The organism is Streptomyces sp. NPDC042336 (assembly GCF_055581985.1).
Genome location: NZ_JBVJEA010000012.1, coordinates 113,035 through 228,377, shown reverse-complemented (window position 1 = coordinate 228,377; position 115,343 = coordinate 113,035). Strand labels below are relative to the sequence as shown.

Sequence of the window (115,343 nt, the reverse complement as noted above, 5' to 3'; positions counted from 1 at the left end):
CGACTCCAGCGCGTCGAGCTGCTCCCGCAGGCGGGAGAAGCGGCCGGCGAGTTCCGGGTGGGCGCGGCGCAGCCGTCCGAGCCCGTCGCGGGTGGCCATGGTCCGGCCCAGCAGGACGCCCCGGCCCTGTTCCAGCAGCAGCACCGCGTGTTCCGGCCGGCCGGCGTTGACCGCGCAGGCGGCGGCCTCGGCGGCCAGGCCACTCACCCGGGACAGGCCGCGTTCCTGGTCGCTGCGGACCAGTCGGCCCGAGGCGGCGAACGGCAAGAGCTCCAGGGCCAGTTCGTAGCCGGGCAGGGCGTCGTCCCAACGTTGGTCTCCTCCTGCGGCGGCGCCCCATTCCCAGGCCGCGAGGACCCGCTCGTGGGCGGGCAGGGACCTGGTCCCGGCGGCCTGTCGGTAGGCGTCCGCGGCGGCACGGAGTACTCCCGGGTCGCCGTCCCGGTGATGCAGGGCACGCAGCGCGTCGCCGTACGACTTCAGATAAGCGCCGTGGGCCGAGGTGCCCTCCGCGACGGCCCACACGGCGCGTCCCAGTTCGCTGACGGCTTGCTCCAACTCACCTGATTCACCCGTGGCGTGATGCTTGGTGAGTCGGACGGAGCCGAGGTTGGAGAGAATCACCGCGAGTGACGGATCGCCGTAGCGGACCTGTTGGGAGGCTTCCTCCAGCAGACCGGCGGCCTCGTCGAGGTCTGTCACGTCGGCGGTGGACGCGAACCGGGCGCGCAGGGCGTTGGCGAGGTGGTTCAGCCTGTCGGCCCGCGGCTGACCGGCCACGGGTGCGAGTGCCAGTGCCTGACGGGCGACGTCGATCGCCTCGTCGGCGGCTGCGGTGTCGCCGGTCGCTTGGTGCCAACTCTGCAGCACCACGCCCAGGTTGCCGAGCCGTCCGGCCTGGAGGACCGGCGCGTTCCGTGACGCGTGGAGGGCTTCCCTGGCCAGTCGGGAAGCTTCCCGCAGGGAGGTCAGATCGTCGGTCTGGAGGGCGCGCTCGCGCAGGCTGACGGCGAGGTTCGCCAAGGTCCCGGCGTAGGCGTCGGTGCCGGGCTCCTCCTCGGTGAGGGCGGTGCGCAGGGTGGCGACGGCCTCGTCCAGCAGCACCGCGTCACCGGTCCTCTGCGCCAGTCTGTGCAAGGTGTTGCCGAGGCTGTTCAGCCTCTTGGCGCGCTGCGGGGTGCCGGGGCGTAAGAGGGGCAGGGCCTCGCGCAGCAACGCCGCGGACTCCTCGAGCAACGGCAGCTCGTCGTCGGCCTCGGCGGCCAAGCGCAGGGCCACGCCGAGGCCGGCGAGCAGTTCGGCGCGTTGCGGGTGGCCGGGCGGGCACTCGGACAGGGCCATGCGGTGGACCCGCAGCATCTCCGCCCGGTGGGTCTCCTCGGGGGCGTACTCGTGCCACTCGCGCATCCCCTGGGTGAGGTTGCGCAGGATGAGCAGGCGGGCGGGCTCCCCTCGCGGGACGGCTTCCAGCGCGGCGTACCACAGGTCGAGGGCCTCACGCAGGGCGCCGAAGTCTCCTTGGAACAGATACGCGTCGTGGCGCATCGCGGCCAGGTTGCTCAGGTAGCCGGGCCGGTCTTCCGATCCGTCCGGCAGGGTGTGGATCGCCTGCCGTTGGGCGTCCGTCGCGTGCAGGAGGTCCGTGGGGGCGGGGGCGTCGGGGCCTGGGGGCCGGGGTTGCGTGGCGGGGAACTCCCCCGGGTCCCGGGCCGTGCCGCCACCGACGGTGATCTTGTGCCGCATGTGCAGCACCTGTGCGAGGGCGCCGAGCGACTGCGCCGCGGTCTGGGCCTCCTGGGGCAGGCGAGCGGCCCGGTCGAAGGCGTTCACCGCTCGGTCGAGGTCGTCGGGCCGTCCGTACAGCGCGAACCTCTGCTGGTACGCGAGACCCAGGAGCCGCACGTCCTGCGGGCGGACCGGTTCGTCCGCCGCCCGTTCACGGCCCAGGTCGACCAGTGCCTCCACGTCGTCCGGGTGCCCCAGCAGTTGGTAGCGGGTCTGGAGGGCGACCATCAGGTTGGCGGCGGCCCGGGCGAGGGCCCGTCCGGCGTCCGGCGCCGCTGAGGTGAGCAACCGCTGGTAGAGCGCGATCGCCTGGTCGAGGGCGGGCCGGTCGCCCGTCCTGAAGTGGTGGGACAGCAGCCGGTCGGCGCGCGATTCCTCGTCCCGCACGTCCGCCCCGCGAGCGCGATTCGCTTCGTGCACGCCCACCCCCCGGTGTCACACCGCCCGACCGAGGTGTCTCGGCGCTGCGCGGCCCCTTCCCACGATAGCGAACGGGCGGTGGGCGCGACGGTGTACGGCGGGCAGTTCGTACGGCGACCAGTTTGTACGGCGGGCCAGTCCGTACGGCGGGCCGGAGCGAGGATCCCGGCGTGCCCCGAACGGCAGCCGGACAACGGACGACAGCCGACAGCCGACAGCCGACAGCCGACGTACAATCGCGGCCGACCGGCGTCCGGCGTCCGAGGGGGAACGGTGGAGATCGAGACTGGCGGGCGAAGCGGGCCGGGCGGTGAGCACGCCCGGCTGGAGGGGCTCTGCCGACGGCTGACGGACGCGTCGGGATCGCTGGTGCTCGGCGAGCGGGGGCTGCGGCTCGTCGAGTCCATCGCCTCCGAACTGCGTGCCGGCCGGGCCCCCGAAGAACTCGACGACTCCTTCGACGAGTTGGAGGAGGAGCTGCTCGCGGCCGGGCACAGCGCCGGCCTGGGCTCCTACCGCACCACACCGACGCCGCTCACGCCCGGCTTCCAGCGACTGCCGGTCGCCGGGCGGGACCACCCGCCGCTGCACGTGCTCGCCTGTCCGCGGGGCCGCTGCGGGCGGGTGGAGGCGCCGACCGACGACGACCCGCACCCCGGCTGCCGGATCTTCGAGCAGCCGCTGCGCACGGTGCCCCTCCGGTGACCAGCGGCTTCCTCAGCGCGCTGGGCGGCCGGATCGCCGAACGGTGGCTGGCCGCGCTGGCCCTGCCCGGGCTGCTCTTCCTCTCCGTCCTCACCACGGCCATGGTCCTCGGTCACGAGCACTGGTCCGACGTCGAGTACCTGCGGGCCTGGCTCGACACGGTTGCCGACTCCCCCGTGTCCCGCAGCGCCGGCACCGTCGTCCTGGTGGCGGCGGGTGTGCTGGCCGGTGCCGCGGTGACCGGCGCGGCCGCCCAGTCCCTGGGCACGGGCGTGGAGCTGCTCTGGTGCGCGCAGCCGCACGGGACGGTGCTGCGGTACCTCGCCAACCGCCGGTCGCGCCGCTGGCGTGCGGCCGACGCGGCCTTTCGCACCGCGCTGGTGGCGGCGGGCCGGGCCCGGATCGAGGGAGCGGACGACGCCGACCGGCTCGCGGACATCGCCGAACGCCGGTACGCCGACCGCGACCGTATCGCCTCGACACCGCCCCGCCACCCCTTCTGGACGGGTGACCGCTTGGCCGCACCCGCACAACGGCTGTGGCGCGCTCAGGGGTTGGATCTGGCAGCCGCCTGGCCTCATCTGTGGCTCCTGGCCCCCGACGGCACGCGTGCCGAACTACAGGCGGCCCGCGTCAGGTTGACCGCGTCGGCCCGCCTGTGTGCCTGGGGCGTGGGATATCTGGTGCTGGCGCTGTGGTGGTGGCCGGCGGCACTGGCCGGGGCTGTCGCCGTCGCCGCGGGAGTACGGCGGGGCCGTGCGGCCGCGGATGCCTTCGCCGAACTCACCCAGGCCCTGGCCGACCTCCATGTACGCGACTTGGCGACCGCACTGGGCATCGAGTGCGCGGGCCTCGACGACCGGGAGCTCGGCGAACGCCTCACCCGGCTGCTGCGCAAGGAGACGCGAGCAGCGTAGGCCGGTCCTGACGGCCTCAGCAGCCCTGGCAGCCCTGGCAGCCCTGGCGGCTCTGGCGGCTCTGGCGCCGTGGGCTTGCCGCCCGCGGTCGTCCTCCCGGCGCGATCACGACGGACTCCAGCCCTGATGGGCGCGGTCCACCTCCGCCATGTGCTCCTCGGCCCACTCGCGGAGTGCGGCCAGCGGTGCCTCCAGGGTCAGGCCGAGCGGGGTGAGCTTGTAGTACACGCGCGGTGGGACGGTCGCCTCCACGCGGCGGCCGACCAGGCCGTCGCGGGTGAGGCCCTGGAGCGTGGCCGACAGCATCTTCTGCGAGATGCCGGGCATCCTGCGCTGCAGTTCCGCGAACCGCACCTCATCCGGGGATGCCTCCGCCAGCACCTTGACCGCCATGGAGGTCCACTTGGTGCCGATCCGGTCGAGCAGGCGGCGCGTGGGGCACTCCGGGTCGAACAGGTCTCCCCGAGCGCCGTTCGGGGATCGCGACGCCCTTGGCGTCGGGGAGGGGGTCACCTGGAGCTCACCACCTGTGGCAGAAGTACGGTCTTGGCTCCCCCAGCCTAGTCACCTACCGTTTGGTTGTCACCATTGGTAACTGCCACAACTGCTACAACTGCCATATCTGCCTCAGGGAGTACCCGTGCCCACCGCTTCACCTCGCTCCTCCGCCCTCCACCCCCAAGGCGTCGAGCTTCGGCGCATCCCGGTCAACGGCATCGAACTCAACGTGGCCCTCCACGGCGAGGGACCCGCTGTGCTCCTGCTGCACGGCTTCCCGCACACCTGGCAGCTGTGGACCCATGTCATGGGCCCGCTCGCCGAGCACCACCGGGTGATCGCGCCGGACATGCGAGGGGCCGGGGCCAGCACGCGCGCGACGAGCGGCTACGACGCCGGAACGCTCGCGTCCGATGCCGAAGCGCTGCTGGACGCCCTCGGAGTGCGCTCGGCGGCCGTCGTGGGGATCGACGCCGGAACCCCGCCCGCGTTCCTGCTCGCCATGCGACGGCCGGACCTCGTCCAACGGCTGGTGGTGATGGAGTCACTGCTGGGCGGGCTGCCGGGGGCGGAGGAGTTCCTGGCTCAGGGCCCGCCCTGGTGGTTCGGCTTCCATGCGGTGCCCGGTCTCGCGGAGACGGTGCTGACCGGGCACGAGGACCGGTACCTCGACTGGTTCCTCGGCACCGGTTCTCTCGGGGAGGGCGTCGATCCGGCTGTCCGGGACGCCTTCGTCGGGGCCTACACCGGAACCGACGCCCTGCGCTGCGCCTTCTCCTACTACCGCGCGCTGCCCACGAGCAGCGAGCAGATCGAGGAGGCCGTCACCGGCGGACGGCTGACCGTCCCCACCATGGCCGTCGGCGCGCATCCGGTGGGCCGAGCCCTCGAACGCCAGCTGCGGCCGGTCGCCGATCACCTCGTCGGCCACGTGATCGAGGACTGCGGACACATCATCCCGCTGCACCGTCCGGAACGGCTGCTCGGCCTCCTCGAACCGTTCCTCCAGCGGACGCACCCCTGACGGACGTACCCCTATCGGACCCACCGATGATTTCCGGGCCGGCCGGCAGTCGTTACGGACAAGACAGCAAGGAGATCTGCCATGTCCAAGCAACAACGTGCCGCGAAGCAGCCCACTACCGACCTGGACGCCCGCTACAGCTCCGCCCTGAATCCTCGACCCGGCGCCGCCGACGTCACCGCCACGGAGTGGGTGGAGGCCCAACGGCGCATGGCGGCCGCCGAGATCTTCTGGGTGGTCACGATGCGGCCCGGTGGTGGCCCGCACATCACGCCGGTGATCGCGGCGTGGCACGACGGTGTGCTGTATTTCTCCACCGGACCGGGTGAGCAGAAGGCCCGGAACCTGGCGCACGACGCACACTGCGCGCTGCTCACGGGCGGGAACTCGCTCACCGAGGGCTTGGACCTCGTCGTCGAGGGCAAGGCGGAACGCGTCGGTGATCCGACCGTGCTGGAGGAGGTGATCGCGGCGCACGAGGCGAAGTACGGGGCACACATCACCTCGGCCGAAGGCACCTTCCACGGCCTCGGGGACTCCATGCGGAGCGGAGACGCGGTGCTGTACGCGGTGGCTCCGGTCACCGCGTACGGGTTCGGCCGGGACGACGGGGTCTACAGCCATACGCGGTGGAGCTTCTGAGTCACCGGTCGGGCAGCGGGGAGGTCTCCCTCATCTCACTGCGGCCTGCCCAACGCCCCCAGCAGCATCGGCAGCGAGGCGTGCAGTTCTCGTTCCCAGTAGGCCCAGCCGTGGGTTCCCGGGCCGTAGAAGTTGGTCGTCACGTGCCGGGCGCCCACGCGCTTCAGCTCGGCGGCGAGTGCGTGGTTCTGGCGGTTGAAGTCGGCCTCCAGGGCGCTGGTGGCGCCCGGTGCGTCCAGGGGGCCGGTGGTGCCGTCGCCGCAGGAGAGGTAGACCGGGATCGGCCTCAGTCGCTTGGCGAGGTGGAAGGGGTCGTGGGCCTGCCAGATCCGGCGTTGGGCGACCGGATCGCCCCAGACGCGGAGCGGGTCGTTGCCCTGGCCGGCGAAGAAGCCCATGATGCGGTCGACCGACTCGTCGTTCAGAAGGGGGTGCGCGGAGCCGGAGAACGCCGCCGTGGCCTTGAACATCCCCGGGTGCCGGGCGGCGTACAGCAGGGCCCCCTGGCCGCCCATCGACAGGCCGGCGACCACGCGGTCCGAGCCCGCACCCCAGTCGCGTTCCAGGAGATGGCGCAGTTCCTTGGTGTGGAAGGTCTCCCATGCCGGGTCGCCGCCGGCACCATGGTTCCACCAGTCGCTGTACCAGCCGTTCCAGCCCGCCTCGGGCATCACGACGAGGACGTCGCGCAGGCTGTCCGTCTCGGCCACGTCCGTCATGCTCGTCCACGACGTGTAGTCGCCGCAGCAGCCGTGCAGGAGCCAGAGGGTGGGCCAGTGCTGCCGGTCGTGCGGGTTCCAGCCGTCGGGGGTGAGCAGGCGGACGTCGACCGTGCGGCCCCCGAGGGCGCTCGACCGTACCGACAGGTCGACCTGGCGGTCCGCGACCTGGGTGACGGCGACGACCTCCGCGCCGGGGCGGGTGGCACCGGTCTCCGGTTTCCCGGCGGCCAGGGCCCCGGGAGCGGTCGGAGTCAGGACGGCCAGCAGTACGGCGAGGACCAGGAGGAGTCTCGCTCGCAGCGGGCTGAGGACGCTGAGGAAAGTGGGCACGTTCGCGAACACGGCGGCTCCCGGGGTGGGTTGCTGTTGGTCGCGCGGTGGTGCGGGGGGTGCCGGGGGGGGTGCGGTGGTGCGTTTCGGCGGTCGGTCCGTGGAGGTCGGGGTCAGGTGCCGTTTCGGCGGGGCAGGATCAGGAGCGCGTCGCCGACCGGGCGTTCGCCTGCGGCGTCCGAGGGAGTGTTGAGTACGGCGCCGCCGGCCACCATCGTGGTGGAGCCTCCGCCGTCCAGGTTGACCGCGTCGCGCAGGCCGAGCGCCCTCGCGACGGCGGCGCTCTCCCCGATGCTGAGCCCGAGGGAGCCCGTGCCGCGTCCGTCGGCGGTGACGAGGACGGTGCGGCCCGCGGCGTCCACCCCGGCCAGGGTGCGCGGGTTGCGCTTGTGGACCCAGCCGTAGTACCAGCTCGGGTCGCCGGGGTGCACCATGCCGTCGGTGGCGGGGGTGACGTGGACACGGCCGTCGCGGACCAGTTCCGGACCGGCGTTGACGATGTCGGTGCGGGGAGACGGTGTGACCCGGCGGCCACGGGCGTCCAGCAGGGTCGTGCTGGCGCGCAGGCGGTCGCCCACGTGGGCCGCGGCGGTCAGGTCGGTGCCGCGCTCGCCCGTCGCCTGGACGGAGCTGCCGCCCGGGGGGATCGTTCCGCCGCGCGGCGAACGGAGTTGCACGACCCTGTCGTGGGCGTCGAGTACCGCTTCCACGCCTTCTCCCCCGGGTGTGTGACCGCCGTAGTCCGGGGTGAAGGCGACCAGCTCGTCGGGGTTGGTGCAGGTGACGTCGTGCAGCGGGCGCGAGGTCGGGGCGTCGCCCTTCGTGCCGCCGCAGTTCCTGATCAGGCCGGGGACGCGGTTGATGCCGTTGAGGGGCAGGGACGAGGTGCGGCTGGTGATGCGGCCCTGCCAGGTGACGCGGGTGATCTCCGTGCGGCGGCCGTTGCCGTGGACGACGAGGGCGGGGCGTCCGGCGACCGGTTCGCTCAGCAGGCGTCCGTCGTAGACGCCCACTCCGGCCGGGTCGCCCGGTGCGCCCGCCTTGGGGTCGAGGACGAAGAAGCCGCCGTTGACCGCGGCGGTCGCGGCGGCGGACGTCGAGAGTGCGGTGGTCGTCTCGCGGTTCTCCAGGTCCGGACCGTACGACGCGTCCAGGGTGCCGCGGAACGTGCGCGGGTCGATGGTGAGTACGTCGACGTGCCACGGACCGCGGTCCGTCGCCCCGCCGTCCCAGCCGGTGTGGACGGCCGATCCGGTGTGGCCGGCCGCTCTCAGGCGGGTGCGTTCGGCCGTCGCGGCGGCCTGCGAGTCGAAGCTTCCGACGCGGACCCGCCAGCCGAGGCTGCCGCCCGTGTAGTCGGCCGTTCTCGGTGTCCTCACCTCATCCGCCCGGGCTTCGAAGCCGTCCCGTCGTAGTTCGGCGGCGAGTTCGTCGGCGCTCGCCCGGTCCTTGAGGGCCGTGGGCGGTGCGTCGGGGTCCGGGGAGGTGTCACCGCCGGGGATGGACACCTCGACGGTCCAGTGGAGCGCCGGGTCGTCGGCGATTCCGCGCACGATACGGGTGAGGGTGACGCCCGGCTGGAGGGTGGTCGTGGTGCGCGTCTCGGGGAGGCCGACGGGCCCCAGGGGGAGCGCCTGCCGGGCCGGCGAGCGGTGTCCGGCGGGGTGCGGGGACGCCTGTGCGGCCGGCGGCAGTGCGGCCGGCGCCATGAGGACGCCGAGAACGGCAACCGTGGCACACAGTCTCTTCTTCATCGTCGTCCCGCCTCGCGCCGACCACGGACACCGACCGACCCGTGCTGCGCACAAGTATCGGCCGGTTCCGGCCCGCGTCAAGGCGGCCCCGGCAGGCGGCAGTTCCGCCTGCCCCCGCCCGGGTCCGGCTCAGGAGACCCGTGCAACGCCGACGTAGAAGCCGCTGCGCTCCCGCGCCGGTGCCGGTTCCTCCTGGTACCACTCGGTGGCGAACACCAGGCCGGGCTCGACGAGTTCGAGCCCGGCGAAGAAGGGTTCGACCTCGCTCCGGGTGCGCATCCGCAGCGGGATGGCGCCCTTCTTGTACGCGGCCTCGGTCTCCTGCTTCAGCTCCGGGTGCTGGTCGGCGGTGCCGTGCGAGAGGAGGAGGCAACTGCCGGGAGCGAGCGCGTCCACGAGGGTGCGCACGAGGCGGTAGGGGTCCTCGTCGTCCGGCAGGAAGTGCAGGAGTGCGATCAGGGAGAGGGCGATCGGGCGGTCGAAGTCCAGTACCTCACGGGCCCGTTCGAGGATCGTCTCGGGCTGCCGTACGTCCGCGAGGAGGAAGTCCGTGGCACCCTGCGGGGTGCTGGTCAGGAGCGCCTCCGCGTGCCTGAGGACGATCGGGTCGTTGTCCGCGTAGACGATGCGGGCGCCCGGGCTGACCGCCTGCACGATCTGGTGCAGATTGGGTTCGGTGGGGATGCCGGTGCCGATGTCCAGGAACTGGTCGACGCCGTTCTTCGCCAGCCAGGCCGCCGCGCGGTGCATGAACGCCCGGTTCCGTGCCGCGTTGCCCCGGGCCTCCGCGGGGAGTGTCTCGCCGACCTGCTGGTCGACGGGGTAGTTGTCCTTGCCGCCGAGCAGCCAGTCGTAGACGCGGGCGGGGTGCGGCTTGCTCGTGTCGATGCGGGGTCTGGGTATACCGGCGGTCACAGGACACTCCTCCGTATGCGGAACGGCACCGTCAGGATGCCAGCCTAGCCGGATTCGGCCCAGGTCACAGGGCGCTGTCAGTGGCCGCCGCTAGATTCGATCTCGTTCCGCCGAGGTGGCGTGAACGCCCCCCTTTCGCATGCATGGGAGATGGTGCGTTGTCCGTCTGGGAGAAGTCGAGCACGGTGCGTGTGGTGCCGTCCGCGCGGCCGCGCAAGCTCGCCAAGGTGCCGTTCGTGGAGCTGGCCGACGGGCGCTTGCAGGGTGTGGTGTCCAGCGGGTCGGACATCGGGCGGGTGTACGTGTCCTCGGTCGCGGCGTCGTCCTACGCCTTCTCGTGCAGCACCAACAACAACCGTCCCTGCGGCGGGGCGCGCGGCTCGTTCTGCAACCACATCCGCGCCCTCGTCGCTGAGGCGGTGCTGCAGTACGGCGCCGAGCGCGTCGCCCGCTACCTGAAGGTCGAGACGGGGGACGCCGTCGACGCCCAGTCCCTCACCTCCGCCATGACGGCGGCGCGGCCCGGGGCCGGGGACGCCTCGGCGGCGGCGCAGGTGTTCAGCCGGTTCCTGCGACAGCTCGCCAACCTCGAACTCGGACCCGTCACCTCCCCGTTGCCCGAGATGCACTGGTTCCCGACGACCGGGGCGGTGGCCGCCTGATGCGCGCCGACCTGCTGCTCGACGACGTCGAGGGGCTCGACGAGGCCCTCGCGGCCGTGGACGGGTTCGACGCGGTGCTCGTCGGCGGTCTGCTCCGCCCGCAGCCCGCGCAGGCGGGTGGGCTGTCCGGACTCGCCGACGCCCTCGCCGGGACTCCACTGGCCTCGCGGGTCGCCGAGGCCGCCGAGAAGACGTCCGCCGGGGGCGGTGACGAGGGGCACTTCGTCGCGCTCGCCGCCGCGCGTACCGCATTGCTCGGCTCCGTTCACGACGCCCTGGTGACACGGGTGGACGAGGTCACCGGCCGCCCCGCCGCCGAATCGGTGCCCGCCGCACCTGGTTCCGGCGTGGAGCGTGCGGCGAACCTGCTCGTCGCCGCGCGCGGTTGGCTGTGCGACCTGGCCCGGACCGGCTGGCAGGGCATCGACCACGAACTCGTGGGCGGCGCCGCGCCCGTCGTCTCCGCGATGCTGCCCGACCCGGCGCTGCGCCGGCTCGCGACGCTGCTCGACGGGTTCGCCGCCGAGCTCGCCGCCTGCTGTCCCGGCGCGACCCTGGAGCGGGTGCCGGTGCGCCGCTGGGCCGACCTGTGGACACGTGCCCTGCTGCTGACCCTGCCGGGGGCGGCCTCCGCACCCGCCGCGGGAGAGGTCACCGGGCGGCTGCTGCCGCTCGGCGTCGACCTCCAGGAGCACGCCACCGCCGTACAGGCGCAGGTGCACGCGGTGTTCGAGCCCGCGGACGGGGGCGCGTCCCGGCTGGTGCGGGCCTCGGTGTCCGCGCCCAAGCCGGACACGGTCGTCGGGGCCGGGCTGTGGCAGTTGCTGCGGCCGCACATGTCGCTGCTGGCGGCGGTGGGCGAGGGCCGTGCCGTCGAGGTCGACACGATGCCGCTGACCGCCGAGGGCGATCTGCTGTGGGACGACTCCCGTGCTCGTGCGGGTGAGCCCGCCGACGTGTTCACCACCGCCCGGGTGGCCCTGCCCGCCGCGGCCGCGTCCGCCGTGTCGCCGCTGGACCGGCATCCGGCCAGGATCGCGGTGCCGGTCCTGGTGGAGGAGTACGGCGTGGCGGACGCGGAGGACGTGGCGGGCGAGGTCGTGCTGGACGTCGCCGGATACCGGCTGCGGGTCGACACGGACCGGGTACCGGCCGCCGGACCGCTCACCCCCGAGGCGGTGGCGTCGTCCGGCGCCTGTCTGGGGCTGCTGCGCTGGGATGCCGGGGAGTTCCTGCTCCAGCCGCTGGCCGTGGAGCGGACGGTGCGCAAGAAGGCCGTCGCCGTGCACGCGGGGGCCTGGGCCGGGGGCACCACGGACAAGGCCGGGGTGCGCGCCGAGAAGGCCGCCACCGACGCCGTCACCGTGCTGCGCGAGCGCGCCGGAAAGCTGCTGCGGAAATGACCGATCACTCCCAGCCCACCGGGCAGACCCCCGGCTCCCCGGACGGTCACCACGACAACCGTCGTCAGGTTCTCTACTGGCGCCTGCTGGCCCGGCTCTTCGACCCCGAGGAGCAGCCCGCGCTGGAGTCCGCGAGCCTCGCCGTGGTCGAGGACATCGGCCTGCCGGCCGCGCTGCTCGACCCCGGCGCCTCCGTCGGCTCCGTCGTCCAGCGGCACCCGGAGCTGGCGGCCGAGTTCGAGGGGCTGATGGTGCCCGAGCCGGAGGAGGACGACGCGCGGGACCGGGCCGCCGAGGTACGGCGTGCGGCGCTCGTGTCCAAGGTGCTGCTCAACGTCTTCTCCACCGGCTCCGGCAACGTGAGCGCCGAGCAGCTGGCCCGCTGGCAGTCCGACGCGGACTGGCTGGAGCGCGCCCTCGGCTGCCGGCCGGGCGAGCTGCGGGGCGGACGGGGACCCTCGGGTGGGCCGAGCCGGTCCGGCGGCGGTGTCAGTCCCACAGGCACCGGGGTCGGCGGGCCCGCTCCGGACCTCGGTCGCCTCCTGCCCGCGATCGGCCCCGAACTGGGCTCCATCGAGGCCGGCCTCGTCAAGCGCATGCGCCTGCGCGAGGTGCTGGCCGACCCCGCGCTGGCCGCGCGGCTGACGCCGAGCATGTCCCTGATGGAGCAGTTGCTGCGCGACAAGGACAATCTCTCCGGAGTGGCGCTGGCGAACGCCAAGGCGCTCATCCGCCGTTACGTCGACGAGGTCACCGAGGTGCTGCGCACCCAGGTGGAGAAGTCCACGGTCGGCGAACTCGACCGGTCCGTCCCGCCCAAGCGCGTCTTCCGCAACCTCGACATCGACCGCACCATCTGGAAGAACCTCACCAACTGGAGCCCCGAGGAGGAGCGGCTCTACGTCGACCGGCTCTACTACCGGCACACCAGCCGCAAGACGACGCCCCAGCGGCTCGTCGTGGTCGTGGACCAGTCGGGTTCCATGGTCGACTCGATGGTCAACTGCACCATCCTGGCGTCCATATTCGCCGGGCTGCCGAAGGTGGACGTCCACCTCATCGCCTACGACACACAGGCGCTGGACCTGACCCCCTGGGCGCACGACCCGTTCGAGACGCTGCTGCGCACCAAGCTCGGCGGCGGCACCGACGGCACGGTCGCCATGGCACTCGCCCAGCCGAAGATCGCCGAGCCGCGCAACACCGTGGTGGTGTGGATCTCCGACTTCTACGAATGGCGGCACCAGGAGCTGTTCGACTCCATGGCCGCCGTCCACCGCTCGGGCGCGAAGTTCATCCCGGTCGGGTCGGTGACCAGCTCCGGACGCGGCAGCGTCAACCCGTGGTTCCGGGAGCGGTTCAAGGACCTCGGTACGCCGGTGATCTCCGGCCACATCAAGAAGCTCGTGCACGAACTCAAGACGTTCCTCACCTGATCACCGGGCCGTTCCGGCACGTTCCGCCGCGTTCCGTCGCGTTCCGTCGCGTTCCGTCGCGTTCCGCCGCCGCCACGTCTCCGCGTTCGCCCCGATCACCGTACGAAAGGCCTCTCCCTCATGTCCGAACTGCTGCGCGCCCCCGCCGAGATCAAGTACGCCGAGGAGCTCGACTGGCTGGAGTCGATCGACGACGGGCCCAAGCCGTTCTCGTGGCGGCTGTCGCCGAAGATGGTCCGTCTGTTCATCCTGGGCTCCGAGCGTTCCGACGGACTGGACCGGGAGGTGGCGCAGAAGTGGTTCGGTGACCGCAGTTTCGTCGAGCGGTCCATCGTCACCCTCGCCTCCGACCGGGGGCTGCTGCTCATCGGCGACCCGGGGACCGGCAAGAGCTGGCTGGCCGAGCTGCTGTCCGCCGCGATCAGCCGCAACTCCACGCTGGTGGTGCAGGGCACGGCCGGCACCACCGAGGACCACATCAAGTACTCGTGGAACGTCTCCATGGTCATCGCCAAGGGGCAGTCCAGGGAGTCGATGATCCCCTCACCCATCATGACCGCGATGGAGACCGGCTCCATCGGCCGCTTCGAGGAGCTGACCCGCTCCACCAGTGACGTGCAGGACGCGCTGATCTCGATCCTCTCCGAGAAGTACATCTCCGTTCCCGAACTGGAGAGCGGCGCCGGCGACGACAACATCGTCTTCGCCAAGCCGGGTTTCTCGGTCATCGCCACGGCCAACAGCCGCGACCGGGGTGTCAACGACCTGTCGTCCGCCCTCAAGCGGCGTTTCAACTTCGTACGGGTCCCGGTGGTGACGAACAAGAAGAGCGAGGCGGAGATCGTCCGCTTCCGCACCGAGGAGCTGCTGCGCCGCCACGCGATCGACCTGGAGGTGCCGCCGACGCTGCTCGACGTGCTGCTGCAGAGCTTCGCCGACCTGCGCCAGTCGGCAGCCGCGGCGGGCAGCGACGACGAGAAGCTGGAGTCGGCCCTGTCGACGGCGGAGCAGATCGGTGTGCTGGAGGACGCCGTGCTGCACAGCAACTTCTTCGGCGAGAGCGCCCTGACCGCCCGGACCCTCGCCTCCTCGCTGGTCGGCTCCCTCACCCGGCGCGAGCCCGAGGACCTCGCCATCTTCAACAAGTACCTGCACGGAGTGGTCGAGCCGCGCAGCAAGGAGCAGGGCGGCTCCTGGCCCGAGTTCCTGGAGGGCGGCCGCGACGCGATCGCCACGCTGTCGTGAACGGGGACCGGGAGAGCACGTCGTTCGCCGCGCTCCGCGGGCAGCTCCAGGAGGCCGCCGCCACGTTCGCGGGCGGGCCCGACGCCCTGGAAGGCATACTCCTCGGCCTGGTCGACGACGTCGACCGCGCGGCGCGCGAACCGCTGGAGATCTTCCCCGTCTGCCACCACTCCCCCGCCTCGGCCACCGCCATGGCCCGTCGGCTGCGCGAGAAGCAGCCCAAGGTCGTGTATCTGGAGCTGTGCGAGGACATGGCGCCGCTCCTGGCCGAGCTGCGCAACTGCCGGCTGCCGGTGGCGGTGCAGGCGTTCGCCGGAGACGTCGACGGCTTCCCCAAGGAGTGGGCTCCGCTGTCGGTCGTCGCGCCGATCACCGAGGCGTCCGCCGAGTACCAGGCCATCGCCTACGCGCTGGACACGCCGGGGGTGGAGCTGGTCCTCGTCGACCGGTCCGCGGACCACGTCTTCCAGTGGGACGGGCGGCACGAACAGGCCCCGGAGGAGCCCGGAGCCGGGCAGGACTCCCCGGATCCCGAGGCCGCTCTGCACGGGGAGGCCGTCGGTGTCGAGATCGGCGACCTGCGGCCGCGCTTCGCCGAGCTGGAGGAGCACCTGCTGCGCCACGGCAAGGTGCGGCACTGGTCGGAGTGGTGGCACCAGTACGTGGAGGTGCCGCTCGGCGACAGCAGCGCAGACGCCGCCGTCGACCACGACACCTACCGTCAGGTCATGTTCCTCGTCGGCAGCCTGTTCCGGCGGCTCGCGCCGGGAGACGGCGCCCGGGTCCGCGTGGACGAGGACCGCGAGCGGTACATGTGGACCCGGATGCGCGAACACCTCGACGCGACCGGCACCGATCCGGCGGACTGCCTGTACGTGTGCGGGGCGTTCCACGCGGCCAGCCGCGTCGAGGAGTTCGGGGTGCGGGGCAGGAGGGGAGCCTTCACCATCTCCCCGCGCACCGCCACCTCCTGGCGGTACGGGCTGATCCCGTCCAGCCACGCGGCGATCGAGGCGCAGTTCGGGCTGGCCGCGGGCTCGGTGTCGATCGCGGCGGCGGAGTGGGCGAAGAGCCTGAAGCGGACCCGGGTCGAGCCGTACCGGCTGGCGGGCCAGGCCGGGGCGAAGAAGCCCGGTGCGCGGAAGTCAGCCGCGAAGAAGGCGGCGGCTCCTGCCGTCGCACCGGCCGGGGATCCGGCCGCCGCCGACCGGCTCTCCGGCTTCCTGCGCCGGCCGCCCGTACTGGACTCGCTGGACGAGGCGGAGCTGCTCGGCTGGTCGGTTGACATCGTGCGCGCGGCCCGGCGCAGCGGCTATCTCGCCTCCACCGCCGACGCCGTCGCGGTCTTCGAGACGTCGATCCTGCTGGCCGGGATGCGGGACCGGGCCAAGCCCACGCCGTACGACTTCCAGGACGCGGCGGTCACCTGCATCGAGAAGGACGTGGTGCCGGGGCGGCGGGACGTGCGGCGCCTGGTCGAGATCATGATGGGCGGCGACCGGATCGGCCAGGTCGGCTACGAGGCGCTGCCGCCGCTCGCCCGTGACGTGCACGACCGGCTGGAGCCGCTCGGGCTGCGGCTCCAGCAGCGCGGGGTGCGACGGGCGCTGCTGGACATGGCGTCCCGGCCGGAGCTGCGGGCCTGCTCGGACGTGCTGTGGATGCTGCGGCGGCTGCTGCCGCACGGCGCTGCCCGGCCCATCATGGGTGAGCGGCGGCTCGGTGAGCGGTCGATCCAGGAGTCCTGGGACCTCGCCCTCGGCACCCACCAGCGGGCGCTGATCGAGCTGGGCTACGAGGGCGTCAGCATCGAGCAGGTTCTGGAGCAGCGGCTGCGGCGCGAGGCGTACGGCCCCGGGGCGACCACCGCGACGGTGCTGGCCGCGGTGGAGGACGCCACCTTTTACCTGGGCAGCCGCCGCCTCGCCGACGAACTCGGCACCCACGCGCTGAAGGTGCTGGCGGCCGAGCGCACGGTGGACGGCGCGCCGGAGGTGCTGCGCCGGGTACGCGCGATGCTCGCGTACTACCGGACGAGTGAGCCGGTGCTGCCGTCGTGGATCGAGTCGTTCGTCAAGTCCGGGTACGCCCACTACTGCACGCTGCTGCCGACGGCGTTCCAGGACGAGGACGCGACGGTCGGGCAGGTCGCGGCGATGCTGGGCTTCCTGTTCAGCATGGAGGGGCTCGCGCTGTCGCTGGGCTGCGACCGGACCCAGCTGGAGCTGGCGGTCGGGCAGTCGCGCCCCGAGGACCCGTCGAAGACGGCCCTGCTGTGGGCCGCACAGGTGCAGCTCGGCACCCTGTCGCGGGGTGAACTGCGGGCGCGGTGCGACGCGTTGCTGGCCGACCCGCTGGTGGTCCCCGCCTACCCGCGCTACCTCAGCGGTTTCGTCCACGCGCTGGAACCCGTGCCGGGGCTGGCGGACGTGGTGGTGGAGGCGGTGTCGAACGCCTTCGGACGGTTGCCGGACGCGGTGCTGCTGCCGTGGCTGCCACTGCTCGTCACGACGTTGCGGTCGAATGCCGCGGAGCTGGCCCCGCTGCTGATCCGCGAGGCGGGCCGGATCTTCCCGGGGCGGCTCGCGGCGCTGGACGCCTGGGTGCCGCCGTGGCGGACGCCGCCCCCGGTCGCACCGGGCACCCGCCGGGCGGAGTCCGCCGGCCACGCACCGCGCGGTGCGGCCCTGCTGCCGGCCCATCCCGCGGCCTGCGACGCGCTGGCGGAGCTGCTGGGCTGCACGCAGGGATGGGCGGACCCGGGCGGCCCGGTGGACCCGGCCGACGCGTCCGGCGTCGCGTTGCTCGCAGCGCACCCGGCGGCCTGCGACGCGCTGGCCGACCTGCTCGGCTGCGACGACGGGTGGGCCACGGACGGCAGCCGGCAAGCCCTGGGTTCCGTGCTGACGTCCCGTCACCCTGACGCGGCGGCGGCGTGGGAGGCCGTGCTGGCGCGCGTCTGACGGTGCGCGGCGGGTTCCGGCCCGGCCGGGGCCCGCCGTGCACCCGCTCCCATGCCAAGATGATGTTCCGACAGGCACTCACCCGGGTGCTCACCACGCGTGTGCCGTGGGTGGCCAACGAGTTGAGGACGGAGTCAGGCCGTATGACCTCCCTGAGCAGTGGCGAGAGCGCCGCCCATCCCGACCGGATCGACACCAGCAGGCCCCATCCCGCCCGCATGTACGACTACTTCCTCGGCGGCAAGGACAACTACGAGGTCGACCAGAGGGCCGCCGAGCAGTTCATGAAGTCGGCGCCCGAGGTGCGCGAGGGGGTCCTGGCCAACCGGCACTTCATGCACCGCGCGGTGCGGCACGTGGTGGCCGAGGGCGGGATCCGCCAGATACTCGACGTGGGCACGGGCCTGCCCACCGAGCCCAACGTGCACCAGATCGCACGGTCCGTCGCCCCCGGGACCCGGGTCGCGTACGTCGACAACGACCCCATTGTCGCCACCCATTCCAGGGCCCTGTCGGACGACCCGGACACCACCGTCGTCCTGGCCGACCTGCGCGACCCCCGCGCGATCCTCGACCACCCCCAGGTGCGCGCGGTCATCGACTTCGACCGACCGGTGGCGCTGCTGCTGGTGGCCGTCGTGCACTTCGTCGCCGACGCCGAGGACCCGGCGGGCATCGTCGCCACGCTGCGCGACGCGCTGCCGGCCGGCTCCTACCTGATCCTGTCGCACGCGACGGGCGACGTCCACGACGACCGGCGCGAGGACGCGGCGGCCGTCTACAACAAGGCCACCGCGTCCCTCAACCTGCGTACGCACGCCGCGGTCCTCGACCTGTTCGGCGACTTCTCGCTGGTCGAGCCGGGGCTGGTCCGGGTCACCGACTGGCGCCCCGAGGAGGCACGGCGCCCCGACGCCCCGCCGATCGGCATCTACGGCGGAGTGGCGAGGAAGGACGCCTGAGGCGCGGGCGCCCGCCCCCGGGGGCTCAGGCGGCCTTGCGCTCCCTCCCCCGCGCCCGGCCGATGATGTCGGCGTAGTGGTGTCCACTGCCCTTGATGGTGCGCACCTGTGTCGCGTAGTCGACGTGGACCAGGCCGAAACGCTTGTCGTAGCCGTACGCCCACTCGAAGTTGTCCAGCAGCGACCAGGCGAAGTAGCCGGCCAGCGGGGCACCCCTGCGGGCGGCGGATGCGCAGGCCGCGAGGTGGGCGGTCAGGTACTCCTGGCGCTCGGGGTCGTCGATCGTGCCGTCGGGGCGGACCACGTCGGGGAAGGAGGAGCCGTTCTCGGTGACGTACAGCTTGCGCGCCCCGTACTCCTCGGTGAGGCGCAGCAGCAGGTCCTCGATGCCGCCCGCGTCGATCTCCCAGTCCATGCCGGTGCGCGGCACCCCGGCGCGGCGGACGGTGCGGACGTACGGCGCGGGTGCCGTGGGGTCGGCTGCGACGGTCTGGGGGAAGTAGTAGTTCAGGCCCAGCCAGTCCGGACCGGCGCCGATGAGCCTCATGTCGCCAGGGTGTTCGGGGAGTTCGACGCCGTAGACCTCGCGCATGTCCTCCGGGAAGCCGCGGCCGTGGATCGGGTCCAGCCACCAGCGGTTGGTGTGGCCGTCCATGCGGCGGGCGGCGGCCAGGTCCTCGTCGCGGTCGGTGGCGGCGTGGATGGTGGAGAGGTTGTTGACGATGCCCACCTGGGCGTCGGGGGCCGCCGCGCGAATGGCCTCCATCGCCAGGCCGTGGCCGAGCAGCAGGTGGTAGGAGGCGCGGACGGCCGCCGTCAGGTCGGTCCAGCCGGGGGCCATCTTGCCCTCCAGGTGGCCGATCCAGGCCGAGCACAGCGGCTCGTTGAGGGTGGCCCAGTGACCGACGCGGTCGCCGAGGCGTTCGGCGACGACGGAGGCGTACGCCGCGAAGCGCTCGGCGGTCGCGCGCTCGGGCCAGCCGCCCCGGTCCTGGAGCGTCTGCGGCAGGTCCCAGTGGTAGAGGGTGACGGACGGGGTGATGCCGGCCGCCAGCAGGTCGTCGACGAGCCGGTCGTAGAAAGCGAGGCCCTTCGCGTTGACCGGGCCGTCGCCGCCCGGCAGGACGCGCGGCCAGGCGACGGAGAGGCGGTAGGCGTTGGTGCCCAGCCGCCGCATCAGCTCGATGTCCTCGTGGGTGCGGTGGTAGTGGTCGCAGGCGACGTCGCCGTGGTCGTTGTTGTCGATCTTCCCGGGGGTGTGCGAGAAGGTGTCCCAGATCGACGGCGAACGTCCGTCCTCCGCCACGGCTCCCTCGATCTGGTACGCCGATGTGGCCGTGCCCCACAGGAAGTCGTCCGGGAGTGCGGCGAAGTCGATGGTCACGAAGGTCCTTTCGGGTTGGGGAACAGCGGAGTGCGGCGGAACGGCGCTCACTTGACGGCTCCGGCCGTCAGCCCCGCCACGAGATAGCGCTGGAGGAGCAGGAAGCCCGCGACCACGGGGACGCTCACGACCAGCGAGGCGGCCATGATCTGGTTCCAGTACACGTCGTTCTGCGTGGAGTAGCCCTGGAGTCCGACCGCGAGGGTGCGGGTGGCGTCGTTGGTCATGACCGAGGCGAACAGGACCTCGCCCCAGGCAGTCATGAAGGCGTAGACGGCGACCGCGACGATGCCGGGGATGGCGGCGGGGACGACCACCTTGAACAGGGCGCGCAGCGGCCCGCAGCCGTCCACGAGGGCCGCCTCGTCCAGGTCGCGGGGCACCGAGTCGAAGTACCCGATGAGCATCCAGATGGAGAAGGGCAGGGAGAAGGTCAGGTAGGTGAGGATGAGGCCGCCGCGGGAGCCGAACAGGGCGATGCCGGTGGCGTTGCCGATGTTGACGTAGATCAGGAACAGGGGCAGCAGGAAGAGGATGCCCGGGAACATCTGCGTGGACAGGACGGTCACCGAGAAGACGCGCTTGCCGCGGAACTCGTAGCGGCTGACGGCGTAGGCGGCGAAGACCGCGATCACGACGGAGCAGACGGTCGCGGCGCCGGCCACGATCAGCGAGTTCACGAAGTACTTCGCCAGCGGGACCGTCGACCAGATGTCGATGTAGGGGCGGACGGTGAGGTCGCTCGGCAGCCAGTGGAACTGGCTGGAGACGTCCTCCAGCGGCTTCAGCGAGCTGGAGACCATGACGTACACCGGCAGCAGGACGAATCCGGTGAGCAGGGTGAGGAAGACGCGGCGGGTCCACGTGAAGGAGCGCGGCGCCGCGATCGGGGACCTAGACATCGGCCGTCTTCCTTTCCCGGGCGGTGCGGGGCGCCCGCGTGGTCCTGGAGGTCAGGAACAGGTACACACCCGTCACCAGCAGCAGGAAGAGCAGCAGCAGGACCGACATCGCGGAGCCGGTGCCGAAGTTCCAGGTGACGAACGACGACTGGTAGATGTGGATGGAGATCAGGTCGGCGGCCTCCGGTGCGGCCTTGCCGAACAGGACGAACGGCGTGTTGAAGTCGTTGAACGTCCACAGGAACAGCACCAGGACGAGGACCTGGTTGACGGGGCGCAGCGACGGCAGGGTGATGCGGCGGATCTGCTGCCAGACGCCGGCGCCGTCCAGGGCTGCGGCCTCGTACAGCTCCTTGGGGATGTTCTGGAGTCCGGCCATGACGATCAGGAAGGCGAACGGCCAGCCCTTCCAGACCGACACCACGAGCAGCGCGACGAAGCTGTTGTCGCCGATCAGCCAGAACGAGGGTTTGTCGGTGAGGCCGAGCTGGTCGTGCAGGACGTGGTTCACCAGGCCGTTGTCGTGCTGGAACATGAACGCCCAGGTGATGACGGCGGCGTAGACGGGCAGGGCGTACGGCACCAGGAAGATCGCGCGGAGCAGGCCCCGGCCGCGGAAGGTGTCCTGCATGCAGATCGCGGCGGCGGTACCGATCAGCCAGCACAGGCCGACGGAGAGGACCGTGAAGGCGCAGGTGACGAGGAAGGAGTGGAGCAGCGCCTCGCCGACGGGGGCGTCGAAGTCCACCGACATGGTGAAGTTGTCGAGGCCGGTCCACGGGGCGGTGGTCCAGTCGCGGATGTAGAACTGGGTGAGTTCCTTGAAGCTCATCACGATGCCGATGACCATCGGCACCAGGTGGACCAGGAGTTCGAGGAGCAGGGCCGGCAGGAGCAGCAGGTAGGGCAGGCCGATGCGGCGGATCCGCCCGGGACGGCGGCGGGGTCCGCGCGCCGTCCCGGGGGAGCTCTTGCCGACCGTCCGCTCGCCGGGCCGCGCCGAGGCGGTCGTGGTGGTCATGGCTGGGTCCGTGTCCGTGTCGGAGTCGGTGGAACGGGGTTCGGGATGGGGGTCGTGCCCCTGGTGCAGGTGCTCACTTGTTGGGCATCTGCTGCTGTGCCTTGGCGAGCTTCTCCTTGACGGACTCGGTGGTCACCTCGCGGCCGGCCGCGGCGTCGGCGAACAGTTCCTTGACGGCGGTGCCGACCGCGGTCTCGAACTGCGACTCGTCGGGCACCTGGGGCAGCGCGGCGGCGCTGGTGGCGAGGGTCTGGCGCAGCACGGCGGTGCCCTGGGTGTTGAACGCGGGGTCGGACTGGGCGGCCTTGACCGGCGGGATGGAGCCGTAGGCCTTGTTGAGGACCTTCTGCTCGGCGTCGCCGGTCATGAACTTCACGAACTCGGTGGCGCCGTCGAGGTTGTCGCTGTTCTTGAAGACGGCCATGTTGATGCCGGCGACCATGGAGTTGGTGGCCTTGCCGGCGCCCGGGGCCCCGGACGGGACGGGCGCGGGGGCGACGCCCCACTCGTCGTCCTTCATGCCCATGGTCTTGAAGGTGGCGGAGGCGGTCTGCCACAGCACCATCGCGGTCTTGCCCTTGGCGAAGTCGCTGAGGGACTGGTTCTGCGCGTACTCGGCGTTGCCGGGGGCGACGACCTTGTCCACGGCCATCAGGTCGACGTACTGCTTGACGGCCGCGACGACCCCGTCGGAGGTGAAGTCGGGCTTGCCTTCGGCGCTGAAGAAGTCGGCGCCGTGCTGCTTGGCGAGGACGAAGACCTGGTGGATGTTGTTGGACAGGTTGGAACCCTCGGCGCCCAGGCCCCACTTGCCGTCCTTGGAGATCTTCTTGCCGGTCGCGACCAGCTCGTCCCAGGTGGCCGGGGGCTTGGTGATGCCGGCGTCGGCGAACATCTGCTTGTTGTAGTAGAGCGCGTACGCCATCGAGTACAGCGGGACCGCGGCGGGGTCCTGCCCCTCGACACCGGTGGAGCCGAGCGCGGAGTCGACGAAGCGGTCCCTGCCGCCGATCTTCTCGAAGTTCTTCGCGTCCCAGGGCAGCAGTGCGCCGGTGGCCTGGAGGGAGGCGCTCCAGGTGTTGCCGATGTTCAGGACGTCGGGGCCCTGTCCCGAGGTGGTGGCGGTGAGGATCCGGTTCAGCAGGTCGGACCAGGGCACCACCTCCAGCTTGACCTTGATGCCGGTCTCCTTCTCGAACTTGTCGAGTTCGGGCTGGAGCACCTTCTTGTCGACCTCGACGCTGGCGCCCTGGTTGGACGCCCAGTAGGTGAGTTCCTTCGGCGAGTCGTTGGATCCGCCGCCCGAGGAGGAGCCCCCTCCGCAGGCCGTGGCGGCGAGTGCGAGAGACATGGTGACGGCGCCTACGGCCGCGGCTCGGATGCTGCGCATGGCTCCTGGGTTCCTTCCGGGAGTCGGTCGGGAAGTCCCGACGGCGGCCTCGGCTGTTCTCTTCCGAAGCCCCTCATGGCTTAATTTAGGACGTGAGTTAAACCCCGAGAGAAAGACTCGTCAAGGTCTCGCGCAGCTTCGGCGGTCTCGCGAGGGCACCAGAGGAAGGGGCCGGATGGCCAGGCACGGCGGGCGTACGGTCCGTGACCTGCGGCGGGAGAGCCGCAGCACCGTTCTGCAACGGTTGTATTTCGACGGGCCGATGAGCCGGCTCGCGCTGGGCTCGGCGGCGGGACTGAGTTCGGGTTCCGTCAGCAATGTGGTCGCCGAGCTGATGGCCGACGGGCTGGTGGAGGAGGCGGGCACCCTCGGCGCGGACGGCGGCCGGCCGCGCACCCTCGTCCGCGTCGCGGCGGACCGGGGGCGCCTCGTCGGGGTCGACGTCGGCGAGACCCGTGTGCGCGTGGAGCTGTTCGACCTGTCGATGGCCGAACTGGCCCGTACGGAACGCGCGTTGCCGGGTCACGGGTCGCGCTCGTACGACGTCGGTGTCGTCGCCGGGCACATCCTCGACGGCGTCGCGGAGGTGCTCGCCGCCCACGGCCCGGCGCAGGGCCCCAGCGAGCTGCTGGGCGTCGGCATCGGCGTCCCCGGGATCGTCGAGCGCACGGCCGACGGCACCCTGGTGCACGGCCAGACCGTCGGCTGGGACGCGGTCCCGCTGGAGGCGCTGCTGCGCCGCTCGGGCCGACTGGGCCCGCACGTACCGCTGTTCATCGAGAACGGCGCCAGGACGCTGGGGCAGGCCGAGATGTGGTTCGGCGGCGGACGCGGCGCGCACAACGCCGTGGTCGTGCTCTTCGGCTCCGGGGTCGGCGCGTGCGTCGTCACCGACGAGGTGGAGCAGGGGCGTGCGGTGGAGTGGGGGCACCTGACGGTACGGGTCCGGGGGCGCCGCTGCCGGTGCGGAGCGCGGGGGTGCCTGGAGGCGTACGCCGGCGCGGAGGCCCTGCTGGCGCGGTGGCGGGAGGCGGGCGGTGAGCCGCCGCCCGGCACCGACGAGGAGGCCGCGCTGACCGCCATGCTGGCTGCGGCCCGGCCCGGGGACGGAGGCGCTCCGGACCCGGTGGCGGCACGGGTGCTGGCGGAGACCGCCGAGTACCTGGGCGCGGGGCTGGCCGACCTGGTCAACCTCTTCCAGCCCGAGCGGATCCTGGTGGGCGGCTGGGCCGGGCTCCAACTCGGCCCGGTGTTCCTGGAGTCGGTACGGGCCCACACGCTGGCCCACGCCCTGCGGCACCCCGCCGGACGGGTGGGCATCGCGCTCGGCCGGCTCGGCCCCGACGCGGTGACGGTGGGCGCCGCGATCCTGCCGCTGGCGGCGTTCTTCGCCCGCGGCGGCCGGCGTCTGCCGGTCGACTCCCCCGCGCCGGCCCCGGCGTGGCGGGCGGCGCTCGGGGGGAGGCTGGCGGGGCAGCGGGGCGGGGGGTGAGGGGGCTGCGCGCGGCGCGTGCAGCGGCAGGTGCGTGGACTAGGCTGGGCCGACGGGGAGGGCGGACGAGAGCGACAGGGAGAACGACGAGATGGCTGGCCGCAGGCGTTGGTCGACCGAGCAGATCCTGGACGCGGCGGCGGAGCTGCTGCTCACGGGCGACGCCGAGACGTTCAGCGTGCGCAAGCTCGCCGCGGCGCTGGGGACCGACTCCTCCAGTCTCTACCGGCACTTCCGCAACAAGACCGAGCTGCTGCGTGCGGTCGCCGACCGGATCCTGCTCTCCGCCATGGACGGCTACCGGCCGGAGGGCGACTGGAAGCAGCGCCTCACCTCCGTGGCCCTGCGTCTGCGCGAGGCCTTCGGGCAGCAGCCCCAGCTCGCCGCGGTCTGGGGGCGCCACGGATCGGGTGGCACCGGTTCCCGGCTGATGATGGAAGAGGTGCTGCAGGCCCTGCGCGCCTCGGGCCTGCCCGACGACGAGATCCCGGCGCGCTACCACCGGCTCGTGATCCTGATCGCCTCGCTGATCACCGCCGAGGGCGGGTTCGGCGCCGTCGGCACCGAGGAGCACGAGCAGGGCATGGAGCAGTTCCGGGTCGCGGTACTGGGCGCCGATCCCGAGCGCTTCCCCGCCCTGGCCCACTTCGCCCGCGAGATCCGCCCGCTCGGTGCGGACCGCGGCGCCGCCTTCGAGGAGATCCTCGCCGCCCACCTCGCGCACATCGAGGCCGCGCTCCCCTGACCGTCCCTGACGCGGGCCGGAACGCGGGCCCCGGTGCTACGCCGAGTCCCGTACCACCAGTTCCGGGTCGAAGATCAGCGACGTGGGTTCGGTGCGGGCGCCCGTGATGTGGTCGTCGAGGAGGCGGGCCATCGCGGCCGCCATCTCCTCCACCGGCTGCCGTACGGTGGTCAGCCGGGGCCGGCAGGTGACGGCCACGCTGGAGTCGTCGAAGCCGACGACCGCGACGTCCTGCGGCACCCGGCGACCGTGGTCGCGCAGCACCTGTACGGCGCCCTGGGCCATCAGGTCGTTGGCCGTGAACACGCCGTCGGTGTCCGGGTGTTCGGCGAGCAGCGACGTCATCGCGGCCATGCCGCTGTCCACGGTGAAGCCGCCCTCCGCCACCGGCACGTACGGGTGCCCGTGCCGGGCCAGGGTGTCGCGGAAGCCGGCCAGGCGCTCCTGGCTGGCCGCGACCGCCAGCGGGCCGGTGACGGTGGCTATCCGGCCACACCCCCGCTCCAGCAGGTGCTCCGCGGCGAGCCGGCCGCCGTCGCGGTGGGCCAGGTCGACGTGGCTGAGCGGCACCGGACGGCCCGGACGGGCGAACAGCACCGCCGCCAGCCCGGCACCGGCGAGCAGCGCGGGCAGCGGATCGTCGGGGTGCGTGGACACCACCAGCGCGCCGTCCGCTCCGCCCTGCCTGAGGTAGGCCACCACCTCCTGCCGGGCCTCGGGCGTCTCGGCGAACATCAGCACCGGGTGCATCCTGCGCGGCCGCAGGTGCCCGACCACGCCTGCGACGACGCGACCGAAGAAGGGGTCGGCGAACACCCGGGTGGCGAACGCGTTGTGTTCCGTGTCCGAGGCGTCGCCCGCGCCCGAGACGACCAGGGCGACGGTCGTCGTGCGCCGGGTGACCAGCTGCCTGGCGGCCTGGTTGGGCGCGTACCCGGTCCGTTCGATGGCCCGGCGGACCAGGTCCTGGATGGCCGGGTCCACGTTGCGGACGCCGTTGACCACCCGCGAGACGGTGGCCCGGGAGACGCCGGCCTCCCGGGCCACGTCCTCCAGGGTCGGGGCCTGTCTGCTCATGCCCGCACCCTAACGGGCGGGGTCCGGCGCGTGGTAGAGCGCTCTCCGTCGCCTCACGCCGGGGGCGGGGGCACCACCTCCAGCTCCGCGACCAGCGGCACATCCCCCGCCGACCTCCCGGCCAGCACCCGGCAGGGCCCCGGCTCCGAGCGCCAGGCGTGCTCCGCCACCGACCAGTGGCACAGCGCCCGCGCCGGGACCCGTACCGTCGCGGTCACCGTCTCTCCCGGGCTGGCCCGCACGGCGGCGTACCCGCCGAGTGCCCGCGCGGGACGGTCGAGCGCCGAGGCGGGCCGGGCCAGGTACACCTGCACGACCTCCCGGCCCGCCCGGGACCCGGTGTTGCGCACCCGCACGCGCACGGTGAGGTCGTCGCCCGCGCGGGTCAGCGGCGGGACGGTCAGCGCCTCGTAGGTCCACGTGGTGTAGCCGAGCCCGTGGCCGAACCAGTAGGCGGGCGGGCGGTGGTGGCGCAGCCAGCCCCGGTAGCCGAGGTGCAGGCCCTCGTCGTAGTCGAGGCGGCCACCGTCCGGACGGGTGCGGGTGACCGGGGCGTCGGCGAGGACGGCCGGCCAGGTGGTGGGCAGCCGTCCGCCCGGCTCGGCCCGGCCGAGGAGCACGTCGGCGAGTCCGGCGCCGCCCTCCTGCCCGGGGAACCAGGCCAGCAGCACCGCGCCCGCCTCCTCCCGCCACGGCAGCTCCACCGGGCCACCGCTGTTGACGACGGCGACCGTGCGCGGGTTGGCGGCCGCGACGGCACGGACCAGCGCGTCCTGGGTGGCGCCGAGCGCCAGGACCGTACGGTCGTAGCCCTCCGACTCCCCGTGCTCGGTGGTGCCGACGACCACGACCGCCGCCTCCGCCGCCCCCGCCGCGCGGGCGGCCTCGGACAGCGCCGCGGTCACGTCCGGGGCGGGTGGCGCCGCGACGACGACGGTCGCCCGTCCGGTGCCGGGTGCCAGCTCGCGGCGGGCCACCAGCAGGGCGTCCCGGCTGACGGCGAGGTCCGCGGTGGCGTACTGGGCGGGCGGGTTGACGTGCACGACCGCCGGGTCGTCGGTGAGGGGCGGGAAGTCGCCCTCCAGCAGGGTGCGTCCGTCCAGGGTCAGGCTCATCCGGCCGAAGCCGGCCACGCCCAGGGTCCAGGAGCCCCCGGTGCGGGGGCGCAGCCGGGCGCGGATCTCGACGGTGTGCGCGCCCGGCACCAGGCGGGGCTCCAGCAGCCGCCCGCCACGACGCCGCTCGGCGTACAGCTCGCGGCCGTCCGCGTCCAGCATCCGCAGCAGCACGCCGGGCAGTCCGGAGCGCGGGTCGGTGCAGGTGCTCTGGTCCAGTGGAGGCGCGGGGCCGTCCGGCCGGGGGCCCGGGACGTGGACGACGCGGGCCCGGCCGCGCAGGGCGGCCCGGATGCCGTCCAGGACGGACACCTCGTCCTGCGGGAAGACACCCGCGCTGCCGCCGCCCTGGGTACGGGTCCGCGCGGCATGCGCGCCGATCACGGCGACCGTCCCGAGGCTCTCGGGATCGAACGGCAGGACGCCCTTGTTGTCCAGCAGCACGGTACCTGCGGCAACGGCACGCCGGGCCAGGGCACGGGCGTCGCCGACGCATGCCGGGTCCGGGACAGCGGACGTCCCCGCACCGGGCACCGCGACCCGGCCGGAGGAAACCTCCACGCCGGGTGCGAGAGCCGAAGCCGACGCGAACCCCGCACCCGGCGGCAGGACCGGGCCCGGCACCCGCCGCGCGCCGGGCGACGGAGCCCGGCCCGACGGACCCTCCGCACCGGACGCCGCGACCCGGTCCGAGGAACCCTCCGCACCAGGCGGACGAGCCGAAGGCGACGAATCTCCCGCACCGGGCAACGCGGCCGGGCCCGAGGGGCCCTCCGCGCCGGACGGCGAAACCCCACCCGGCCAGACCTCCGCACCGGGCGAAGGAGCCGAAGCCGACGCGAACCCCGCACCCGGCGGCAGGACCGGGCCCAGCACCCGCTCCACGCCGGACGACGGAGCCCGGCCCGACGCGACCCGGTCCGAGGGGCCCTCCGCGTCGGGCGGCAGTGGCGGACCCTGTGCGCCGGACGGTCTGTCCGGGGCCCCCGGTGGAGGCGCGTCGTGCCCGCCCAGCGCTCCCAGCCAGGCCGCGAGCCGCAGCAGTCGACGTGCCTTGTCGTCGACGGCCGCCTCGGGTACGTCGCCGTCGGTCACCGCCCGTGCCAGCGCCTCGCCCCAGGGGCCGTCGGGCCCGGGCATGGCGAGGTCGAGACCGGCGCGGGCGGTGTCGACGGTGCCGCGCACCGCGCCCCAGTCGGAGACGACGACTCCGTCGAAGCCCCACTCGCTCTTCAGCGGATCGGTGAGCAGGGCGTTCGCGGTCATGGTGGTGCCGTTGACCGCGTTGTATCCCGCCATGACGAGCCGGACCCCCGCGGCCACCGCCGCCTCGAAGGGCGCGAGGTAGACCTCCCGCAGCGCCCGCTCGCCCACCCGCACGTCGACGGTGAGGCGGTCGGTCTCGGAGTCGTTGGCCACGTAGTGCTTGGCGGTGGCGGCCACGCCGTGGGCCTGCACACCGCGGACCAGCGCGGCTCCGATGCGGCCGGTCAGTTCGGGGTCCTCGGAGAGGCACTCGAAGTGCCGGCCGCCCAGCGGACTGCGGTGCAGGTTGAGGGTGGGGGCGAGGAGGACGTCCACGCCCTTGCGCAGGGCCTCGGCGGCGAGCAGACCGCCGAGGCGTTCGACCAGTGCCTCGTCCCAGGTGGCGGCGAGCGCCGAGGCGGACGGCAGCAGGACGGAGGTGTTCCGCTCGTCCCAGGCCTCGCCCCGTACGCCCGCCGGGCCGTCCGACATCACCAGCTCCCGCAGACCCACGGCCGGTTCCGCCCGGGTGCGCCAGGTCGTGGCGCCGCTGAGCAGCAGTGCGCGGGCGTGCGGTGTGAGTTTGCCGAGCAGCCGGTCGATCTCTTCATCACTCGTGCCCACCCGGGTCTCCCCCATCCGATCTCGTCCCCGGCGTCAGCTGTAGACGCCGAACTCGTACAGCGAGTAGCCGTAACCCGTGCCGCGTGCGGTCCCGTTGACGCGGACGTAGCGGCCGGTACCTGCGACGTCGAGGGTGTCGACACCGCCGTTGCCGTCGGTCACCGTGGACACGGTCCGCCAGTTCTGTCCGTCGTCGGAGGTCTGGACGGTGTAGGCCTTGGCGTAGGAGGCCTCCCAGTACAGCTGGACGTGCCGGAACGCGGTGCGCGTGCCGAGGTCCACCTGGACCCACTGCGGGTCGCTCCAGTCACTGGCCCACCGGGTGTTCGGGTTCCCGTCCACTGCGTTGGCCGCGGTGCAGGGGCAGTCGCCGTAGCCGGGCTGGAAGGAGGACGCGGTGGCCGGTTTGCCGAGGGCCACGTTGGTGCCGTCCACGGCCGGCGGCACGACCCGCGCCGACACGGTCTCGACGCCTGCGTTCCCCTTGCCGTCGGTGGCCTTGACGTACAGCTTCCACACGCCCGGCCGGTCGGGGGCCGTGACCTTGAGGCGTCCGCCGCCGAGGTCGGTGGCGGGGAGCGTGGTCAACTGCTTGCCCTGGTCGATGTAGTTGCTGTTGGCCAGCACCTCGTACGCGATCGGGTCGCCGTCCGGGTCGGTGGCGCGCACGGTCAGGACCAGGTCCTTGCCGGCCTGCACCTTGCCCGCGTCGCCCTCGACGCCGAAGCCGCCGACGACGGGCGGGGTGTTGTCGCCGGAGGTGTCACCGCCGTAGGCCCGCTTCACGGCGTAGTACGACAGCCGTTTCTGTCCCGCGGGCAGCAGGTTGAACCAGATGCCGCCGAAGTCGTACTCGGTGCCGTAGTGGAACAGGGTCGCGCCCAGGGCGACGCCGCGGTGCCCGGTGACGCAGTCCCACGCGTCGGTGTACCCCTGTGCCTTGGCCTGGTCGGTGGGCTCCTTCGGTACGCCGTTGGCGTCGTCCGGCACCTCCCACTCGCCGGCCGGTCCCGACTCGGTGACGATGTACGGCTTGGTGTACCCGCCCTGTTCCCAGGCGGTCCGGACGTCGCAGACGGCGTCGTAGGAGTTGACGGCGTACAGGTCGAGGTCGGGGGCGTTCTTCTTGTAGTACGGCCATGCGCCGACCCAGGCGTCGGTGGAGGTGACCGGGTGGTTCGGGTCGACGGCGTGGATCTTCTTGGTGACGTCGTTGACGAAGGTGGTGTAGGCGTCGCGCTGGCGCTCCAGCTCGTCGCCGCTGTAGCAGTTCTGCAGGCCGAGCACCGACTCGTTGCCGACGTTCCACATCAGGACGCCCGGGTGGTCCTTGTACTCCTGCACCCAGCGCGGGAACTCGGCGAGCATCTGGTCCTTGTACGCCGTGTCCGTGAGGTAGTTGACGCAGCCGCCGCTGCCCGGGCCGCCGCCGGGCTGGAGCCAGAAGCCGGCGATGACCTTGACGCCGTGGGCGGCGGCGGAGTCGAGGAGCGGGCGGCTGCTCGCGTCGGTGCCCCAGGTGCGGATGGTGTTGACGCCCATGGACGCCAGGTCGGGCATGTACCGGTCGGCGTCGGCGGGGGACGGTCCCCAGGTGAGGCCCTTGACCGTGTAGGGGCTGCCGTCGACGGTCAGTTGCCAGTTGCCCTGGCCGCCCGTGACCTTCACGACGCTGCCGACGGCGTGTGCCTGCGCCGCGGGCAGGGCGGTGAGCGCGCCGAGCGTGAGCAGGCCTGCGGTCAGGGGGGCGGTGAGTCTGCGGGCCGGGGTGAGTCCGGTGGTGCGGGTGTGGGGTCGGCTCATCGGGGCGTCTCCGGTCTGCGGGGGTTGGGGGTTGGGGGGTTGGGGGCGGGAGGCTTGCGCTCTTCTTTGGGGGCGGCCCGGCCGTGGCGGGGCATGGACGGCCGGGCCGGTCTGCTGGAGAGGGGCAGGGTCAGGGCAGCTCGTAGTCCGCGTTGAGCGCCGCTCCGGCCTCCGGGTGGGTCTGGTCGTAGCCGCGCGCGTCGCACTGCAGCCCGCCGACGATGCAGTGGCCGACCATGGTGTCGAGGGTCCGCTCGTCCCAGGCGTTGAAGAAGTCGTAGTGGAACGAGTAGCTCGCGCCACTGGCCAGTCGCACCCGGGAGAGGTCACCGTTGACCGGGAAGGCCATCTTGAACTCGATCATCGGCAGGGCGACCGGGTGGTCGGCCGGGCAGACGTTGTTGTTGGTCCCCGGGTTGACCACCGGATACGCCATGTGGCTCTTGTGGTCCGGCGTGTCCAGGTTTCTGCCGTCCCAGCAACTGGGCGCCTGGAAGCGGATGTTGACCTGGACGTCCTGGCGCTCGGGGCAGTCGGTCGGGAAGTCGACGTTGAAGAAGCTGTCGCCGCACTCCCAGCCCTCGACGAAGCCCGGGTGGTCGCGGAACTCCTGGGCGCTCTGCATCGGGCTGGCGACGACGTAGCGCAGCCCCTTCGGGAAGGGCCGCACGCTGGTGTAGTCGGTGACGCCGGCCTTGTAGTAGATGGTCTGCGGGCCGACGGGGAGCACCGGGCGGTCGCCGTCGTACATGGTCGGCATCCAGTAGCCCGAGCGGTCGCCGGGCGCCAGACAGGTGGTGGACCCGGCGTCGAGCGAGGCGGTGGTGCTGTACGCGTTGGTCGTCGTGTTGCCCATGAAGGTGTGGTCGTGCGACTTCCCGGGCTGCTGCGCGTACACGATCGGGTCGTCGGGCGCCGTGTGGCTGACCGCGCAGTTGGCCTGGAACTCGTGGAAGTAGCGGTGCGGCGGCTCCTTCGTGGACGGGGTGACGCCGGTGACCGGCGGGTTCGCGGGGATGTAGCCGTCGCCGTCCGGATCCTCGGGCGAGGAGGCGGTCGAGACCGCCATGGTGTGCCCGGCGTGCGTGGCGGGGGCTGAGGCGGTGGCGGGGGTGTCCGCGTTGGCCGCGACGGTGCCGATGCCGATCGAGGTCAGCAGTAACGCGCTCGCGACGAGGGTGCCGGACAGAACTTTCGATCTCCGTGGCATGGAGACCTCCTGAGAAGGTCGGGGAAATTCTCGGAGAGCGCTCTCCCGAGTCGGAGTGTTGAGGGCGCGGAGGAGGGTGTCAAGGGATTCGGCAGAAGGGACGGGCGAACGCCCAACGTTCCACGTGTCCCCACTTGTTGAACGCGGCGCACAAGAAACGGTCGCAACTCTTGACGTCCTGTGGCGGGCGGATGAAGCATGCACACCCAGAGAGCGCTCCCCCACCCCCACTTCGTTCACTTTCCGAACAAGGAGAGCCGCCCGCATGCCCGCTTCTCCCACAAACTCCCCCACACCCGAGCCCTCCGGGGTACGCCGCCGCAGCCTCCTCGGAGCGGCCGCGGCGGCGCCCGTGCTGGCCTCACTGGCCACCGCGGGTACCGCCTCCGCCTCCCCCCCTCCGCAAGCACCTCCGCCGCCTCCGCCGTCGGCTCACCCGACGGCCCTCGTGCGCTGCCCGGCGGGGGCGACCTCGGGCCGAACGTCATCGTCTTCGACCCGTCCACGGCCGACATCCAGGGCAGACTGGACGAGATCTTCAAGCAGCAGGAGTCCGCCCAGTTCGGCACCGGCCGCTACGCCCTGCTGTTCAAGCCCGGCACCTACGACGGGCTCAACGCCCAGCTCGGCTTCTACACCTCCATCGCGGGCCTCGGCCTCTCCCCCGACGACACCACCATCAACGGCGACGTCACGGTCGATGCCGGCTGGTTCGACGGCAACGCCACGCAGAACTTCTGGCGTTCGGCGGAGAACCTCGCGCTCGTCCCGGTCAGCGGCACCAACCGGTGGGCGGTCTCGCAGGCGGCGCCCTTCCGGCGCATGCACGTGCGCGGCGGCCTCAACCTCGCCCCCGACGGCTACGGCTGGGCCAGCGGCGGCTACATCGCCGACAGCCGGATCGACGGCACGGTGGGACCGTACTCCCAGCAGCAGTGGTACACCCGGGACAGCTCGGTCGGCGGCTGGCTCAACGCCGTCTGGAACATGGTCTTCTCCGGCGTGGAGGGCGCGCCCGCGCAGAGCTTCCCCGAACCGCCCTGCACGACGCTGGAGACGACGCCCGTCTCCCGGGAGAAGCCGTTCCTCCACCTCGACGGCGACGAGTACCGCGTCTTCCTGCCGGACAAGCGCACCGACGCCCGCGGCGTCTCCTGGGGCAGCGGCACCCCGCGCGGGACCTCGCTCCCGCTGTCCCAGTTCTACATCGCCAAGCCCGCCGACTCGGCGGCCACCCTCAACCAGGCGCTGGAGGAGGGCCTGCACCTGCTGCTGACGCCGGGGATCTACCACCTCGACCGGACCGTGGACGTGAAGCGCGCGGGCACGGTCGTCCTGGGTCTGGGCTACGCCACCCTCATCCCGGACAACGGTGTCACCGCCCTGAAGGTCGCCGACGTGGACGGCGTACGACTCGCCGGCTTCCTCGTGGACGCCGGTCCGGTCAACTCCGCGACCCTGCTGGAGATCGGGCCCGAGGGCGCGTCGGCGGACCACTCGGCCAACCCGACCACGGTGCAGGACGTGTTCGTCCGGATCGGCGGGGCGGGCCCCGGCAAGGCGACCACCAGCCTGGTCGTCAACAGCCAGCACACCATCGTCGACCACACCTGGGTGTGGCGCGCCGACCACGGCGACGGCGTCGGCTGGGAGACCAACCGGGCCGACTACGGCGTGGTCGTCAACGGGGACGACGTACTGATGACCGGCCTGTTCGTGGAGCACTTCAACAAGTACGACGTGCAGTGGAACGGCGAGCGCGGCCGCACGGTCTTCTTCCAGAACGAGAAGGCGTACGACGCCCCCGACCAGGCCGCGATCCAGAACGGCTCGATCAAGGGCTACGCCGCCTACAAGGTCGGGGACGACGTCACCGAGCACGAGGGCTGGGGCCTGGGCAGCTACTGCTACTACAACGTGAACCCGTCCATCGTGCAGCACCACGGCTTCGCCGCGCCGAACCGTTCCGGAGTGCGCTTCCACGGGCTGCTCGTGGTGTCGCTCGGCGGCAACGGACAGTACGAGTGCGTCATCAACGACACGGGCTCGCCCACGTCGGGGACGGACACCGTGCCGTCGAAGGTGGTGCAGTACCCCTGACCGGGCAGGTGCCCCCGTCCGGGGGGGACGGGGGCACCCACCTCGCCTACCGCACGGCCGTCGCGGCCGCACCGGGCGCCGGCGCGTACCCGGTGGGCCGGGCGGTGAAGGTGCCGCGGCCCTGGGTGCGGCTGCGCAGCCGGGTCGCGTAACCGAACAGCTCGGCCAGCGGGACGGTGGCCGTGACCACCGCCGCGCCGCCCCGCGTGCCGGAGCCGGTGACCCGGCCGCGGCGTGCGGCGAGGTCACCGAGCACGCCGCCGAGCCCGTCCTCGGGCACGGTGACCGTGACCTCCACGACCGGTTCGAGCAGGACCATCCTGGAGGCGCGCAGGGCGTCGCGGAGACCGAACCGGCCGGCCGTGCGGAAGGCCGTGTCCGAGGAGTCCTTCACATGGGTCTGGCCGTCGGTGAGCGTGACCCTCAGGCCGGTCACCGGGTGCCCGCCGAGCGGACCCTCGGCGAGGGCGTCCCGGCAGCCCGCCTCGACGGCCCGGACGTACTCCTGCGGCACGCGTCCGCCGACGACCGTCGAACGGAACACGAAAGCGCCGCCCGCCGCGTCCCCGTCTGCTTCCTCCTTCCAAGGCTCCACGTCGAGCACGACGTGCGCGAACTGCCCGGCGCCGCCGTCCTGTTTGACGTGCCGGTGGACGAAGCCGGTGACGCCCTCGCCGACCGTCTCGCGGTACGCCACGCCGGGGCGGCCCACGGAGACCTCGAGCCCGTGCTCGCGCCGTACGCGCTCCGTCGCGACCTCCAGGTGCAGTTCGCCCATGCCCGACAGCACGGTCTGTCCCGTCTCCGGGTCGGTCCGTACCGCCAGCGAGGGGTCCTCCTCGGTCAGCCGGGCGAGCGCCGAGGCCAGCCGTTCGGTGTCGGTGGAACGCCGGGCCTCCACCGCCACGTGCACGACCGGTTCGGCCGCGCCCGGGCGCTCCAGGAGCAGGGGGGCGCCCGGCGCGCACAGGGTGGAGCCGGCGCGGGCCGACTTCAGCCCGACCACGGCGACGATGTCCCCGGCGACCGCGTGCTCCAACGGGTCGTGCCGGTCGGCCCGTACCCGCAGGATGCGGCCGACGCGCTCGGTGCGGCGCGTGCCCGCGTCCCACACGGTGTCTCCCTTCTCGATCGTGCCCGAGTACACCCTCAGGTACATCAGCCGTCCCGTCGGGGTGGCGTTCACCTTGAACGCCAGTGCCGCCATCGGTGCCGCCGGGTCGGCGGGCCGCTCCCGCTCCGCGCCGTCGTGGGTGCCGCGTACCGGCGGCACGTCCAGCGGCGAGGGCAGGTACGCCACCACGGCGTCCAGCAGCGGTTCGACGCCGCGGTTGCGGTAGGCCGAGCCGCACAGGACGACCACGCCGTCGCCGGTGCGCGTCAGGTCGCGCAGGGCGCCGGTGAGGGTGGCCGCGGTGAGCGTCTCCCGGTCGCAGAACTCCTCCAGCGCGCCCGGGTGGCGTTCGGCGACCGCTTCCTCCAGCAGCCGCCGCCTGCGTGCCGCCTCCTCGCGCAAAGCCTCGGGCACGGGCTTCTCCTCGGCCGAGTCCGCGCCGTCGGCCCATACCAGGGCGCGCATGCGCGGCAGGTCGACGACGCCGGTGAAGCCGCTCTCCGTGCCGATGGGCAGGTGCACGACCAGGGGTACGGGGTGCAGCCGCTCGCGGATGGAGGCTACGGCGGTGTCGAGGTCGGCGCCCGCCCGGTCCATCTTGTTGACGAACGCGATCCTGGGCACGCCGTGCCGGTCGGCCTGCCGCCACACGGACTCGCTCTGCGGCTCCACCCCCGCGACCGCGTCGAACACCGCGACCGCGCCGTCCAGCACCCGCAGGGAACGTTCGACCTCGTCGGCGAAGTCGACGTGCCCCGGGGTGTCGATGAGGTTGATCCGGTGCCCTGCCCAGGTGCAGCTGACGGCCGCGGCGAAGATGGTGATGCCGCGATCGCGTTCCTGCGGGTCGAAGTCGGTGACGGTGGTGCCGTCGTGGACCTCGCCCCGCTTGTGGGTGGTTCCGGTGGTGTAGAGGATCCGCTCGGTGACGGTGGTCTTGCCGGCGTCGACGTGGGCGAGGATGCCCAGGTTGCGGACGGTGGTGAGCGGGTTGGTGCGGGCGTTGGTGTGGGTGCGCACGGCCGGTGGCCTTTCGCTGCTCGATCGAGCTGATCGGTGAACAGGGCGGCGCGATTCCCGGGACGGGAGCGTGAACGGGGCCACGCGCCCACGCGGGGCGGGGCGGGAGTGGCGGTACGTCAGATGCCGGTCACGGGCATCCGGTGCCGGCCGCGCAGCGGACACCGGACGGCCGAAGACACCAGGATCACCTCGTACCGGGACGGGGGAACGACGGGTGCGGTGCGGATGCGCACGGCCCTGCTCCCCTCACTCGCTTCACTCGGTGTCACGGTGAGTGTAGGAAGGGCCGGGGTGACGCCGCACCGTATTTTCGGCGGGCCCCGGAACGCGAGATGCCGGCCGGGACATCTCCCGGCCGGCATCTCGTCTGCCCGATCTTGAACTTGTGTCCGAGGGGGGACTTGAACCCCCACGCCCGATAAAGGGCACTAGCACCTCAAGCTAGCGCGTCTGCCATTCCGCCACCCGGACCAGGTGTCTGTCGCGGTGCGGGGGTGCTCCCCGCGGCGACATGGACAACCATACCAAGGTTTGGCGGTGCCTTTCACCTGCGTTTCCTTCCCTGAGCGGCGGTCCGGGACCGGCGGCTCCGCGACGCCTAGGGTCGCACCATGAGTGACTGGATGGTTACGCAGGGCCCGCTCCCGCGGCGTCGGCCGCGGGCGTTGTCGCCGCTCAGGGAGCATCTGCGGGACACGTTCTGGTTCGCGCCCACCGCGGCCATGGTGGGTGTCCTCGTGGTCTGGCTGGTGGCCCAGGAGCTCGACGCGGCACTCGTCCGTTCGCTCCAGGACGACGGCGACTACGAAACGGTCGCCGAACTGCTGCGCTTCGCGGACGACGCGAAGACGGTGGTGTCGGCGGTCGGCTCGGCCATGATGACCTTCATCGGTGTGGTGTTCAGCATCTCGCTGGTCGCGGTGCAGATGGCGAGCGGACAGTTCACCCCGCGGGTCGTGCGGCTCTTCGTGCGCAGCCGGATCACCAAGGCGACCTTCGCCGTCTTCCTCGCCACCTTCGTGCTGACGCTGCTCGTCCTGACCAGCTACGACAGCCATGCCGACCCCCGCACCGCCACGTCCGTCCCGCTGGTGCAGTCGGTGCTCACCCTGGCCATGGTCGCGCTGAGCCTGCTGCTCTTCGTGATGTACGTGAACGCCACCCTGCGGCTGATGCGGGTCAGCCATGTGATCGCCCGCATCGCCGCCGAGTCCTTCCGGGTGGCGGCGCTGATGCCCGTACCCGCGGACGGCGGCGGGGCGCCCGGCCTCGGGCCCGTGACGGCGTGGGTCGCCCACGACGGGCAGGGCGGTGTGCTGCGGGACGTGCACGTGGCCCGGTTGGTGCGAGTGGCCCGGGGGCACGGGGTGGTGCTGCGGCTGGTGCCTCGGATCGGTGACTTCCTGGTGCCGGGCACCCCGGTCCTGGCAGTGCACGGCGGGGCGGCTCCGCCGCGCCGGGCGCTGCGGTACGCCCTGTCCGTGGGGGTGGAGCGCACCTTCCACCAGGACCTGGCGTTCGGGCTGCGCCAGCTGTCCGACATCGGGCTGCGTGCCCTGTCCCCCGCGGTGAACGATCCGACGACCGCCGTGCAGGCGCTGGACCGGGTCGTGCAGATCCTGGCCACGCTGTCGCGGCGGCCGCTGGACGCCGTGCTGCACCGGGACCGGCGCGGCGTGGTCCGGCTGGTGCAGCCCGTGCCCGGCTGGGCCGAGCTGGTGGACCTGGGGTTCGCCGAGGTCCGCGCCTGCGCCGTCGGGTCGCCGCAGGTCACACGGCGCCTGGTGGCAGGTCTCGACGACCTGCTGCTGCTGGTGCCGCCGGAGCGGCGCGCACCGCTGCTGCGCCACCGCGAGCTGCTGCGGCAGGCCGTCGAGCGGACCGCACCGACCCCGGCGGACCGTGCCTTCGCACTACGGCCGGACCGCCAGGGCATCGGCTGACCGGCCCGGGACCAGGGACCGCCCTCGGGGCCGGTCACCCGGCGGGCCGGGCTCCCAGTGGGCCGTTCGCCGTCTCGGCCCGGCCCCCGTTACGGCATGAGGTGGTGGTCCGGGAAGTTCCCCGGCAGCCGCTCCCCCGCCGGGCCGCGTGTCACGGCCCGCACCAGCAGCTCACCGCCCACGAAGGCGCCGCGCCAGGACGCCCCGTGTCCGCCGAACAGCTCGTCGCGGTCCCCGCGGGAGCGCGGTACACCGTGGCCGACCTTGAACGCGCGGATCTGCGGCGCCAGTCGGTCGTATGTCGCCGGGTCGTCCGTGGACAGGGTGGCGACCAGCGCGCCGTTGGAGGCGTTCATCGCGGCGAGCAGCTCGGCCTCGGTGTCGACCAGGACGATGGTGTCGACCGGGCCGAAGGGTTCCGCGTGGTGCAGTGGTGAGGACCGGGGCGGGTTGAGCAGGGTGACCGGCTGGACGTAGGCCGAGGTGTCCTGGCCGGGCAGGAAGCGGGAGTCGGCCGCGCTGCCGCGGTGCAGCGGGACGGCGCCGCGGTCGACGGCCTCGGCGACCTGGTCGTGGAGCTCCTTGGCCTTGGCCGCGTTGATCACCGGCCCGAAGTCCAGCGTCGGAAAGGGGGCGTCCGGCGCGGCGACGGCGAGCGGGTGCCCGACGCGCAGGGTGCGCACGGCCGGGAGGTACGCCGCGAGGAACGCGTCGAACAGCTGCCGCTGGACGACGAACCGCGGGTAGGCGGTGCAGCGTTGCTTGCCGTAGTCGAAAAGCTTCGGGACCACCCGCGCGAGCGTGGCCCAGTCCGTGAAGTTCCAGATGCCCCAGGTGTTGAGTCCCTCCTGTTCGAGGATGTGCCGCTTGCCGAGGTCGGCGACGGCGGTGGCGACGGCGCCGCCCGCGTCCCGGCCACCGACGAAGGAGACGCAGCCGATCTCGGGGGCGCGCACCAGTGCCTGGGACAGCTCGCCGCCGCTGCCGCTGACGAGGGTGACGGGAAGTCCCTCGCGGGCGGCGAGCGCGCAGGCCAGGGTGAGGCAGGCGACGCCGCCGTCGGTCGGGGTCTTGGCGATGACCGCGTTGCCCGCCAGTGCTTGGACCAGCAATGCGTGAACGAGCACGCTCATCGGGTAGTTCCAGCTCGCGATGTTGGAGACCGGGCCGTCCAGCGGAGCACGCCGGTCGAGCATGTCCTCGATGCCGTCGACGTACCAGCGCACACCGTCGACGGCGCGGTCGACGTCGGCCTGCGCGGACCGCCAGGGCTTGCCGATCTCCCAGACCAGCAGCAGCGCGAGCAGTTCGCGGTGCTGGGCGAGGGCGTCGAGGGTGGCCGCGATCCGGGCGCGGCGCTCGGGCAGGGGGATGTGGCGCCAGGCCCGGTGCTGGTCGAGCGAGGCGCGTACGGCGTGCTGGGCGGTGGCGGCGTCGATGCGGGGCGGACCGGTGATCGGGGTGCCGTCGACCGGGCTGGTGGCCGGCAGGACCCGGCCGTCCGCCCGCCAGCCGGCGTCCCAGAGGTTGAGGACGCGGTCGTCGCGGAACGCCTCGGGTGCGACGGTGCGGCAGCGCCGCCAGGCGTCGGCCCAGGAGGTGCCGGACTTCAGGGTGAGCGGTTCGGCGCCCCGCGTGCCGGCCGTCATGCGCGGGCTCCTTCACGGGCCGCGCCGTCGGCCGTCTCGCCGTGGGGTGCGCCCTGTCCGAGTACGTCGAGTGCGTGCCGTGCCGTCTCCGTCGGCGTGCTACCGACCCGTACGCCCACCGCCTCCAGCGCTTCCTTCTTCGCCCGCGCCGTGCCCGAGGAGCCGGAGACGATGGCACCGGCGTGGCCCATGGTCCTGCCCTCGGGCGCGGTGAAGCCGGCGATGTAGCCGACGACGGGCTTGGTGACGTGCCGGCGGATGTGGGCCGCCGCGCGTTCCTCCGCGTCGCCGCCGATCTCGCCGATGAGGATGATCAGTTCGGTGTCGGGATCGTCCTCGAAGGCGGTGAGGCAGTCGATGTGGCTGGTGCCGACGACCGGGTCGCCGCCGATGCCGACGCAGGTGGAGAAGCCGATGTCGCGCAGTTCGTACATGAGTTGGTAGGTGAGCGTGCCCGACTTGGAGACCAGGCCGATGCGGCCCGACCTGGTGATGTCGGGCGGGATGATGCCCGCGTTGGACTGGCCCGGGGTGATCAGGCCGGGGCAGTTGGGGCCGATGACGCGGGTGCCCTTGGCCCGGGCGTGGGCGGTGAAGGCGACGGCGTCGTGGACCGGGATGCCCTCGGTGATGACGACGGCGAGACCGATGCCGGCGTCGGCGGCTTCCACGACCGCGGCCTTGGCGAAGGCGGGCGGCACGAAGACGACGGTGACGTCGGCACCCGTGCTCTCGATGCCCTCGCGGACCGACCCGAAGACGGGTACGGCACGGTCTTCGAAGTCGACAGTGCGGCCCGCCTTGCGCGGGTTGACGCCGCCGACGACGTCGGTGCCCGCGGCCAGCATGCGGCGGGTGTGCTTCATGCCCTCGGCACCGGTCATGCCCTGGACGAGGACCTTGCTCTCCTTGGTGAGGTAGATCGCCATGTCGTCCTGTCTCCTTATCCGGCGGTGGACGCCGCGGTGGCGAGTCGGGCGGCACGGCGGGCGGCGCCGTCCATGGTGGTGGCCTGTTCGACCAGGGGATGCGCGCGGGCGTCGAGCAGGGCCCGGCCCCGGGCGGCGTTGTTGCCGTCGAGGCGCACGACGAGCGGCTTGGTCAGCCGGACCTCGTCCAGCGCCCGGACGATGCCGTCGGCGACCGCGTCGCAGGCGGTGATGCCGCCGAAGACGTTGACGAGGACGGACTTCACGTCGGGGTCGGAGAGGATGACCGACAGCCCGTCGGCCATGACCCGGGCGGAGGCGCCGCCGCCGATGTCGAGGAAGTCGGCGGGGCGGGCGCCGCAGCCGGCGACCACGTCGAGGGTCGACATGACCAGCCCGGCGCCGTTGCCGATGACGCCGACCTCGCCGTCGAGCTTGACGTAGTTGAGGCCCTTGGCGCCGGCCCGCGCCTCCAGGGTGTCGCCGGCGGCCGGCCGCTCCTCGCCCCAACGGGACTGCCGGAACAGGGCGTTGTCGTCGAGGGTGACCTTGCCGTCGAGGGCGACGATCCTGCCCTCGACGGTCCTGACCAGCGGGTTGACCTCGACCAGGAGGGCATCCTCGCGGACCAGGACCTTCCACAGCCGCACCAGGGTGTCGACGGTCTGCGGGGGCAGTCCCGCGGCGTCCGCGATGCGCACGGCGGTCGCGGTGTGCACGCCCGTGGCGGGGTCGACGGGGATGCGAGCCACGGCCCCGGGCCGCCGGGCGGCGACCTCCTCGATCTCCATGCCGCCTTCCGCGGAGGCGATGGCGAGGAAGCCCCCGCGGGCCCGGTCGAGGACGTAGGAGACGTAGAACTCCCGCTCGATGTCGCAGGGTTCGGCGACCATGACGGTGTCGACCGTGTGGCCCTTGATGTCCATGCCGAGGATCTGCCGTGCCGCCTCCTCGGCCTCGGCGGGGTCGGCGGCGAGCCGCACGCCGCCCGCCTTGCCGCGCCCGCCGGTCTTCACCTGCGCCTTGACGACGGCGCGTCCGCCGAGTGCGCGGGCGATCTCCCGGGCCCGGCCGGGCGAGTCGGTGACCTCGGCCCTCGGCACCACGACCCCGTGTTCCTTGAAGAGTTCCCTTGCCTGGTGTTCGTACAGGTCCATCTCGGCTCCTGACTGAAAGTGCCGCACGCCCCCTGGACACCACCCACCGGATGCGGGATAACAAGCTTCATACAGTATTCGTCGACTGTATGCAATGTACCGCGAGAGCGCCCCGACCCCTCGTGAAGGGACAGGACTTCGCCATGCCCGACGACACCCAGGACGTCATCTCCGGCGGCCACCTCGTTGCCAAGGCACTCAAGGCCGAGGGGGTCGACCGCATCTACACGCTGTGCGGCGGCCACATCATCGACATCTACGACGGCTGCGTCGACGAGGGCATCGAGGTCGTCGACGTACGCCACGAGCAGGTCGCCGCGCACGCCGCCGACGGCTACGCCCGGATCACCGGCAAGCCCGGATGCGCGGTGGTCACCGCCGGACCGGGCACCACCGACGCCGTCACCGGGGTCGCCAACGCCTTCCGCGCCGAGTCGCCCATGCTGCTGATCGGCGGCCAGGGCGCGCACACCCAGCACAAGATGGGGTCCCTGCAAGACCTGCCGCACGTCGACATGATGACGCCGATCACCAAGTTCGCGGCCACCGTGCCGGACACCGCGCGCGCCGCCGACATGGTGTCGATGGCCTTCCGCGAGTGCTACCACGGTGCGCCGGGGCCGTCCTTCCTGGAGATCCCGCGCGACGTGCTGGACGCCAAGGTGCCGGCCGAGAAGGCGCGGGTGCCGCGGGCCGGGGCCTACCGCGCCTCCACCCGGTCGGCCGGCGACCCGGAGGCCGTAGAGAAGCTGGCCGACCTGCTGGTGCACGCCGAGAAGCCCGCCATCCTGCTCGGCAGCCAGGTCTGGACGACCCGCGCGACCGAGGCCGCCGTCGAGCTGGTCCGCACGCTCAACGTCCCGGCCTACATGAACGGCGCCGGCCGCGGCACCCTGGCACCGGGCGACCCGCACCACTTCCAGCTCTCCCGCCGCTACGCCTTCTCCAACGCCGACGTGATCGTCATCGTCGGCACGCCCTTCGACTTCCGCATGGGCTACGGCAAGCGGCTCTCCCCGGACGCGACCGTCGTACAGATCGACCTCGACTACCGCACCGTCGGCAAGAACCGCGACATCGACCTCGGCATCGTCGGCGACGCGGGGCTGGTGCTGAAGTCGGTCACCGAGGCCGCGTCCGGGCGCCTCAACGGCGGCGCGTCCAAGCGCAAGGAGTGGCTGGACGAGCTGCGCGCGGCCGAGCAGACGGCGCTGGACAGGCGGCTGCCCCAGCTCCGGTCGGACGCCTCCCCCATCCACCCCTACCGGCTGGTCAGCGAGATCAACGACTTCCTCACCGAGGACTCGGTCTACATCGGCGACGGCGGCGACATCGTCACCTTCTCCGGTCAGGTCGTGCAGCCCAAGTCACCGGGCCACTGGATGGACCCGGGACCGCTCGGCACGCTCGGCGTCGGTGTCCCCTTCGTGCTGGCCGCCAAGCAGGCGCGGCCCGACAAGGAGGTCGTCGCCCTCTTCGGCGACGGCGCCTTCTCCCTCACCGGCTGGGACTTCGAGACACTGGTCCGCTACGACCTCCCCTTCGTCGGCATCGTCGGCAACAACTCCTCGATGAACCAGATCCGCTACGGCCAGGCCGCCAAGTACGGCAAGGAGCGCGAGCGGGTCGGCAACACGCTCGGCGACGTGCCCTACGACCAGTTCGCCCGGATGCTGGGCGGCCACGGCGAGGAGGTACGCGACCCCGCCGACATCGGCCCCGCGCTGCGCCGGGCCCGCGAGTCCGGCAAGCCGTCGCTGATCAACGTCTGGGTGGACCCGGACGCGTACGCCCCCGGAACCATGAACCAGACGATGTACAAGTGAGGTGACCCCATGACAGGCACGACCGGAACGCCGACGAAGGCTCTTGAGGGCATCCGCGTCCTGGACATGACGCATGTGCAGTCCGGCCCCTCGGCGACCCAGCTGCTCGCCTGGCTCGGCGCCGACGTCGTGAAGCTGGAGGCACCGAGCGGCGACATCACGCGCGGGCAGCTGCGCGATCTGCCGGACGTCGACTCCCTCTACTTCACGATGCTCAACTGCAACAAGCGGAGCATCACCCTCAACACCAAGACCGAACGCGGCAAGGAGATCCTCACCGAGCTGATCCGGCGCTCGGACGTCATGGTCGAGAACTTCGGACCGGGCGCGGTGGACCGGATGGGCTTCACCTGGGACCGCGTCAAGGAGATCAATCCACGGATCGTCTACGCCTCCATCAAGGGATTCGGCGACGGCCCGTACACCGCCTTCAAGGCGTACGAGGTCGTCGCGCAGGCCATGGGCGGATCGATGTCCACCACCGGTTTCGAGGACGGGCCGCCGCTGGCGACGGGGGCCCAGATCGGGGACTCGGGCACGGGCGTCCACGTCGTGGCGGGCATCCTCGCCGCCCTCTACCAGCGGGAACGCACCGGACGTGGCCAGCGGGTGAACGTGGCCATGCAGCACGCGGTGCTCAACCTCTGCCGGGTGAAGCTGCGCGACCAGCAGCGCCTGAGCCATGGTCCACTCGCCGAATATCCCAACGAGGACTTCGGCGACGAGGTTCCCAGGTCCGGAAACGCGTCCGGCGGCGGGCAGCCGGGGTGGGCGGTCAAGTGCGCGCCGGGCGGCCCCAACGACTACGTGTACGTCATCGTCCAGCCGGTCGGCTGGCGGCCGCTGAGCGAGCTGATCGGCCGGCCCGAGCTGGCGGACGATCCCGAGTGGGCGACGCCGCGGGCCCGGCTGCCGAAGCTGAACAAGATGTTCCAGCTGATCGAGGAGTGGTCGTCCACCCTGCCAAAATGGGAGGTGCTGGAGCGGCTGAACGCCCACAACATCCCGTGCGGACCGATCCTGTCCACCAAGGAGATCATCGAGGACGACTCCCTGGTCGCCAACGAGATGGTCGTCACCGTCCCGCACCCCGAGCGGGGCGAGTTCGTGACCGTGGGCAGCCCGCTCAAGCTCTCCGACTCCCCCGTCCAGGTGACCAGTTCGCCGCTGCTCGGCGAGCACAACGAAGAGGTCTACGTCGGCGAGCTGGGCCTCGGCGACGAGGAACTGCGGCTGCTCAAGTCGAACGGGGTGGTCTGACGTGATGGCCGAGGACCGCCTGTCGCGGGTGCGCGGGCTCCTGGACGCCGTACGGGCCGAGGGGCGCACCGCGCTCACCGCACCGGAGGGCAAGGTGCTCGCCGACGCCTACGGGATCGCCGTACCGGGTGAGGAGCTGGCACGGGACGTGGACGAGGCGGTGGCATGTGCGGCGCGGTTCGGCGGGCCGGTCGTGATGAAGATCGTCTCCCCGGACATCCTCCACAAGACCGACGCCGGCGGTGTGGTCGTCGGAGTGGAGGGCGCGGCGGACGTGCGCGCGGCGTTCTGCCGGATCGTCGACAACGCGCGCGCGTACGACGCCTCCGCGCGGATCGAGGGCGTGCAGATCCAGGAACTGCTGCCGCGGGGGCAGGAGGTCATCGTCGGTGCGGTCACCGACCCGACGTTCGGGAAGGTGGTGGCGTTCGGGCTCGGCGGGGTGCTGGTCGAGGTGTTGAAGGACGTCACCTTCCGGCTCGCGCCCGTGGACGCCGACGAGGCCCTGTCCATGCTGGACTCGATCCGGGCGGCCGAGGTGCTGCGCGGGGTGCGCGGGCAGGCCGGGGTGGACCGGTGGGCGGTGGCGGAGCAGATCCGCCGGGTCTCCGAACTGGTCGCCGACTTCCCGGAGATCGCCGAGGTGGACCTCAACCCGGTGATCGCCACGCCCGAGGGTGCGGTCGCCGCCGACATCAGGGTGATCCTGGCGACCGACACGCCGAAGGAGCGGCGCCGGTACACGCGCGAGGAGATCCTCACCTCGATGCGCCGCCTGATGCAGCCCTCGTCGGTGGCGGTGATCGGTGCGTCGGGCGAGCCGGGGAAGATCGGCAACTCCGTGATGCGCAACCTCGTCGACGGCGGCTTCGCGGGCGAGATCCACCCGGTGAACCCCAAGGCCGATGACATCTTGGGCCGCAAGGCGTACAAGAGTGTCACCGACGTTCCCGGCGAGGTGGATGTGGCGGTCTTCGCGATCCCCGCGCGGTTCGTGGCGGCGGCCCTGGAGGAGGTGGGGCGCAAGCGGATACCCAACGCCGTGCTCATCCCCTCCGGCTTCGCCGAGACCGGGGAGCACGCCCTCCAGGACGAGATCGTGGCGATCGCCGAACGGCACGGCGTCCGGCTGCTCGGCCCGAACATCTACGGCTACTACTCGACCTGGCAGGACCTGTGCGCCACGTTCTGCACGCCGTACGACGTCAAGGGCGGCGTCGCGCTGACCTCGCAGTCCGGCGGCATCGGGATGGCCATCCTGGGCTTCGCGCGGACGACGAAGACCGGCGTGTCGGCCATCGTGGGCCTGGGCAACAAGTCGGACCTGGACGAGGACGACCTGCTGACCTGGTTCGGCGAGGACCCGCACACCGAGTGCATCGCGATGCACCTGGAGGACCTCAAGGACGGCCGCGCGTTCGTCGAGGCCGCGCGGGCGACCGTGCCGAGGAAGCCGGTCGTGGTACTCAAGGCGGGGCGCACGGCGGCAGGCGCGAAGGCCGCCGGGTCGCACACCGGGGCGCTCGCCGGGGACGACGCCGTGTACGACGACATCCTGCGGCAGGCCGGCGTCATCCGGGCACCGGGACTGAACGAGATGCTGGAGTACGCGCGCGCGTTGCCGGTGCTTCCCGCTCCTCAGGGCGACAACGTGGTCATCATCACCGGCGCCGGCGGCAGCGGGGTGCTGCTCTCCGACGCGGTGACGGACAACGGGCTGTCGCTGATGGAGATACCGCCCGACCTGGACACGGCGTTCCGCGCCTTCATCCCGCCGTTCGGTGCGGCGGGCAACCCGGTGGACATCACCGGTGGCGAGCCGCCGTCGACGTACGAGGCGACGATCCGGCTGGGTCTGGAGGACCCGCGCATCCACGCGCTCGTCCTCGGCTACTGGCACACCATCGTCACACCGCCCATGGTGTTCGCCGAACTCACCGCGCGCGTGGTGGCCGAGTTCCGCGAACGCGGGATCGAGAAGCCGGTCGTGGCCTCTCTGGCGGGCGACGTGGAGGTGGAGGAGGCGTGCCAGTACCTCTTCGAGCGCGGTGTCGTGGCGTATCCGTACACGACCGAGAAGCCGGTGGCGGTGCTGGGCGCCAAGTACCGGTGGGCGCGGGCCGCGGGGTTGTTGGGGGGCGGTTCATGACGTGAGACGGCGAGGGGCCGGCCGACGGGTGCGCGTCGGCCGGCCCCGGGGACCCGCGCGCGCACGAAAGGCATGGGACAGGGGGCGCTGGCCAGATCTTTCGACGCTAGGGGTGCAAACGACATGACAACCACCGATGTCACACGGGTCGCCGCCTACCGGGAGGTGACCGACAGGAACGGACGCGTCTACCGCGTGGGCGAGTCCGACATCGACATCATGGGGCGCAAGCGCAAGTGGATGGTGATCCTGCCCTGGATCGGCATGATGGGCATCTCCTCCGCCGAGTACGCGTTCGCGTCCGCCGAGGACACGCTGCACGAGGCCCACCACTGGTCCAGCGGCAGCATCTACTGGATGATGACCGCCTGGGTGTTCTGCCAGGCCGCGGTCGCGTTCCCGGCGGGACGGCTGCGGGAGAGCGGCAGGCTGCCGGCGCGCTGGGCGATGATGCTCGGGTCGGCGGGCACGCTGCTGGGCTACCTGTCGCTGGCGTTCGCGCCGCACGTCTCGCTCGCCTTCATCGGGTTCGGCGTGTTCAGCGGCATGGGCGCGGGCATGGTGTACGCGACCTGCGTCAACATGGTCGGCAAGTGGTACCCGGAGCGCAGGGGCGGGAAGACCGGCTTCGTCAACGGCGGTTTCGCCTACGGCTCGGTGCCGTTCGTCTTCATCTTCCACGGCTACATGGACACCTCCAACTTCCGCTGGGTGCTGATTTCCGCGGGTGTCTTCCTCGCGGCGATGGTGGCGATCGCCGGCTTCTACTTCCGGGACCCGCCGAAGAACTGGTGGCCGGCCGCCATCGACCCGCTGAACCCGCCGGCCGACCCGCGGGCCCGGCGTTCTCTGGAGAAGAACCCCCCGGCCGTCAAGCAGTACTCCCCGATGGAGGCCTGGAGGACCGGCCGGGTGGCGCTGATGTGGTTCTGTCTCGCCTGCACCTCCGGCGTGAACATCTTCGGCATCGCCTTCCAGGTCGACATCGGCGAGGAGGCGGGCTTCGCGGCCGGGATCGTGGCCGCCGCGATGTCGCTCAAGGCGATCGTCAACGGCACCGGGCGCGGCGTCATCGGCTGGCTCTCCGACCTCTACGGCCGCAAGCAGTGCCTGCTCTATGTGTGCGCGATCCTGGGCCTCGCCCAGTTCGGCATCATCTGGTCGGCCGAGATCAAGAACCTGCCGTTGTTCCTGCTCTTCTCCGCCGTCTCCGGGTTCGGCGGCGGTGCCATCTTCCCGATGTTCGCGGCGCTGACGGCGGACTACTTCGGTGAGAACAACAACGCCACCAACTACGGGATGGTCTACAGCTCCAAGCTCGTCTCCGGTCTCGGCGCGGGCATGGGTTCCGTGGTCGTCGGCGTCTGGGGCTACAACGGCGCCTTCAGCCTGGCGGGCAGCATCTCGATCTTCGCCGGGTTCGTGGCCCTGTTCCTGCATCCGCCGGGACGCTCGAAGGACAAGCGCATCACGCCCAACCCCCGGCCGCTCGGGGAGGGGTGAACCGGCGCTCCTTCCTCCGCACGGACCGGGCGGCCCCTCCCGCAGTACGTGGAAGGGGCCGCCCGGTCCGTGTCGCGGGTCAGTGGCGGCGCTTGCGCAGGGCGGCCAGACCGTCGTAGCTGATCTTGGCCTCCCGCAGCGACTGCGCGGGGTCGGTGGCGCTCGGGGAGTTGTCGTCCTCGACCATCGGGTTGTGGTAGTTCCGCTGTCCGACCCGGGAGAAGAACGTCGTGTAGTCGATGACCCCGGTTCCGAAGGGCACCATGTCGTAGCCCATGCCGTTGGTCGTGCTGACGACGCCGTCCTTGGCGTGGAAGAGCGGGTAGCGCCGGTTGTTGCGGGCGACCAGCCCGGCCGGGTCGAAGACGTTCTTCCGGGTGGAGCCGTCGTGGGCGGTGTACTCGCGGAACTTGTACTGGGCGACGTGCGCCCAGAAGATGTCCATCTCCAGCCAGACCACCCTCGGGTCGGTGACCTTGAGGAAGTACTCCAGCTTCCGGATGCCCGAACTGCGGGTCGGCCGGCCCTGGTCGTCCAGCGGGCCGCCGTCGAGCAGGAAGCCGTAGGCGCTGTCGTGGTTGTGGGTGTAGAGCTTGATGCCCTCCCGGTGGGCGATCGCGCCGAGGGCGTTCCACTTGTCCGCGGCCACGTCCCAGTCGGCGCGGTAGGAGCTGCCGGTGGGGTCGCCGCCGGTGCCCATGTGGTCCATGCCGAGGATGTTGGCGATCTCCAGGTGCTTCTTGAAGGTGTCCTTGTCCGCCGTGGTCAGCGGCCAGGAGGACGGGATGAAGCCGTGGTTGCCCTGGGCGCGCAGCCCGTAGTCGTCGAGCCAGGAGCGCAGCAGCCGGGCGCCCTGGACGGATTCCAGGCTGGCGCCGCCCGGCGCGTTGGCGTGCTGGTTGTATCCGGCGAACTCCACCTGGCGGTAGCCGTGGCGGGACAGTTGCCTGAACACCTCGCGGAAGCCGGAGGGCAGGTCGGAGGCGAGGGGGTCGCGAGCGGTGGCGTCCCGCACGGTGTAGAGGATGATGCCGCGCTTGTCGGCCGGGACGAGGACCTGCCCGTGGCCGTGGTCGTGGTCTCTGCCCCGGTCGTGGGCGAGGGCAGGCGTCGCCCCGAAGACGGGGGCCGCCACGGCTCCGGCCGCCACGGCGGTGCAGGTGCTGAGGAAGCGGCGCCGGTTCACGCCAAGGGCGCGGCGCAGGCCCTCGTCCGGGGCGTCGGCGGCCGGGCCGGTGCCGGCGTCGGAGCGGGAGGGGTCGGTGAACGAAGTCACGGGTGCCTGCCTTCTGGGGTCGTGGCCTGCGCCGATGCGGCTCGGGCGGGCCGTTGTCAGTGCCGTGTGTTTCACTCTCAGTAGTCGGATGTCGGCGGGCGCACCCGGATGGTGCGTCAGCCGAGTCCGGCCAGCCGGAGCAGGAGTTGTTTCACGTCGGTGGCCGCGACCCGGTCTCCGACAGCGCGGGGGGTGGAGCAGATGAGGAGCGGACCGTCGTCGTCGCTCGCGGGGAGGCGGCCGTGGCTGCCTCGAATAGGTGAGGGGTCCAGGGGCACGACCGCCATGCGGTAGCGCATGCCGAGCTTCTTGCGGGCCAGGGCACCGGCCGCCTTGACCTTGACGTAGGGGTCGAGCGGGTCCATGAACAGCTCGACCGGGTCGTAGCCGGGTTTGCGGTGGATCTCGACGAGCTGCGCGAAGTCGGGCGCGCGGTCGTCGTCGAGCCAGTAGTAGTACGTGAACCAGGCGTCCGGCTCCGCGAGGGCGACCAGCTCGCCGGCGCGGGGATGGTCGAGGTGCTGGGCCTTCTTGCCCTCGTCGTCGAGGAGTTGCTCGATGCCGGGCAGTCCGTCCAGGGCGGCACGGGTCGCGTCGAGGTCCTCGGGGCGGCGGACGTACACGTGGGCCACCTGGTGGTCGGCGACCGCGAAGGCGCGGGAGGCCATCGGGTCCAGGTACTCCATGCCGTCCTGGGTGTGCACCTCGAGCAGTCCGGCGCGGCGCAGGGCGCGGTTGATGTCCACGGGCCGGCTGACGGGGGTGATGCCGTACTCGGACAGCGCGACGACGGTGCGGCCCTCGGCGCGGGCGTCGTCGAGCAGCGGGGCCAGCGCCGCGTCGAGGTCGGCGGCGGCCTTCAGGGAGCGCGGGTCGTCGGGGCCGAAGCGTTGCAGGTCGTAGTCGAGGTGAGGGAGGTAGCACAGGGTCAGGTCGGGATGCCGGGTGGCCATGATGTGCCGGGTGGCGTCGATGATCCACTGGCTGGAGACCAGGTCGGCGCCGGGGCCCCAGAAGTGGAAGAGCGGGAAGGTGCCGAGCTTGTCGGTGAGTTCGTCGTGCAGAGCCGGGGGCCTGGTGTAGCAGTCGGGTTCCTTGCGGCCGTCGGCGTAGTAGACGGGACGGGGCGTGACGGTGAAGTCGGTGTCGGCGCCCATGGCGTACCACCAGCAGATGTTGGCGACGGTGTAGCCGGGGTGGGCGCGGCGGGCGGCGTCCCAGAGTTTGTCGCCGGTGACGAGTCCGTTGTGCTGGCGCCACAGCAGGACGTCGCCGAGTTCGCGGAAGTACCAGCCGTTGCCGACGATGCCGTGCTCGGAGGGCATGGTGCCGGTCAGGAAGGTCGACTGGGCGGCGCAGGTGACGGCCGGCAGGACGGTGCCGAGCGGCGCCCGGGAGCCGGACTGGCCGAGCTGCTTGAGGTGGGGCATGTGGTCGAGGAGACGGGGGGTGAGGCCGACGACGTCCAGGACCAGAAGGGGGGTCGGTCCGTCGGAGGGGGTGGGTCGGGTCATGGCAGTTCCTTCAGGCCGAGGTCCGTCAACAGGTCGCGGGCGAGGGTCAGCTCGGCGGCGATGCCGTCGGTGAGCTGGGCGCGGGCGCGGGGCCTCAGTTCGGGCGGGAGGGCCTGCCAGGTGTAGGTCTCGACCTCCAGATGGCGGGTGAGGGGGTGTGCGCCGCCCACCAGCCGCGTCAGCACGGCTTCGAGTACGGACAGGGTGGAGGTGAGGGGCGCGGCGGGGGCCGCGTGCAGCGGGACGTGGAAGTGGGCGCGCCAGGGAGCGGTGTCGGGCAGCGGGCCGCCGTGCGCGAGGGCCTCGTCGAGGTCGTCTGTGCCGTGCAGGCCGCCGGACGCGGTGGTGGTGCGGGTCTGGTGCAGGAAGCGCGGCTCGGCGAAGGCGGCGAGGGCTTCGCGGACCGCGGGGTCGGCGGGGTGTTCGGCGTGCAGTGCGGCGGACAGCTGGGACTTGACGACGGGCACGCGGGCGGCCGTGAGGGCGTCCAAGGCGGTGTGCGGGTCTTCGAAGGAGGTGGCGAGGTGGCAGGTGTCGACGCAGACGCCGATGCGGTCGTGGGCGATCGCGGTCAGCGGGGCGAGGGCGTCGTGGGTGGTCTCGACGACACAGCCGGGTTCCGGTTCCAGGCCGATGCGGATGGAGCGGCCGGTCAGTTCCTGGAGCGCGTCGAGGCGTTCGGCGAGGGTGACGAGGGCGGCGTGTGCCTTGTCGGCGCGGGTCTCGTCGTAGGCGGTGCGCCAGGCGAGCGGCAGGGTGGAGATGGTGCCGTCCGTGACGTCGTCGGGCAGCAGTCCGGCGAGGAGGCGGGCCAGGGCGGTGGTGTGTTCGAGGCGTTCGGGGTCGGCCCAGTCCGGCTTGTAGACGCGGTACTTGACCTCTTCGGCGCCGAAGCCCTCATAGGGGAAGCCGTTGAGGGTGACGACCTCCAGGCCTCGCCGGTCGAGTTCGGTGCGCAGGCCGCGCAGCGCGGCGGGGTCGGTGACCAGGGCGTGGGAGGCGTCGCGGGCGAGCCACAGCCCGATGCCGAGGCGGTCGCGGCCGAGGCGTTTGCGGACCGGCTCGCAGTGGTCGCGGAGCTGGGCGAGGACGCCGTCCAGGGTCTCGGCGGGGTGGACGTTGGTGCAGTAGGCGAGGTGGACGGTGGAGCCGTCGGGGTGCCGGAAGCGCATGGCTCACTCCCCGCCGCGCAGGATGGAGTTGCCCTCGTGCGTGGCCTCGTCGGACCTCACGTCGAGTTCCAGCCGTCCGCTGAGCCCGTAGAAGGCGACGGGGTTGCGCCACAGCACCCGGTCCACGTCGTCCTCGGTGAAGCCCTCGGCGAGCATCAGGTCGCCGACCTTGCGGGTCTTGAGCGGGTCGCTCTTTCCCCAGTCGGCGGCGGAGTTGACCAGCACCTGGTCCGGGCCGTACTCGCGCAGCAGGGCGACCATCCGGGCCTCGTCCATCTTGGTGTCCGGATAGACGGAGAAGCCGAGCCAGGCGCCGGAGTCCTTGGCCTCCTTGACGGTGGTCTCGTTGAGGTGGTCGACCAGCACCCGGTCCGTGGGCAGTGCGGACTCACGGACCGCGTCCAGGGTGCGGCGCAGGCCGGCCAGCTTGTCGCGGTGGGGGGTGTGGACGAGGGCGGGCAGCCCGTGGTCGGCGGCGAGCTGGAGCTGGGTGGCCAGGGCGGTGTCCTCGGCGGGCGTCATCGAGTCGTAGCCGATCTCACCGACCGCCACCACCCGGTCCTTGACGAGATAGCGGGGCAGCTCGTCGAGGACGGGCAGGCACCGGGGGTCGTTGGCCTCCTTGGGGTTGAGGGCGATCGTGCAGTGGTGGGCGATGCCGTACTGGGCGGCGCGGAAGGGCTCCCAGCCCAGGAGGGCGTCGAAGTAGTCGCGGAAGGAGGCGGGAGAGGTGCGGGGCTGGCCGAGCCAGAAGGACGGTTCGACCAGGGCGCGGACGCCTGCCGCGTACATGGCCTCGTAGTCGTCGGTGGTCCGGGAGGTCATGTGGATGTGGGGGTCGAAGATGCGCATCAGGACTCCTTGCCGTGGGGGTCGGCCGTGCCGGGCGCGGGGCGTCCGGAGTCGGTCAGGGCCAGGACGCGGTGCAGGTCTTCGGGGACGGCGCGGTCCGCGGCGGTGCGTTCGGCGGCGTAGTCGGCGAGCATCCGGGCGAGTTCGTCGTCCCCGCGGGCCCGGCGGGCGAGGTCCGCCACGCTGTCCACGGGGACGCCGGTGAACAGGCACTTCAGTACGGCGTGCCGCCACTGGTGCGCGTCGAGGTGCCGGGCGGCGTACGGGCCGAGGGCGGCGGCGACGAGCCGGGTGTCGTTGGTGCGCAGGGCGTCCTCGACGAGCGGGAGGGCGTCCGGGCCCGGCACCAGGTGGGGCAGGGCGTGCAGGACGGCGCGGCGTTCGTCGGCGGTGCCCTGGGTGTAGACCCGGGTCAGGGCGTCGGTGTCGGCGCGGGCGGCGTGCAGGACGAGGACGCGGGCGGCGTCGGCGTGAGCGGGCCCGCAGCGGCGGCCGGCCTCGGCGAGGCGCAGTTCCCACACCGAGATGGGGCCGTGGGTGCCGGGGTGGGCGGCGGCCTCGTCCAGCGCCTGGTCCAGCCAGGCCCGGGCGGCTCCGCCGAGCTGTGCGGAGAGGGCGGCGCGCAGGTCGGCGGGCGGGACGTGGGCGGGGGTGGTGCCCGGGGTGTCCTGCCCGGCGGGGGTGGTGCCCGCAGGGACCTGCCCGGCGGGGGTGCCATCCGCGTCCTGGGTGTCGGGGGTGACGTGGGCGGCGTGCGGCTGCGTCATGGTGTGGCTCCCTTCAGTGGGTGGCGGAGGGCTCGCCCGAGCGGTTGGTGCGGCGTGGCGCCGGTGCGGCCCGGCGCAGGAACGGGAGGGAGCGTTCGGCGAAGTGGGGTCCCGCGTGGGAGTGGCGGGGCAGTTCGACGACGGTCAGGCCCTGGTAGCCGGTGGCGGCGAGGGCCTCGAGGACGGGCGGGAAGTCGATCTCGCCGTCACCGAAGGGGAGGTGTTCGTGGACGCCGCGGCGCATGTCCTCGATCTGTACGTGGCGCAGCCAGGGGGCGGCGGCGCGCACGCAGTCGGCGGGAGGGAGCGGTTCGAGGCACTGGCAGTGGCCGATGTCCAGGGTGAGTCCGAGGTGTCCGGGGTCGCCGAGGGCGCGGCGCAGGGTGTGGAAGTCGGCGAGGGTGGCGAGCAGATGCCCCGGTTCGGGCTCCACCGCGAGGGGGACGCCCGCGGTGGCGGCGGCGTCCAGGACCGGGGCGAGGGCCTCGGCGAGCCGCTTCCACGCCGTGTCCTCGTCCGTTCCCTGCGGGGTAACCCCGCTGAAGCAGTGCACGGCGTGGGCTCCGAGGTCGGCGGCGACCTGGACGGCGCGCACCAGGAGGCCGGCGCGGCGGGCGCGGTCCTCCGGGTCGGGGTCGAGCAGGGAGGGGCCGTGTTTGCGGCGCGGGTCGAGTACGTAGCGGGCGCCGGTCTCCACGGTGACGTCCAGACCGAGCGCGTCCAGCCTCCGGGCGACCCGGTGGGTGCGGGCGGCGAGGTCGTCGGCGAGCGGGTCGAGGTGCATGTGGTCGAGGGTCAGGCCGACGCCGTCGTAGCCGAGGTCGGCGAGGAGGGCGAGGGCGTCGTCGAGGCGGAGGTCGGCGAGACCGTTGGTGCCGTAGCCGAAGCGGAGCGGGTGCGCGGCGCCCCCGGCCCCGGCTCCGTTCGCTCGCGGGTCCGCTCCCGGGTTCCGGCTCATGTGATGCTCACCTTCCTCATGGCGGACCTCCTCGCGAACAGCCGGCCGGCCGGGGCGAGAGCCGCCACCAGGAGGGATGTGGCCCCAGCGCCGGAGCGGGCGGCGAGCGCGGCCTGGAGCGGGATCGTGGCCCGGATGCCACCGCCCACGGCGCGTTGGGTGAGCGGGGGTGAGGGGTTGAGCGCGGCGTGGACATAGGGGCGGGCGGCCGTCGCGGCGTAGGCGGCGCCCAGGGCGGCCGCGAGGACGTCGGTGGCGGCCGGCGCCGGGGTGGAGCCCGGCAGGCCGGGGGCGGCTGCTGCCCGCCGGCCTGCCGGGAGTCGGGTGCGGCGGCGGGCGACCAGGCCGGTCAGCGCCCCCGTCGTCGCGAGCGCGGCCAGCGGGGCCAGGACGGACCCGCCCGTGGTCTCCCGGCGGGAGACGGCCGTGACCGCGAGGGTGTGGCTGCCGAGCAGCGCGGCCGAGGGCAGCGCGGCCCGGGTGCCGCCGCCGGTGGCGGCCGCGCCCAGGAGCAGGTCAAGTCCGCGGGCCGCCGCCATGGCCGCCGGACCGGCCGGCGTGTGCTTCAGGGCGAGGTCGTAGGCCCAGACGGTGGCCGCCAGCGGCGCGGCGACCGCGAGGGCGGGGCGTCCCGCTCCGGCCGCCAGCGCCAGCCCGGCGCCGGTGAGGACCCCGGCGGCCGCCAGGGCCGCGGCAGGGCGGATCCGGCCGGAGGGGAGGGGCCGGTGCGGACGTTCCCCGGCGTCCTCCGCGCGGTCGGCCCAGTCGTTGAGGGCCATGCCGGCCTCGTACAGGCACAGGGAGGAGCCGATGGCGAGCAGGGTGCGGGGGCCTGGGCGGGCACCGGCCGCCGCCGCGCCGGCCAGGGCGTCACCGGGGACGGTGAACAGGGCGGGCAGCCGCAGCAGTTCGGCCCAGGCGCCGACGCGGGAGGGATGGGCGGGTACGTCGGCGGCCCGATGCCGCGGTCCGGTGGCCCCGGAGGCCGCTCCTGGCGCCCCCGGCGCACCGCCCGCCGAGGGCGAGGACCCGGCCGTGCCGAGGGCCGTGGCGGCGGTGCGGCTCATCGCCCCGCCCCGCGCTCGTCGGCTCGGCGGTCGGTCCGGGCGGCCCCGCTGCCCTGGCCTTCCCCGTCGGCGGGGACGCGGTCCGCGTCGTCCCGCAGCAGCCCGGCGAAGCGTTTCAGCTCCCCGTACTGCTCGGCCAGGGACGACGGGCCGTCCCCCACCGGGTCCTTGAAGTAGAAGCCCAGTTCGCCCAGCGGGCCGGTAAGCCCCTTCTGGTGGGCACGGGCGACCAGCCGGGCCAGGTCCAGGACGAGCGGCGCGGCGAGGGACGAGTCGCAGCCCTGCCACGTCGTCTGAAGGACCATGCGGGCGCCGAGGAACCCGTCGAAGGCGATGTGGTCCCAGGCGGTCTTCCAGTCGCCGAGCGCGGGCACGTCGTCGATGTGGACCTCGCCCTCGACGGGGGCGCCGAGGGTGTCGGCGAGGACGCGTTCCTTGCCGGCGTTCTTCGCCGCGGCGGCCGCCGGGTCGGCGAGGGCGGCGCCGTCGCCCCCGCCCAGGAGGTTGGTGCCGGACCAGGCGCGCACCGCCAGCGCCCGCTGGGCGAACATCGGGCCCAGTACCGAGCGCAGCAGGGTCTGCCCGGTCTTGCCGTCGCGGCCGGCGTAGGGCAGGGCGCTCGCTTCGGCGGGTGCGGACAGCGCCGGGTGGTGCAGCCCGGTCGACGGGGTGAAGTTGACGTACGGGCAGCCGGCGCGCAGGGCGGCGGCCGCGTACAGCGAGCTGGCGGGAAGGGCGTCCCCGGTGGGCGCGGGTTCGGTGGAGGCCACGTTCACGACCACGGTCCGGTCCACGCCCGAGCGTCCTGCGAAGTCGGTGATGTCCGCGGCGAACGCGGCGATCAGCGTCTCCTCGTCACGGGTGTCGCCGGGCAGCGGGCCGCCGGGGCGGATCTCGCGGTCGGCCGCGGCCAGTTCGGCGCCCACGGCCGAGGGCAGTCCGTGCGGCAGCACGCCCCCCGCGGCCAGGGCCTCCGCCCGCTTGGGCAGGGGGCAGTCCACGGTGTCGTGACCGCCGAAGACGAGGGACGAGAGGGCGGGCAGTCCGGAGCCGGCGAAGTCGGGGGTCTCGGTGACCATGCCGGTCGGGGGGTGCAGCCCCGCGGTCATGGCGGCGCAGCCCGCCACCACCGTGGTGGCGACGGAGCCGCGGGCCCCGATCAGCCAGACACCGGTACGGGAGCCGCGGGAGGAAGCAGAGGGGGACGCGGACATGGGCAGCCTCCTTGTCGAGCGCGTCGGACACACACGAGCGGTGGTGCGGCCGGGGGGTGTTCCGTGCGGGGTGACGGCGGGCGGAGGTCCGGCGTCCTCCGCCCGCCGCCGTTCGGATCGCCCCCTCAGGGGCGGGTTCGCCCTAGGAGGGCAGTTCCTTGAGCTGGATGTTGCGGAAGGAGACCTGGTCGTCGGCGCCGTGGTTCTGGAGGCCGATGTAGCCGTCGGTCAGGCTCCGCTCGGGGTCCTTGTTGGTGAAGTCGTTGATCTTGACTCCGTTGAGGAACACCTGGAGGCGTTCGCCCTGGACCTTGATCTCGTAGGAGTTCCACTGGCCGGGCGGCCGCAGAACCTGGTCACGGGCCTTGATGTTCGCCGCCTTGAACGTGTAGATCGCACCTGTGGTGCGGTCCACGGCGTCCGTGGCGTCGATCTGCACCTCGTAGCCCTTGTTCACCGCGGACCAGGGGTCGTCGGAGGCCGGGAAGCCCACGAAGACACCGGAGTTGTCGTCGCCCCGCATCTTCCAGTCGAGCTTGAGGGAGTACGACTTCAGCTCCTTGGCCTGGTACCAGAGCAGACCCATGCCGCCCTCGGACTCCAGGACGCCGTCCTTGACGTTGAACTTGCCGGGTCCTGCCTGCTTCCAGCCCTCCAGCGTCTGGCCGTTGAAGATGTCCCGGTAGCCCTTGGCCGGCTTGCAGTCCGACTTGACCTGGCCGGTGGCGTACTGCATGCCGCCGAGCAGGTGGCCGCGGAAGGCCTCGTCCGCGTAGGACTCCTTGGTGTGGCCCATGCCGGTGTAGAAGGAGCGGCCGCCGCCGTAGTTCTGGCACCAGGCGATCGGGTGGTCGCCCTTCATGTTCCCGCCCTGGTAGGTGGTCTCGTCCAGGGTGGCGAGGACCTTGGCCTGCTCACGCGGGTTGGTGCGGTAGTTGTACCACTCGTCGGTGCGCTCCCAGGCGTCGTCCAGGTGCGCGGTGGCCGGGTGGTCGTGGTCCTCGACGCGGACGGTGGCCTTCTGGATGGCCGGGTGCGAGTCGAAGTAGGCGCCGACGAGGCCGCCGTAGAACTCCCAGTCGTACTCGGTGTCGGCGGCGGCGTGGATGCCCATGTAGCCGCCGCCGTTCTTGACGTAGTTCTCGAACGCCTTCTGCTGGTCGGCGTTGAGGACGTCACCGGTGGTGGACAGGAAGGCGACCGCGTCGTACTTGGCCAGGTTGGCCGTGGTGAACTGTCCGGCCTCCTCGGTCGCGGTGACCGAGATGCCGGCCGGGGTGCCCAGCTCCTTCAGCGCGGCGATGCCCTCGGGGATGGAGTCGTGGCGGAAGCCGGCGGTCTTGGAGAAGACCAGGACCTTCTTGCCGGCCTTGAACGGCTCCGTGGAGAACTCGAAGTCGTCGATGTCGTACAGCGCGCCCTCGCCGCCCTTGAAGACCAGGTAGATGTCGGTGGTCTTCTTGGGCAGGGCCCGCAGCGGCACGTCGACGTTCTGGAAGGTCTCCCAGCTGCCGGTCGGCGGGATGTACGCCGAGCCGTGCAGGGGTCCGGTGGGCGAGCCGGTGCGCAGCTCGAGGTAGCCTCCGGCGCCGCCGGAGGAGGCCCGTACGGTGAGCTTCTTCTGCCCGTCGAACTTGTAGGGGCTGAAGGAGATCCAGTCGCCGTCGTTGATGTCGCCGACGGTCTTGCCGCCGTTGGCGCCGGTCTTGTCGATCGGCGACACGCCCTGCTGGGTGGTGAAGTGCTCGGCCTGGCGGTGCGGCGGCTGGATCACGGTGCGGGCGGTGCCGGTCAGGGCCTCCTGGCCGTTGGCCCCGCCGTCGGTGTAGCTGGCGCCGACGACGCCGTAGATGTTGGCGTTGGGGTCGTGGCCGCCGTCGCCCGGCGGCGGGTTGAGGGTGCCCTCACAGCCCATCTCGCTGGTCAGCTCGTGGGCGTGGGAGTCGTGGCCGAGGCTGTAGGCGACCTTGACCTTGGAGCAGTCGATGGTCTCCTCGGGGTCGGTGACCTTGACCTTGAAGGGGATGGGCTCGCCCATGGGGAGAAGGGTGCCGTTGCCGGGCGTCTCGATGGTCACCTTGGGCTCGGTGTTGCCGACCACGATCCGGACGCTGGCGTGACCGGTGTTGCCCTCGGGGTCCTTCGCGGTGAAGGTCGCGGAGTAGGTGCCGACCTTCTTGTACTGGTGCGTGGGAGTGAGGCCCTCGCCCTTGGTGCCGTCGCCGAAGTCCCAGCTGTAGGTGAGGTCCGGGGAGTCGGCGTCCTTGGCGGAGCCGGTGAAGGTGACCCTCAGGCCGGCGGCGCCGGACGTCTTGTCCGCGCTCACCTCGGCGATCGGGGAGAAGCCGTCAGCGGCGTTCTCGATGCGGTAGAGGGCGGAGTCCTTGTCGCCCTGGAACCAGGACAGGCCGTAGTCGAGGACGTAGAGCGCGCCGTCGGGGCCGAACTCCATGTCCATGATCTGGGTGCCGGTCCACGGGAAGTCGTTGATCTTCGAGACCGCGCCGTCCTCGGTCTGCTCGATCCGCTTGATCCAGCGGCGGCCGAACTCGCCGGCGAAGAAATCGCCGTCGTACTCCTCGGGGAACTTGACCTTGGAGTCGAGGTCCGGGTCGTAGCGGTAGACCGGGCCGCCCATCGGGGACTCGGAGCCGCTGCCGAACTCGGGCACGGAGTCGTCGTCGTACGGGATCCAGGCGGCCTGCGCGGGCGGCAGGTCGGTGAGACCGGTGTTGTGCGGTGAGGTGTTCTTCGGGGCCGCGCAGTCGAAGGTCTCGCCGGAGGCGCCGGTGGCGAAGTCGTAGTCGACGTAGGGGTCGTTGTCACCGGTGCAGAAGGGCCAGCCGAAGTTGGCGGCCTTGGTCACCTTGGCGAACTCGACCTGTCCGGCCGGACCGCGCTTCGGGTCGGCGGCACCGGCGTCGGGGCCGTAGTCGCCGACGTAGACCGTGCCGGTCTTCTTGTCGACGCTGATCCGGAACGGGTTGCGGAAGCCCATCGCGTAGATCTCGGGCCGGGTCTTCTCCGTGCCGGGCTCGAAGAGGTTGCCCTCCGGGATGGTGTACGAGCCGTCCTCGGCGACCTTGATGCGCAGGATCTTGCCGCGCAGGTCGTTGGTGTTGCCGGCGCTGCGGCGGGCGTCGAAGGCCGGGTTGCGGTCCGCTCGCTCGTCGATCGGCGTGTAGCCGTCGGAGGCGAAGGGGTTGGAGTCGTCGCCGGTGGAGAGGTAGAGGTTGCCCTCGGCGTCGAAGGCGATGTCGCCGCCGACGTGGCAGCAGGTGCCGCGGGAGGCCGCGACGTCCAGGACCTTCTTCTCGCTGGCCATGTCCAGCGTGCCGTTGGTGTTCAGGACGAAGCGGGAGAGGCGGTTGACGCCGTCGAACTTCTTGAAGTCCTCGGCGGTCCCGTTCTCCGGGGCGTCGCCCGCGGGGGTGTCGAGCGGCGGGGCGTAGTAGAGGTAGATCGCCCGGTTGTTCTCGAAGTCCGGGTCGATGCCGACGCCCTGCAGGCCCTCCTCGTCGTGGTTGTAGACGGGGATCTTGCCGGCGACCTTGGTGACGCCGCCCTGGTCGGTCAGGCGCAGTGTGCCGTCGCGGGCGGTGTGCAGGACGCTGCGGTCCGGGAGCACCGCGAGCGACATCGGCTCGCCCATCTCGGGCTCGCCCTTGGCGAGCGGTACCTGCTGGAACTGTCCTTCGGCGGCGGCCGCCGTCTCGTCGTGCTCCGGGTGGCCCGGGTGGGCGCCGGCGACGGTCGCCGGGGTGCCCACGGCCAGCAGCAGGCCGGTGAACAGGGCGAGGGTGGTGCGGAGCCTGGGGCGCCTTGTGGTGCTGGTGCCTTTGAGTCTGGTTCTGTGCACGAAGTCCCTCCGGGAACGGGTGGGCCGTACGGGATGGGTGCGAAGACAACCGATGCGGGCGCCGGGGTGCGCCGTCACCCCGGAGGTGTGAATGTCCTGAACACTTCAGGGACGGTAACCGCGTTCTTCCGGGGCCAACACCCCTTGGGTCAGGACTCGTTGAACTTTTGCCCGGCTAAGGACAAAGCGGGATCCGGGCAGCCCGGACCGGGGACCGGCGGACGCTCCGGTCCCCGTCCCGACCTGCGCCGAGTGCGGGGTCAGCTGTTGAACGCGGCGTCGAACGACGCGCTGGGCGGCTCGAAGTCGAAGGCCTTGAGCCGGCTCAGGGCCTCGGGCGCACCCTGCACCCTGTCCATGCCGGCGTCCTCCCACTCGACGGAGACGGGCCCCTGGTAGTCGATGGAGCGCAGCATGCGGAACACGTCCTCCCAGGGGACGTCGCCGTGCCCGGCCGACACGAAGTCCCAGCCGCGCCGCGGGTCGCCCCACGGCAGGTGGGAGCCGAGCCGCCCGTTGCGGCCGTCGAGGCGCTTGCGGGCCTCCTTGCAGTCGACGTGGTAGATGCGGTCGCGGAAGTCCCACAGGAAGCCGACGGGGTCGAGGTCCTGCCACACGAAGTGCGAGGGGTCGAAGTTGAGACCGAACGCCGGCCGGTGGTCGACCGCCTCCAGGGCGCGCTGCGTGGTCCAGTAGTCGTAGGCGATCTCGCTGGGGTGGACCTCGTGCGCGAACCGCACGCCCTCGGCGTCGAAGACGTCCAGGATCGGGTTCCAGCGGTCCGCGAAGTCCTGGTAGCCGCGCTCGATCATCGACGCGGGGGCGGGCGGGAACATGGCGACCAGGTGCCAGATCGCGGAGCCGGTGAAGCCGATGACGGTGTCGACGCCGAGACGGGCGGCGGCGCGTGCGGTGTCCTTGATCTCGGCGGCGGCGCGCTGCCGTACGCCTTCGGCGTCGCCGTCGCCCCAGATGCGGGCGGGCAGGATCGCCTCGTGGCGTTCGTCGATGATGGCGTCGCAGACGGCCTGGCCGACCAGGTGGTTGGAGACGGCCCAGCACTTGAGGCCGTACTTGTCGAGCAGCTGGTGCCGGGATTCCACGTAGGAGGGGTCGGCCAGGGCCTTGTCGACCTCGAAGTGGTCTCCCCAGCAGGCCAGTTCCAGGCCGTCGTAGCCGAAGTCGCGGGCGAGGCGGCAGACCTCCTCCAGCGGCAGGTCCGCCCACTGTCCGGTGAAGAGCGTGAAGTTGCGTGGCATGTCGCTGCCGGCCTCCTCAGGGCAGGATCGGGGTGTAGACGGAGTTCTTCTCGGCGCTCTCCTCCACGGCCGCGAGCACGCGCTGCACCTGCAGCCCGTCGGCGAAGGAGGGTTCGGGCCCGCGGCCCTCGGCCACGGCGTGGACGAGGTCGCGCGCCTGGTGCACGAAGGTGTGCTCGTAGCCGAGCCCGTGGCCCGGCGGCCACCAGGCGTCCAGGTAGGGGTGTTCGGGTTCGGTGACGAGGATCCGCCGGAAACCGGCGTGTTCCCCGGGCTCGGTGCCGTCGTGGTACTCCAGCTCGTTGAGCCGCTCCAGGTCGAAGGCGAGCGAGCCGCGCTCGCCGTTGAGTTCGATGCGCAGGGCGTTCTTGCGGCCGGTGGCGTACCGGGTGGCCTCGAAGGAGACCAGGGCGCCGGAGGTGAGGCGGCCGGTGAACACGGCGGCGTCGTCCACGGTGACCTGCCCCGTCACGCCGTCCGCCGAGCCCGCGGACAGGCCCCGGGAGGCGCCTGCGGGCAGCGGGCGCTCCCGTACGAAGGTCTCGGTGAGGGCGGAGACGCCCGCGATCCGCTCCCCCGACAGGTACTGGGCGAGGTCGACGATGTGGGCGCCGAGGTCGCCGAGCGCCCCCGACCCGGCCAGTTCCTTGCGCAGCCGCCAGGTGAGCGGGGCCTTCGGGTCGACCAGCCAGTCCTGGAGGTAGGTCACCCGCAGGTGCCGAAGCCGGCCGACGCGGCCCTCCGCCACCATCCGCCGGGCCAGCGCGGTGGCCGGCACCCGGCGGTAGTTGAAGCCGACCATCGCCAGCTGCCCGCGCGCCCCGGCCGCCTCGGCGGCGCGGGTCATCTCCTGCGCCTCCTCGACGGTGTTGGCGAGCGGCTTCTCGCACAGGACGTGTTTCCCGGCGGCGAGCGCGGCCAGCGCGATCTCGGCGTGGCTGTCGCCGGGGGTGCAGATGTCGACGAGGTCGATGTCGTCCCGTTCGACCAGGGTCCGCCAGTCGGTCTCGGTGCTCGCCCAGCCGTGCCGGTCGGCCGCCAGGCGGACGGCGTCGGCGTCCCGCCCGCAGATCGCGGCCAGTACCGGGTTCAGCGGCAGGTCGAAGACCCGGCCCGCGGTGCGCCAGCCCTGGGAGTGGGCGGCACCCATGAAGGCGTAGCCGACCATCCCGACGCGCAGGGGCGGTCTGGTCGCGGACGCCCCCGTCGCCGCCCCGGCGTCGGTCCCGGTGTCGGTCCCGCTGCCGGTTTTGGCGGCTGCCTCCTCGGCCCCGGCCCCCTCGGGCTGCTGCGGCTGTCCCATGCGGATGTCCTCCTCGTCGTGGTGGCGCGGTGGGGTGGGCCCCGCCCCGGCGGGCCGGCTGGTCAGGCCGCCGCCGGGGCGGAGTCCGTCACTTGAAGCCCGTGGGCATGTACTGGTCGACGTTCTCCTTGTCGACGACGGCCGAGTAGCAGGTGACGGTCGAGGGGATCTCGAACTCGGCGAGGCCGCTGACGCCCTTGCCCTGGCCGAGGGCGCGGGCCAGGTCGATCGCCGAGGCGGCCATGGTCGGCGGGTAGAGCACCGTCGCCTTCAGCACGCCGCGGTCGGCCTTGATGGCCTCGAAGGCGGAGAGCGCGCCCGCGCCGCCGACCATCAGGAAGTCGTCGCGTCCGGCCTGCTCGATGGCGCGCAGGGCGCCCACGCCCTGGTCGTCGTCGTGGTTCCACAGGGCGTCGAAGTCCGACTGGGCCTGGAGCAGCTGGGCCATCTTGGCCTGGCCGGACTCCACGGTGAACTCGGCGGCCTGGCGGGCCACCTTCTTGATGTTCGGGTAGTTCTTCAGTCCGTCGTCGAAGCCCTGGGTGCGCTGCTGGGTCAGCTCCAGGTTGTCGATGCCGGCCAGTTCTATGACCCGTGCGTTCGGCTTGTCCTTGAGCTTCTCGCCGATGTAGTGGGCGGCGTTGAGGCCCATGCCGTAGTTGTCGCCGCCGACCCAGCAGCGGTAGGCCTGGGGGCTGTTGAAGATGCGGTCCAGGTTGATGACCGGGATGCCGGCCCGCATCGCCTTCAGGCCGACCTGGGTGAGGGCCTTGCCGTCGGCGGGCAGCACCACCAGGACGTCGACCTTCTTGTTGATGAGGGTCTCGATCTGGCCGATCTGCTGCGCGGTGTCGTTGGACCCCTCGGTGACCTCGAGGGTGACCTCCGAGTACTTCTCCGCGCGCTTCTTGGCGTTGTCGTTGATGGCGTTGAGCCAGCCGTGGTCGGCCTGCGGGCCCGCGTAGCCGATGGTGATCGGCTTGCCGGGCTTGTCGTCCGCGGCCGGCTGGGTGTCCGCGGCGGCCTTGTCGTCGCCGTTGTCGGGGTCGTTGCTGGTGCACCCCGTGAGGACGGCACCGGCGGACACGGCGGCGGCTCCGAAGAGCAGCCCTCTGCGACTCGTGAGCTTCGTCATGACGGTGAACCCTTTCCTCAATGCGTGCTTGCGGTACGGCGCTGGACCAGCACGGCGGCGACGATGATCGCGCCCTTGGCGATCTGCTGCACGTCGGTCTGCAGGTTGTTCAGGGCGAAGATGTTGGTGATCGTGGTGAAGATCAGGACGCCCAGCACGGAGCCGAGGATGTGGCCCCGGCCGCCGGTCAGCAGGGTTCCGCCGATGATCGCGGCGGCGATGGCGTCGAGTTCGTAGAGGTTGCCGTTGGTGTTCTGGCCGGAGCCGGCCAGGACGATCAGCAGGAAGGCCGCGATGCCGCAGCACAGACCGGACAGCAGGTACAGGTAGAGCCGCTGGCGGCGGACGTCGATGCCGGCCAGGCGGGCGGCCTCCGCGTTGCCGCCGACGGCGACGGTGCGCCGTCCGAAGGTGGTCCGGTTGAGCACCAGCCAGCCGACGACGGTGACGGCCGCGAACACCAGGACCAGCGGCGGGATGCCGAGGATGTAGGAGTCGCGCTCGCCGAGGTCCAGGACGCTGGATACCGTGACGACCTGGGTACGGCCGTCGGTGATCTGGAGCGCGAGGCCGCGGGCCGAGGCCAGCATGGCGAGGGTGGCGATGAAGGGGACCATCTGGCCGAAGGCGATGAGCACCCCGTTGACCAGTCCGCAGCCCACTCCCACCACGATCGCGGTGAAGAGGATCCCGAAGAACCCGTACTCCTGGGTGGCGACCGTGGTCGCCCACACCGAGGCGAGGGCGACGATGGCGCCGACCGACAGGTCGATGCCGCCGGAGACGATGACGAAGGTCATGCCGACGGTGACGACGCCGATCACGGACGCCTGGGTGAGCACCAGCTGGAGGTTGCGGGTGTCGAGGAACGAGTCGGGCTGGGTGATGCCGCCGATGAGCACCAGGACGGCGAGCACGCCGAGCAGGGTGAGGGTGCGGACGTCGGCGCGGCCCAACCGGACCCGCCAGGCGGGCGGAGCGTCCACGGGTGCCGCCTTGCCGGTGCCGTCCCGCGGCGGGGACACGTGCTGCGTCATGACGCCGGACTTCCTTCCATCACGAGGTCGAGTACGCGGTGTTCGTCGAGTTCGCGGGCGGGGGCCTCGTGCACGACGCGGCCCTCGCGCAGTACCAGTACGCGGTCGGCGAGACCCAGCACCTCGGGCACCTCGCTGGAGACCAGCAGGACGGCGAGGCCCTCGTCGGCCAGGCGCCGGATGACGGCGTACAGCTCGGCGCGGGCGCCGACGTCGACGCCGCGGGTGGGTTCGTCGAGCAGCAGGACCCGGCAGCCGCGCAGCAGCCAGCGGGCGAGCACCGCCTTCTGCTGGTTGCCGCCGGAGAGGGTGCGCACGGGCACGGACGGGTTGTCGGGCCGCAGGGACAGCTCGCGGGTGGCCTTGCGGGCCGCACCGAGTTCGGCGCCGCGGTCGATCCAGCCGCCGTGCGAGAAGCGGGACATGGCGGAGACCGACACGTTGCGGGTGACGGACTCCAGCATCAGCAGGGCCTGGGCCTTGCGTTCCTCGGGGGCGAGTCCGAGCCCGGCGCGCACGGCGGCGCGCACGCTGCCCGGCCGGAGCGGACGTCCGTCGACGAGGACCTGGCCGGCGCTCGCCTTCCGGGCGCCGTAGACCGTCTCCAGGATCTCGGAGCGGCCGGAGCCGACCAGCCCGGCGAGGCCGACGATCTCGCCGGGGCGCACCTCCAGGTCGAGCGGGGCGAACTCGCCCTGCCGGGCCAGCCCCCGGACGCTCAGCACGGGTTCGCCCGCGGGCGGTGCGGTGGGCCGATCCGGGAAGACGTACTCGACGTTGCGTCCCGTCATCAGCGCCACCACCTCGCGGGTGGGTGTCGACTCGGCGGGCAGGCCGCGGGCCACCGCCCGGCCGTCCTTGAGGACGGTGACCCGGTCGCCGATGCGGCGGATCTCCTCCAGGCGGTGCGAGATGTAGACGACGGCGACTCCGTCGGCGGTGAGGTCGGCGACGATGCGGAAGAGGTTGTCGACCTCGTCCGGGTCGAGCGCGGCGGACGGCTCGTCCATCACGATCAGCCGTACGTCGTGCGACAGCGCGCGTGCCATGGACACGATCTGCTGCTGGGCCGCCGACAGGTCGCCGACCAGCCGCCCCGGGTCGACCTCCGGGTGCCCGAGCCGTTTGAGCAGCGCGGCCGTCGACGCCTTGGCCGCCTTGCCCCGTACGACGAAGCCGGCGGCGGTCGGCTCGTGACCGAGGTGGACGTTCTCGGCGACCGACAGGTGTTCGACCAGGTCGAGTTCCTGGTAGATGGTGGCGATGCCGAGGCGCATGGCCGCGATGGGCGAGCGCAGGGTGACCTCCTCGCCGCGCCAGCGGATGGTGCCGGTGTCGGGCTGGTGGGCGCCGGCCAGCACCTTGATGAGGGTGGACTTCCCGGCGCCGTTCTGGCCGAGGAGGCAGTGCACCTCGCCGGCCTGGACGTCGAGGTCGACGCCGTCGAGGGCCCGGACTCCCGGGAACGACTTGGTGATGCCGGACATGCTGAGCAGCGGTGGTTCTGGTGCCATGTGAGGTCCCCTCGGCGGGCGTGCGGGCCGGTGTCAGGGCAGAGCAGAGCAGGGCGTGGCGGAACAGGGTGTGGCGAAACGGTGCGTGACGGTGCGGAGCAGGGCAGGGCTGGGTGGAGCGCTGTGCTGGGTGGGGCTCGGAACCGGTCGGTGACTACGCGGGTGAGAACAGGTGGTCGCTGATCAGCCGGGCCGCGCCGATGACTCCGGCGGTGGGTCCCAGCTCCCCGAGGACGATGGGCAGGTTGCCGGTCGCCAGTGGCAGCGACTGGCGGTAGACCTGGGTGCGGATGGCGGCGAGCAGGTTGTGGCCGAGGCCGGTCACCCCGCCGCCGATCACCACCAGGCCCGGGTTGAAGAAGCTGACCAGGCCGGCGATGACCTGGCCGGTGCTGCGGCCGCCCTCCCTGATCAGGTCCAGCGCGGTGGCGTCGCCCGCGGCGGCCGCGGCGGCGACGTCGGCGGCGCTGAGGCCCCCGTTCGCCTCCAGCCGGTTCGCGAGCTCGGCCGACTGCCCTTGCTGGGCGGCCTCCGTGGCGTCGCGGGCCAGGGCCGCGCCGCTGAAGTGGGCTTCCAGGCAGCCACGGTTGCCGCAGGCGCACTGGCGTCCGTCGGGCACCGCCTGGATGTGTCCGATGTCGCCCGCGCTGCCCGTGGTCCCGCGGTAGACGTCCCCGCCGACGACGATGCCGCAGCCGATACCGGTACCGATCTTGACGACGAGGAAGTCGTGCTGGGTGCGGGCGACGCCCGCGTGCTGCTCCCCCAGCGCCATCAGGTTCACGTCGTTGTCGACCATGACCGGGCAGCCGAGTTCCTGGCTGAGCGCCTCCCGTACCGGGAAGCCGTCCCAGCCCGGCATGATCGGCGGGGCCACCGGCACGCCCTCGGGGAAGCGGACCGGCCCCGGGACGCCGATGCCGGCCCCGTCGAAGCCCTCCGCGAGCCCGGAGGCGCGCAGCTTGGCGGCCATGGACAGCACCTGCTCGAAGACCGCGACCGGGCCTTCGCGTACGTCCATGGGCTGGTTGATGTGCCCGAGGATCTCCAGCTCGGCGTTGGTGACGGCGACGTCGACCGAGGTCGCGCCGATGTCGACGCCGAGGAAGCGCAGTTCGGGGTTGAGGCGGACGTTGTGGCTGCGGCGCCCGCCGCGCGAGGCGGCGAGCCCGTCGGCCACCACGAGTCCGGTCTCCAGCAGCCGGTCCACCTCGACGGCCAGTTTGGACCTGGAGAGGTCGACCTGGTCGCCCAGCTGGGCACGGGAGTTGGGCCCGCCGTCGCGCAACAGCTGGAGCAGTCGCGCTTGGTGGGCGTTCGCGGGTCGTGCGGTCATGCGTCTCACGAGCCCCTCCCCGCCTCAATCGGCCTTGGGTCCGCCGGTTTCCGGCCACGTCCGTGACTTGCTGTCGTGGCGTGCTTTCGGAGGGAACGTAGCAGCGGGCGCCGGGTGTGGGAAGAAGTCACGCACGAATTGCTGCGAACTTTCTCCTCTGAGTGGACAAAGCAGAGCGCGACATCCGCCGGACCCGGACACGACGAGGCCGCCCGGCCGAGGTGCCGGGCGGCCTGTGAACGCCCTCCGAACGGGCTCTGACCTCAGGATTCTCCGCGCGCGTGGTACGAGCGGCGGGTGTGTTCGGTGTGCTCGCGCATCAGCCGGGTCGCCGCCTGCTCGTCCCGTTCGGCGATGGCCGCGATCAGCTTGCGGTGCTCGATCCAGGACTGCCGGCCGCGCTGCCGGGCGATCGGGGTGTAGTACCAGCGGACGCGGCGGTCGACCTGTGCGGCGAGTTCGGCCAGGACCGCGTTGCCCGCCAGCTCCATGACCTTGCCGTGGAAACGGGCGTTGACGGCGACGGTGGCGTCCACGTCCTCGGCGGCGACGGCCCGCTCCCCCTCCTCACACAGCTCCTCCAGCGCGGCGATGCCGGCACTGGAGGCGTTGGCCGCGGCGAGCCGGGCCGCCTCGGCCTCCAGGAGCGTACGCACCGTCAGGAGCTGGTCCGCCTCCTCCTCCGTCGGCTCGTGCACGAACGCGCCCTGCGCGGGGCGCAGATCGACCCAGCCCTCGGTGTTGAGCCGCTGCAGTGCCTCGCGCACCGGCTGCCTCGACACCCCCAGGTGACCGGCGAGTTCGCTCTCGACGAGGTGCTGGCCGGGCCGCAGGGCCCGGGTGGTGATGAGTTCGAGCAGCGCCTCGTAGACACGGTCCCGCAGCGGGCCGGGCCGTTCGAGCCTGGGCACCGCACCCTGCGGCAGTCCTGCGGACAACATCGGTCCCCCCTCGACGGCCGGAACACAACCAGTACGCGAAGTATTGATTGTCTTTCGTCTACAGTCTACGGCGCACGCTCGGGCCGTGCGGCCGGGGTGCAGGCCACGTCACATCGGGGGGCCGGGGCCGTCAGGGGCAGCGGACGACCTGTCCGGCGTAGGAGAGGTTGCCGCCGAAGCCGAAGAGCAGCACCGGGTCGCCGGTGGTGATCTCGCCCCGCTCCACCAGCTTGGACAGCGCCAGCGGGATGCTCGCCGCCGAGGTGTTGCCGGACTCCACGACGTCCCGGGCGACCACGGCGTTGACGGCACCGATCTTCGCGGCGAGGGGTTCGATGATGCGCAGGTTGGCCTGGTGCAGGACGACCGCGGCGAGGTCGGCGGGGGCGAGGCCGGACCGCTCGCAGGCCTGGCGGGCGATGGCGGGCAGCCGGGTGGTCGCCCAGCGGTAGACGCTCTGCCCCTCCTGCGCGAACCGCGGCGGCGTTCCCTCGATGCGGACCGCGTTGCCCATCTCGGGCACCGACCCCCACAGCACGGATCCGATCCCCGCCTCCTCGCCCGGCGCGCAGGCCTCGACGACGGCGGCCCCCGCCCCGTCGCCGACCAGCACACAGGTGGTGCGGTCGGTCCAGTCGGTGACCTCGGACATCTTGTCCGCGCCGATGACCAGCGCCCGGCTCGAGGAACCGGCCTGTACGGCGTGGTCGGCAGTGGCCAGGGCGTGGGTGAAGCCCGCGCACACCACGTTGAGGTCCAGCGCGGCGGGGCCGGGGATGCCGAGGCGGGCCGCGACGCGGGCGGCGGTGTTCGGGGAGCGGTCGATCGCGGTGGAGGTGGCGACGACGACCAGGTCCACGTCGGCGGGGGTCAGCCCGGCCGCCGCGAGCGCCTTCGCGGCGGCGTGGCCGGCCAGCTCGTCGACCGGCTCCTCGGGTCCGGCGATCCGGCGCGAACGAATGCCCACCCGGCTCCTGATCCACTCGTCGCTGGTGTCGACCAGGCCCGCCAGGTCCTCGTTGGTGAGGATCCGGGCGGGCTGGTAGTGGCCGACGGCGGTGATGCGGGAGCCTTGGTGCATGGGTGGAGTCCTCGCTGCCTCGGGGTACGGGATCCACCAGTGTGATCAGTGACCGACGGGTACGACGGCAGGTGATACGACAGGAAACCGGCGCCCGGCTTGTCGGCTTCGGTCAGCACCCTCCGCCGCGTCGCCGGTCCGCCCGCCGGTGGCCGCCCTCACCCCGTGAAGAGCTGGGTCGCCTTCCGTACGAGTTCGTACAGCCCGTAGGCGAGCGGCGCGCCCACCCAGAGCCAGGTGAAGGCGACCAGCGGCCGCCGGTCGGGCACCTCGGCCGTCTCAGGCGGACTCTGGCTGCTGTCGGATGACATCGTTGCCTTCCTTCGGCGCGGGGACGGTGGTCGCGGGTTCGTGGTGCCGGGCGTGGACGGGCCGGACGAGTTCGTTGGCGACGAAGCCGACGACCAGCAGCCCGATCATGATGAGAAAGGAGGTGCCGTACAGGGCCGAGCCGTGCCGCCCCGCCTCCTCCTGGTGGTCGGCGATCCAGTTCACGATCAGCGGCCCGAGGACACCGGCCAGCGACCAGGCGGTGAGCAGCCGCCCGTGGATCGCTCCGACCTGGTAGGTGCCGAAGAGGTCCTTGAGGTAGGCGGGAGCCGTGGCGAAGCCGCCGCCGTAGAAGGAGAGCACGACCAGGGCGCACAGGACGAACAGCGGCTTGGAGGAGTCGCCGAACAGCGCGATCAGGGTGTACATGAGCGCGCCGACGCCGAGGTAGACGCGGTAGATGTTCTTGCGTCCGATCAGGTCGGAGGCCGAGGACCAGCCGATCCGGCCCGCCATGTTGGCCGCCGACAGCAGGGCCACGAAACCGGCCGCCGCGGTCGCCGACACCGGGGTGGAGGTGTCGGCGAAGAAGTCCGTGATCATCGGCGCGGCCTTCTCCAGGATGCCGATGCCGGCCGTGACGTTCATGCAGAGCACGATCCACAGCAGCCAGAACTGCGGCGTGCGCACGGCCGAACGCGCCGAGACCTGGACCCCTTCGAGCGGTGCGGGCCGCCCGTCCGCCCGCTCCCTGGGCCGCGGCACCCGCACCAGCAGCACGCCGAGCAGCATGAAGACGGCGTACGTCAGTCCGTGCACGAGGAAGGCGAGGGCGATCCCGGAGTTGTCGGTGCCGAAGGACTTCAGCATCTGCGCCGACCAGGGCGAGGCGATGAGGGCGCCGCCGCCGAAGCCCATGATGGCGATGCCGGTGGCCATGCCCGGCCGGTCCGGGAACCACTTGATCAGCGTCGAGACGGGCGAGATGTAGCCGATGCCGAGGCCGATCCCGCCGACGAAGCCGTAGCCGAGGACGATCAGCCAGTACTGCTCCGCCGCCGCGCCGAGCGCGGAGAGCAGGAAGCCGGACGAGAAGCAGACCAGGGCGACGGTCATCGCCCAGCGCGGTCCGTGCCGTTCGACGAGCGTGCCGCCGAACGCGGCGGACAGGCCGAGCATCACGATGCCGAGCTGGAAGGGCAGTGCGCTCTGTGTGCCGCTGAGTCCGAGCGCGGACTCCAGGGGCGGTTTGAACACGGACCAGGCGTAGGCCTGGCCGATGGAGAGGTGGACCGAGAGAGCGGCCGGGGGGACGAGCCAGCGGCTCCAGCCCGGGGGTGCGACGGGGGGACTCATGGGTCCCCAACCGTAGGGATCCGGAAAGCGCTTGAGAAGACTGTTGAGCAGACAACTACAGAGGACGAGCACGCGACTACGGACCACCACCACTGCTGCGCAAAGCCTTGCCGCTCCAACCTCCATACTGTAGACAATATTTCGTCGACATCATCGATCCTGCGTCGGCCCCTTCTTTCCCCTTCTTCCCGGTTCCTCTTCTTCCCGGTTCCTCGGTATCCCTCGACCGAACGGAGCTCCCCCGCCATGAAAGTCGCAGTCCTCGGCGCCGGGGCGATCGGCGCCTACGTCGGCGCCGCGCTCCACCGTGCGGGCGCCGACGTGCATCTCATCGCCCGCGGACCGCATCTGGCGGCCATGAGGCAGTACGGAGTACGGGTGCGCAGCCCGCGCGGCGACTTCACCGCGCACCCGCGCGCCACCGACGACCCGGCCGAAGTCGGCCCGGTCGACTACGTGTTCCTGGGTCTGAAGGCCAACTCGTACGCGGCGTGCGGGCCGCTGATCGAGCCGCTGCTGCACGGGACCACGGCGGTCGTGGCCGCCCAGAACGGCATTCCCTGGTGGTACTTCCACCGGCACGGCGGCCCCTGGGACGGGCGCCGTCTGGAGAGCGTGGACCCGGCCGGCGCGGTCAGTGCGGTGCTCGCGCCCGAACGGGCCGTCGGCTGCGTCGTGTACGCGGCCACCGAACTGGAACAGCCGGGCGTCGTACGGCACGTGGAAGGAACCCGGTTCTCGATCGGCGAGCCCGGCCGTGAGGTCTCGCCGCGGTGTCTGGCGCTCAGCGAGGCGATGCGGTCGGGCGGTCTGAAGTGCCCGGTCGAGCGGGATCTGCGCAACGACATCTGGCTGAAGCTGCTGGGCAACATCTCCTTCAACCCGATCAGCGCCCTGGTCCGGGCCACCATGCGCCAGATGTGCCGGCACGGCGGCACCCGCGAAGTCATCGAGACCATGATGACCGAGACGCTGGCGGTCGCCGGGGCCCTCGGCTGCGAGGTCGGCGTCTCCATCGAACGCCGGCTCGCGGGCGCCGAGAAGGTCGGTGACCACCGCACCTCCACGCTCCAGGACCTGGAGCGCGGCAAGCCGCTCGAACTCGACGTGCTGCTCGCGGCCGTCGTCGAGCTGGCGGAGATCACCGGGGTCCCGGTGCCCACCCTGCGCACCGTGCACGCCCTGTCGGACCTGCTCGCACTGAGGAGCGCCGCATGAGGAAACGCGACCGAACCCCCAAGACCTACACCCGCCTCACCCACCCCCTGGTCCGGGACTCGCGCGACGAGCCCCTGCGCCGGGCGACCTGGGAGGAGGCCCTGGACCGCACGGCCCGGGGCCTGGCGGCGGCGCGCGGCGCGTTCGGGATGTTCTCCTGCGCGCGGGCGACCAACGAGATGAACTACGTGGCGCAGAAGTTCGCCCGGGTGGTGATGGGCACCCACAACGTCGACTCCTGCAACCGCACCTGTCACGCGCCGAGCGTCGCGGGCCTGTCGGCCGCCTTCGGCTCGGGCGGCGGCACCTCCTCCTACGAGGAGATCGAGCACACCGACGTCATCGTGATGTGGGGCTCCAACGCCCGCTTCGCGCACCCGATCTTCTTCCAGCACGTGCTGAAGGGCATCCGGGGCGGCGCCCGCATGTACGCCGTCGACCCGCGCCGCACCTCCACCGCCGAGTGGGCGGAGGGCTGGCTCGGGCCGAACGTCGGCACGGACATCCCGCTGGCGCACGCGGTCGGCCGCGAGATCATCCACGCGGGCCTGGCCAACGAGGCGTTCATCTCACGCGCGACGACCGGTTACGACGAGTACAAGGCCCTGGTCGAGCCCTGGACCCTCTCCCTCGCCGAGAAGGTGACGGGCGTACCGGCCGCCGCCATCCGCGAGCTGGCGCACGCCTACGCCCGCGCCGAGCGCGCCCAGCTGTGCTGGACCCTCGGCATCACCGAGCACCACAACGGCACGGACAACGTCCGCGCCCTGATCAACCTCTCCCTGCTCACCGGCCACGTCGGCCGCTACGGCTCCGGTCTTCAGCCCCTGCGCGGCCAGAACAACGTGCAGGGCGGCGGTGACATGGGCGCCATCCCCAATCGCCTCCCCGGCTTCCAGGACGTGCTCGACCCGGAGGTCCGCCGGAAGTTCGAGACGGCGTGGGACACGGTGGTCGAGCCGCGCCACGGGCTCACCCTGACGGAGATGTTCGAGGCCATGGAGGACGGCACCCTGCGCGCCGTCTACTGCATCGGCGAGAACCCGGCCCAGTCGGAGGCGGACGCGCAGCAGGCGGTACGCCGCCTGCGCGCACTGGACTTCCTGGTGGTCCAGGACATCTTCCTGACGAAGACCGCCGAACTGGCCGACGTGGTCCTCCCGGCGACGGCCGGCTGGGCGGAGACGGAGGGCACCACCACCAACAGCGAGCGACGCGTCCAGCGCGTGCGCAGGGCGGTCAGCCCGCCGGGGGAGGCCCGTGAGGACATCGACATCCTCTGCGACCTCGCGGCCCGCCTGGGCCACGACTGGAAGTACGCCGACGCGGAGGCGGTCTGGAACGAGCTGCGCTCCCTCTCCCCCGACCACCACGGGATGACGTACGCCCGCCTGGCGGAGCACCAGGGCATCCAGTGGCCGTGCCCGAGCACGGAGGGGCTGGAACCGACGTACCTGCACGGCAGGCTGTGGGACCCGGACCCGGCCGCCCGTGGCCGCCTCGCCCCCTTCGGCATCGTCCGGCACGACCCGCCCGTGGATCTCACCGACGAGCAGTACCCGATCCGGCTGACCACGGGACGCCGCCTCGACTCCTACAACACCGGGGTACAGAGCGGCAGTTACGCATCCCCCCTGCGTCGCGGGGAGTCCGTCGAGCTCTGCCCCGAGGACGCCGAACGCTACGGGGTCGTGGTCGGCGAGGAGGTCCGGGTGGCCTCGCGGCGCGGCTCGTTGCTGGCCCCCGTCTGGGTCGACCCGGCCCTGCGACCGGGCCTGGCCTTCATGAGCTTCCACTTTCCCGACGAGGTGGACACCAACCAGCTGACCATCGAGGCCAACTGTCCCATCGCCGGGACGGCGGAGTTCAAGGCCTCGGCGATCCGGATCGAGAAGGTGAGCACCGGTGGACCTGCGCTTCGGTGACGGCAAACCCACGGACGAGGAACGCGAGGCCGTCGACGCCCTGCTCGGTCCGCCCGAGTCCTCCTGGGAGGGCGCCACCCGCGGCGAGAGTGACGCCGCCGACCTCAGGTGGGCACGCGGCGGCCGCGAGGCCCGGGACCGCCGCGACCAGCTCCTCCCGGCCCTGCACGCGCTCAACGACCGGGTCGGCTGGATCAGCGAGGGCGCCCTGGACTACGTGTGCCGCCGCCTGACGGTCTCCCCTGCCGAGGCCTACGGCGTGGCCACCTTCTACGCCATGTTCTCCGTCCGCCCCCGCCCGGCGACCGTCCTGCACGTCTGCACGGACCTCGCGTGCACGACGGCGGGGGCGGGCGAGCTGTGCGCGGCCGTGGAGGCACGGCTGGGCCCGGAGAGCGGAGTCAAGGTCGAGCGGTCTCCGTGCCTGGGCCTGTGCGAACGGGCCCCGGCGGCTCTGGTGATCCGAGCGGGTGACACTCCGGCCCGTCCGGCACGGGGGGACACTCCGGCCCGTCCGGCGTTTGAGGACGAGGCCGTCCAGGCCGAAAGCGGAGGTCCGGGAGCGGCAGCCCCCGGGGACGGGAACGGGAAGGGGCGGCGGGGGCGAAACACCCTCCACACGACGGCCGTCTGCGCACCCGCGACCCCCGACGGGGCGGTCCGAGCGGCCACCTCCCCCGAAACGGCCCCCACCGAACCGGCCCCCCGAGCCGCCGTCCCCCAGTCCGGCGACCCCACCCTCACCCTCCTCAAGCGCATCGGCACCGTGGACCCCACCTCCCTCGACGACTACCGCGCCCACGGCGGCTACACCGCACTCCGCCACGCCTTCGCCCTCGGCCCCGCCGGCGTCATCCGCGAGGTCACCGACGCCGGCCTGGCCGGCCGCGGCGGCGCCGCCTTCCCCACCGGCCGCAAGTGGCAGGCGACGGCCGCCCAGCCCGACCACCCGCACTACCTGGTCTGCAACGCGGACGAATCCGAACCGGGCACCTTCAAGGACCGCGTCCTCATGGAGGGCGACCCGTACGCCCTGGTCGAGGCGATGACGATCGCGGCCTACGCGACCGGCGCCCACCGGGGCTACCTCTACCTCCGCGGCGAGTACCCCCGCGCCCTCGCCCGCCTGACCCACGCCATCGAGCAGGCCCGCACCCGGGGCCTGCTCGGCGACGACGTCCTCGGTCAGGGCTACGCCTTCGACATCGAGATCCGGCGCGGCGCCGGCGCCTACATCTGCGGCGAGGAGACGGCCCTGTTCAACTCGATCGAGGGTCATCGCGGCGAGCCCCGCTCCAAGCCCCCGTTCCCCGTCGAGAAGGGCCTGTTCGGCAAGCCCACGGTCGAGAACAACGTAGAGACCCTGGTCAACGTCCTCCCCATCCTGACGATGGGCGCCGGCGCGTACGCCGCGATCGGCACCCCGGCGTCCACCGGCCCGAAGCTGTTCTGCGTGTCGGGCACCGTGGCCCGCCCCGGCGTCTACGAACTCCCCTTCGGCGCGACGCTCGGCGAACTGCTCACCCTCGCCGGGGTCCGCGACAACCTCCGCGCTGTCCTGCTCGGCGGCGCCGCCGGCGGTTTCGTCCGCCCCGACGAGCTGGACATCCCGCTCACCTTCGAAGGCACCCGCGAAGCGGGCACGACGCTGGGCTCCGGCGTCGTCATGGCCTTCGACGACACGGTCCCGCTCCCCCGCCTGCTCCTGCGCATCGCCGAGTTCTTCCGCGACGAGTCGTGCGGTCAGTGCGTGCCGTGCCGGGTGGGCACCGTCCGCCAGGAGGAGGCGCTGCACCGGATCGCCGACCGCACGGGCGCCGCGGCGGCCGATGACATCGCCCTGCTCCGCGAGGTCGGCCGCGCGATGCGGGACGCCTCGATCTGCGGTCTGGGGCAGACCGCGTGGAACGCCGTGGAATCCGCCATCGACCGTCTGGGGGCGTACGAATGACCGCGATACCGCTCGGAGTGCCGCGCCGCCTGGTGGAGTTCACCCTCGACGGACAGGAGGCGCGGGTCCCGGAGGGCTCGACGATCCTCGACGCCTGCCGGGCGGCCGGGAAGGACGTGCCGACCCTGTGCGAGGGCGACACGCTCACCCCGAAGAACGCCTGCCGGGTCTGCGTGGTGGACGTCGAGGGCGCCAGGACCCTCGCGCCCGCCTGCTCGCGCGAGGCGGAGTCCGGCATGGTGGTGCGCACCGACACCGAGCGCGCCCGGCACAGCCGCAAGGTCGTCCTCGAACTCCTCGCCTCCTCCGTCGACCTCTCCACCACCCCTTCGGCCGCCCAGTGGATCAAGGAGTACGAGGCGAAGCCCGACCGCTTCGGCCCGGACGCGGCCCGCGTCGACGAGGAACCGCGCGTCGACAACGACCTCTACGTCCGCGACTACGGCAAATGCATCCTCTGCTACAAGTGCGTGGACGCCTGCGGCGACCAGTGGCAGAACAGCTTCGCCATCTCCGTATCCGGCCGCGGCTTCGACGCCCGGATCTCGGTCGAGCACGACGGCCCGCTGACCGACTCGGCGTGCGTCTACTGCGGCAACTGCATCGAGGTGTGCCCCACGGGGGCCCTGTCCTTCAAGTCGGAGTTCGACATGCGGGCGGCCGGCACCTGGGACGAGGAGCGGCAGACCGAGACGACGACGGTGTGCGCGTACTGCGGTGTGGGCTGCAACCTCACGCTCCATGTGCAGGACAATGAGATCGTCAAGGTCACCTCTCCGCACGACAACCCGGTGACCCACGGCAACCTGTGCATCAAGGGCCGCTTCGGCTACCAGCACGTACAGAACCGGGACTGACCGGCACACCGACCGGCGCAAGGGGCACGAACATGGGACGAGTCACGGAACGACGCAAGGTCCTCCGCATCAGGGACGGGGCGGTCTCCTCCCGCCCGGACACGCTCGTCGCCGAGGAACCGCTGGAGATCCGGCTGAACGGCAAGCCCCTCGCCATCACCATGCGCACTCCCGGCGACGACTTCGCGCTGGCGGCGGGTTTCCTGGTGAGCGAGGGGGTCCTCGCCGAGCAGGCCGACCTCCAGAACATCGTGTACTGCGCGGGCGCCACGGCCGACGGCTCCAACACCTACAACGTGGTCGACGTGCGGACGGCCCCCGGCGTGCGGGTCCCGGACATCACCCTGGAGCGGAACGTCTACACCACCTCGTCCTGCGGGCTGTGCGGCAAGGCGAGCCTGGACGCGGTGCGGACGACCGCCCGCTGGCCCATCGCCGACGCTCCCCCGGTCCGCGTCACCCCGGAGCTGCTGGCGGACCTGCCCGACCGGCTGCGCGCCTCCCAGCGGGTCTTCGACCGGACCGGCGGGCTGCACGCGGCGGCGCTGTTCACCGAGGACGGCGAACTGGTGGACGTACGGGAGGACGTGGGCCGGCACAACGCGGTCGACAAGCTGGTCGGCCGCGCCCTGCAGAGCGGGGACCTGCCGTTGTCCCGGTCCGTGCTGCTGGTGTCGGGCCGGGCCTCCTTCGAGCTGGCGCAGAAGGCCGTGATGGCGGGCATCCCGGTGCTGGCCGCGGTGTCGGCGCCGTCCTCGCTGGCCGTGGACCTGGCCGCCGAGACCGGCCTGACACTGGTGGGCTTCCTGCGCGGCAGCTCCATGAACGTGTACGCGGGTGAGGACCGGGTCGCCCTGCGGGCCGCGGCCGCCAAGGGCTGACCCCCTCCCCGCGACACGGCGGCGGGGTCCCTGTCGGCGGGGAGCGCCCCCTGCGCCCCGGGGGCCCCGCCTCGACCGCGCCGGTGTCCGACACGCGGGGGACGACGCGGTCCCCGCGGACCCAGGGCGGCTCTTGTACTGATGTCCCGACGAAAGGGTCCCTCCACCAGCCGCCCCGAAGGGCAGACCGCGCCATGCCGCCTCGTCCTCCCCGTGCCTTCTGGCTCGCGCTCGCCGCGTCCTGCACGCTCGCCGTGACCTCCCCCTTCCCGGCACACGCGCGATCCGGCGACCGCGTCCCCGGGTTCGAGGAGCAGGTGCTCTTCGACGCGGCCCGCGACCCCGGCGGATACGCCTGCTTCCGCATCCCGGCGATCGTGCGCACCACGGAGGGCACCCTGCTCGCCTTCGCCGAGGGCCGCGTCCTCGACTGCGGGGACGCCGGCGACATCGACGTGGTCCTCAAGCGCTCCACCGACGGCGGACGCACCTGGGGTCCGCTCCAGGTCGTCAACGACGGCGGCGGCGACACCCACGGCAACCCGGCCCCGGTCGTCGACCGTGCCACCGGCCGCGTCCTCCTGCTGGAGACGTACAACGCGGGCCGCACGGACGGAGCGAACTGCGCGGTGCCCTGCGCCCGCACGCCACACCTCCAGCACAGCGACGACGACGGCCGCACCTGGTCCACGCCCCGCGACCTGAGCCCCGGGATCCTGCCGCCCGACTGGAACTCCTGGTACGCCACCGGCCCCGGGCACGGCATCCAGCTCACCGGCGGCGCCCACCCCGGGCGGCTCGTCGTCGGCGTCAACGCCGAGACCTGGGACGGCGAGCGAAGCGAGATGGGGGTCCCCCCGGCCGGAGGCCGGGGGAGGGTCACCGCCCACCACGCGGCCCTCGTGGTCAGTGACGACGGCGGCGAGCACTGGAGGACCGGCGCCACCGACACCTGGCCCGTCGCCGCCGACGGCACCTTCCGGCAGAAGCCCTCCGAACTGTCCCTCGCCGAACGCGCCGACGGCGCGCTCCTGGTCAGCGGCCGGGAGGACAACGGCACCGACCTCGGCCACCGCACCCAGGCCCTCAGCCGCGACGGCGGCGACACCTTCGCGGCGCCCTTCCGGGCCCTGCCCGACCTGTACGCCCCGCAGGTGCAGGGCGCGGTGCTGCGCCTGGGCGACCGCACCCTGCTGTCGGCGCCGGCCGACCCCGACCGCCGTCGGACCATGACCCTCCGCTCCTCCTGGGACGGCGGCGCGACCTGGGACAGCGTGGACCGCGGCACGGTCGTCACCCGGGACTGGTCGGGCTACTCGGACCTGGTGGGCGTCGACGAGGACACCGTGGGCCTGCTGTACGAGGCCGGGACGGCCGACGCACGCGACGAGATCCGCTTCGCCCGGTTCACCGAGGACCGGCTCGCGCCGCGCCGGCCCGCCGACCCCACCACTCCCGACCTCGCGCCCGGTGCCGCACCCGCGGCCGTGCTCGGCGGCGCCGGGACGACGGACGGCGCGGCGGGCGGCGCGCTCGTCTTCGACGGCGCCGACGACGCCGTACGACTGCCCTACGACGGGCGGCTGGCGCTCGGGGAGGGGGACTTCACGGCGTCGCTGTGGTTCCGGTACTCGGCGGCCGACGGGGAGCAGCCGCTGCTGTGGATGGGCGGCATCGGCACGGACCAGCCCCAGGTGTGGCTGCGCGCCGAGCCCGGGAACAGGCGGGTGCGGGGGCTGATCACCGCGCGCGAGGGCGCAGCGGCGCCCCGCTCGGCGTGGGTGCGCGCCGACCGGGCCCTCGACGACGGGCGGTGGCACCGTCTGACGCTGCGCCGCGGCGGGGGCCGGCTCGCGCTGTTCGTCGACGGTTCGGCGTCGGCGGACGCGGCGGACGTGCCGGGTTCGGTCAGCCGGAACTCGCCCTTCGGGGTGCACATCGGCGAACGGATGGACGGCCGGGCCCGCTTCACCGGCGCCGTCGACGACGTACGCGTGTGGAACCGGGCCCTGACGGACGCGGAGATCGCCGCGGGCGATCCGCCCGCCGCCACCGGGAACCCGGTCCTGCACCTGCCCCTGGACCGGGTGGCCGGGGCGGCCACGGGCGGCTGACCGTCACCGCGCGGGTGCGGACGCCTCAGGCCGAGCGGCCGCCGGTGCCGACCGCGGTGCGCGCCGGCGCGGCCGACTCCTCGGGCGGGACCGCCTCCGGGTCGCGCGACCGGCGCTTGGCGATCACCGCGCACACCATCAGCTGCATCTGGTGGAAGAGCATCAGCGGCAGTACCGCCAGGGATGCCTGGGCCCCGAACAGAACACTCGCCATGGGCAGTCCGGCGGCGAGCGACTTCTTGGACCCGGCGAACTGGATCGCGATCCGGTCCTCCCTCCCGAAGCCGAGGCCCTTCGCCCCGTACCAGGTCAGGAGCAGCATCACGGCCAGCAGTACCGCCTCGACGGCCAGCAGCCCGGCCAGCCGCACCGGGCTCACCTGGTGCCAGATGCCGTGGACCATGCCCTCGCTGAACGCCGTGTAGACGACCAGGAGGATCGAGCCGCGGTCGACGAGAGCGAGCGCCTTCCTGTGCCGGGCGACGAAGCCTCCGATCCACCGGCGCAGCAGTTGCCCGGCCGCGAAGGGCACCAGCAGTTGCAGCACGATCTCCACCACCGAGTCGGCGGAGAACCCGCCCCCGCTGCCGCCGAGCAGGGCGGCGGCCAGCAGCGGCGTGACGACGATGCCGGCCAGCGAGGAGAAGGACCCGGCGCAGATGGCGGCGGGCACGTTGCCGCGGGCGATGGAGGTGAAGGCGATCGACGACTGGATGGTCGACGGCACCAGGGTGAGGAAGAGCAGGCCCTGGAAGAGGGGGTCGGTCAGGAACACCGGGACCAGGGCGCGGGACGCGAGGCCGAGCAGCGGGAAGACCACGAAGGTGCAGGCCAGCACGGTGAGGTGGAGCCGCCAGTGCCGTACGCCGTCCATCGCCTCACGGGTGGACAGCCGGGCACCGTAGAGGAAGAAGAGGAACGCGATCGCGCCGGTCGAGGCGCCGGAGGCGACGTCCGCGCCCGTGCCGCGGGCCGGCAGCAGCGCCGCGAGGCCCACGGTGCCGAGCAGCAGCAGGATGTACGGGTCGATCGGCATCCAACGCGGCCAACGCAGGCGTTTCACGGTGCTCCACTTGCTCGCTGCTCACTCGTTCTGTTCGTGCGACGGGGTCACGGGCCCCCGCTCCATCGTGCTCCCCCGCCCGGCGATCGGGAATCCGGTACACCGCTCTGACTGTCATCACGATCCCCGATGACCACCGCTAGCCTGGTGGCATGTACGACCCCTCCCACCTGCGTACCTTCCTGTCGGTGGCCCAGACGCTGAGCTTCACGCAGGCCGCCCGGCGGCTCGGGCTGCGCCAGTCCACGGTGAGCCAGCACGTACGGCGCCTCGAGGACGCCACCGGCCGGCAGCTGTTCAGCCGGGACACGCACTCCGTGGAGCTGACGGAGGACGGGGAGGCGATGCTCGGGTTCGCGCGCCGGATCCTGGAGGTGCACGAGCAGGCGACGGCCTTCTTCACGGGCACCCGGCTGCGCGGGCGGCTGCGGTTCGGGGCGTCCGAGGACTTCGTGCTGACCCGGCTGCCGGAGATCCTGGAAACCTTCCGGCACGACCACCCGGAGGTCGACCTGGAGCTGACGGTGGAGCTGTCGGGCACGCTGCACGAGCAGCTGGCGGCCGGGAAGCTGGACCTGGTGCTGGCCAAGCGGCGGCCCGAGGAGCCGCGCGGCGAGCCGGTGTGGAGCGACCGGCTGGTGTGGATCGGAGCGCCGCGGCTGCGCCTGGAACCGGACCGCCCGGTGCCGCTCATCGTCTATCCGCCGCCCGGCATCACCCGTGCGCTGGCACTGGACGCCCTGCAACGCCAGGGCAGAGCCTGGCACGTCGCGTGCACCAGCGGCAGTCTCAACGGTCTGATCGCCGCCGCCCGCGCGGGCCTGGGCGTGATGGCGCACTCCCGCGGCCTCGTCCCGCCCGGGCTGGTGCGGGTGCCGGACCGGGCGGGGCTGCCCGAGCTGGGCCGCGTCGACTTCGTGCTGGTGCACGGCCGGCGCCGCCCCTCGGCGCAGGGCGCGGCCAACGCCCTGGCGGCGGCGATCCTGGCGGGCGGCGACCGGCTGCACCGGCCTCAGCGCACGGGCCTCGGATAGGTGAGCTGCTTGACCCGGCGCAGGAACGGCGAGGCCTCCACGTGCTGGACGCCCTCCAGGCGGCCGAGCGGACCGCTGAGGTAGGCGTAGAGGTCGGCGGTGTTGCGGACGACCGCGGTGGCGACGATGTTGGACGGGCCCGCGGTGGCGGCGGCGTGGGCGATCTCGGCGTGTGCGGCGAGGGCCTCGCCCACCCGGTGCAGCGCGGCCGGGCTGGTGGTGAGCCACAGCACGGCGGCGGTCGGATATCCGAGGATCTCCGCGTGGTACTCCACGTCGATGTACACGGCGCCGGAGCCGAGCAGCGCGGCCAGGCGGCGTTTGACCGCGGACTCGGAACGGCCGGTGGCGCGCTGGAGTTCGGGAAGCCCGGCGCGCCCGTCGCGCTCCAGCACGTCGAGCAGCGGCTCGTCCTCGGGGTCGATGCGGGCGGGCCCCGGCGGGCGTGGTCCGGTCTCCGGCCGCAGCGCCGCGACCTGGTCGTCATCGAGGACGCCGAACTTGCGCAGCCAGCCGCTGGGTCCGCCGTAGAAGCGGTGCAGGACCTGGTGGGCGTGGATCTCCAGGACGCGCGGGGTGCGCGGCAGCTTGCCGAGGAGCAGGTCGTCCCGGTCGCCGGGACTGCGCGGCCGGGTACCGAAGATGATCTCGGTGCCGCCCCCGGCCAGCCCGATCCAGTTGGTGTCGGGCCGCTTGGCGAGGGCGTCCGCGATGGCCGGTGCGCTGTCGGGGACGCAGCGCAGCCGCAGCGTCCAGTGGTCCTGGCCGAGCCGCTCGGCGTCCCGGACGGCGACCACCCGCAGCCCGCCCTCGGCGCACAGCCTGCGGTAGCGGCGGGCGACGGTCTGGTCGGAGACGCCGAGCACCGCCCCGATGCGGCTGAAGGAGGCGCGGCCGTTCACCTCCAGAGCGTCCAGCACGCGCAGGTCGAGTTCGTCGAAGGTGTCGGATTCCATCCGCAACGGGGCCTCTCCCATCGGATTCCGTCACACGAGCGCCGTTGACGGGGTCGATCTGCCGGTGTCGGTCCATCGTACGGAGGCACGGACACTCGTAGCGCAACAGGAAGAAGACGGAACATGCGTACATGGGGGCCGCTCACGGCGGTGTGCCTGGGGACGTTCATGCTGCTGCTGGACGTGACCATCGCGGTGGTCGCGCTGCCGGACATGGCCAGGGGGCTGCACGCGTCGCTGAGCGATCTGCAATGGGTGATGGACGGCTACGCGCTGGCGCTGGCCGCGCTGCTGCTGGGGCTGGGCGCCGCGGCCGACGTCCTGGGACGGCGCCGGGTGCACGTGGCGGGCGTGGTGCTGTTCGCGGCGGCGTCGCTGCTGTGCGGGCTGGCCACCGGGCCGGGAATGCTGGTCGCGGCGCGCGGACTGCAGGGGGTGGGCGCGGCGGCGATGTTCGCCACCACGCTGCCGCTGCTGGGCTCGGTCTACCAGGGGCGCCGGCGGTCGATGGCGCTCGGGGTGTGGGGCGCGGTCAGCGGGGCGGCGGCGGCCGTGGGCCCGGTGCTCGGCGGACTGCTCACCGACGGTCCGGGCTGGCGCTGGATCTTCTGGGTGAACCTGCCGGTGAGCGTGGCGGCGGTCTGGCTGACGCTGCGCGTGGTGCCGGAGTCCCGCGGGGCGGCCGGACGCCGCGTGGACTGGGCGGGTACGGCGACCTTCGCGGCCTTCGCCGGGGCGCTGACGTACGGGGCGGTGCGCGCCGGGTCGCACGGCTGGACCGAGGGCGGCACGCTCGTCTCCTTCGTCCTCGCGGTGCTGGCGCTGGGCGCGTTCGTCGCCGTGGAGCACCGGGTCGCCGATCCGCTGCTCGACCCGCGGCTGTTCCTGCGGCCCGCGTTCTCGGGTGTGCTGCTGGGCGGGCTGGCCTTCAACGCGGCGGCGTTCGGGGTGATGGCGTACACCTCCATATGGCTGCAGACGCTGCTGGGGATGAGCCCGGTGCGGGGCGGGCTGGTGTTCGTGTGGCTGTCGCTGGCGTCGTTCCTGGTGGCCGCGGCGGGCGGGCGGCTGCTGCACGGGGTGCCGGCGCGGCTGACCATCGGGGGCGGGCTGCTGCTGATCGCGGCGGGCCAGTTCTGCATGGCGTTCCTGGGCGCGGGCTCCACCGCGTCCGCGCTGGTGCCGGGGCTGCTGCTGGTGGGTGTCGGGACGGGTCTGGTGTCGCCCGGCATCGCGGGCGCCGCTCTGGCGGCGGTCCCGGCGGAGCGGTCCGGCATGGCCGGGGGCGCGGTCAACACCTTCCGGCAGCTCGGGTACGCGCTCGGCATCGCCGTGTTCGGCACGGTGCTGACCTCGCGGATGCAGGACACGCTGCCGCACGACGCGGCGCACGGTCTGGCGGGCGGTGCGGCGGGGGCCCTGCGGGGCGTGTTCGGCGAGCACGCGCTGCGGGCCGCGTTCGCCTCCGGACTCAACGCGGCGGCGGTGACCGCGGGCGCGGTCGCGGCGGTCGCCGGGGTGCTGGTGCTGGTGCTGGTCAGGGCCGACCGCGGCGGCCGGAACGCCGGTGTGACGGATTCCGCGCCGCCCGCGCTGGAAGAGGAGAAGGCCACTCCGGTAGCCCCGTACCGGCGGTAAGCGGGTCGTACAGATTCGGTGGAGATTACGGCACCGAAACTTACTCAACCGTCAGGAAACTGTCCGACCCTTCCCCATGTGAGCGCATTTTCTCCCGCTGACCAGCGCGAACATGAGCCCTGTTCGATTTTGGCGCCCCTCCCGTCCCCGCGCCGGGTGGGGTAGCTTTCACCGCGCTGTGCGGGGGGTCATCGAAAAGCGGGGAGCGGGGTTTGCGCGAGTTCACCAGTCCTCCGTCGAGGTTGGCACCACCGGTGGGCGGTCTGGCCGACGTCGTCTTCGAGCATGCCCAGCAGGATCCGCGGCACATCGCGCTCGGCCGCAAGGACGAGGCCGGGCAGTGGCGGGACGTCACCGCTGGAGCCTTCCGCGACGAGGTCCTCGCCCTCGCCAAGGGGCTGCTGGCCCAGGGCATCCGCTTCGGCGACCGGGTCGCCATCATGTCCCGCACCCGCTACGAGTGGACCCTCTTCGACTTCGCCCTGTGGACCATCGGCGCCCAGGTGGTGCCCATCTACCCGACCTCCTCGGCCGAGCAGTGCATGTGGATGCTCTACGACGCCGAGGTGACGGCCGCGGTCGTGGAGCACGAGGACCACGCGATGACGATCGCCACCGTCATCGACCGGCTGCCGCACCTGCGCGGCCTGTGGCAGCTGGACTCGGGAGCCGTACAGGAGCTGTACGACGCGGGCGCCCACCTCGACGACGAGGTGGTCCACCGGCACCGCAAGGCGGTCACCCCGGAGTCGGTGGCCACCGTCATCTACACCTCGGGCACCACCGGCCGCCCCAAGGGCTGCGTCCTGACCCACGGCAACTTCATGTACGAGGCCGACACCGTCATCGCGCGCTGGGAGCCGGTGTTCCACTCCAAGCGCGGCGACGAGGTGGCGACCCTGCTGTTCCTGCCGCTGGCGCACGTCTTCGGGCGGATGGTTGAGGTCGCGGCGATCCGCGGCCGGGTCCGCTTCGGCCACCAGCCGCAGCTCAACGCCGCGGCCCTGCTGCCCGACCTGGCCGCCTTCCGGCCGACCTTCATCCTGGCGGTGCCGTACATCTTCGAGAAGGTGTTCAACGCGGCGCGGCGCAAGGCGGAGAAGGAGGGGAAGGCCGGTCCCTTCGAGAAGGCCGTCGACGTGGCCGTGAAGTACGCGGAGGCGGTGGAGGCCAAGGCCTGGGGCATCGGGCCCGGCCCGTCGGCGGGGCTGCGGATGCAGCACCAGCTCTTCGACAAGCTCGTCTACGCCAAGGTGCGGGCCGCGATGGGCGGCCGCATCCGCAACGCCATGTCGGGCGGCTCGGCGATGGACCGGCGCCTCGGGCTGTTCTTCGCGGGCGCGGGCGTGCAGATCTACGAGGGCTACGGCCTGACCGAGTCCACCGCGGCCGCCACCGCCAACCCGCCCGAGCGCACCCGCTACGGCACCGTCGGGCAGCCGGTGCCGGGCGTGACCGTGCACATCGCGGACGACGGGGAGATCTGGCTGAAGGGCGACAACGTCTTCGAGGGTTACCTGAACAACCCCAAGGCCACCGACGAGACCCTGCACGACGGCTGGCTGGCCACCGGCGACCTGGGCGCCCTGGACGAGGACGGCTACCTCACCATCACCGGCCGCAAGAAGGAGATCCTGGTGACCTCCGGCGGCAAGAGCGTCTCCCCGGGGCTGCTGGAGGAGCGGGTGCGCGACCACCCGCTGGTCAACCAGTGCATCGTCGTCGGCAACGACCGGCCCTACGTGGCCGCGCTCATCACCCTGGACCAGGAGGCGGTCGAGCACTGGCTGACGATGCGCAACAAGCCGCGGATGTCGCCGGCCGACCTGGTGCACGACGCCGACCTGGAGACCGAGGTGCGGCGCGCGGTCGTCGCGGCCAACACGCTGGTGTCCCAGGCCGAGTCGATCCGCACCTTCCGTATCCTCGCCCAGCCGTTCACCGAGGAGCACGGGCTGCTGACCCCCTCGCTGAAGCTGAAGCGCAAGGCCATCGAGAACGCCTACGGCACCGAGGTCGAGGCGCTTTACACCGCGTGAGTCGCACGGTCAGGAATGCGTCGGGACTCGTGATCGTTGACGATGGGAGTACCACCTGACCACAACCGAAGGATCAAGAGCTCGTGAGCAGCAAGGTCCCCCCGATCATCCTGAACAACGGCGTCGAGATGCCCCAGCTGGGCTTCGGCGTCTGGCAGGTGCCGGACGACGAGGCGCAGACCGCCGTCGCCCAGGCGCTGGAGGCCGGGTACCGCAGCATCGACACAGCGGCGATCTACGGCAATGAAGAGGGCACCGGCAGGGCGATCGCCGCCTCCGGTCTGGCCCGCGAGGATCTCTTCGTCACCACCAAGCTCTGGAACAGCGGCCAGGGGTACGACTCCACCCTCCGCGCCTTCGACACCTCGCTGGCGAAGCTCGGCCTGGACTACCTCGACCTCTACCTCATCCACTGGCCCATGCCCGCCAAGGGGACGTACGTCGACACCTACAAGGCGTTCGAGAAGCTCCTGGCCGACGGGCGGGTCCGCGCCATCGGTGTGTCCAACTTCCTGCCGGAGCACCTGGAGCGGCTGACCGCCGAGACGTCGGTGATCCCGGCCGTCAACCAGATCGAGCTGCACCCCCACCTCCAGCAGCACGCCGCCCGCGAGGTGCACGCCGAGCAGGGCATCGCCACCGAGGCCTGGTCCCCGCTCGGCTCCGGCAAGGGCATCCTGGACATCCCGGCGATCGTCGCGATCGCCCAGAAGCACGGGCGCACCCCGGCCCAGGTCGTGCTGCGCTGGCACCTCCAGCTGGGCAACGTGGTGATCCCGAAGTCGGTGACGCCGTCCCGGATCAAGGAGAACATCGACGTGTTCGGCTTCACCCTGGACACCGAGGACCTCGCGGCGATCAGCGCGCTGAACGAGGACCGGCGGCTGGGCCCGGACCCGGCGGACGTCAACTCCTGAGCGGAGACACACAAAGAGGGGCCCGGCCGCGGGTGCGGCCGGGCCCTCCCCGTGTCCCGTGCGGGTCAGTTGGGCTGCCCCAGCGGCCGTACGACCACGGTGTTGACGTCGACCCCGGCGGGCTGGGTCATGGCCCAGACGACCGAGTCGGCGATCTGGTCGGCGGTGAGCAGCTCGCCGGGCGGCAGACCGCCGGTGGCGTCCCAGAACGGGGTCTCCACCCGGCCGGGCGCGATCAGGGTCACGCCCACGCCCCACTGCGTCACCTCGCGCCGGGTGTTCTCGGCGAGGCCGGTCACCGCCCACTTGGTGGCGCCGTAGATGTTGCCCGGTGTGTTCACGAAGCCGGCGACGCTGCCGACCAGCACGACGCGTCCGCGGGTCCGCTTGAGCGCGTCGATGGACGCCCTGATCAGCAGGGCCGGGCCCAGCACGTTGGTCAGCACCATCTCGGACCAGCCCGCGGGGTCGCCCTCGGCGACCGAGTCGTGGGTGGCGAAACCGGCGTTGGCGACGACCGTGTCGAGCCGGCCGAACTCCTTCAGCGCGGCCTCGACCGCGGCCACCACGTCGGCGTGCTCGGCGGCGTTGCCCTGGATCGTCAGCAGGCCCTCCGGGTCGCCGAGTTCCGCGCTGAACGCCCGCAGCCTCGCCTCCCCGCGTCCCGTGACGGCCACCCGCTGCCCCGCGTCCAGCAGCCGTCGGGCGACAGCCGCTCCGATGCCGCTGCCGCCCCCGGTGATGAGCGTGACGGATGTGTCGGTCATGAGTCCCCCCGCGTCTGTTCCTGCGTGTCTGTTCCTGCTCGTCTCACTGGCAGCGGGGAGTCCATCACTTGGAGCGCTCTCGAAGTCAAGCCCTGGCGTCAAACCGCCCGGACCGCCGTGTACACGGTGTGCGCCACCAGCACGAACACGTCCTGGCGCCGGTGCACGCCCGCCTCGTCGGCGGGGTCGAGCAGCCGGTCCAGGGTGGCGAGGTCGTCGGCGTCCAGAGCGTCCCCGATCCGCTCGCGCAGCCGGGACAGGGACGTGGCGACGTAGTCGCGGGCGGCGTCGGAGAGGGGCGCGGGCAGGTCGAGGAGGAAGCTGCGGGTGCCGGTGTGCTTCAGTCCCGCGGCGGTCAGCATCGCGGGCCAGTCCTCGGCCTCGGCCACGGAGTCCGGCAGGTCGGCGCGCATCTCGGCGAAGGCGTCCTCCTCCACGGCGCGGATCCTGGCCTGGAGCCCGGGGCGCCCGATCCCGATGTCGCGGGGCAGGAACCGGGCGGGCAGTCCGCCCTCCAGGATCGCCAGGGTGCCGCCGGGGGCGAGGTGCCCGCCGAGAGCGGCGAGCGCCGCGCGCTGGTCGGGCAGGTGGTGCAGGCTCTGGCTGGCCCACATCAGGTCGGCTGGGTAGTCCAGCTCGGCCAGCGCGCCGGGCAGGTCCCCGGCGAGGGTGCCGAAGCGGTCGGCGAACCCGAGCCGCTCGGCACGGGCGCGGGCCCGTTCGAGCAGCGGTCCGGCACCGTCGGCGGCGACGACGCGGGCGCCGGGGAAGGTGTCGGCGAACAGGCAGGAGACGACGCCGGGGCCGCTGCCGACGTCGACGACCAGTCCCGGCTCGGTCACCTCCCGGGCCAGCCAGGCCAAGGCCTGCCGGTACAACGGCGTGTACAGCTCGGCCTGCGCCTCCAGGTGCGGGGCCATCTCGGCCCAGTCGATGTCGGCGTGGTCGTGCGTGTGGCCGTGGCCGTGTCCTCGCCCGTGTCCCTGCTCGTGGGCGGGGCCGTGTGTGTCGTGGTGAAGGTGGTCGTGCGCCATGCCGGTCAGCCTCCCGTTCGCGGTGCCGTCAGAGTGCGACGACTCACCGGCGGGGCGCAACCGAAGTTGCCGCTCCCGCAAAAAAGACGGGAGGCCACCGGGGCCCGGCCCGCAAGGACCGGACCCCGACGGCTCACCCGCGCGGCGTGCGCGGGAGCCCGCTCACGACAGGGGCGGGTAGGCGTTCTTCATGAGCTCCTGGAACTGCGCGGAGAACCACTTCCCGGAGATGGGGGCGTCCGGAAGGGCGCCGGACATGTTGTTGCCGTTGCGAGCGTTACCGGTGTACGTCGGGTCGCACATCCGGTCGAATCCCTTGCCCTCGTCGTTCGGGATCTCCTTGCTCGCGCCGTCCGACTCACCCGGCGGCTTCATCCACACGTAGGCGTCGATACCCGGCTCGGGGTCGGCCTGCGGCCGTTCGCCGAGGCCCGCTCCGGACTGGTTGCACCAGTTGCCGAGGTGGATGCGGCGGTCGTAGCGGCCGCCGTTGACGTAGGTGTCGACGTTCGTGGTGGCGCCGGGGCCGGTGGGCCGCTGGGTGCCGCCCCAGCCGTTGCGGGAGGTGTCGATCAGCATGCCGATCTTGGGGTCGAAGCCGATCGAGACCAGCTTGTCGCGCATGGCCTGCGCATAGGACAGCTCGTCGGTGTAGCGGTTCCAGTCGACCCACTTGGACTGGCGCACGGACGTCCCGTTCACACTGTCCGTGATCTTGAAGTTGTCCTCCTTCAGCGCGCTGTAGTTGGCGGTGTTGACGATGAAGCCGTGGACGTCGTTGACGGTCGCGCCCTCGGTGGTGGCGGCCGTCTTGAACATGTCGGCCGAGGCGCCGAAGTTGTCGTCCCAGCCGAGCCAGCCGTGGTGGCCGGCGTCGATGTAGTTGTAGACGTTGCCGATGTCACCGAGCTTGTTCAGGGCGTAGCCGACGCCCTTCTGGTAGTTGCCGTTGGCCTTCATCACGTCGCAGTTGGGCGTGGCGGTCGGCCGGCCCGAGACGTTGGTGACGAGGTTGGGCAGCGAGTCGATCTCGACCGTGGTGACGATCCGCAGCGAGGCGTACTTCGGGTCGGCGAGGATCGCGGCGATCGGGTCGATGTAGTCCGTCTTGTACTTGTCGATCTCCGTCGGGCCCAGCTCGCCGTTGGAAGCCAGGGCCGAACAGTCACGTCCGGGCAGGTTGTAGATGACGAGCTGGACGTACAGCTCGCCGGAGCCCTTCTGCTTCAGCGCCTCGTCGAGGTGGTCGCGCAGGCCCATGCCGCCGTTGGCGCCCTCGATGGCCGCGATCCGGTCCAGCCAGACGCCGGTGGGCTGGTCGGCGATCCGGCTGCCGCCGGGTTCGGCCGCCGCCTTCTCGGCCCACTCCGGGTTCACGTATCCCTTGGCGCCGGCGTACGGGTTGTCCACCCGGTCGGACGGGCCGGTGGGGTCGGTCGGGTCCGTGGGGTCGGTCGGGTCCGTCGGATCGGTCGGGCCTCCGTCCACGTTGCAGGTCACGCCGTTGAGGGTGAAGGTGGCCGGGATCGCGTTGCTGCCGCTGTAGGTGGCCTGGAAGCCGAAGCTCGCCGAACCGCCGGTGGACAGGGTGCCGTTGTAGGACTCGCTCGCCGCGGTGACGGCGGCACCGCTCTGACTGACCTTCGCGTTCCAGCCGTTGGTGACCTTCTGGCTGCCGGCGTAGGTCCATCCCAGCGACCAGCTGGACGTGGCCGCACCGTTGTTGGTGACGGTCACGGCAGCGGTGAATCCGCTTCCCCAGTCGTTCTGCACCTTGTAGTCGACGGTGCAGGCGGCGGCCGCGGCTCCGGCGCTCGCGGAGTGGGCGGCCAGTGCCGTGCCGGAGGCTCCGGCGACCAGCGTCAGGGCGGCGAGCATCGCGGTTCTGGTACGGGTCATGAGTGCGGGTTCCTTCTTTCGTGGGGGTGCTGCTGTCGTCCGGGGCCGCGCCCGCGTCGGCGCGGCCCTGCCGATCGGCATGGGGGTGCCGTCGTGATCGGAGGTCAGGAACGACCCGCGGGCAGGGTGGAACAGCCCGAGGGGTGAGCGATCCGGCACACGGGCCGGCGAGGCGTCGGACAGGTAGCGGCCACGGCTGCGGCAACGGCTGAAAGTCCTGAACGCGGGGGGTGGAGCGGGGGGTGGCGCATGAGCGACTCCTTGCAGTTCGGGCGCGCCGTGACGGACGCGTCGACTGGTGGAACCGCTCCCACTGGTGCAGCGAAGGTAGCGCCAAGTGACGGCAAAGAACAGAGGAGTTACCGACTTTCTCCCCGCCGGCACTGTCGAATCTTTTCGACTCTCCACACATCTTGACCGCACCAGGCACCCTCTCCACTATGGGAGCGCTCCCACTGGTTCAAGGCTTGTTGCTCCTCCCCCACTCCCTCCCCGAGCCGCAAGGAGGAACCAGCACCATGCACTCAGGACACAGACCCAGACGCCGCACCGCGCGGCGATGGTGGACCGCCGCGCTGGCGGCGCTCGCACTCCCCCTCACGATGCTGGGCACAGGTTCGACTCCGGCCCAGGCGGCCGCACTTCAGTGCAGCGTGGACTACAAGACCAACGACTGGGGCGCCGGCTTCACCGCGGAGCTGACGCTGACCAACCACGGCACGGACGCCATCGACGGCTGGACGCTGACCTACTCCTACGCGGGCAACCAGAAGCTCACGAACGGCTGGAACGGCACCTGGTCCCAGTCCGGGCAGACCGTCACCGTGAAGAACGCCTCCTACAACGCGCGGATCGCCGCCGGGGCAGCCGTCTCCACCGGCGGGCAGTTCACGTACAGCGGCAGCAACGCCGCGCCGACCGGCTTCGCCGTCAACGGCACCTCCTGCACCGGCGCGCACCAGCCGCCGATCACCGTGCTGACCAGCCCCGAGGCGGGCGCCGTGTACTCGCAGGGCGAGGCGGTGCCGCTGGCGGCCACGGCGGCCGCCGCCGACGGCGCCACGATCAGCAAGGTGGAGTTCTACGACGACGCCACACTGCTGGGCACCGACACCAGTTCGCCCTACACGTACTCGGCCTCTGGCTTGACCGTGGGCAGTCATTCCCTGGTGGCGAAGGCCTACGACAGCATGGGCGCCTCCGCGGACTCGACCCCGGTCGGCGTCACGGTGGCCGCGGGACCGACCGTGGTCGCGTCACCGGGCCAACTGGGCGTTCAGCAGGGCGAGTCGGGCACGTACGAGGTCAAGCTCTCCGAGCAGCCGACCGCGAACGTGACCGTCACGACCTCCCGTGCGAGCGGCAACACGGGCCTGACGCTCACCGGCGGTTCGAGCCTCACCTTCACCCCGTCGAACTGGGACACCGCCCAGCGGGTGACCGTCTCGGCGGACGCCTCCGGCAGCGGCTCGGCGGTCTTCGAGTCGACGGCCCCCGGCCACGGCAAGGCCGCCGTCACCGTGACCCAGCTGGCGGCGGCGAAGGACTACGACGCCCGCTTCCTGGAGCTCTACGGCAAGATCACCGACCCGGCCAGCGGCTACTTCTCGCCCGAGGGCATCCCCTACCACTCGGTGGAGACCCTCATCGTCGAGGCGCCGGACCACGGCCACGAGACCACGTCGGAGGCGTACAGCTACCTGCTGTGGCTCCAGGCCATGTACGGAAAGGTGACCGGCGACTGGTCGAGGTTCAACAACGCCTGGGAGATCATGGAGACGTACATGATCCCCACCCACGCCGACCAGCCGACCAACTCCTCCTACAACGCCTCGAAGCCGGCGACCTACGCGCCCGAGCTGGACACGCCGAACGAGTACCCGGCCCCGCTGGACGGCGCCGTGCCGGTCGGCGCGGACCCGATCGCCGGTGAGCTGAAGTCGGCGTACGGCACGGACGACGTGTACGGCATGCACTGGCTCCAGGACGTCGACAACACCTACGGCTACGGCAACTCGCCCGGCAAGTGCGAGGCGGGCCCCTCCGACACCGGCCCGTCCTACATCAACACCTTCCAGCGCGGCGCGCAGGAGTCGGTGTGGGAGACGGTGCCGCAGCCGACCTGCGACGCGTTCAAGTACGGCGGCAAGAACGGCTACCTGGACCTGTTCACCGGTGACGCCTCCTACGCCAAGCAGTGGAAGTTCACCAATGCCCCGGACGCCGACGCACGCGCCGTGCAGGCCGCGTACTGGGCGGACATCTGGGCCGGGGAGCAGGGCAAGAGCGACGAGATCTCCGCGACCCTCGACAAGGCCGCGAAGATGGGCGACTACCTGCGCTACGCCATGTTCGACAAGTACTTCAAGAAGGTCGGCAACTGCGTGGGGCCGTCGAGCTGCCCGGCCGGCACCGGCAAGGGCTCCTCGCACTACCTGCTGTCCTGGTACTACGCCTGGGGCGGCGCGGTGGACACCTCGGCGGGCTGGGCCTGGCGCATCGGCTCCAGCCACACCCACGGCGGCTACCAGAACCCGCTGGCCGCGTACGCCCTGAGCACCGACGCCGACCTGAAGCCCAAGTCGGCGACGGGCCAGTCCGACTGGGCCAAGTCCCTGGACCGGCAGGTGGAGTTCTACCGCTGGCTGCAGTCCGACGAGGGTGCCATCGCGGGCGGCGCGACCAACAGCTGGGCGGGCCGGTACGCGACGCCGCCGACCGGTACGCCGACCTTCTACGGCATGTACTACGACGAGAAGCCGGTGTACCACGACCCGCCGTCCAACCAGTGGTTCGGATTCCAGGCGTGGTCCATGGAGCGGGTCGCCGAGTACTACCAGCAGAGCGGTGACGCCGACGCCAAGGCGGTCCTGGACAAGTGGGTCGACTGGGCCCTCTCGGAGACGACCGTCAACCCGGACGGCACCTTCCGGATCCCGTCGACGCTCCAGTGGTCGGGGCAGCCCGACACCTGGAACGCCTCGTCCCCGGGTGACAACGGCGACCTGCACGTCACGGTCGCCGACTACACCAACGACGTCGGTGTGGCGGCCGCGTACGCCAAGACCCTGACGTACTACGCCGACCGCTCGGGCGACCCGGAGGCGGCCTCGACCGCCAAGGCGCTGCTGGACGGCATGTGGGAGAACAACCAGGACGCGCTCGGCATCGCCGTCCCGGAGACCCGCGCCGACTACAACCGGTTCGACGACGGCGTCTACGTCCCGAACGGCTGGACCGGCACCATGCCGAACGGCGACACGGTCGACGCCTCGTCGACCTTCGCCTCGATCCGCTCCTTCTACCAGGACGACCCGGCCTGGTCGAAGATCGAGAGCTACCTCCAGGGCGGCGCCGCGCCCACGTTCACGTACCACCGGTTCTGGGCCCAGGCGGACATAGCCCTCGCCATGGGTTCGTACGCGGAGCTACTGGAATAGCCCCCGCGAGGCGCTCCGCGGGTTGAGCGGTTCGTTTTCGGCTGCCGGCCGTGTGTGGCTGGTCGCGCAGTTCCCCGCGCCCCTTGCCGGGGCGCGGTGGGCACCGCCTCTTCCTCGGTCGCCTGACGGCTCCGTGTACACGGTCTTGTCACCGGACGACGAGACCACCTGACCGGGCGGCCCCGACCACGCCGGGGCCGCCCGGTCCTCGCATGTGTTCTGTTCCTGACGGAAGGACGGTTCCCCACCGTGCGAAGAACCCGGATCCTCACCGTGCTCCTGGCCCTCGCGGCCGGGCTGCTGGCGGGCAGCCCGCCCACCGCGCTGGCCGCACAGGCCCCGAAGGCGGCCGCCGCCGACAGCTACACCTGGAAGAACGCCCGCATCGACGGAGGCGGCTTCGTCCCCGGCATCGTCTTCAACCGCACCGAGAAGGACCTGGCCTACGCCCGCACCGACATCGGCGGCGCCTACCGCTGGCAGGAGTCCTCCCACACCTGGACGCCGCTGCTCGACCACGTCGGCTGGGACGACTGGGGCCACACGGGCGTGGTCAGCGTCGCCTCCGACTCCGTCGACCCCGACCGGGTGTACGCGGCGGTCGGCACGTACACCAACGACTGGGACCCGACGAACGGCGCGGTGCTGCGCTCCGCCGACCGGGGCGCGAGCTGGCAGAAGACGGATCTGCCGTTCAAGCTGGGCGGCAACATGCCGGGCCGCGGCATGGGCGAGCGCCTGGCCGTCGACCCGCACGACAACGACGTGCTGTACCTGGGCGCGCCCAGCGGGCACGGCCTGTGGCGGTCCACCGACGCGGGCGTCACCTGGTCCGAGGTGACGGCCTTCCCGAACCCGGGCAATTACGCGCAGGACCCGGCCGACACGTCCGGCTACGCCTCCGACAACCAGGGCATCACCTGGGTCACCTTCGACGAGTCCACGGGCGGCGGCGCGGGCACGGCGACGGGGACGATCTACGTCGGCGTCGCCGACAAGGAGAACGCGGTCTACCGCTCGACGGACGCGGGCGCGAGCTGGGAGCGGCTCGCCGGGCAGCCGACCGGCTATCTGGCCCACAAGGGCGTGCTGGACGCCGAGAACGGCTACCTGTACCTCGCCTACAGCGACACCGGCGGCCCGTACGACGGCGGCAAGGGCCGGCTGTACCGGTACGCGACCGCGACCGGCACCTGGACGGACATCAGTCCGGCGGCGGAGGCGGACACCTACTACGGCTTCAGCGGCCTGACCGTCGACCGGCAGCGCCCAGGGACGGTGATGGCGACCGCGTACAGCTCGTGGTGGCCGGACACGCAGATCTTCCGGTCGAAGGACAGCGGCGGCACGTGGACCCAGGCCTGGAACTACACGTCGTATCCGGACCGCGAGAACCGCTACACGATGGACGTGTCGTCCTCCCCCTGGCTCACCTGGGGCGCGAACCCCACGCCGCCCGAGCAGACGCCGAAGCTGGGCTGGATGACGGAGGCGCTGGAGATCGACCCGTTCGACTCGGACCGGATGATGTACGGCACGGGCGCCACCGTCTACGGCACGGAGAACCTGACCGAGTGGGACCGGCAGGGCGGCACCTTCACCATCGAGCCGATGGTGCGCGGCCTGGAGGAGACGGCGGTCAACGACCTGGCGTCACCCCCTTCGGGCGCCCCGCTGCTCAGCGCCCTGGGTGACATCGGCGGCTTCCGGCACACCAGCCTGACCGAGGTCCCGTCGATGATGTACACCTCGCCGAACTTCACCTCGACGACGAGTCTGGACTTCGCCGGGACCAAGCCGGACGTCGTCGTCCGGGCGGGCAACCTCGACTCCGGCCCGCACGTGGCGTTCTCCACGGACAACGGCGCCAACTGGTTCGGCGGTACCGACCCGTCGGGGGTGAGCGGCGGCGGCACGGTCGCGGCGGGCGCGGACGGCAGCCGCTTCGTGTGGAGCCCGGAGGGCACGGGCGTCCAGTACACGACGGGTTTCGGCACCTCGTGGCAGGCGTCGGCCGGCATCCCGGCGGGCGCGATCGTCGAGTCCGACCGGGTGGACCCCGCGACCTTCTACGGCTTCAAGTCCGGGAAGTTCTACGTCAGCACGGACGGCGGCGCCACCTTCACCGCGTCGGCGGCGACCGGGCTGCCCGCCGGTGACAGCGTCCGCTTCAAGGCGCTGCCGGGCGGGGAGGGCGACGTCTGGCTGGCGGGCGGTGCGGCGGACGGCCCGTACGGGCTGTGGCACTCGACGGACGGCGGCGCGAGCTTCACCAAGCTGGCGAACGTCGGCGCGGCGGACACCGTCGGCTTCGGCAAGGCGGCCCCGGGCGCCTCCTACCAGACCCTCTTCACCAGCGCGGAGATCGGCGGGGTGCGCGGCATCTTCCGCTCCACCGACACGGGCGCGACCTGGACCCGGGTCAACGACGACGCCCACCAGTGGGGCTGGACCGGCGCGGCCATCACCGGCGACCCGCGGGTCTACGGCCGGGTGTACGTGGCGACCAACGGCCGGGGGGTCGTCTACGGCGACACCTCGGACACCGGCGGGGGCACCGATCCGGGCACCGGTCCCGACCCGGAGCCCGCCGGTGCCTGCGAGGTGACGTACACCGTCACGAACCAGTGGCCGGGCGGCTTCCAGGCGGACGTCCGGGTGACCAACACCGGCACCTCGGCCTGGAACGGCTGGTCCCTGGGCTGGTCGTTCCCCGGCGACCAGAAGGTCACCCGGATGTGGAACGCCGAACCCGCCCAGTCCGGCACCGCGGTGACGGTGCGGAACGTCTCCTGGAACGCCGGGGTCGCACCCGGCGCCTCGGTGAGCTTCGGCTTCACGGGGAGCTGGTCGGAGGCGAACGCGGAACCGCCCTCGTTCGCGCGGGAGGACCAGGCCTGCGAACGGGCATGACCCTCCGGGAGGGCGCGAGCCGGTGGCGCGCCCTCCCGACCCCGTGACCAGTGCGCCCGTTTCGCGCCCTTGTGGCCCTGCTGCACATCTTCGACCGTTGTGTCAGTGAGAGTGCTCGGCAAGGACAGGGGGCGTCGCATGGCACGGACCTGGGAGGGGCCGGCGGGCCGGCTGCTGCTCGCACTGGCGGTGCTGCTGCACCGGACGGTCACGGACAGGGCCGCCAAGAGAAGACTCGAGCACTGGCGCAACGCCGCCCTGCGCGCCGCGCACCGGAGGGGCGTGCCGGTGGACGTGCTCGCCTCCCGGACGCGGCTGACGCAGCGGTGGGTGAGGACGGTGGTCACCGGCGGGAAGCCCCCGCCGGTGGACGAGGCCGCGTGAGGATCAGGGCGTGTAAACCGACGGCCTCGGGGCCGTGGACATGCCCGCGCCGAGGAAGAAGCTCGGGTGCGGGGGCTGGTTGTACGCCGTGTCCTGCCAGGCCAGGGCGGTGCGGTACTGGGTGTCGTGGAGGAGGGTGGTGATGCGGGTGTCCGTGTCGTAGGGGGTGGAGTAGATGCGCAGGGCCGTGTTGTCCGACGTGCGCCAGACGACCTCCTCCCGCCAGTCGCCGAGGATGTCCCCGGCGAGCACCGGGGTGGCCTTCGTGCCGTTGTTGGACGCGACGCCGGAGCCGGTGAGGAGGCGGGTGTCGCCGGAGGTGCCGTACTTGTCGACGTGGGTGCCGTCGAGGAGTTCGCGGACGGGGTCGCCGTCCCACCAGGACAGGAAGTTGGCGCTGGAGGGCTTGCGGCTGTGCACGACGGTGCCCTTGGGGTTGCGGATGCCGCTCTCGGCGGACGACCAGGACTCGGCGCCCGCGCTGCCCGACCAGATGTCGGCGGCGACGCCGCGGCCGTTGTCGCCGCTCGCGCCGGTGGACCAGAGGATCTGGCCCGTGCGCGCGTCCGCCATCCAGGACGAGGGCTTCGAGCCGTCCTCGTCGACCTTGAACTCCTCCAGGCCCGCGCGGGACGGGTCGAAGTCGCCGACGTGCATGGCGTCGCCGTGGCCGTTCCGCGTGGTCCACAGGGCGTTGCCGTTGTCGTCCACGGCCATCGCGCCGTAGACGATCTCGTCCCGGCCGTCGCCGTCGACGTCCGCGACGGAGAGCTGGTGGTTGCCCTGGCCGTCGTAGCCCTTGCCGCTGTTGGTCGAGGAGTTGGTGTCGAAGGTCCAGCGGCGGGTGAACTGACCGCCCCGCCAGTCCCAGGCCGCGATCACCGTGCGGGTGTAGTAGCCGCGCGCCATGATCACGGAGGGGCGGGAGCCGTCCAGGTACGCCGTGCCCGCGAGGAAGCGGTCGACGCGGTTGCCGTAGGAGTCGCCCCAGGAGGAGACCGAGCCCCGGGCGGGGACGTAGTCCACGGTGCCCATGGCCTTGCCGGTCTGGCCGTTGAACATCGTCAGGTACTCGGGGCCCGACAGCACGTAGCCGGAGGAGTTGCGGTGGTCGGCCGAGGAGCTGCCGATGACCGCGCCGGTGCCGTCCTTGGTGCCGTCGGCGGTCTTCATGGCGACCTCGGCGCGGCCGTCGCCGTCGTAGTCGTACACCTGGAACTGGGTGTAGTGGGCGCCGGAGCGGATGTTGCGGCCCAGGTCGACGCGCCACAGGCGGGTGCCGTCGAGCCTGACGCCGTCGACGATCGTGTTGCCGGTGTATCCGGACTGGGAGTTGTCCTTGGCGTTGGTCGGCTGCCATTTGAGGACGATGTCGAGCGCGCCGTCGCCGTCGAGGTCGCCGACGGAGGCGTCGTTGGCCTCGTAGGTGTAGGAGACGCCGTCGGGGGTGGTGCCGCCGGACGGCGGGCTGATCGGTACGTCCTTGTAGCCGGCGCGGAACTGGATCGCGTGGACGGAGTCGCCCTGCTCCGTGCCGTTCACGACCGCGCGGACGGTGTAGTCGGCCTGGGAGGGGGCTCCGGCGTGGAAGTAGGTGGTGGAGCCGGTGACCGGGCTGGAGTTGACCTTGGTGCCGGCCCGGTAGACGTTGAAGGAGACGTTGTCCGGGTCGGTGCCCAGCCAGCGCCAGCTGACCAGGTTGCCGTCGCCGGTGTGGACGCTGACGACGCCCCGGTCCAGGGCCTCGACCTGGCGTGCCGTGGCGGCCTCGGCGGTGTCGGGGGCGAGCGTCGTCAGGCCCGCGCCCACGAGCCCGGCGGCGGCGAAGGCCGCGGCCAGGGCGAGGGGGCGTCTGCGGTGCCTGCGAGGACTGCGGGAGCCGGTGTGGGGGTGCCTCACGGGTCGGACCTCCTGGAGGACGGACGGATTCCGCCTCTCAGTCGCCGCCCGGGGCAGCCGGGTTGCCGCCCTTCGCCGCCGACTTCCTGAACGCCGTGAGGGTGAAGACCGGGTCGGGCCGGGGCCGGTCCTGGTCCGGCAGGGCGGCCAGCCGCGCGGCGAACTCCTCGGCGAGCGGCTCGCCCGGCGGCAGTGTGACGAACCAGCCGCGCCGCAGGTCCGCGATCGTGCGGCGGGGGCTGCGGCCCTGGCCGTGGCCGGTGAAACGGGCCCGGCCGCAGGGGACCAGGCCGTACTCGCGGGCGTACGCCTCGACGAGCTGGGCGGCGTCGTGCGCGGTGCTGGGCGGGCGGGTGGCGAGGACGGCGTCGATGTCGCTGCCCACGTTGTGCGAGGCGCCCTTGTCGACCGTGGTCACGTACGTACCGCCGGGCCGCAGCACGCGGGCGCACTCGGCGACGATGGCCCGCACGTTCTCCGCGCCGCCGGCCAGGTGCAGCAGCCACACACTGGACACCGCGTCGAACTCGCCGTCGGCGAAGGGCAGTCGGCGGCTGTCGGCGAGCACGACGGCGCCGGGCAGCCGGGCGGCGGCGCGGCACGCCATGGCGGGGGCGAGGTCGACGCCGGTCACCCGCAGGCCGTCACGTCCGGCCACGATCCGCCGGGTGACGATGCCGGTGCCGCAGGCCACGTCGAGCAGCCTGCGGGCCTGTCGCGGCACCAGGCTCAGCACGGCCCGGGCGGCCGCCGCGGCCCGGGGCTCGCCGCCGCGCGAGTCGTCGTACCGTTCCGCTTCCTTGTCGTAGTCGAGCACATCGTCAGTGTGCCCCGTGACCGGCGGCCAGGTCCTCCACCCTGCGGGCGAGCTCGACGTCCTTCTCGGTGACGGCGCCGCCCGCACTGTGGGTGTGCACGGCGAGGGCGACCGTGTTGTACCCGAGGGTCAGGTCGGAGTGGTGGTCCAGCTCCTCCTGCACCTGGGCGATGTGGACGACCATCGCGGTCGCCGCGAAGTGCGAGCCGAGCCGGTAGGAGCGGGTGAGGCGGCCGGCGTCGAGGGACCAGCCGGGCAGTCCGGCGAGCCGTTCCTCGAGCTCCTGCGGCGACAGCGGTTCGACGGGCATGTGCTGGGCTCCTTCGCTGGTGGGCTCGACGGACGGATGCGCTCTCGACGGGCGGACGCGCTTCAGCCTGCCACAGCGCGGCCGCTCCGGCGCGGCCCGGCGTCGACTACCGTGCTGCGTATGACCGCACTCGTGTCCGGCACCGCCCCCGCCACCGACCGGGGGGTGGGGCCGATGCTGCGCGCCTGGCGGGAGCGGCGGCGGGTCAGCCAGCTGGAGCTGGCGCTGCGCGCCGATTCCTCCGCCCGGCACATCAGTTTCGTCGAGACGGGCCGTTCCCGGCCGAGCGAGGAGATGGTGCTGCGCCTCGCCGAGCACCTGGACGTCCCCGTGCGTGAGCGCAACGCGCTGCTGCTCGCGGCCGGTTACGCCCCGCGCTACCCGGAAACCCCCTTGGACGACCCCGCGCTGGGTGCCCTGCGCGAGGGCATGGAGCGGCTGATCCGGGGCTACGAGCCGTATCCGGCGCTGGTCGTCGACGCGACGTACCAGGTGCTGGCGGCCAACCGGGGGATCGCGATGCTGATGGGCGGCGTCGCGGAGCACCTGCTCGCGCCGCCGCTGAACGCGATCCGGCTGACGCTGCACCCGGAGGGGCTGGCGCCGCGCATCCGCAATCTGCGCGAATGGCGCGGGCACCTGCTGGAGCAGATGCAGCGGCAGATCGCCCTGCACCGCTCGCGGCCGCTGCGGGAGCTGTACGACGAGGTGGTGGCGTATCCGGTGCCGGAGACCAGGCCGGCCGGCGAGCCCGACGAGCCGGTGCCGTACTTCGCGCTGCCGATGCGGATCGAGCACGAGGGCCACGTCCTGTCGTTCATCTCGTCCATCTCCACCTTCAACACCCCGATGGACGTGACGGTCGCCGAGCTGGCCATCGAGACGCTGCTCCCGGCCGACTCGGCGACGGTCGAGTACCTTCACTCGCTGCTGTCCTGACCCTGCCTCAGGGCGCCGTACTGGAGCAGGGCGAAGCCGGTGACGACGGCGGCCTGGAGCACCGTCCACACCACTCCGGCCGTGGTCGGCGTGAGCCAGAGGGCGAGCGCGACGAAGCTGACGGCCGCCCAGGCCAGGTTGGCCTCGACGACGGCCCGGACGGCGAGCGGCCGGGGCCGGGGGCGGGCCGCCAGCAGGCCCACGCACCCGGCGTAGACCGCGAGGAAGGCGCCGAGGGCGAGGAGCAGCCCGGAGCCGGCGCCGAGGTAGTCGCCGAGCGGGCCGGAGAGCGCGAGGTAGGCGAGCGCGTTGGCGCCGGTCACCGCCGCGTCGAGGGCGAGGAAGCGGCGGAGCATCAGCCGCGGCTCGGCCGTACGGGCGAGTGCGGCCAGCTGGTGCGTGGACATGACGAGTCAGCCTCCGTCGGGTCGGACATGCTGGGGTGTCGGCCGGGTCCCGGGCCGGAGTGCGCCGGTCCGGAACCCGGTGGCTCCACGATCCCGCCCGGCAGGGGCGCGGTCGATTACCCGGCGGGTAATGCGTCCGGTACACGAATGATCCACGAACACCCCTGTGAGACTGACAGAGGAACATGACAGACTGCGGTGAGACTTGGGCGCGTTGGGGAGGCGTGGCGTGAGCGAGCGGCGGGCCGCACCCACCGTGGGCCAGGTGGTCCTCGGCAGACGGCTGCAGGAACTGCGGGAGACGGCGGGCCTCAAGCGCGAGGAGGCCGCCAAGGTGCTCCGGGTGGCCCCGGCGACGGTGCGGCGCATGGAGATGGCCGAGGTCGCGCTGAAAATACCGTATGTCCAGATACTGCTGACGGCGTACGGAGTCGCCGGTGACGAGGTCGCCGCGTTCGTCGCACTCGCCGAGGAGGCGAACCAGCCGGGCTGGTGGCAGCGGTACCACGACGTGCTGCCGGACTGGTTCAGCCTGTACGTGAGCCTGGAGGGCGCCGCGCGGATCGTCCGCTCCTACGAGCCGCACTTCGTCCCGGGCCTGCTGCAGACCGAGGACTACGCGCGCTCGGTCCTGGAGGCCGGGACCATCGGCAACGCGGGCGGGGACGCGGTGGAGCGGCACGTGTCCCTGCGCATGGAGCGGCAGCGCCTCCTCGAGCGCCCGGACCCGCCCCACCTGTGGGTGGTGATGGACGAGACGGTGCTGAAGCGGCCGGTGAGCATCCACGGCCGGGTGATGCGCGAGCAGCTCGACAAGCTGCTGGAGTTCGCCGGCCGGGACCGGGTGACGCTCCAGGTCGCCGAGTTCGAGGACGGGCCGCACCCGGGGACGTACGCACCGTTCACCCTGTTCCGGTTCGCGGAGCCCGAGCTGCCCGACATGGTCTTCACCGAGTACCTGACGGGAGCCCTGTACCTGGACTCCCGCACCGAGGTCTCGGCGCACCTCGAGGTGCTGGACCACATGACGGCGCGCGCCGCCTCGACCCAGCGCACCGAGAAGATCCTGCGCGCGTACCGCGAGAACTTCTGACCGCGACGACCCGCCGGGCAACCCCGGACGGCCCGCCACGCAGCCCCTGAGGAGACGACACCGCATGACCGGATCCGAGCCCGCGCCCCTCGACACCAGCCGCCCGCACCCGGCCCGGGTCTACGACTGGTGGCTGGGCGGCAAGGACAACTACCCGGTGGACGAGGAGCTGGCCCGCAGGATCCTCGCGGCGGACAGCACGGCGGTGCGCGGGGCGCGGGCGAACCGGCGGTTCATGCACCGGGCGGTCCGTACCCTCGCCGAGGCCGGGATCCGCCAGTTCCTGGACATAGGCACCGGCATCCCCACCGAGCCGAACCTGCACCAGGTGGCCCAGGCGGTGGCCGCGGAGTCCCGGATCGTCTACGCCGACAACGACCCGATCGTCCTCAGGCACGCGGAGGCGCTGCTGCACGGCTCGGCGGAGGGCGCGACCGACTACGTCCACGCGGACGTCCGGGACCCGGACCTGATCCTGCGGCTGGCGGGCGAGTCCCTGGACTTCGACCGGCCCGTCGCGCTGTCGCTGGTGGCCCTGACCCACTACCTCGGCGACGCGGCCGAGGGCGACGACGTGCACGGCCTGCTCAAGCGGTACACCGACGTGCTGGCACCGGGCAGCTTCCTGGTCCTCTCCCAGGTCACGCCCGACCTGAACCCGGAGGCGGTGGGGAAGGCCGCGGAGCTGTTCGCCCGCAGCGGCACCCCTTTCCACCCGCGCTCCCTGACCGAGTTCGCCCGCTTCTTCGACGGCCTGGAGCTGCTGGGCCCCGGCATCATCCCGGTCACCGGCTGGCGGCCGGAGCCGGAGGACGTGGCGGCCCAGGCGGAGGGCATCGTGCCGGTGTACGCGGGGGTGGCGCGCAAGCCCTGACCGGCACGGTGCGCATCCCCTCCCCCTGACCTCCGGTCGCCCGCCCCCTGACCCGTACGGGCGCCGCGAACAGGTGCGCTCCCGGGCCCGCCCCTAGGTTCGGGAACCAGGGCCTGGCGAGCACCAGGGACCGGTGAGCCAAGGGAGCGCACGTGACCGACACGCGGACACCGCCCACCGAGCCGGGCGCGGCGCTGCTGCGGGCGGGACGGTTCTTCCGGCCGGGCACCGCCGCGCCCGACCTGCACAGCATCGGGCTGGTCGGCGGGCGGGAGTCGGACGCCTTCTACCGGGACCGCTGGAGCCACGACAAGGTCGTGACCTCCACGCACGGCGTGAACTGCACGGGTTCGTGCCGGTGGAACGTGTTCGTCAAGGACGGCATCATCACCTGGGAGACCCAGGCCACGGACTATCCGTCGGTCGGCCCGGACCGCCCCGAGTACGAGCCGCGCGGCTGCCCCCGCGGCGCGGCCTTCTCCTGGTACACCTACTCGCCGACCCGGGTGCGCTACCCCTACGTGCGCGGGGTGCTCCTGGAGATGTACCGGGAGGCGAAGGCCCGGCTGACGGACCCGGTGCTGGCCTGGGCCGACGTCCAGGGCGATCCGGAGCGCCGCGGGCGTTACCAGCGGGCGCGCGGCAAGGGCGGTCTGGTCCGGGCGAGCTGGGACGAGGCGGTCGAGATGGTGGCCGCGGCCCATGTGCACACCATCCGCACGTGGGGCCCCGACCGCATCGCGGGCTTCTCCCCCATCCCCGCGATGTCGATGGTGTCGCACGCGGCCGGCGCCCGCTTCCACTCGCTGATCGGCGCCCCGATGCTGTCGTTCTACGACTGGTACGCCGACCTGCCCGTGGCCTCCCCGCAGGTCTTCGGCGACCAGACGGACGTGCCGGAGTCGGGCGACTGGTGGGACGCCGCGTACCTGATCATGTGGGGCACGAACGTGCCGGTGACCCGTACGCCGGACGCGCACTGGATGGCGGAGGCACGCTACCGGGGCCAGAAGGTGGTCGTGGTCTCGCCCGACTACGCCGACAACACCAAGTTCGCCGACCAGTGGCTGCACCCGCACCCCGGGACGGACGCCGCGCTGGCGATGGCGATGGGGCACGTGGTGCTCAAGGAGTTCTTCGTCGACCGCGAGACCCCCTTCTTCGACGACTACGTGCGGCGCTTCACCGACCTGCCGTTCCTGGTGACGCTGACCGAGCGGGACGGGGCGTTCGTCCCGGGCAAGTTCCTGCGCGCCGCCGACCTGGGGCAGGGCGGTGACGACGCCCAGTGGAAGACGGTCGTCCTGGACGGCGCGACGGGCCGCGCGGTGGTCCCGAACGGCTCGCTGGGCTTTCGCTGGAACGAGGCCGACCGGGGAAAGTGGAACCTGGACCTGGGTGACGTACGCCCCCGGCTGAGCCTGCACGGCCACGAGATGGCATCGGGCGTGGAGGTGCTGCTCCCCCGCTTCGACACCGAGGGCGGCACGCACGGGCAGGGCCGCGGCGACGTGCTGCGCCGGGGAGTGCCGGCGACGCGGCTCGGCGGGGCGACCGGGCCGCTGGTGACCACGGTGTTCGACCTGCTCCTCGCCCAGTACGGCGTGGCCCGGCCGGACCTGCCGGGCGACTGGCCGGCGTCGTACGAGGACGCCGACGCGCCCGCGACCCCCGCCTGGCAGGAGACGCACACCTCGGTCCCGGCGGCGGCCTGTGTGCGGATCGCCCGCGAGTTCGCGCGGACGGCGGAGCGGTCCAAGGGCCGCTGCATGATCCTGATGGGCGCGGGCACCAACCACTGGTTCCACTCCGAGACGATCTACCGGGCCTTCCTGGCCCTGCTCCAGCTCACCGGCTGCCAGGGCCGCAACGGCGGCGGCTGGGCGCACTACGTCGGCCAGGAGAAGTGCCGCCCCGTGACCGGCTGGGCGACGCTGGCCGCCGCGTCGGACTGGTCCCGGCCACCCCGCCAGGCGATCGGCACCGGGTACTGGTACCTGCACACCGACCAGTGGCGCTACGACCGCTTCCACGCCGACGTCCTCGCCTCACCGCTGGGCGAGGGGCGGCTCGCGGGGATGGCGGGCGCGGACTGCCTCGCCCTGTCGGCGCGCACGGGCTGGATGCCCTCGTACCCGACCTTCGACCGCAACCCGCTGGAGCTGGGCGAGACCTTCGGCGACCCGGTGGCGAGCGCGGTGGCCGAACTGCGGGCGGGAACGCTCAGGTTCGCCGGCGAGGACCCGGACGCGCCGCGGAACTGGCCGCGCGTCGTCACCCTGTGGCGGGCCAACCTGCTCGGCTCGTCCGGCAAGGGCGCCGAGTACTTCACCAAGCACCTGCTGGGCACCCAGTCCTCGCTGCGGGCCGAGGAGGCGGCGCCCGGCGAGCGGCCCCGGGACGTGGTCTGGCACGGGGAGGCACCCGAGGGGAAGCTCGACCTGCTGCTGTCGCTGGACTTCCGGCACACCTCCTCGACGCTGCTCTCGGACGTGGTGCTGCCCGCCGCGACCTGGTACGAGAAGCACGACCTGTCCAGCACGGACATGCACCCCTACGTGCACGCCTTCTCCCCGGCGGTGAACCCGCCGTGGCAGGCGCGCACCGACTTCGACACCTTCAAGCTCCTCGCGGAGAAGGTGAGCGAGCTGGCCGTGGACCACCTCGGGGTCCGCAAGGACCTGGTGGCCGCGCCGCTCCAGCACGACACGCCCGGCGAGATCGCCCAGCCGGGCGGCGTCGTACGGGACTGGCGGCGCGGGGAGTGCGAGCCGGTGCCCGGGAAGACCATGCCGAACCTCGTCGTCGTCGAGCGCGACTACACGGCGATCGGCGCGAAGTTCGCCGCGCTCGGGCCGCTGGTGGAGGCCAAGGGCCTGCCCGCCAAGGGCATCACGCTGAAGCCGGACGAGGAGGTGGCGCGGCTGCGGGACCTGAACGGCACCGTGCGCGGCGGCCCGGCCGACGGGCGTCCGGCGCTGGACACGGCGGTGAAGGCGGCCAACACCATCCTGTCGCTGTCCGGCACCACCAACGGCCGCCTGGCCACCCAGGGCTTTCGCACCCTGGAGGCGAAGACCGGGCAGGAGATGGCCCACCTGGCCGCCGAGCACGAGGGCAAGCGGATCACCTACGCCGACACCCAGGCGGCGCCCGTGCCGGTGATCACCTCGCCGGAGTGGTCGGGCAGTGAGGCGGGCGGGCGCCGCTACACGGCGTTCACGCTCAACACCGAGCACCTCAAGCCCTGGCACACCCTCACCGGGCGGCAGCACTTCTTCGTCGACCACGACTGGATGCACGAGCTGGGCGAGGCGCTGCCGGTGTACCGGCCACCGCTGGACATGCACCGGCTGTTCGGCGAACCCCGGCTCGGCCCCGACGGGCACCGCGAGGTGACGGTCCGCTACCTCACCCCGCACAACAAGTGGTCCATCCACTCCGAGTACCAGGACAACCTGTTCATGCTGGCCCTGTCCCGGGGCGGCCAGACCATCTGGATGTCCGCCGAGGACGCGGCCGCGATCGGGGTCGCGGACGACGACTGGATCGAGGCGGTCAACCGCAACGGCGTGGTCGTGGCCCGCGCGATCGTCTCGCACCGGATGCCGCCGGGCACGGTCTTCATGCACCACGCCCAGGAACGCACGGTCAACGTGCCGCTCGCCGAGACGACCGGCAGGCGCGGCGGCGTCCACAACTCGCTCACCCGCCTGCTCCTCAAGCCGACCCATCTGATCGGCGGCTACGCCCAGTTGTCCTGGGCGTTCAACTATCTGGGCCCGACGGGCAACCAGCGCGACGAGGTGACCGTGATCCGTCGCCGTTCCCAGGAGGTCGAGTACTGATGCGCCCGATGGCCCAGGTCGCGATGGTCATGAACCTCGACAAGTGCATCGGCTGCCATACCTGTTCGGTCACCTGCAAGCAGGCGTGGACCAACCGGCGGGGCATGGAGTACGTCTGGTTCAACAACGTCGAGACCCGCCCCGGACAGGGCTACCCGCGCCGCTACGAGGACCAGGAGAGGTGGCGGGGCGGCTGGGAGCTGAACCGGCGCGGCGCGCTGAGGCTGAAGGCCGGCGGCCGGTTCAGGAAGCTCGCCGGGATCTTCTCCAACCCGCGCCTGCCGGAGATCAAGGACTACTACGAGCCCTGGACGTACGACTACAAGAACCTCACCGACGCCCCGCTCGGCACCGACTACCCCGTCGCCCGGCCCGTCTCGCAGCTCGACGGCAAGCCGATGAAGATCGGCTGGTCCTCGAACTGGGACGACAGCCTGGGCGGCGCCCCCGCCTACGGCGACCTGGACCCGATGGTGGAGCGCACCCGGCAGCAGGCCTCGGAGAAGGTGCGGTTCGCCTACGAAGAGACCTTCATGTTCTACCTGCCGCGGATCTGCGAGCACTGCCTGAACCCCTCGTGCGTCGCGTCGTGCCCGTCGGGGGCGATGTACAAGCGCGTCGAGGACGGCATCGTCCTGGTCGACCAGGACCGCTGCCGGGGCTGGCGGATGTGCGTGACCGGCTGCCCGTACAAGAAGGTGTACTTCAACCACCGCACCGGCAAGGCCGAGAAGTGCACCTTCTGCTACCCCCGCATCGAGGTGGGCCAGCCCACGGTCTGCTCGGAGACCTGCGTCGGGCGGCTCAGGTACCTGGGAGTCGTCCTCTACGACGCCGACAAGGTGACCGAGGCCGCCGAGACACCAAACGAACGCGACCTGTACGAAGCGCAGTTGGGTGTCTTCCTCGACCCGCAGGACCCGGAGGTGCGGCGGGCCGCCGAGGAGGCCGGGATCCCGTTCGACTGGATCGAGGCGGCCCGGCGCTCCCCCGTGCACGCGCTGGTCAGCAGGTACCGGGTGGCGCTGCCCCTGCATCCTGAGTACCGCACGATGCCGATGGTCTGGTACATCCCGCCGCTGTCGCCGGTGGTGGACGCGCTGACGGAGACCGGGCACGACGGCGAGGACGCGGACAACCTGTTCGGCGCGATCGACACGCTGCGCATTCCGCTGGAGTACCTGGCCGAGCTGTTCACGGCCGGTGACACCGGGCCGGTGCGGGCGTCGCTGGAGAAGCTCGCGGCGATGCGCGCCCACATGCGGTCGGTGAACCTGGGCGAGGACCCGGACCCGGCCGTCTGCGCGGGTGTCGGCATGCGCCCCGAGGAGGTCGAGGAGATGTACCGGCTGCTGGCGATCGCCAAGTACGAGGAGCGGTACGTGATCCCGACGGCGGCCGTCGGGGACGCGCACCGGCTGGAGGCGTCGGCCCTGCCGGACACGTGCAGCCTCGACACCGACGGCGGGCCGGGCATGGGCGGCGACGGGCCCTTCGGCCAGGACTCGGGACGCAAGCGGCTGCCGCTGGTGCCGGTGGAGAACTTCCACATCCTGCGCAGGCGGCAGACCGCGGACGACGAGAGGGAGGTCTGATCCGATGCCCGGCTTCGAGGTGCTGTACCAGGCGGCGGCGCTCTGTCTGACGTATCCCGACGACGACTTCCGCGCCCGGCTGCCCCTGCTGCGCGAGGCGGCGCCGCAACTGCGCCGCTTCACCGACCACGCGGCGGTGACCGAGCAGGGCGCGCTCCAGGCGCACTACGTGGAGGTCTTCGACTTCAGGAACCGGCACAGCCTGTACCTGAGCTGGTGGACCGACGGCGACACCCGCAACCGCGGCATGTCCCTGGTCCGCTTCAAGGAGCTGTACCGCGCGCACGGCCTGGAGTTCACCGGCGAGGAACTGCCGGACTTCCTCCCGGCGGTGCTGGAGTTCGTCTCCCGTACCGGGGACATGACCATGCTCACCGAGCACCGCGACGCCCTCGACCAGCTGCGCTCCCGGCTCACCGCCTTCGGCACGCCCTACGCGTGCGTCCTGGACGCCGTGTGCGCCACGCTGCCGCCCGCACCCACCGGAGCCCGCCGATGAACGTCTTCCTGTGGGGCGTGCTGCCCTACGCCGCCTTCGCGCTGCTGATCGCGGGCCTGGTCTGGCGGCACCGCTACGACCGCTTCGGCTGGACGACCCGTTCCTCGCAGGTCTACGAGTCGAAGCTGCTCAACATCGCCTCGCCGGTGTTCCACTACGGCATCCTCTTCGTGCTCGCCGGCCATCTGATCGGCCTGTTCGTCCCGGCGTCCTGGACGCACGCGATCGGCGTCGACGAGCACGCGTACCACCTGTTCTCGCTCTACGGCGGCACCCTCGCCGGGATCCTCGCGGTCGCCGGGATCGGCATCCTGGTCTACCGGCGCCGCACCAACGCGCCGGTCTTCCGGGCCACCACGGCCAACGACAAGGTCATGTACGTCTTCCTGCTCGGCGCCCTGCTCCTGGGCATGATCGCCAAGCTGTCCGACACCTCGGGCAACGGCTACGACTACCGGAGCACCATCGCCCCCTGGTCGCGCAGTCTGTTCACGCTGAACCCGAGGACGGAGCTGATGGAGGGCGTGCCGGTGCTGTACCACGTGCACGCGGTGGTCGGGATGGTGCTGATCGCCCTGGTGCCCTACACCCGGCTGGTGCACATGTTCAGCGCGCCCCTGCAGTACCTGACCCGGCCGTACGTGGTCTACCGGTCGCGCGACCCCAGGCAGCTGGGGCCGCGCCCGGACCGGCGGGGCTGGGAGCGCGCGGGCTCCTGACCCCCGCGGCTACCTCCCGGCCACCAGTTCCGGTCGCAGCATCAGGGCGCGGAGCTGCTCACGGGTCAGGGGCGGGGTCCGCAGCAGCGGGCCGAGCTGTCCGTGGCCGCGGTAACCGGCGCTGTCGCGGACGAACAGGGCCCGGCCGTCGGGGAGCACGAGCCGGCCGGTGAGTTCCTCGCCCCACTCCGGGCTGTCCTCGGTCCGCTCCAGCGGCTGCCGCCAGATGGTCAGCACCCGGCCGCCGGCCAGTTCCTCGCGCACGCAGTCGGCGCGCGGGGGCTCGGTCGGCCTCGGCCCGCAGAGGTCGTGGGCAGGACCCCGCTCCTCGGAGAACTTGGCCTCCAGGTACCTCTGGTCGTGCAGGGCGACCCCGAGGTAGCCGACGCCGTCTCCCCGGCGGACGGCGTACCAGCCGTCCAGGGCGCCCTGGGACTCCCCGCCGGTGGCGGCGTCCAGATCCGCGTCCTTCAGCAGCACGGCCATGGAGATCTCCTCGACCTCCCCGGCGTCGGCGGGCAGCAGCCCCGCGAGCCGCTGCTCCCGTCCGGAGCCACCGGTCAGCGCGGTGTGCGCCGACGGAGCTGAAGGGGAGGCCGCCGCGGCAGCCCGGTCCGTCCCGCCCGAGGGCAGGGCGGCCACGGTGAACAGCGCGCCGGCCGTGACGGCCAGCGCGCCGCCGGCCAGCACCGCGCGGCGCCTGCGGCGCACTCCGGCCGCCTGGGCGAACACCGCCGCCGTGCCGAACGAGGGACCGCCGGCCCCCTCCGCGGCCCGGGCGAGCAGGTCGCGCACCTCGTCGTCCCTGGCGTCACTCATACGAACTCCTTCCCCACCTGGTCACGGAGAGCCGCCAGCCCGCGGGCCGTGTGGCTCTTCACCGTGTTCTCCCGCATTCCGAGCACCGCGGCGGTCGCCTCGACGCTCTGGTCCTCCCAGTAACGCAGCACCAGCACCGCCCGCTGCCGCGGTGTGAGGCGGGCCAGCGCCTCCCGCACCACCATCCCGGTCTCCGAGTCGGACTCGGGAGCGGCCCGTTCGGGCAGTTCCCCGTACGCGTGCTCACGCCGCCAGAACCGGCGTCTGCCCTCGATGAAGGTGTGGAACAGCGTCTTGCGGGCGTACGCCTCGACGTTGTCCAGCTTCTGCAGGCGCCGCCAGCCGAGCACCACCTTGACCAAGGTCGTCTGCACCAGGTCCTCCGCCTCGTGGCGGTTGCCGCACATCAGGTAGGCGCTCCTGAAGAGCGCCAGGCGTCTGTCACGGACGAAGTCGTGCAGCGCGTCCTCACCGCGGTCCACCCCGCCCCCCTTTCCCCACCCGCCCGCGCGGACGGTCTCACCGTTCAAGTGCGGTGGCCCGCCCTCCTGGTTGCGGCCCGGGGCAACGAATCGGGGAGCGAAAAAGGCGGCGGACGCCGCAACGTCCTGCCCCCACCACCGCATTGAGAAGGAGTGCAGACGTCGGACACCGAGAACGCAGCGGGAGAGCCCAGTATGAGTGGAACACGCCTACGAACGAGAACCGCCGCCGTGGCCCTGGCCCTGGCCGCGGTCACCGTGCCGGCCGCCACGGCGCACGCCGACGCCCGGTGGTCCGCCGCGGACCTGACGCGGGTGGGCGACGCGGCGCTGACCGGAGTCACCAGGGTGGACGGCGACACCACCTGGGCCTACGGGGTCCGGGTCGGCCGGGAGGGCAAGGTCGAGCGCAGGACGCCGCTGCTGCTCGCCCACGACGACGGCGAGAAGTCCTGGCGGGAGATCCCGATGCGGGGGTTCGCCGACCGGTCCAACCAGGTCAGCGCGATCGACGCGATGTCCGAGGACGAGGCGTGGATGGTCGGCGCGTACGAGGAGCCCCGGGGCGTCTTCCTCACCCAGCACTGGGACGGCTCCGAGTGGCGGGTGGTCGACGCGCCGGCGCCCGAGGGGACGCGGCTCGCCGGCGGCGGGCTGCTGGACGTGTCGGCGCGGGCCTCGGACGACGTGTGGGCGGTCGGCTGGCTCATCGTCATCGACAGCGAGGTACCCGATCCCGACAAGCCCGGGGGGATGATCCAGGAGACGCACGCCGAGGCGATGGTCCAGCACTGGGACGGGGAGGCGTGGCACATCGTGCCCGTACCGGACGCCACCTCGCTGTGGACGTATTCCGTCACCGCCCTCGCCGACGACGACGTGTGGGTCTCCGGTTACACCTCGGACGACCGGCCCGCGATGCTGCACTACGACGGCACGTCCTGGTCCCGCGTACCGGTCCCCTACGACGGGGTCAACGGCGAACTCGTCGACCTGGAGGCCCGCGGCGCGAACGACGTCTGGGCGGCGGGGCGGAAGCTGAACGACGAGGACGACA

85 protein-coding genes, 1 tRNA gene and 1 pseudogene (2 of these 87 only partly in view) are annotated in these 115,343 nt (G+C 72.2%); 39 read left to right on the top strand and 48 right to left on the bottom strand.

Annotated elements, in window-relative coordinates:
- Window positions 1–2,205: the 5' portion of a CHAT domain-containing protein gene (locus ACZ6IM_RS25835; RefSeq protein WP_469559446.1), read on the bottom strand. 1,308 nt of this gene lie to the left of the window's left edge; the window shows 2,205 of its 3,513 coding nt (coding positions 1–2,205); the start codon lies at window positions 2,203–2,205; its stop codon lies beyond the left edge, outside the window.
- Between the two features lie 273 nt (window positions 2,206–2,478).
- On the opposite strand from ACZ6IM_RS25835, the gene ACZ6IM_RS25830 reads away from it, so the two are divergent.
- Together ACZ6IM_RS25830 and ACZ6IM_RS25825 are read left to right on the top strand one after the other, a co-directional pair.
- Window positions 2,479–2,910 carry a hypothetical protein gene (locus ACZ6IM_RS25830; protein ID WP_469559443.1) on the top strand — a complete coding sequence of 144 codons (432 nt, stop codon included), beginning with the start codon at window positions 2,479–2,481 and terminating at the stop codon, window positions 2,908–2,910.
- Window positions 2,907–3,827, top strand: a complete 921-nt coding sequence (locus tag ACZ6IM_RS25825; RefSeq protein ID WP_052843019.1) for a hypothetical protein — start codon at window positions 2,907–2,909, stop codon at window positions 3,825–3,827. Before ACZ6IM_RS25830 ends, ACZ6IM_RS25825 begins: the two co-directional genes overlap by 4 nt.
- 105 nt (window positions 3,828–3,932) lie before the next feature.
- Here ACZ6IM_RS25825 and ACZ6IM_RS25820 read toward each other — a convergent pair whose 3' ends face one another.
- Window positions 3,933–4,340, bottom strand: coding sequence for a winged helix-turn-helix transcriptional regulator (locus ACZ6IM_RS25820; RefSeq protein ID WP_052843018.1), 408 nt, complete (start codon window positions 4,338–4,340; stop codon window positions 3,933–3,935).
- A 127-nt stretch (window positions 4,341–4,467) separates the two neighbouring features.
- Here ACZ6IM_RS25820 and ACZ6IM_RS25815 point away from each other — a divergent pair, with 127 nt between their 5' ends.
- Entirely contained in the window at window positions 4,468–5,349 is an 882-nt protein-coding gene (locus tag ACZ6IM_RS25815) for an alpha/beta fold hydrolase (protein WP_052843017.1), read from the top strand.
- Between the two features lie 81 nt (window positions 5,350–5,430).
- Window positions 5,431–5,991 (top strand): pyridoxamine 5'-phosphate oxidase family protein, encoded by a 561-nt coding sequence (locus tag ACZ6IM_RS25810; protein WP_469559438.1) that lies wholly within the window; start codon window positions 5,431–5,433, stop codon window positions 5,989–5,991.
- A 35-nt stretch (window positions 5,992–6,026) separates the two neighbouring features.
- Here ACZ6IM_RS25810 and ACZ6IM_RS25805 read toward each other — a convergent pair whose 3' ends face one another.
- From ACZ6IM_RS25805 to ACZ6IM_RS25795, 3 genes are all read right to left on the bottom strand, one after another.
- Window positions 6,027–7,055, bottom strand: a complete 1,029-nt coding sequence (locus tag ACZ6IM_RS25805; RefSeq protein ID WP_469559435.1) for an alpha/beta hydrolase — start codon at window positions 7,053–7,055, stop codon at window positions 6,027–6,029.
- A 101-nt stretch (window positions 7,056–7,156) separates the two neighbouring features.
- A complete protein-coding gene (locus ACZ6IM_RS25800; protein ID WP_469559432.1) occupies window positions 7,157–8,797 on the bottom strand; it encodes a phosphodiester glycosidase family protein in 1,641 nt (546 codons plus the stop codon).
- A gap of 129 nt (window positions 8,798–8,926) precedes the next feature.
- Window positions 8,927–9,712 (bottom strand): SAM-dependent methyltransferase, encoded by a 786-nt coding sequence (locus ACZ6IM_RS25795; RefSeq protein ID WP_469559429.1) that lies wholly within the window; start codon window positions 9,710–9,712, stop codon window positions 8,927–8,929.
- 143 nt (window positions 9,713–9,855) lie between these two features.
- On the opposite strand from ACZ6IM_RS25795, the gene ACZ6IM_RS25790 reads away from it, so the two are divergent.
- The 6 genes from ACZ6IM_RS25790 to ACZ6IM_RS25765 all read left to right on the top strand — a co-directional run bounded on the left by ACZ6IM_RS25790 (window position 9,856) and on the right by ACZ6IM_RS25765 (window position 18,383).
- The gene (locus tag ACZ6IM_RS25790) at window positions 9,856–10,374 is read left to right on the top strand and encodes a hypothetical protein (RefSeq protein WP_469559426.1); all 519 of its coding nucleotides are present in this window, start codon (window positions 9,856–9,858) and stop codon (window positions 10,372–10,374) included.
- The gene (locus ACZ6IM_RS25785) at window positions 10,374–11,777 is read left to right on the top strand and encodes a hypothetical protein (RefSeq protein WP_469559423.1); all 1,404 of its coding nucleotides are present in this window, start codon (window positions 10,374–10,376) and stop codon (window positions 11,775–11,777) included. Before ACZ6IM_RS25790 ends, ACZ6IM_RS25785 begins: the two co-directional genes overlap by 1 nt.
- Window positions 11,774–13,213, top strand: a complete 1,440-nt coding sequence (locus ACZ6IM_RS25780) for a vWA domain-containing protein (protein WP_469559420.1) — start codon at window positions 11,774–11,776, stop codon at window positions 13,211–13,213. The genes ACZ6IM_RS25785 and ACZ6IM_RS25780 overlap by 4 nt, the downstream gene beginning before the upstream one ends.
- A 120-nt stretch (window positions 13,214–13,333) precedes the next feature.
- Window positions 13,334–14,458: an ATP-binding protein gene (locus ACZ6IM_RS25775; RefSeq protein ID WP_469559417.1), complete on the top strand. Its 1,125-nt coding sequence runs from the start codon at window positions 13,334–13,336 to the stop codon at window positions 14,456–14,458.
- Window positions 14,455–17,421 carry a DUF5682 family protein gene (locus ACZ6IM_RS25770; RefSeq protein WP_469559415.1) on the top strand — a complete coding sequence of 989 codons (2,967 nt, stop codon included), beginning with the start codon at window positions 14,455–14,457 and terminating at the stop codon, window positions 17,419–17,421. Before ACZ6IM_RS25775 ends, ACZ6IM_RS25770 begins: the two co-directional genes overlap by 4 nt.
- Window positions 17,422–17,564: 143 nt before the next feature.
- Window positions 17,565–18,383 carry an SAM-dependent methyltransferase gene (locus ACZ6IM_RS25765; protein WP_052843007.1) on the top strand — a complete coding sequence of 273 codons (819 nt, stop codon included), beginning with the start codon at window positions 17,565–17,567 and terminating at the stop codon, window positions 18,381–18,383.
- Between the two features lie 25 nt (window positions 18,384–18,408).
- Here ACZ6IM_RS25765 and ACZ6IM_RS25760 read toward each other — a convergent pair whose 3' ends face one another.
- From ACZ6IM_RS25760 to ACZ6IM_RS25745, 4 genes are all read right to left on the bottom strand, one after another.
- On the bottom strand, window positions 18,409–19,767 hold the full coding sequence (locus ACZ6IM_RS25760) for a GH1 family beta-glucosidase (protein WP_469559410.1): 1,359 nt from the start codon (window positions 19,765–19,767) through the stop codon (window positions 18,409–18,411).
- Window positions 19,768–19,814: 47 nt separating this feature from the next.
- Entirely contained in the window at window positions 19,815–20,654 is an 840-nt protein-coding gene (locus tag ACZ6IM_RS25755) for a carbohydrate ABC transporter permease (protein WP_052843037.1), read from the bottom strand.
- Window positions 20,655–20,661: 7 nt separating this feature from the next.
- Window positions 20,662–21,690 (bottom strand): carbohydrate ABC transporter permease, encoded by a 1,029-nt coding sequence (locus ACZ6IM_RS25750; RefSeq protein WP_052843005.1) that lies wholly within the window; start codon window positions 21,688–21,690, stop codon window positions 20,662–20,664.
- Window positions 21,691–21,763: 73 nt separating this feature from the next.
- Complete coding sequence (locus ACZ6IM_RS25745; RefSeq protein ID WP_469559407.1) at window positions 21,764–23,080, bottom strand: ABC transporter substrate-binding protein; 1,317 nt, start codon at window positions 23,078–23,080, stop codon at window positions 21,764–21,766.
- Between the two features lie 175 nt (window positions 23,081–23,255).
- Here ACZ6IM_RS25745 and ACZ6IM_RS25740 point away from each other — a divergent pair, with 175 nt between their 5' ends.
- Complete coding sequence (locus ACZ6IM_RS25740; RefSeq protein ID WP_469559404.1) at window positions 23,256–24,572, top strand: ROK family protein; 1,317 nt, start codon at window positions 23,256–23,258, stop codon at window positions 24,570–24,572.
- A gap of 91 nt (window positions 24,573–24,663) precedes the next feature.
- Entirely contained in the window at window positions 24,664–25,317 is a 654-nt protein-coding gene (locus ACZ6IM_RS25735; protein WP_052843002.1) for a TetR/AcrR family transcriptional regulator, read from the top strand.
- Between the two features lie 36 nt (window positions 25,318–25,353).
- On the opposite strand, the gene ACZ6IM_RS25730 is transcribed toward ACZ6IM_RS25735, so the two are convergent.
- The 4 genes from ACZ6IM_RS25730 to ACZ6IM_RS25715 form a co-directional block, all read right to left on the bottom strand.
- Window positions 25,354–26,394, bottom strand: a complete 1,041-nt coding sequence (locus ACZ6IM_RS25730; protein ID WP_469559400.1) for a LacI family DNA-binding transcriptional regulator — start codon at window positions 26,392–26,394, stop codon at window positions 25,354–25,356.
- Between the two features lie 53 nt (window positions 26,395–26,447).
- Window positions 26,448–29,393 carry a beta-glucosidase gene (locus ACZ6IM_RS25725; RefSeq protein ID WP_052843000.1) on the bottom strand — a complete coding sequence of 982 codons (2,946 nt, stop codon included), beginning with the start codon at window positions 29,391–29,393 and terminating at the stop codon, window positions 26,448–26,450.
- A gap of 18 nt (window positions 29,394–29,411) precedes the next feature.
- On the bottom strand, window positions 29,412–31,181 hold the full coding sequence (locus tag ACZ6IM_RS25720) for a discoidin domain-containing protein (RefSeq protein WP_469559397.1): 1,770 nt from the start codon (window positions 31,179–31,181) through the stop codon (window positions 29,412–29,414).
- Window positions 31,182–31,311: 130 nt separating this feature from the next.
- Window positions 31,312–32,391 (bottom strand): DUF1996 domain-containing protein, encoded by a 1,080-nt coding sequence (locus tag ACZ6IM_RS25715; RefSeq protein ID WP_052840455.1) that lies wholly within the window; start codon window positions 32,389–32,391, stop codon window positions 31,312–31,314.
- 265 nt (window positions 32,392–32,656) lie between these two features.
- Here ACZ6IM_RS25715 and ACZ6IM_RS25710 point away from each other — a divergent pair.
- Window positions 32,657–34,491 (top strand): annotated as a pseudogene (locus ACZ6IM_RS25710) (coagulation factor 5/8 type domain-containing protein).
- A 46-nt stretch (window positions 34,492–34,537) separates the two neighbouring features.
- On the opposite strand, the gene fusA reads toward ACZ6IM_RS25710, so the two are convergent.
- Complete coding sequence (gene fusA / locus ACZ6IM_RS25705; RefSeq protein ID WP_052840457.1) at window positions 34,538–36,625, bottom strand: elongation factor G; 2,088 nt, start codon at window positions 36,623–36,625, stop codon at window positions 34,538–34,540.
- A gap of 389 nt (window positions 36,626–37,014) precedes the next feature.
- Window positions 37,015–37,099: transfer RNA gene (locus ACZ6IM_RS25700), tRNA-Leu, on the bottom strand.
- A 140-nt stretch (window positions 37,100–37,239) separates the two neighbouring features.
- Here ACZ6IM_RS25700 and ACZ6IM_RS25695 point away from each other — a divergent pair.
- Window positions 37,240–38,571, top strand: coding sequence for a DUF2254 domain-containing protein (locus ACZ6IM_RS25695; protein ID WP_469559393.1), 1,332 nt, complete (start codon window positions 37,240–37,242; stop codon window positions 38,569–38,571).
- 89 nt (window positions 38,572–38,660) lie between these two features.
- On the opposite strand, the gene ACZ6IM_RS25690 is transcribed toward ACZ6IM_RS25695, so the two are convergent.
- The 3 genes from ACZ6IM_RS25690 to sucC are packed head-to-tail and all read right to left on the bottom strand — an operon-like array spanning window position 38,661 to window position 42,306.
- Complete coding sequence (locus ACZ6IM_RS25690) at window positions 38,661–40,220, bottom strand: aldehyde dehydrogenase family protein (protein ID WP_469559390.1); 1,560 nt, start codon at window positions 40,218–40,220, stop codon at window positions 38,661–38,663.
- On the bottom strand, window positions 40,217–41,149 hold the full coding sequence (sucD, locus tag ACZ6IM_RS25685) for a succinate--CoA ligase subunit alpha (RefSeq protein WP_469559388.1): 933 nt from the start codon (window positions 41,147–41,149) through the stop codon (window positions 40,217–40,219). Before sucD ends, ACZ6IM_RS25690 begins: the two co-directional genes overlap by 4 nt.
- A gap of 14 nt (window positions 41,150–41,163) precedes the next feature.
- Window positions 41,164–42,306, bottom strand: coding sequence for an ADP-forming succinate--CoA ligase subunit beta (sucC, locus tag ACZ6IM_RS25680; protein WP_052840461.1), 1,143 nt, complete (start codon window positions 42,304–42,306; stop codon window positions 41,164–41,166).
- A gap of 143 nt (window positions 42,307–42,449) precedes the next feature.
- Between sucC and ACZ6IM_RS25675 the strand changes: the two genes are divergently transcribed.
- The 4 genes from ACZ6IM_RS25675 (at window position 42,450) to ACZ6IM_RS25660 (ending at window position 49,044) form a co-directional block, all read left to right on the top strand.
- Window positions 42,450–44,132 carry a thiamine pyrophosphate-binding protein gene (locus tag ACZ6IM_RS25675; RefSeq protein ID WP_052840597.1) on the top strand — a complete coding sequence of 561 codons (1,683 nt, stop codon included), beginning with the start codon at window positions 42,450–42,452 and terminating at the stop codon, window positions 44,130–44,132.
- Window positions 44,133–44,141: 9 nt separating this feature from the next.
- The gene (frc, locus tag ACZ6IM_RS25670; protein ID WP_469559383.1) at window positions 44,142–45,392 is read left to right on the top strand and encodes a formyl-CoA transferase; all 1,251 of its coding nucleotides are present in this window, start codon (window positions 44,142–44,144) and stop codon (window positions 45,390–45,392) included.
- Between the two features lie 4 nt (window positions 45,393–45,396).
- Window positions 45,397–47,541: an acetate--CoA ligase family protein gene (locus ACZ6IM_RS25665; protein WP_052840598.1), complete on the top strand. Its 2,145-nt coding sequence runs from the start codon at window positions 45,397–45,399 to the stop codon at window positions 47,539–47,541.
- A gap of 123 nt (window positions 47,542–47,664) precedes the next feature.
- Window positions 47,665–49,044, top strand: a complete 1,380-nt coding sequence (locus tag ACZ6IM_RS25660; RefSeq protein WP_052840463.1) for an OFA family MFS transporter — start codon at window positions 47,665–47,667, stop codon at window positions 49,042–49,044.
- Between the two features lie 79 nt (window positions 49,045–49,123).
- Here the strand turns inward: ACZ6IM_RS25660 and ACZ6IM_RS25655 are convergent, their stop codons facing one another.
- From ACZ6IM_RS25655 to ACZ6IM_RS25565, 19 genes are all read right to left on the bottom strand, one after another.
- Window positions 49,124–50,320, bottom strand: a complete 1,197-nt coding sequence (locus ACZ6IM_RS25655; protein WP_469559379.1) for a sugar phosphate isomerase/epimerase family protein — start codon at window positions 50,318–50,320, stop codon at window positions 49,124–49,126.
- A gap of 116 nt (window positions 50,321–50,436) precedes the next feature.
- Complete coding sequence (locus tag ACZ6IM_RS25650; RefSeq protein ID WP_469559376.1) at window positions 50,437–51,834, bottom strand: nucleotide pyrophosphatase/phosphodiesterase family protein; 1,398 nt, start codon at window positions 51,832–51,834, stop codon at window positions 50,437–50,439.
- Window positions 51,831–53,006, bottom strand: a complete 1,176-nt coding sequence (gene eboE / locus ACZ6IM_RS25645) for a metabolite traffic protein EboE (RefSeq protein WP_052840466.1) — start codon at window positions 53,004–53,006, stop codon at window positions 51,831–51,833. The genes ACZ6IM_RS25650 and eboE overlap by 4 nt, the downstream gene beginning before the upstream one ends.
- Before the next feature lie 3 nt (window positions 53,007–53,009).
- On the bottom strand, window positions 53,010–53,858 hold the full coding sequence (locus ACZ6IM_RS25640) for a TatD family hydrolase (RefSeq protein WP_052840467.1): 849 nt from the start codon (window positions 53,856–53,858) through the stop codon (window positions 53,010–53,012).
- Window positions 53,858–54,625, bottom strand: a complete 768-nt coding sequence (locus ACZ6IM_RS25635; RefSeq protein WP_052840468.1) for an EboA domain-containing protein — start codon at window positions 54,623–54,625, stop codon at window positions 53,858–53,860. Before ACZ6IM_RS25635 ends, ACZ6IM_RS25640 begins: the two co-directional genes overlap by 1 nt.
- Window positions 54,626–54,638: 13 nt before the next feature.
- Window positions 54,639–55,583: a sugar phosphate isomerase/epimerase family protein gene (locus tag ACZ6IM_RS25630; protein ID WP_052840469.1), complete on the bottom strand. Its 945-nt coding sequence runs from the start codon at window positions 55,581–55,583 to the stop codon at window positions 54,639–54,641.
- A complete protein-coding gene (locus tag ACZ6IM_RS25625; protein ID WP_052840470.1) occupies window positions 55,580–56,650 on the bottom strand; it encodes an SCO3242 family prenyltransferase in 1,071 nt (356 codons plus the stop codon). Before ACZ6IM_RS25625 ends, ACZ6IM_RS25630 begins: the two co-directional genes overlap by 4 nt.
- Window positions 56,647–57,864, bottom strand: a complete 1,218-nt coding sequence (locus ACZ6IM_RS25620; RefSeq protein WP_052840471.1) for an inositol-3-phosphate synthase — start codon at window positions 57,862–57,864, stop codon at window positions 56,647–56,649. Before ACZ6IM_RS25620 ends, ACZ6IM_RS25625 begins: the two co-directional genes overlap by 4 nt.
- A gap of 142 nt (window positions 57,865–58,006) precedes the next feature.
- Entirely contained in the window at window positions 58,007–61,723 is a 3,717-nt protein-coding gene (locus ACZ6IM_RS25615) for a ThuA domain-containing protein (RefSeq protein WP_052840472.1), read from the bottom strand.
- Window positions 61,724–61,983: 260 nt separating this feature from the next.
- A complete protein-coding gene (locus ACZ6IM_RS25610; protein WP_052840473.1) occupies window positions 61,984–62,982 on the bottom strand; it encodes a sugar phosphate isomerase/epimerase family protein in 999 nt (332 codons plus the stop codon).
- A gap of 16 nt (window positions 62,983–62,998) precedes the next feature.
- Window positions 62,999–64,285 carry a Gfo/Idh/MocA family protein gene (locus ACZ6IM_RS25605; protein WP_052840474.1) on the bottom strand — a complete coding sequence of 429 codons (1,287 nt, stop codon included), beginning with the start codon at window positions 64,283–64,285 and terminating at the stop codon, window positions 62,999–63,001.
- 88 nt (window positions 64,286–64,373) lie between these two features.
- Window positions 64,374–65,420, bottom strand: a complete 1,047-nt coding sequence (locus ACZ6IM_RS25600) for a substrate-binding domain-containing protein (protein ID WP_052840475.1) — start codon at window positions 65,418–65,420, stop codon at window positions 64,374–64,376.
- A gap of 17 nt (window positions 65,421–65,437) precedes the next feature.
- On the bottom strand, window positions 65,438–66,457 hold the full coding sequence (locus ACZ6IM_RS25595; protein WP_052840476.1) for an ABC transporter permease: 1,020 nt from the start codon (window positions 66,455–66,457) through the stop codon (window positions 65,438–65,440).
- Entirely contained in the window at window positions 66,454–67,971 is a 1,518-nt protein-coding gene (locus ACZ6IM_RS25590; protein WP_052840477.1) for a sugar ABC transporter ATP-binding protein, read from the bottom strand. The genes ACZ6IM_RS25595 and ACZ6IM_RS25590 overlap by 4 nt, the downstream gene beginning before the upstream one ends.
- Before the next feature lie 154 nt (window positions 67,972–68,125).
- A complete protein-coding gene (locus tag ACZ6IM_RS25585; RefSeq protein WP_052840478.1) occupies window positions 68,126–69,307 on the bottom strand; it encodes an ROK family transcriptional regulator in 1,182 nt (393 codons plus the stop codon).
- A 263-nt stretch (window positions 69,308–69,570) separates the two neighbouring features.
- Window positions 69,571–70,248: a GntR family transcriptional regulator gene (locus ACZ6IM_RS25580; RefSeq protein ID WP_052840479.1), complete on the bottom strand. Its 678-nt coding sequence runs from the start codon at window positions 70,246–70,248 to the stop codon at window positions 69,571–69,573.
- A 130-nt stretch (window positions 70,249–70,378) separates the two neighbouring features.
- Window positions 70,379–71,329 (bottom strand): beta-ketoacyl-ACP synthase III, encoded by a 951-nt coding sequence (locus ACZ6IM_RS25575; RefSeq protein ID WP_052840480.1) that lies wholly within the window; start codon window positions 71,327–71,329, stop codon window positions 70,379–70,381.
- A gap of 158 nt (window positions 71,330–71,487) precedes the next feature.
- The gene (locus ACZ6IM_RS25570; RefSeq protein WP_469559362.1) at window positions 71,488–71,640 is read right to left on the bottom strand and encodes an MFS transporter small subunit; all 153 of its coding nucleotides are present in this window, start codon (window positions 71,638–71,640) and stop codon (window positions 71,488–71,490) included.
- Window positions 71,609–72,955 (bottom strand): OFA family MFS transporter, encoded by a 1,347-nt coding sequence (locus ACZ6IM_RS25565; protein ID WP_052840481.1) that lies wholly within the window; start codon window positions 72,953–72,955, stop codon window positions 71,609–71,611. The genes ACZ6IM_RS25570 and ACZ6IM_RS25565 overlap by 32 nt, the downstream gene beginning before the upstream one ends.
- 246 nt (window positions 72,956–73,201) lie before the next feature.
- Here ACZ6IM_RS25565 and ACZ6IM_RS25560 point away from each other — a divergent pair, with 246 nt between their 5' ends.
- The 6 genes from ACZ6IM_RS25560 (at window position 73,202) to ACZ6IM_RS25535 (ending at window position 81,901) form a co-directional block, all read left to right on the top strand.
- Window positions 73,202–74,173, top strand: a complete 972-nt coding sequence (locus tag ACZ6IM_RS25560) for a 2-dehydropantoate 2-reductase (RefSeq protein WP_052840482.1) — start codon at window positions 73,202–73,204, stop codon at window positions 74,171–74,173.
- Window positions 74,170–76,098 carry a molybdopterin oxidoreductase family protein gene (locus ACZ6IM_RS25555; RefSeq protein ID WP_469559358.1) on the top strand — a complete coding sequence of 643 codons (1,929 nt, stop codon included), beginning with the start codon at window positions 74,170–74,172 and terminating at the stop codon, window positions 76,096–76,098. Before ACZ6IM_RS25560 ends, ACZ6IM_RS25555 begins: the two co-directional genes overlap by 4 nt.
- Window positions 76,079–78,049 (top strand): NAD(P)H-dependent oxidoreductase subunit E, encoded by a 1,971-nt coding sequence (locus ACZ6IM_RS25550; protein ID WP_469559355.1) that lies wholly within the window; start codon window positions 76,079–76,081, stop codon window positions 78,047–78,049. Before ACZ6IM_RS25555 ends, ACZ6IM_RS25550 begins: the two co-directional genes overlap by 20 nt.
- Window positions 78,046–78,906, top strand: a complete 861-nt coding sequence (locus ACZ6IM_RS25545; RefSeq protein WP_469559354.1) for a 2Fe-2S iron-sulfur cluster-binding protein — start codon at window positions 78,046–78,048, stop codon at window positions 78,904–78,906. Before ACZ6IM_RS25550 ends, ACZ6IM_RS25545 begins: the two co-directional genes overlap by 4 nt.
- A 32-nt stretch (window positions 78,907–78,938) precedes the next feature.
- The gene (gene fdhD, locus ACZ6IM_RS25540) at window positions 78,939–79,787 is read left to right on the top strand and encodes a formate dehydrogenase accessory sulfurtransferase FdhD (protein WP_469559351.1); all 849 of its coding nucleotides are present in this window, start codon (window positions 78,939–78,941) and stop codon (window positions 79,785–79,787) included.
- A 194-nt stretch (window positions 79,788–79,981) separates the two neighbouring features.
- Complete coding sequence (locus tag ACZ6IM_RS25535; RefSeq protein ID WP_469559348.1) at window positions 79,982–81,901, top strand: exo-alpha-sialidase; 1,920 nt, start codon at window positions 79,982–79,984, stop codon at window positions 81,899–81,901.
- 25 nt (window positions 81,902–81,926) lie between these two features.
- Here ACZ6IM_RS25535 and ACZ6IM_RS25530 read toward each other — a convergent pair whose 3' ends face one another.
- Window positions 81,927–82,964 carry a bile acid:sodium symporter family protein gene (locus ACZ6IM_RS25530; RefSeq protein WP_469559346.1) on the bottom strand — a complete coding sequence of 346 codons (1,038 nt, stop codon included), beginning with the start codon at window positions 82,962–82,964 and terminating at the stop codon, window positions 81,927–81,929.
- A 152-nt stretch (window positions 82,965–83,116) separates the two neighbouring features.
- Between ACZ6IM_RS25530 and ACZ6IM_RS25525 the strand changes: the two genes are divergently transcribed.
- On the top strand, window positions 83,117–83,998 hold the full coding sequence (locus ACZ6IM_RS25525; protein ID WP_052840489.1) for a LysR substrate-binding domain-containing protein: 882 nt from the start codon (window positions 83,117–83,119) through the stop codon (window positions 83,996–83,998).
- Here the strand turns inward: ACZ6IM_RS25525 and ACZ6IM_RS25520 are convergent.
- Window positions 83,977–84,954, bottom strand: a complete 978-nt coding sequence (locus ACZ6IM_RS25520; protein ID WP_469559496.1) for an Lrp/AsnC family transcriptional regulator — start codon at window positions 84,952–84,954, stop codon at window positions 83,977–83,979. The genes ACZ6IM_RS25525 and ACZ6IM_RS25520 overlap by 22 nt on opposite strands.
- Before the next feature lie 123 nt (window positions 84,955–85,077).
- Between ACZ6IM_RS25520 and ACZ6IM_RS25515 the strand changes: the two genes are divergently transcribed.
- The 3 genes from ACZ6IM_RS25515 (at window position 85,078) to ACZ6IM_RS25505 (ending at window position 89,548) form a co-directional block, all read left to right on the top strand.
- A complete protein-coding gene (locus tag ACZ6IM_RS25515; protein WP_052840490.1) occupies window positions 85,078–86,592 on the top strand; it encodes an MFS transporter in 1,515 nt (504 codons plus the stop codon).
- Window positions 86,593–86,804: 212 nt separating this feature from the next.
- Window positions 86,805–88,631: an AMP-dependent synthetase/ligase gene (locus ACZ6IM_RS25510; protein ID WP_469559342.1), complete on the top strand. Its 1,827-nt coding sequence runs from the start codon at window positions 86,805–86,807 to the stop codon at window positions 88,629–88,631.
- An 83-nt stretch (window positions 88,632–88,714) separates the two neighbouring features.
- Window positions 88,715–89,548, top strand: a complete 834-nt coding sequence (locus tag ACZ6IM_RS25505) for an aldo/keto reductase (protein ID WP_469559340.1) — start codon at window positions 88,715–88,717, stop codon at window positions 89,546–89,548.
- Between the two features lie 65 nt (window positions 89,549–89,613).
- On the opposite strand, the gene ACZ6IM_RS25500 is transcribed toward ACZ6IM_RS25505, so the two are convergent.
- From ACZ6IM_RS25500 to ACZ6IM_RS25490, 3 genes are all read right to left on the bottom strand, one after another.
- Window positions 89,614–90,315, bottom strand: coding sequence for an SDR family oxidoreductase (locus ACZ6IM_RS25500; RefSeq protein WP_469559337.1), 702 nt, complete (start codon window positions 90,313–90,315; stop codon window positions 89,614–89,616).
- Between the two features lie 98 nt (window positions 90,316–90,413).
- Window positions 90,414–91,349, bottom strand: a complete 936-nt coding sequence (locus tag ACZ6IM_RS25495; RefSeq protein WP_469559334.1) for a class I SAM-dependent methyltransferase — start codon at window positions 91,347–91,349, stop codon at window positions 90,414–90,416.
- Between the two features lie 162 nt (window positions 91,350–91,511).
- Window positions 91,512–93,248, bottom strand: a complete 1,737-nt coding sequence (locus ACZ6IM_RS25490; RefSeq protein ID WP_469559331.1) for a glycoside hydrolase family 6 protein — start codon at window positions 93,246–93,248, stop codon at window positions 91,512–91,514.
- 518 nt (window positions 93,249–93,766) lie between these two features.
- Between ACZ6IM_RS25490 and ACZ6IM_RS25485 the strand changes: the two genes are divergently transcribed.
- The 3 genes from ACZ6IM_RS25485 to ACZ6IM_RS25475 all read left to right on the top strand — a co-directional run bounded on the left by ACZ6IM_RS25485 (window position 93,767) and on the right by ACZ6IM_RS25475 (window position 99,985).
- Window positions 93,767–96,688, top strand: coding sequence for a glycoside hydrolase family 48 protein (locus ACZ6IM_RS25485; RefSeq protein WP_469559328.1), 2,922 nt, complete (start codon window positions 93,767–93,769; stop codon window positions 96,686–96,688).
- Window positions 96,689–96,937: 249 nt separating this feature from the next.
- Complete coding sequence (locus ACZ6IM_RS25480) at window positions 96,938–99,601, top strand: cellulose binding domain-containing protein (protein ID WP_469559325.1); 2,664 nt, start codon at window positions 96,938–96,940, stop codon at window positions 99,599–99,601.
- Window positions 99,602–99,739: 138 nt separating this feature from the next.
- Window positions 99,740–99,985: a hypothetical protein gene (locus ACZ6IM_RS25475; protein ID WP_052840497.1), complete on the top strand. Its 246-nt coding sequence runs from the start codon at window positions 99,740–99,742 to the stop codon at window positions 99,983–99,985.
- 3 nt (window positions 99,986–99,988) lie between these two features.
- Here ACZ6IM_RS25475 and ACZ6IM_RS25470 read toward each other — a convergent pair whose 3' ends face one another.
- Genes ACZ6IM_RS25470 through ACZ6IM_RS25460 form a run of 3 tightly spaced genes read right to left on the bottom strand, consistent with a single transcriptional unit; the run spans window position 99,989 to window position 103,011 of the window.
- Entirely contained in the window at window positions 99,989–101,884 is a 1,896-nt protein-coding gene (locus tag ACZ6IM_RS25470; RefSeq protein ID WP_469559322.1) for a rhamnogalacturonan lyase, read from the bottom strand.
- A 37-nt stretch (window positions 101,885–101,921) separates the two neighbouring features.
- Window positions 101,922–102,701: a class I SAM-dependent methyltransferase gene (locus ACZ6IM_RS25465; protein WP_052840499.1), complete on the bottom strand. Its 780-nt coding sequence runs from the start codon at window positions 102,699–102,701 to the stop codon at window positions 101,922–101,924.
- 4 nt (window positions 102,702–102,705) lie between these two features.
- Window positions 102,706–103,011: a 4a-hydroxytetrahydrobiopterin dehydratase gene (locus tag ACZ6IM_RS25460; protein WP_052840500.1), complete on the bottom strand. Its 306-nt coding sequence runs from the start codon at window positions 103,009–103,011 to the stop codon at window positions 102,706–102,708.
- 120 nt (window positions 103,012–103,131) lie between these two features.
- Between ACZ6IM_RS25460 and ACZ6IM_RS25455 the strand changes: the two genes are divergently transcribed.
- Entirely contained in the window at window positions 103,132–103,950 is an 819-nt protein-coding gene (locus ACZ6IM_RS25455; protein ID WP_469559318.1) for a helix-turn-helix domain-containing protein, read from the top strand.
- Here the strand turns inward: ACZ6IM_RS25455 and ACZ6IM_RS25450 are convergent.
- Window positions 103,932–104,357 (bottom strand): hypothetical protein, encoded by a 426-nt coding sequence (locus ACZ6IM_RS25450; protein ID WP_052840502.1) that lies wholly within the window; start codon window positions 104,355–104,357, stop codon window positions 103,932–103,934. The genes ACZ6IM_RS25455 and ACZ6IM_RS25450 overlap by 19 nt on opposite strands.
- Before the next feature lie 229 nt (window positions 104,358–104,586).
- Here ACZ6IM_RS25450 and ACZ6IM_RS25445 point away from each other — a divergent pair, with 229 nt between their 5' ends.
- From ACZ6IM_RS25445 to narI, 6 genes are all read left to right on the top strand, one after another.
- Window positions 104,587–105,450 carry a helix-turn-helix domain-containing protein gene (locus ACZ6IM_RS25445; protein WP_052840503.1) on the top strand — a complete coding sequence of 288 codons (864 nt, stop codon included), beginning with the start codon at window positions 104,587–104,589 and terminating at the stop codon, window positions 105,448–105,450.
- Between the two features lie 64 nt (window positions 105,451–105,514).
- A complete protein-coding gene (locus ACZ6IM_RS25440) occupies window positions 105,515–106,324 on the top strand; it encodes an SAM-dependent methyltransferase (protein WP_469559313.1) in 810 nt (269 codons plus the stop codon).
- Between the two features lie 152 nt (window positions 106,325–106,476).
- On the top strand, window positions 106,477–110,172 hold the full coding sequence (locus ACZ6IM_RS25435) for a nitrate reductase subunit alpha (protein WP_052840505.1): 3,696 nt from the start codon (window positions 106,477–106,479) through the stop codon (window positions 110,170–110,172).
- Entirely contained in the window at window positions 110,172–111,767 is a 1,596-nt protein-coding gene (narH, locus tag ACZ6IM_RS25430) for a nitrate reductase subunit beta (protein ID WP_469559309.1), read from the top strand. The genes ACZ6IM_RS25435 and narH overlap by 1 nt, the downstream gene beginning before the upstream one ends.
- Before the next feature lie 4 nt (window positions 111,768–111,771).
- Window positions 111,772–112,266, top strand: a complete 495-nt coding sequence (gene narJ / locus ACZ6IM_RS25425) for a nitrate reductase molybdenum cofactor assembly chaperone (protein ID WP_052840507.1) — start codon at window positions 111,772–111,774, stop codon at window positions 112,264–112,266.
- Window positions 112,263–112,985, top strand: coding sequence for a respiratory nitrate reductase subunit gamma (gene narI / locus ACZ6IM_RS25420; protein WP_469559306.1), 723 nt, complete (start codon window positions 112,263–112,265; stop codon window positions 112,983–112,985). Before narJ ends, narI begins: the two co-directional genes overlap by 4 nt.
- 9 nt (window positions 112,986–112,994) lie before the next feature.
- On the opposite strand, the gene ACZ6IM_RS25415 is transcribed toward narI, so the two are convergent.
- Both ACZ6IM_RS25415 and ACZ6IM_RS25410 read right to left on the bottom strand, forming a co-directional pair.
- Window positions 112,995–113,804 (bottom strand): hypothetical protein, encoded by an 810-nt coding sequence (locus tag ACZ6IM_RS25415; RefSeq protein ID WP_469559303.1) that lies wholly within the window; start codon window positions 113,802–113,804, stop codon window positions 112,995–112,997.
- Window positions 113,801–114,286, bottom strand: a complete 486-nt coding sequence (locus tag ACZ6IM_RS25410) for a SigE family RNA polymerase sigma factor (RefSeq protein WP_052840510.1) — start codon at window positions 114,284–114,286, stop codon at window positions 113,801–113,803. Before ACZ6IM_RS25410 ends, ACZ6IM_RS25415 begins: the two co-directional genes overlap by 4 nt.
- A gap of 195 nt (window positions 114,287–114,481) precedes the next feature.
- Here ACZ6IM_RS25410 and ACZ6IM_RS25405 point away from each other — a divergent pair, with 195 nt between their 5' ends.
- Window positions 114,482–115,343 carry the 5' portion of a hypothetical protein gene (locus ACZ6IM_RS25405; protein WP_469559299.1) on the top strand. 314 nt of this gene lie beyond the right edge of the window, so 862 of the gene's 1,176 nt are visible here — the first part of the coding sequence; it begins with the start codon at window positions 114,482–114,484; the stop codon falls past the right edge of the window.

What these genes read in the sequence shown, in the direction of transcription:
- ACZ6IM_RS25785 (WP_469559423.1), top strand. Translation starts at nt 10,374, where the DNA reads ATGCGCGCCGACCTGCTGCTCGACGACGTCGAGGGGCTCGACGAGGCC.
- ACZ6IM_RS25495 (WP_469559334.1), bottom strand. Translation starts at nt 91,349, where the DNA reads ATGGCGCACGACCACCTTCACCACGACACACACGGCCCCGCCCACGAG.
- fdhD (WP_469559351.1), top strand. Translation starts at nt 78,939, where the DNA reads ATGGGACGAGTCACGGAACGACGCAAGGTCCTCCGCATCAGGGACGGG.
- ACZ6IM_RS25565 (WP_052840481.1), bottom strand. Translation starts at nt 72,955, where the DNA reads ATGAGTCCCCCCGTCGCACCCCCGGGCTGGAGCCGCTGGCTCGTCCCC.
- ACZ6IM_RS25730 (WP_469559400.1), bottom strand. Translation starts at nt 26,394, where the DNA reads ATGAGCAGACAGGCCCCGACCCTGGAGGACGTGGCCCGGGAGGCCGGC.
- ACZ6IM_RS25715 (WP_052840455.1), bottom strand. Translation starts at nt 32,391, where the DNA reads ATGCCACGGAGATCGAAAGTTCTGTCCGGCACCCTCGTCGCGAGCGCG.
- sucD (WP_469559388.1), bottom strand. Translation starts at nt 41,149, where the DNA reads ATGGCGATCTACCTCACCAAGGAGAGCAAGGTCCTCGTCCAGGGCATG.
- ACZ6IM_RS25580 (WP_052840479.1), bottom strand. Translation starts at nt 70,248, where the DNA reads ATGTTGTCCGCAGGACTGCCGCAGGGTGCGGTGCCCAGGCTCGAACGG.
- ACZ6IM_RS25650 (WP_469559376.1), bottom strand. Translation starts at nt 51,834, where the DNA reads ATGACCCGACCCACCCCCTCCGACGGACCGACCCCCCTTCTGGTCCTG.
- ACZ6IM_RS25775 (WP_469559417.1), top strand. Translation starts at nt 13,334, where the DNA reads ATGTCCGAACTGCTGCGCGCCCCCGCCGAGATCAAGTACGCCGAGGAG.
- narH (WP_469559309.1), top strand. Translation starts at nt 110,172, where the DNA reads ATGCGCCCGATGGCCCAGGTCGCGATGGTCATGAACCTCGACAAGTGC.
- ACZ6IM_RS25635 (WP_052840468.1), bottom strand. Translation starts at nt 54,625, where the DNA reads ATGACGCAGCCGCACGCCGCCCACGTCACCCCCGACACCCAGGACGCG.
- ACZ6IM_RS25450 (WP_052840502.1), bottom strand. Translation starts at nt 104,357, where the DNA reads ATGTCCACGCACCAGCTGGCCGCACTCGCCCGTACGGCCGAGCCGCGG.
- ACZ6IM_RS25610 (WP_052840473.1), bottom strand. Translation starts at nt 62,982, where the DNA reads ATGCCACGCAACTTCACGCTCTTCACCGGACAGTGGGCGGACCTGCCG.
- ACZ6IM_RS25660 (WP_052840463.1), top strand. Translation starts at nt 47,665, where the DNA reads ATGACAACCACCGATGTCACACGGGTCGCCGCCTACCGGGAGGTGACC.
- ACZ6IM_RS25515 (WP_052840490.1), top strand. Translation starts at nt 85,078, where the DNA reads ATGCGTACATGGGGGCCGCTCACGGCGGTGTGCCTGGGGACGTTCATG.
- ACZ6IM_RS25630 (WP_052840469.1), bottom strand. Translation starts at nt 55,583, where the DNA reads ATGAGCCGGAACCCGGGAGCGGACCCGCGAGCGAACGGAGCCGGGGCC.
- narJ (WP_052840507.1), top strand. Translation starts at nt 111,772, where the DNA reads ATGCCCGGCTTCGAGGTGCTGTACCAGGCGGCGGCGCTCTGTCTGACG.
- ACZ6IM_RS25740 (WP_469559404.1), top strand. Translation starts at nt 23,256, where the DNA reads ATGGCCAGGCACGGCGGGCGTACGGTCCGTGACCTGCGGCGGGAGAGC.
- narI (WP_469559306.1), top strand. Translation starts at nt 112,263, where the DNA reads ATGAACGTCTTCCTGTGGGGCGTGCTGCCCTACGCCGCCTTCGCGCTG.
- ACZ6IM_RS25780 (WP_469559420.1), top strand. Translation starts at nt 11,774, where the DNA reads ATGACCGATCACTCCCAGCCCACCGGGCAGACCCCCGGCTCCCCGGAC.
- ACZ6IM_RS25485 (WP_469559328.1), top strand. Translation starts at nt 93,767, where the DNA reads ATGCACTCAGGACACAGACCCAGACGCCGCACCGCGCGGCGATGGTGG.
- ACZ6IM_RS25415 (WP_469559303.1), bottom strand. Translation starts at nt 113,804, where the DNA reads ATGAGTGACGCCAGGGACGACGAGGTGCGCGACCTGCTCGCCCGGGCC.
- ACZ6IM_RS25640 (WP_052840467.1), bottom strand. Translation starts at nt 53,858, where the DNA reads ATGCGCATCTTCGACCCCCACATCCACATGACCTCCCGGACCACCGAC.
- ACZ6IM_RS25765 (WP_052843007.1), top strand. Translation starts at nt 17,565, where the DNA reads ATGACCTCCCTGAGCAGTGGCGAGAGCGCCGCCCATCCCGACCGGATC.
- ACZ6IM_RS25690 (WP_469559390.1), bottom strand. Translation starts at nt 40,220, where the DNA reads ATGACGGCCGGCACGCGGGGCGCCGAACCGCTCACCCTGAAGTCCGGC.
- ACZ6IM_RS25490 (WP_469559331.1), bottom strand. Translation starts at nt 93,248, where the DNA reads ATGACCCGTACCAGAACCGCGATGCTCGCCGCCCTGACGCTGGTCGCC.
- ACZ6IM_RS25725 (WP_052843000.1), bottom strand. Translation starts at nt 29,393, where the DNA reads ATGGGGGAGACCCGGGTGGGCACGAGTGATGAAGAGATCGACCGGCTG.
- ACZ6IM_RS25720 (WP_469559397.1), bottom strand. Translation starts at nt 31,181, where the DNA reads ATGAGCCGACCCCACACCCGCACCACCGGACTCACCCCGGCCCGCAGA.
- ACZ6IM_RS25520 (WP_469559496.1), bottom strand. Translation starts at nt 84,954, where the DNA reads ATGGAATCCGACACCTTCGACGAACTCGACCTGCGCGTGCTGGACGCT.
- ACZ6IM_RS25600 (WP_052840475.1), bottom strand. Translation starts at nt 65,420, where the DNA reads ATGACGAAGCTCACGAGTCGCAGAGGGCTGCTCTTCGGAGCCGCCGCC.
- ACZ6IM_RS25560 (WP_052840482.1), top strand. Translation starts at nt 73,202, where the DNA reads ATGAAAGTCGCAGTCCTCGGCGCCGGGGCGATCGGCGCCTACGTCGGC.
- ACZ6IM_RS25575 (WP_052840480.1), bottom strand. Translation starts at nt 71,329, where the DNA reads ATGCACCAAGGCTCCCGCATCACCGCCGTCGGCCACTACCAGCCCGCC.
- ACZ6IM_RS25695 (WP_469559393.1), top strand. Translation starts at nt 37,240, where the DNA reads ATGAGTGACTGGATGGTTACGCAGGGCCCGCTCCCGCGGCGTCGGCCG.
- ACZ6IM_RS25555 (WP_469559358.1), top strand. Translation starts at nt 74,170, where the DNA reads ATGAGGAAACGCGACCGAACCCCCAAGACCTACACCCGCCTCACCCAC.
- ACZ6IM_RS25595 (WP_052840476.1), bottom strand. Translation starts at nt 66,457, where the DNA reads ATGACGCAGCACGTGTCCCCGCCGCGGGACGGCACCGGCAAGGCGGCA.
- ACZ6IM_RS25750 (WP_052843005.1), bottom strand. Translation starts at nt 21,690, where the DNA reads ATGACCACCACGACCGCCTCGGCGCGGCCCGGCGAGCGGACGGTCGGC.
- ACZ6IM_RS25475 (WP_052840497.1), top strand. Translation starts at nt 99,740, where the DNA reads ATGGCACGGACCTGGGAGGGGCCGGCGGGCCGGCTGCTGCTCGCACTG.
- ACZ6IM_RS25810 (WP_469559438.1), top strand. Translation starts at nt 5,431, where the DNA reads ATGTCCAAGCAACAACGTGCCGCGAAGCAGCCCACTACCGACCTGGAC.
- ACZ6IM_RS25675 (WP_052840597.1), top strand. Translation starts at nt 42,450, where the DNA reads ATGCCCGACGACACCCAGGACGTCATCTCCGGCGGCCACCTCGTTGCC.
- eboE (WP_052840466.1), bottom strand. Translation starts at nt 53,006, where the DNA reads ATGCGCTTCCGGCACCCCGACGGCTCCACCGTCCACCTCGCCTACTGC.
- ACZ6IM_RS25545 (WP_469559354.1), top strand. Translation starts at nt 78,046, where the DNA reads ATGACCGCGATACCGCTCGGAGTGCCGCGCCGCCTGGTGGAGTTCACC.
- ACZ6IM_RS25625 (WP_052840470.1), bottom strand. Translation starts at nt 56,650, where the DNA reads ATGAGCCGCACCGCCGCCACGGCCCTCGGCACGGCCGGGTCCTCGCCC.
- frc (WP_469559383.1), top strand. Translation starts at nt 44,142, where the DNA reads ATGACAGGCACGACCGGAACGCCGACGAAGGCTCTTGAGGGCATCCGC.
- ACZ6IM_RS25570 (WP_469559362.1), bottom strand. Translation starts at nt 71,640, where the DNA reads ATGTCATCCGACAGCAGCCAGAGTCCGCCTGAGACGGCCGAGGTGCCC.
- ACZ6IM_RS25790 (WP_469559426.1), top strand. Translation starts at nt 9,856, where the DNA reads ATGGGAGATGGTGCGTTGTCCGTCTGGGAGAAGTCGAGCACGGTGCGT.
- ACZ6IM_RS25460 (WP_052840500.1), bottom strand. Translation starts at nt 103,011, where the DNA reads ATGCCCGTCGAACCGCTGTCGCCGCAGGAGCTCGAGGAACGGCTCGCC.
- ACZ6IM_RS25620 (WP_052840471.1), bottom strand. Translation starts at nt 57,864, where the DNA reads ATGTCCGCGTCCCCCTCTGCTTCCTCCCGCGGCTCCCGTACCGGTGTC.
- ACZ6IM_RS25455 (WP_469559318.1), top strand. Translation starts at nt 103,132, where the DNA reads ATGACCGCACTCGTGTCCGGCACCGCCCCCGCCACCGACCGGGGGGTG.
- ACZ6IM_RS25800 (WP_469559432.1), bottom strand. Translation starts at nt 8,797, where the DNA reads ATGAAGAAGAGACTGTGTGCCACGGTTGCCGTTCTCGGCGTCCTCATG.
- ACZ6IM_RS25440 (WP_469559313.1), top strand. Translation starts at nt 105,515, where the DNA reads ATGACCGGATCCGAGCCCGCGCCCCTCGACACCAGCCGCCCGCACCCG.
- ACZ6IM_RS25605 (WP_052840474.1), bottom strand. Translation starts at nt 64,285, where the DNA reads ATGGGACAGCCGCAGCAGCCCGAGGGGGCCGGGGCCGAGGAGGCAGCC.
- ACZ6IM_RS25590 (WP_052840477.1), bottom strand. Translation starts at nt 67,971, where the DNA reads ATGGCACCAGAACCACCGCTGCTCAGCATGTCCGGCATCACCAAGTCG.
- ACZ6IM_RS25745 (WP_469559407.1), bottom strand. Translation starts at nt 23,080, where the DNA reads ATGCGCAGCATCCGAGCCGCGGCCGTAGGCGCCGTCACCATGTCTCTC.
- ACZ6IM_RS25525 (WP_052840489.1), top strand. Translation starts at nt 83,117, where the DNA reads ATGTACGACCCCTCCCACCTGCGTACCTTCCTGTCGGTGGCCCAGACG.
- ACZ6IM_RS25735 (WP_052843002.1), top strand. Translation starts at nt 24,664, where the DNA reads ATGGCTGGCCGCAGGCGTTGGTCGACCGAGCAGATCCTGGACGCGGCG.
- ACZ6IM_RS25585 (WP_052840478.1), bottom strand. Translation starts at nt 69,307, where the DNA reads ATGACCGCACGACCCGCGAACGCCCACCAAGCGCGACTGCTCCAGCTG.
- sucC (WP_052840461.1), bottom strand. Translation starts at nt 42,306, where the DNA reads ATGGACCTGTACGAACACCAGGCAAGGGAACTCTTCAAGGAACACGGG.
- ACZ6IM_RS25500 (WP_469559337.1), bottom strand. Translation starts at nt 90,315, where the DNA reads ATGACCGACACATCCGTCACGCTCATCACCGGGGGCGGCAGCGGCATC.
- ACZ6IM_RS25535 (WP_469559348.1), top strand. Translation starts at nt 79,982, where the DNA reads ATGCCGCCTCGTCCTCCCCGTGCCTTCTGGCTCGCGCTCGCCGCGTCC.
- ACZ6IM_RS25665 (WP_052840598.1), top strand. Translation starts at nt 45,397, where the DNA reads ATGGCCGAGGACCGCCTGTCGCGGGTGCGCGGGCTCCTGGACGCCGTA.